This window comes from Marinobacter segnicrescens (genome assembly GCF_900111555.1).
Taxonomy (GTDB): domain Bacteria; phylum Pseudomonadota; class Gammaproteobacteria; order Pseudomonadales; family Oleiphilaceae; genus Marinobacter; species Marinobacter segnicrescens.
In genome coordinates this window covers 9342-124684 of sequence record NZ_FOHZ01000004.1, presented here as the reverse complement: position 1 = coordinate 124684, position 115343 = coordinate 9342, and the positions used below count along the sequence as shown (strand labels likewise).

Annotated in this window: 105 protein-coding genes, 1 tRNA gene and 5 pseudogenes (1 of these 111 only partly in view); 45 read left to right on the top strand and 66 right to left on the bottom strand. The window is 58.2% G+C overall.

The features are described from left to right. The 6 genes from puuE to BM036_RS06170 form a co-directional block, all read right to left on the bottom strand. Nucleotides 1-30 carry the 5' end (the start) of an allantoinase PuuE gene (gene puuE, locus BM036_RS06195; protein ID WP_091849560.1) on the bottom strand. Its footprint begins 903 nt before the window's first position, so the window shows 30 of its 933 coding nt (coding positions 1-30); its start codon is at nucleotides 28-30; its stop codon lies off the left edge, out of view. Then, nucleotides 27-710, bottom strand: a complete 684-nt coding sequence (locus tag BM036_RS06190) for a TetR/AcrR family transcriptional regulator (RefSeq protein ID WP_091849558.1) — start codon at nucleotides 708-710, stop codon at nucleotides 27-29. Before BM036_RS06190 ends, puuE begins: the two co-directional genes overlap by 4 nt. A gap of 69 nt (nucleotides 711-779) precedes the next feature. Then, nucleotides 780-1538: an outer membrane protein OmpK gene (locus tag BM036_RS06185; RefSeq protein ID WP_091849556.1), complete on the bottom strand. Its 759-nt coding sequence runs from the start codon at nucleotides 1536-1538 to the stop codon at nucleotides 780-782. 103 nt (nucleotides 1539-1641) lie between these two features. Beyond that, entirely contained in the window at nucleotides 1642-2562 is a 921-nt protein-coding gene (locus BM036_RS06180; RefSeq protein ID WP_091849553.1) for an ABC transporter permease, read from the bottom strand. A gap of 1 nt (nucleotide 2563) precedes the next feature. Continuing rightward, entirely contained in the window at nucleotides 2564-3670 is a 1107-nt protein-coding gene (locus BM036_RS06175; protein WP_091849551.1) for an ABC transporter permease, read from the bottom strand. After that, nucleotides 3657-5192, bottom strand: coding sequence for an ABC transporter ATP-binding protein (locus BM036_RS06170; protein ID WP_091849549.1), 1536 nt, complete (start codon nucleotides 5190-5192; stop codon nucleotides 3657-3659). The genes BM036_RS06175 and BM036_RS06170 overlap by 14 nt, the downstream gene beginning before the upstream one ends. Before the next feature lie 236 nt (nucleotides 5193-5428). Between BM036_RS06170 and xdhA the strand changes: the two genes are divergently transcribed. The 7 genes from xdhA to BM036_RS06135 are packed head-to-tail and all read left to right on the top strand — an operon-like array spanning nucleotide 5429 to nucleotide 13564. Beyond that, on the top strand, nucleotides 5429-6886 hold the full coding sequence (xdhA, locus tag BM036_RS06165) for a xanthine dehydrogenase small subunit (protein WP_091849547.1): 1458 nt from the start codon (nucleotides 5429-5431) through the stop codon (nucleotides 6884-6886). Further along, the gene (gene xdhB / locus BM036_RS06160) at nucleotides 6879-9233 is read left to right on the top strand and encodes a xanthine dehydrogenase molybdopterin binding subunit (protein WP_091849545.1); all 2355 of its coding nucleotides are present in this window, start codon (nucleotides 6879-6881) and stop codon (nucleotides 9231-9233) included. The genes xdhA and xdhB overlap by 8 nt, the downstream gene beginning before the upstream one ends. Then, nucleotides 9233-10129, top strand: a complete 897-nt coding sequence (gene xdhC, locus BM036_RS06155) for a xanthine dehydrogenase accessory protein XdhC (RefSeq protein WP_091849543.1) — start codon at nucleotides 9233-9235, stop codon at nucleotides 10127-10129. The genes xdhB and xdhC overlap by 1 nt, the downstream gene beginning before the upstream one ends. Next, nucleotides 10126-10626 carry a 2-oxo-4-hydroxy-4-carboxy-5-ureidoimidazoline decarboxylase gene (gene uraD / locus BM036_RS06150; RefSeq protein WP_091849540.1) on the top strand — a complete coding sequence of 167 codons (501 nt, stop codon included), beginning with the start codon at nucleotides 10126-10128 and terminating at the stop codon, nucleotides 10624-10626. The genes xdhC and uraD overlap by 4 nt, the downstream gene beginning before the upstream one ends. Continuing rightward, on the top strand, nucleotides 10623-10967 hold the full coding sequence (gene uraH, locus BM036_RS06145) for a hydroxyisourate hydrolase (protein WP_091849538.1): 345 nt from the start codon (nucleotides 10623-10625) through the stop codon (nucleotides 10965-10967). Before uraD ends, uraH begins: the two co-directional genes overlap by 4 nt. After that, nucleotides 10967-12367 carry a guanine deaminase gene (guaD, locus tag BM036_RS06140; RefSeq protein WP_091849536.1) on the top strand — a complete coding sequence of 467 codons (1401 nt, stop codon included), beginning with the start codon at nucleotides 10967-10969 and terminating at the stop codon, nucleotides 12365-12367. The genes uraH and guaD overlap by 1 nt, the downstream gene beginning before the upstream one ends. Nucleotides 12368-12370: 3 nt before the next feature. After that, complete coding sequence (locus BM036_RS06135; protein WP_091849534.1) at nucleotides 12371-13564, top strand: urate hydroxylase PuuD; 1194 nt, start codon at nucleotides 12371-12373, stop codon at nucleotides 13562-13564. A gap of 132 nt (nucleotides 13565-13696) precedes the next feature. Here the strand turns inward: BM036_RS06135 and BM036_RS06130 are convergent, their stop codons facing one another. The 3 genes from BM036_RS06130 to BM036_RS06120 all read right to left on the bottom strand — a co-directional run bounded on the left by BM036_RS06130 (nucleotide 13697) and on the right by BM036_RS06120 (nucleotide 15712). Beyond that, the gene (locus tag BM036_RS06130; RefSeq protein WP_091849532.1) at nucleotides 13697-14440 is read right to left on the bottom strand and encodes an SDR family oxidoreductase; all 744 of its coding nucleotides are present in this window, start codon (nucleotides 14438-14440) and stop codon (nucleotides 13697-13699) included. Between the two features lie 232 nt (nucleotides 14441-14672). Beyond that, nucleotides 14673-15500, bottom strand: a complete 828-nt coding sequence (locus BM036_RS06125; protein ID WP_245742501.1) for a DUF6544 family protein — start codon at nucleotides 15498-15500, stop codon at nucleotides 14673-14675. After that, the gene (locus BM036_RS06120) at nucleotides 15500-15712 is read right to left on the bottom strand and encodes a hypothetical protein (protein WP_143066572.1); all 213 of its coding nucleotides are present in this window, start codon (nucleotides 15710-15712) and stop codon (nucleotides 15500-15502) included. The genes BM036_RS06125 and BM036_RS06120 overlap by 1 nt, the downstream gene beginning before the upstream one ends. Before the next feature lie 346 nt (nucleotides 15713-16058). On the opposite strand from BM036_RS06120, the gene BM036_RS06115 reads away from it, so the two are divergent. Genes BM036_RS06115 through BM036_RS06105 form a run of 3 tightly spaced genes read left to right on the top strand, consistent with a single transcriptional unit; the run spans nucleotide 16059 to nucleotide 18719 of the window. Beyond that, nucleotides 16059-17102, top strand: coding sequence for an ABC transporter substrate-binding protein (locus BM036_RS06115; RefSeq protein WP_177186011.1), 1044 nt, complete (start codon nucleotides 16059-16061; stop codon nucleotides 17100-17102). 52 nt (nucleotides 17103-17154) lie between these two features. After that, complete coding sequence (locus BM036_RS06110; RefSeq protein ID WP_091849526.1) at nucleotides 17155-17940, top strand: ABC transporter ATP-binding protein; 786 nt, start codon at nucleotides 17155-17157, stop codon at nucleotides 17938-17940. Further along, entirely contained in the window at nucleotides 17937-18719 is a 783-nt protein-coding gene (locus tag BM036_RS06105; RefSeq protein ID WP_091849524.1) for an ABC transporter permease, read from the top strand. Before BM036_RS06110 ends, BM036_RS06105 begins: the two co-directional genes overlap by 4 nt. Before the next feature lie 56 nt (nucleotides 18720-18775). On the opposite strand, the gene BM036_RS06100 is transcribed toward BM036_RS06105, so the two are convergent. Then, entirely contained in the window at nucleotides 18776-19807 is a 1032-nt protein-coding gene (locus tag BM036_RS06100) for an isopenicillin N synthase family dioxygenase (protein ID WP_091849522.1), read from the bottom strand. Nucleotides 19808-20336: 529 nt separating this feature from the next. On the opposite strand from BM036_RS06100, the gene BM036_RS06095 reads away from it, so the two are divergent. Then, entirely contained in the window at nucleotides 20337-21698 is a 1362-nt protein-coding gene (locus BM036_RS06095) for an amidohydrolase family protein (RefSeq protein ID WP_091849520.1), read from the top strand. 53 nt (nucleotides 21699-21751) lie between these two features. On the opposite strand, the gene BM036_RS06090 is transcribed toward BM036_RS06095, so the two are convergent. From BM036_RS06090 to BM036_RS06075, 4 genes are all read right to left on the bottom strand, one after another. Beyond that, nucleotides 21752-22819 carry a BMP family ABC transporter substrate-binding protein gene (locus BM036_RS06090; protein WP_091849518.1) on the bottom strand — a complete coding sequence of 356 codons (1068 nt, stop codon included), beginning with the start codon at nucleotides 22817-22819 and terminating at the stop codon, nucleotides 21752-21754. A 177-nt stretch (nucleotides 22820-22996) separates the two neighbouring features. After that, nucleotides 22997-24187 (bottom strand): MFS transporter, encoded by a 1191-nt coding sequence (locus tag BM036_RS06085; RefSeq protein WP_245742500.1) that lies wholly within the window; start codon nucleotides 24185-24187, stop codon nucleotides 22997-22999. A 116-nt stretch (nucleotides 24188-24303) separates the two neighbouring features. Then, the gene (locus tag BM036_RS06080) at nucleotides 24304-24903 is read right to left on the bottom strand and encodes a cytochrome b/b6 domain-containing protein (protein WP_091849515.1); all 600 of its coding nucleotides are present in this window, start codon (nucleotides 24901-24903) and stop codon (nucleotides 24304-24306) included. Then, nucleotides 24900-25451, bottom strand: a complete 552-nt coding sequence (locus BM036_RS06075) for a hypothetical protein (RefSeq protein WP_245742499.1) — start codon at nucleotides 25449-25451, stop codon at nucleotides 24900-24902. The genes BM036_RS06080 and BM036_RS06075 overlap by 4 nt, the downstream gene beginning before the upstream one ends. A 72-nt stretch (nucleotides 25452-25523) precedes the next feature. Between BM036_RS06075 and BM036_RS06070 the strand changes: the two genes are divergently transcribed. Then, nucleotides 25524-26656 (top strand): IS3 family transposase gene (locus BM036_RS06070; RefSeq protein ID WP_425434074.1). Its coding sequence is split into 2 segments (ribosomal slippage): nucleotides 25524-25779 and nucleotides 25779-26656, totalling 1134 coding nucleotides; the frame shifts between segments, so codons are not numbered across the junction. Nucleotides 26657-26693: 37 nt separating this feature from the next. On the opposite strand, the gene BM036_RS06065 is transcribed toward BM036_RS06070, so the two are convergent. The 3 genes from BM036_RS06065 to BM036_RS06055 form a co-directional block, all read right to left on the bottom strand. Continuing rightward, complete coding sequence (locus BM036_RS06065) at nucleotides 26694-27776, bottom strand: tetrathionate reductase family octaheme c-type cytochrome (protein WP_091849510.1); 1083 nt, start codon at nucleotides 27774-27776, stop codon at nucleotides 26694-26696. 148 nt (nucleotides 27777-27924) lie between these two features. Continuing rightward, on the bottom strand, nucleotides 27925-29121 hold the full coding sequence (locus BM036_RS06060) for a TsoY family (seleno)protein (RefSeq protein ID WP_091849508.1): 1197 nt from the start codon (nucleotides 29119-29121) through the stop codon (nucleotides 27925-27927). Between the two features lie 30 nt (nucleotides 29122-29151). Next, a complete protein-coding gene (locus BM036_RS06055; protein WP_091849506.1) occupies nucleotides 29152-29886 on the bottom strand; it encodes a ZIP family metal transporter in 735 nt (244 codons plus the stop codon). A gap of 298 nt (nucleotides 29887-30184) precedes the next feature. On the opposite strand from BM036_RS06055, the gene BM036_RS06050 reads away from it, so the two are divergent. Both BM036_RS06050 and BM036_RS06045 read left to right on the top strand, forming a co-directional pair. After that, nucleotides 30185-30838, top strand: coding sequence for a peroxiredoxin (locus BM036_RS06050; RefSeq protein WP_091849504.1), 654 nt, complete (start codon nucleotides 30185-30187; stop codon nucleotides 30836-30838). Nucleotides 30839-30937: 99 nt separating this feature from the next. Next, nucleotides 30938-31318 carry a rhodanese-like domain-containing protein gene (locus tag BM036_RS06045; protein ID WP_091849749.1) on the top strand — a complete coding sequence of 127 codons (381 nt, stop codon included), beginning with the start codon at nucleotides 30938-30940 and terminating at the stop codon, nucleotides 31316-31318. A 54-nt stretch (nucleotides 31319-31372) separates the two neighbouring features. On the opposite strand, the gene BM036_RS06040 is transcribed toward BM036_RS06045, so the two are convergent. From BM036_RS06040 to BM036_RS06025, 4 genes are read right to left on the bottom strand one after another with little or no spacing between them, the layout of a single operon-like run. After that, complete coding sequence (locus BM036_RS06040) at nucleotides 31373-32005, bottom strand: tetratricopeptide repeat protein (RefSeq protein WP_091849502.1); 633 nt, start codon at nucleotides 32003-32005, stop codon at nucleotides 31373-31375. Continuing rightward, a complete protein-coding gene (locus BM036_RS06035; RefSeq protein ID WP_091849500.1) occupies nucleotides 32002-32784 on the bottom strand; it encodes an SDR family oxidoreductase in 783 nt (260 codons plus the stop codon). Before BM036_RS06035 ends, BM036_RS06040 begins: the two co-directional genes overlap by 4 nt. Beyond that, nucleotides 32771-34963: an AMP-binding protein gene (locus tag BM036_RS06030; RefSeq protein WP_091849498.1), complete on the bottom strand. Its 2193-nt coding sequence runs from the start codon at nucleotides 34961-34963 to the stop codon at nucleotides 32771-32773. The genes BM036_RS06035 and BM036_RS06030 overlap by 14 nt, the downstream gene beginning before the upstream one ends. Then, the gene (locus BM036_RS06025; protein WP_091849496.1) at nucleotides 34947-35666 is read right to left on the bottom strand and encodes a thermostable hemolysin; all 720 of its coding nucleotides are present in this window, start codon (nucleotides 35664-35666) and stop codon (nucleotides 34947-34949) included. The genes BM036_RS06030 and BM036_RS06025 overlap by 17 nt, the downstream gene beginning before the upstream one ends. Before the next feature lie 135 nt (nucleotides 35667-35801). Between BM036_RS06025 and BM036_RS06020 the strand changes: the two genes are divergently transcribed. The 5 genes from BM036_RS06020 to BM036_RS06000 all read left to right on the top strand — a co-directional run bounded on the left by BM036_RS06020 (nucleotide 35802) and on the right by BM036_RS06000 (nucleotide 41147). Next, nucleotides 35802-36494 (top strand): response regulator transcription factor, encoded by a 693-nt coding sequence (locus BM036_RS06020; protein WP_091849494.1) that lies wholly within the window; start codon nucleotides 35802-35804, stop codon nucleotides 36492-36494. Next, nucleotides 36485-37879, top strand: a complete 1395-nt coding sequence (locus BM036_RS06015; RefSeq protein WP_091849492.1) for an ATP-binding protein — start codon at nucleotides 36485-36487, stop codon at nucleotides 37877-37879. Before BM036_RS06020 ends, BM036_RS06015 begins: the two co-directional genes overlap by 10 nt. 91 nt (nucleotides 37880-37970) lie before the next feature. Further along, nucleotides 37971-38717, top strand: coding sequence for a glycosyltransferase family 2 protein (locus tag BM036_RS06010; protein ID WP_091849490.1), 747 nt, complete (start codon nucleotides 37971-37973; stop codon nucleotides 38715-38717). Nucleotide 38718: 1 nt separating this feature from the next. After that, entirely contained in the window at nucleotides 38719-39402 is a 684-nt protein-coding gene (locus BM036_RS06005; RefSeq protein ID WP_091849488.1) for a TVP38/TMEM64 family protein, read from the top strand. Further along, the gene (locus BM036_RS06000) at nucleotides 39399-41147 is read left to right on the top strand and encodes an ArnT family glycosyltransferase (protein ID WP_091849486.1); all 1749 of its coding nucleotides are present in this window, start codon (nucleotides 39399-39401) and stop codon (nucleotides 41145-41147) included. The genes BM036_RS06005 and BM036_RS06000 overlap by 4 nt, the downstream gene beginning before the upstream one ends. A gap of 95 nt (nucleotides 41148-41242) precedes the next feature. Here BM036_RS06000 and BM036_RS05995 read toward each other — a convergent pair whose 3' ends face one another. Beyond that, the gene (locus tag BM036_RS05995) at nucleotides 41243-42427 is read right to left on the bottom strand and encodes a TAXI family TRAP transporter solute-binding subunit (RefSeq protein ID WP_091849484.1); all 1185 of its coding nucleotides are present in this window, start codon (nucleotides 42425-42427) and stop codon (nucleotides 41243-41245) included. 206 nt (nucleotides 42428-42633) lie between these two features. Here BM036_RS05995 and BM036_RS05990 point away from each other — a divergent pair, with 206 nt between their 5' ends. After that, nucleotides 42634-43329: a TetR/AcrR family transcriptional regulator gene (locus tag BM036_RS05990; protein WP_091849482.1), complete on the top strand. Its 696-nt coding sequence runs from the start codon at nucleotides 42634-42636 to the stop codon at nucleotides 43327-43329. Between the two features lie 141 nt (nucleotides 43330-43470). Here the strand turns inward: BM036_RS05990 and BM036_RS05985 are convergent, their stop codons facing one another. From BM036_RS05985 to djlA, 4 genes are all read right to left on the bottom strand, one after another. Continuing rightward, a complete protein-coding gene (locus BM036_RS05985; RefSeq protein WP_091849480.1) occupies nucleotides 43471-45408 on the bottom strand; it encodes a TRAP transporter permease in 1938 nt (645 codons plus the stop codon). Nucleotides 45409-45500: 92 nt separating this feature from the next. Next, a complete protein-coding gene (locus tag BM036_RS05980; protein ID WP_091849478.1) occupies nucleotides 45501-46694 on the bottom strand; it encodes a TAXI family TRAP transporter solute-binding subunit in 1194 nt (397 codons plus the stop codon). Nucleotides 46695-46883: 189 nt separating this feature from the next. Beyond that, nucleotides 46884-48074, bottom strand: coding sequence for a TAXI family TRAP transporter solute-binding subunit (locus tag BM036_RS05975; RefSeq protein ID WP_218144781.1), 1191 nt, complete (start codon nucleotides 48072-48074; stop codon nucleotides 46884-46886). A gap of 158 nt (nucleotides 48075-48232) precedes the next feature. Next, complete coding sequence (gene djlA / locus BM036_RS05970) at nucleotides 48233-49012, bottom strand: co-chaperone DjlA (RefSeq protein ID WP_091849474.1); 780 nt, start codon at nucleotides 49010-49012, stop codon at nucleotides 48233-48235. A gap of 139 nt (nucleotides 49013-49151) precedes the next feature. On the opposite strand from djlA, the gene BM036_RS05965 reads away from it, so the two are divergent. Then, a complete protein-coding gene (locus tag BM036_RS05965; protein ID WP_091849472.1) occupies nucleotides 49152-50171 on the top strand; it encodes a CNNM domain-containing protein in 1020 nt (339 codons plus the stop codon). 124 nt (nucleotides 50172-50295) lie between these two features. On the opposite strand, the gene BM036_RS05960 is transcribed toward BM036_RS05965, so the two are convergent. The 22 genes from BM036_RS05960 to BM036_RS05855 all read right to left on the bottom strand — a co-directional run bounded on the left by BM036_RS05960 (nucleotide 50296) and on the right by BM036_RS05855 (nucleotide 77366). Next, entirely contained in the window at nucleotides 50296-50661 is a 366-nt protein-coding gene (locus BM036_RS05960; RefSeq protein WP_091849470.1) for a MerR family transcriptional regulator, read from the bottom strand. Continuing rightward, on the bottom strand, nucleotides 50642-50944 hold the full coding sequence (gene ihfA, locus BM036_RS05955) for an integration host factor subunit alpha (protein WP_091849468.1): 303 nt from the start codon (nucleotides 50942-50944) through the stop codon (nucleotides 50642-50644). The genes BM036_RS05960 and ihfA overlap by 20 nt, the downstream gene beginning before the upstream one ends. Before the next feature lie 2 nt (nucleotides 50945-50946). Beyond that, nucleotides 50947-53319: a phenylalanine--tRNA ligase subunit beta gene (gene pheT, locus BM036_RS05950; RefSeq protein ID WP_091849466.1), complete on the bottom strand. Its 2373-nt coding sequence runs from the start codon at nucleotides 53317-53319 to the stop codon at nucleotides 50947-50949. A gap of 31 nt (nucleotides 53320-53350) precedes the next feature. Continuing rightward, complete coding sequence (pheS, locus tag BM036_RS05945) at nucleotides 53351-54349, bottom strand: phenylalanine--tRNA ligase subunit alpha (RefSeq protein WP_091849464.1); 999 nt, start codon at nucleotides 54347-54349, stop codon at nucleotides 53351-53353. A 131-nt stretch (nucleotides 54350-54480) separates the two neighbouring features. Next, complete coding sequence (gene rplT / locus BM036_RS05940) at nucleotides 54481-54834, bottom strand: 50S ribosomal protein L20 (RefSeq protein ID WP_091849462.1); 354 nt, start codon at nucleotides 54832-54834, stop codon at nucleotides 54481-54483. A gap of 28 nt (nucleotides 54835-54862) precedes the next feature. Next, nucleotides 54863-55054, bottom strand: a complete 192-nt coding sequence (rpmI, locus tag BM036_RS05935) for a 50S ribosomal protein L35 (protein ID WP_091849460.1) — start codon at nucleotides 55052-55054, stop codon at nucleotides 54863-54865. A 96-nt stretch (nucleotides 55055-55150) separates the two neighbouring features. Then, complete coding sequence (gene infC, locus BM036_RS05930) at nucleotides 55151-55696, bottom strand: translation initiation factor IF-3 (RefSeq protein WP_091849458.1); 546 nt, start codon at nucleotides 55694-55696, stop codon at nucleotides 55151-55153. Continuing rightward, nucleotides 55693-57618: a threonine--tRNA ligase gene (thrS, locus tag BM036_RS05925; RefSeq protein ID WP_091849456.1), complete on the bottom strand. Its 1926-nt coding sequence runs from the start codon at nucleotides 57616-57618 to the stop codon at nucleotides 55693-55695. Before thrS ends, infC begins: the two co-directional genes overlap by 4 nt. Before the next feature lie 109 nt (nucleotides 57619-57727). After that, complete coding sequence (locus tag BM036_RS05920; RefSeq protein ID WP_091849455.1) at nucleotides 57728-60343, bottom strand: TRAP transporter permease; 2616 nt, start codon at nucleotides 60341-60343, stop codon at nucleotides 57728-57730. 87 nt (nucleotides 60344-60430) lie between these two features. Continuing rightward, entirely contained in the window at nucleotides 60431-61423 is a 993-nt protein-coding gene (locus BM036_RS05915) for a TAXI family TRAP transporter solute-binding subunit (RefSeq protein ID WP_091849453.1), read from the bottom strand. 216 nt (nucleotides 61424-61639) lie between these two features. After that, entirely contained in the window at nucleotides 61640-64279 is a 2640-nt protein-coding gene (gene pepN / locus BM036_RS05910) for an aminopeptidase N (protein WP_091849451.1), read from the bottom strand. Nucleotides 64280-64283: 4 nt separating this feature from the next. Next, entirely contained in the window at nucleotides 64284-65123 is an 840-nt protein-coding gene (locus BM036_RS05905) for a DUF2797 domain-containing protein (protein WP_091849747.1), read from the bottom strand. A 7-nt stretch (nucleotides 65124-65130) separates the two neighbouring features. Next, entirely contained in the window at nucleotides 65131-65391 is a 261-nt protein-coding gene (locus tag BM036_RS05900) for a YeaC family protein (protein WP_091849449.1), read from the bottom strand. Between the two features lie 169 nt (nucleotides 65392-65560). Continuing rightward, complete coding sequence (locus tag BM036_RS05895) at nucleotides 65561-66424, bottom strand: rhomboid family intramembrane serine protease (protein ID WP_091849447.1); 864 nt, start codon at nucleotides 66422-66424, stop codon at nucleotides 65561-65563. A 5-nt stretch (nucleotides 66425-66429) separates the two neighbouring features. Next, on the bottom strand, nucleotides 66430-67440 hold the full coding sequence (locus tag BM036_RS05890) for a metallophosphoesterase (protein WP_091849445.1): 1011 nt from the start codon (nucleotides 67438-67440) through the stop codon (nucleotides 66430-66432). Nucleotides 67441-67442: 2 nt separating this feature from the next. Further along, the gene (locus tag BM036_RS05885; protein WP_091849443.1) at nucleotides 67443-68327 is read right to left on the bottom strand and encodes an NAD(+) kinase; all 885 of its coding nucleotides are present in this window, start codon (nucleotides 68325-68327) and stop codon (nucleotides 67443-67445) included. A gap of 130 nt (nucleotides 68328-68457) precedes the next feature. Further along, nucleotides 68458-69726 (bottom strand): DNA repair protein, encoded by a 1269-nt coding sequence (locus BM036_RS05880; RefSeq protein ID WP_091849441.1) that lies wholly within the window; start codon nucleotides 69724-69726, stop codon nucleotides 68458-68460. Between the two features lie 199 nt (nucleotides 69727-69925). Continuing rightward, nucleotides 69926-71992: an NADPH-dependent 2,4-dienoyl-CoA reductase gene (locus BM036_RS05875; protein ID WP_091849439.1), complete on the bottom strand. Its 2067-nt coding sequence runs from the start codon at nucleotides 71990-71992 to the stop codon at nucleotides 69926-69928. Nucleotides 71993-72359: 367 nt separating this feature from the next. Then, nucleotides 72360-72436: transfer RNA gene (locus BM036_RS05870), tRNA-Asp, on the bottom strand. A 137-nt stretch (nucleotides 72437-72573) separates the two neighbouring features. Beyond that, nucleotides 72574-74187: an ATP-binding response regulator gene (locus BM036_RS05865; RefSeq protein WP_091849436.1), complete on the bottom strand. Its 1614-nt coding sequence runs from the start codon at nucleotides 74185-74187 to the stop codon at nucleotides 72574-72576. 44 nt (nucleotides 74188-74231) lie between these two features. Further along, nucleotides 74232-74858, bottom strand: a complete 627-nt coding sequence (gene fixJ / locus BM036_RS05860) for a response regulator FixJ (protein WP_091849434.1) — start codon at nucleotides 74856-74858, stop codon at nucleotides 74232-74234. Nucleotides 74859-74954: 96 nt separating this feature from the next. Further along, nucleotides 74955-77366: a Lon protease family protein gene (locus BM036_RS05855; protein ID WP_091849432.1), complete on the bottom strand. Its 2412-nt coding sequence runs from the start codon at nucleotides 77364-77366 to the stop codon at nucleotides 74955-74957. A 275-nt stretch (nucleotides 77367-77641) separates the two neighbouring features. On the opposite strand from BM036_RS05855, the gene BM036_RS05850 reads away from it, so the two are divergent. Beyond that, nucleotides 77642-77926, top strand: coding sequence for a hypothetical protein (locus BM036_RS05850; protein ID WP_091849430.1), 285 nt, complete (start codon nucleotides 77642-77644; stop codon nucleotides 77924-77926). Between the two features lie 61 nt (nucleotides 77927-77987). Here BM036_RS05850 and BM036_RS05845 read toward each other — a convergent pair whose 3' ends face one another. The 3 genes from BM036_RS05845 to BM036_RS05835 all read right to left on the bottom strand — a co-directional run bounded on the left by BM036_RS05845 (nucleotide 77988) and on the right by BM036_RS05835 (nucleotide 80157). Next, nucleotides 77988-78458, bottom strand: coding sequence for a flavodoxin family protein (locus tag BM036_RS05845; RefSeq protein WP_091849428.1), 471 nt, complete (start codon nucleotides 78456-78458; stop codon nucleotides 77988-77990). 25 nt (nucleotides 78459-78483) lie between these two features. Continuing rightward, entirely contained in the window at nucleotides 78484-79536 is a 1053-nt protein-coding gene (gene recA / locus BM036_RS05840; RefSeq protein WP_091849427.1) for a recombinase RecA, read from the bottom strand. 123 nt (nucleotides 79537-79659) lie between these two features. Further along, complete coding sequence (locus BM036_RS05835) at nucleotides 79660-80157, bottom strand: CinA family protein (protein ID WP_091849426.1); 498 nt, start codon at nucleotides 80155-80157, stop codon at nucleotides 79660-79662. Between the two features lie 174 nt (nucleotides 80158-80331). Between BM036_RS05835 and mutS the strand changes: the two genes are divergently transcribed. From mutS to BM036_RS05795, 8 genes and pseudogenes are all read left to right on the top strand, one after another. Further along, nucleotides 80332-82944, top strand: a complete 2613-nt coding sequence (gene mutS, locus BM036_RS05830) for a DNA mismatch repair protein MutS (RefSeq protein WP_091849424.1) — start codon at nucleotides 80332-80334, stop codon at nucleotides 82942-82944. 190 nt (nucleotides 82945-83134) lie between these two features. Then, nucleotides 83135-83458 (top strand): ferredoxin FdxA, encoded by a 324-nt coding sequence (fdxA, locus tag BM036_RS05825; protein ID WP_091849422.1) that lies wholly within the window; start codon nucleotides 83135-83137, stop codon nucleotides 83456-83458. Between the two features lie 221 nt (nucleotides 83459-83679). Continuing rightward, nucleotides 83680-84687, top strand: a pseudogene (locus BM036_RS05820) (BaiN/RdsA family NAD(P)/FAD-dependent oxidoreductase); the annotation flags it as partial. A 226-nt stretch (nucleotides 84688-84913) separates the two neighbouring features. Beyond that, entirely contained in the window at nucleotides 84914-86974 is a 2061-nt protein-coding gene (locus BM036_RS20270) for a hypothetical protein (RefSeq protein ID WP_245742498.1), read from the top strand. After that, entirely contained in the window at nucleotides 86971-89088 is a 2118-nt protein-coding gene (locus BM036_RS05810) for a hypothetical protein (protein WP_143066571.1), read from the top strand. The genes BM036_RS20270 and BM036_RS05810 overlap by 4 nt, the downstream gene beginning before the upstream one ends. 8 nt (nucleotides 89089-89096) lie before the next feature. Further along, entirely contained in the window at nucleotides 89097-89579 is a 483-nt protein-coding gene (locus tag BM036_RS05805; protein ID WP_143066570.1) for a hypothetical protein, read from the top strand. 181 nt (nucleotides 89580-89760) lie between these two features. After that, nucleotides 89761-91062 carry a site-specific integrase gene (locus BM036_RS05800; RefSeq protein WP_177186009.1) on the top strand — a complete coding sequence of 434 codons (1302 nt, stop codon included), beginning with the start codon at nucleotides 89761-89763 and terminating at the stop codon, nucleotides 91060-91062. A 75-nt stretch (nucleotides 91063-91137) separates the two neighbouring features. Beyond that, nucleotides 91138-92319, top strand: coding sequence for a BaiN/RdsA family NAD(P)/FAD-dependent oxidoreductase (locus BM036_RS05795; RefSeq protein WP_091849415.1), 1182 nt, complete (start codon nucleotides 91138-91140; stop codon nucleotides 92317-92319). Between the two features lie 64 nt (nucleotides 92320-92383). Here the strand turns inward: BM036_RS05795 and BM036_RS05790 are convergent, their stop codons facing one another. After that, entirely contained in the window at nucleotides 92384-92593 is a 210-nt protein-coding gene (locus BM036_RS05790; protein WP_091849414.1) for a helix-turn-helix domain-containing protein, read from the bottom strand. Between the two features lie 116 nt (nucleotides 92594-92709). Between BM036_RS05790 and BM036_RS05785 the strand changes: the two genes are divergently transcribed. The 5 genes and pseudogenes from BM036_RS05785 (at nucleotide 92710) to BM036_RS05765 (ending at nucleotide 96118) form a co-directional block, all read left to right on the top strand. After that, on the top strand, nucleotides 92710-93261 hold the full coding sequence (locus BM036_RS05785) for a hypothetical protein (RefSeq protein ID WP_091849413.1): 552 nt from the start codon (nucleotides 92710-92712) through the stop codon (nucleotides 93259-93261). Next, nucleotides 93258-94658, top strand: a complete 1401-nt coding sequence (locus BM036_RS05780; protein WP_091849412.1) for a DEAD/DEAH box helicase — start codon at nucleotides 93258-93260, stop codon at nucleotides 94656-94658. The genes BM036_RS05785 and BM036_RS05780 overlap by 4 nt, the downstream gene beginning before the upstream one ends. A 23-nt stretch (nucleotides 94659-94681) precedes the next feature. After that, nucleotides 94682-94894 (top strand): annotated as a pseudogene (locus BM036_RS05775) (integrase core domain-containing protein); the annotation flags it as partial. Between the two features lie 23 nt (nucleotides 94895-94917). Next, entirely contained in the window at nucleotides 94918-95442 is a 525-nt protein-coding gene (locus BM036_RS05770; protein ID WP_281247015.1) for an IS630 family transposase, read from the top strand. A 478-nt stretch (nucleotides 95443-95920) separates the two neighbouring features. Beyond that, the gene (locus tag BM036_RS05765; protein ID WP_091849411.1) at nucleotides 95921-96118 is read left to right on the top strand and encodes a helix-turn-helix domain-containing protein; all 198 of its coding nucleotides are present in this window, start codon (nucleotides 95921-95923) and stop codon (nucleotides 96116-96118) included. Between the two features lie 47 nt (nucleotides 96119-96165). On the opposite strand, the gene BM036_RS05760 is transcribed toward BM036_RS05765, so the two are convergent. The 5 genes from BM036_RS05760 to BM036_RS05740 are packed head-to-tail and all read right to left on the bottom strand — an operon-like array spanning nucleotide 96166 to nucleotide 98659. After that, nucleotides 96166-96639, bottom strand: a complete 474-nt coding sequence (locus tag BM036_RS05760) for a nucleotidyltransferase domain-containing protein (RefSeq protein WP_091849410.1) — start codon at nucleotides 96637-96639, stop codon at nucleotides 96166-96168. 11 nt (nucleotides 96640-96650) lie between these two features. Continuing rightward, complete coding sequence (locus BM036_RS05755; RefSeq protein ID WP_091849409.1) at nucleotides 96651-96890, bottom strand: hypothetical protein; 240 nt, start codon at nucleotides 96888-96890, stop codon at nucleotides 96651-96653. Then, entirely contained in the window at nucleotides 96887-97540 is a 654-nt protein-coding gene (locus tag BM036_RS05750; protein WP_091849408.1) for a metallophosphatase domain-containing protein, read from the bottom strand. Before BM036_RS05750 ends, BM036_RS05755 begins: the two co-directional genes overlap by 4 nt. After that, nucleotides 97537-97965, bottom strand: coding sequence for a 3'-5' exonuclease family protein (locus tag BM036_RS20265; protein WP_245742497.1), 429 nt, complete (start codon nucleotides 97963-97965; stop codon nucleotides 97537-97539). The genes BM036_RS05750 and BM036_RS20265 overlap by 4 nt, the downstream gene beginning before the upstream one ends. Next, complete coding sequence (locus tag BM036_RS05740) at nucleotides 97958-98659, bottom strand: metallophosphoesterase (RefSeq protein ID WP_177186008.1); 702 nt, start codon at nucleotides 98657-98659, stop codon at nucleotides 97958-97960. The genes BM036_RS20265 and BM036_RS05740 overlap by 8 nt, the downstream gene beginning before the upstream one ends. A gap of 200 nt (nucleotides 98660-98859) precedes the next feature. On the opposite strand from BM036_RS05740, the gene BM036_RS05735 reads away from it, so the two are divergent. Next, nucleotides 98860-99387, top strand: a complete 528-nt coding sequence (locus BM036_RS05735; RefSeq protein WP_091849405.1) for a hypothetical protein — start codon at nucleotides 98860-98862, stop codon at nucleotides 99385-99387. After that, the gene (locus BM036_RS05730; protein ID WP_091849404.1) at nucleotides 99381-100178 is read left to right on the top strand and encodes a metallophosphoesterase family protein; all 798 of its coding nucleotides are present in this window, start codon (nucleotides 99381-99383) and stop codon (nucleotides 100176-100178) included. Before BM036_RS05735 ends, BM036_RS05730 begins: the two co-directional genes overlap by 7 nt. Nucleotides 100179-100252: 74 nt before the next feature. On the opposite strand, the gene BM036_RS05725 is transcribed toward BM036_RS05730, so the two are convergent. Beyond that, the gene (locus tag BM036_RS05725) at nucleotides 100253-100537 is read right to left on the bottom strand and encodes a type II toxin-antitoxin system RelE family toxin (RefSeq protein WP_091849403.1); all 285 of its coding nucleotides are present in this window, start codon (nucleotides 100535-100537) and stop codon (nucleotides 100253-100255) included. Further along, on the bottom strand, nucleotides 100527-100775 hold the full coding sequence (locus BM036_RS05720; protein ID WP_091849401.1) for a type II toxin-antitoxin system Phd/YefM family antitoxin: 249 nt from the start codon (nucleotides 100773-100775) through the stop codon (nucleotides 100527-100529). The genes BM036_RS05725 and BM036_RS05720 overlap by 11 nt, the downstream gene beginning before the upstream one ends. A 332-nt stretch (nucleotides 100776-101107) precedes the next feature. Between BM036_RS05720 and BM036_RS05715 the strand changes: the two genes are divergently transcribed. The 3 genes from BM036_RS05715 to relB are packed head-to-tail and all read left to right on the top strand — an operon-like array spanning nucleotide 101108 to nucleotide 102481. Continuing rightward, on the top strand, nucleotides 101108-101602 hold the full coding sequence (locus BM036_RS05715; RefSeq protein WP_177186007.1) for a HipA domain-containing protein: 495 nt from the start codon (nucleotides 101108-101110) through the stop codon (nucleotides 101600-101602). 11 nt (nucleotides 101603-101613) lie between these two features. Continuing rightward, on the top strand, nucleotides 101614-102324 hold the full coding sequence (locus tag BM036_RS05710) for a hypothetical protein (RefSeq protein ID WP_091849397.1): 711 nt from the start codon (nucleotides 101614-101616) through the stop codon (nucleotides 102322-102324). After that, nucleotides 102311-102481, top strand: a complete 171-nt coding sequence (gene relB / locus BM036_RS05705; RefSeq protein WP_177186006.1) for a type II toxin-antitoxin system RelB family antitoxin — start codon at nucleotides 102311-102313, stop codon at nucleotides 102479-102481. The genes BM036_RS05710 and relB overlap by 14 nt, the downstream gene beginning before the upstream one ends. Nucleotides 102482-103071: 590 nt before the next feature. On the opposite strand, the pseudogene BM036_RS05700 reads toward relB, so the two are convergent. Beyond that, nucleotides 103072-103293 (bottom strand): annotated as a pseudogene (locus BM036_RS05700) (transposase domain-containing protein); the annotation flags it as partial. Nucleotides 103294-103315: 22 nt separating this feature from the next. Between BM036_RS05700 and BM036_RS05695 the strand changes: the two are divergent. Beyond that, nucleotides 103316-103600 (top strand): annotated as a pseudogene (locus tag BM036_RS05695) (transposase domain-containing protein); the annotation flags it as partial. A 731-nt stretch (nucleotides 103601-104331) separates the two neighbouring features. On the opposite strand, the gene BM036_RS05685 reads toward BM036_RS05695, so the two are convergent. Continuing rightward, entirely contained in the window at nucleotides 104332-104940 is a 609-nt protein-coding gene (locus tag BM036_RS05685; protein ID WP_218144780.1) for a TetR/AcrR family transcriptional regulator, read from the bottom strand. Nucleotides 104941-105134: 194 nt separating this feature from the next. Here BM036_RS05685 and BM036_RS05680 point away from each other — a divergent pair, with 194 nt between their 5' ends. From BM036_RS05680 to BM036_RS20515, 3 genes and pseudogenes are all read left to right on the top strand, one after another. Further along, on the top strand, nucleotides 105135-105602 hold the full coding sequence (locus BM036_RS05680; protein ID WP_091849393.1) for a MaoC/PaaZ C-terminal domain-containing protein: 468 nt from the start codon (nucleotides 105135-105137) through the stop codon (nucleotides 105600-105602). Between the two features lie 331 nt (nucleotides 105603-105933). Then, on the top strand, nucleotides 105934-107088 hold the full coding sequence (locus BM036_RS05675; protein ID WP_091849392.1) for a C4-dicarboxylate TRAP transporter substrate-binding protein: 1155 nt from the start codon (nucleotides 105934-105936) through the stop codon (nucleotides 107086-107088). A 262-nt stretch (nucleotides 107089-107350) separates the two neighbouring features. Then, a pseudogene (locus tag BM036_RS20515) lies at nucleotides 107351-108366 on the top strand (IS256 family transposase); the annotation flags it as partial. 171 nt (nucleotides 108367-108537) lie between these two features. Here the strand turns inward: BM036_RS20515 and BM036_RS05665 are convergent. From BM036_RS05665 to BM036_RS05645, 5 genes are read right to left on the bottom strand one after another with little or no spacing between them, the layout of a single operon-like run. Next, nucleotides 108538-109698, bottom strand: coding sequence for an acyl-CoA dehydrogenase family protein (locus BM036_RS05665; protein ID WP_091849390.1), 1161 nt, complete (start codon nucleotides 109696-109698; stop codon nucleotides 108538-108540). Nucleotides 109699-109703: 5 nt separating this feature from the next. Then, nucleotides 109704-110480, bottom strand: a complete 777-nt coding sequence (locus BM036_RS05660) for an enoyl-CoA hydratase/isomerase family protein (protein WP_091849389.1) — start codon at nucleotides 110478-110480, stop codon at nucleotides 109704-109706. Beyond that, complete coding sequence (locus BM036_RS05655) at nucleotides 110480-112147, bottom strand: long-chain-fatty-acid--CoA ligase (RefSeq protein WP_091849387.1); 1668 nt, start codon at nucleotides 112145-112147, stop codon at nucleotides 110480-110482. Before BM036_RS05655 ends, BM036_RS05660 begins: the two co-directional genes overlap by 1 nt. Nucleotides 112148-112157: 10 nt before the next feature. Next, nucleotides 112158-113333 (bottom strand): thiolase family protein, encoded by a 1176-nt coding sequence (locus BM036_RS05650; RefSeq protein WP_091849386.1) that lies wholly within the window; start codon nucleotides 113331-113333, stop codon nucleotides 112158-112160. Then, nucleotides 113326-114180 carry a CoA transferase gene (locus tag BM036_RS05645; protein ID WP_091849743.1) on the bottom strand — a complete coding sequence of 285 codons (855 nt, stop codon included), beginning with the start codon at nucleotides 114178-114180 and terminating at the stop codon, nucleotides 113326-113328. Before BM036_RS05645 ends, BM036_RS05650 begins: the two co-directional genes overlap by 8 nt. 458 nt (nucleotides 114181-114638) lie before the next feature. Between BM036_RS05645 and BM036_RS05640 the strand changes: the two genes are divergently transcribed. Further along, nucleotides 114639-115343, top strand: a 705-nt coding sequence (locus tag BM036_RS05640; protein ID WP_483869230.1) for a type 2 periplasmic-binding domain-containing protein, incomplete at its 3' end; no start/stop codon positions are given.

Here is a 115343-nt window from a genome sequence, read left to right as displayed (position 1 = left end):
GTCCCTCGGATAAGTGTCGCATTGATTCATGTCGGTTTTTCCAGACCGCAGCCCCGCAGGATCACCTCGACGAGGAAATCGGCCGCATGGTCGAAGTCACGCTTCTCATACTCGGCCTTGTTTTCCACCATCAAGATCTGTACCTGGAAGTCAGCGTAATGTTGTGTGGATGACCAGATCAGGAAAATCAGCTGCACAGGGTCCACCGGGGTCATGCGGCCGTCGTCGATCCACTGCTGCATGACCTCGGCACGACCGCGCACCCACTCGCGCATGTTGGTACGCAGGTGATCGAGCAGGAACGGCGCACCCTGGATGATTTCCATGGCGAACAACCGGGAAGCCAATGGATAGCGCCGTGACATCTCCACCTTGGTACGGATGAAGGTAGACAGGGCCACCGCCGGATCGTCTTCGGGCCGGATATCGGTGAACACCTTGTTCCAGCGCGCCAGGATGTCATCGAACATGGCGCTGTACATGCGCTTCTTGTTGCTGAAGTAGTACAGCACGTTGGATTTGGGCAAACCCGCCCGCTCTGCAATGTTCTGGATCGTGGCGCCCTTGTAGCCGTGCTGGGCAAATTCCTGCTCCGCAGCCTGCAGGATCTTTTCCCTGTTTCGCTCCCGGATCCGCCCCGGGCGGTACTTGCGGCCATTGCCGGGGTTCCCATGATGGGTGGGAGCGTCTGCGACTGGTTGCTTGGTCATTGGCTTCTCACTTGTTGTCCATTTGTTCAGGAGTCCGACAGAATGATTCTGCCGGACTCCCGTGACGGATCAAAAGTGGAATTTCACCAATGCGCTGACAGAGCTCTGGGTGTCCATGACATTGTCGTCACCCACGCCGAACTTGTTGTTCCAATACTGGTACTCAACACCGGCGTAGAGCTTGCCGGGTTCACCCCAGAAGTTGCTGACATCCAGCTTGATCTGCGGCGTGAACTGGAACTCAGAGGCGTGGTCAGCTTCGGCGGTGGACCAGTCAATGTAGCCATCGATCAGGAAGCGGGCGGGCCCGATCTCGAACGGCGCGGCCCAGGTGACAGTCATCTGCAGGTCGTCGTTGATCTGCTCGTTGTCCACGTAGTAGAAAGAGGTGTTGAAGTACAGGAAGCCAGGTACGTTCCAGGCCAGGCCAAAACCACCCATGTAGTTGTTCACCTCGGTACCACCACCAAACTCATACTGGCCTGCCAGGAAGACATCCTTGACCGGACCGAAGCTGAGGTCGGAACCGGTCAGCCAGCTGCCGCTCAGAGTGGGCGCAAATTCACCGTACACGTTGTCGGTGCCCTCGGCACCACCCTGCCCCTGGTCACGGTCGATGAAGAAGAAGGTGCCGCCCCAGTTGTGCGCGGTGGCATTCTCGAAGGTGAAATACGTCGCCTCGTACTCTTCTCCCCCGAACCCTTCATACTGGTTACTGTGCAGGATGGAAACGCTGGACGAACCGAAGAACTTCTCGGCATGGGCAGCGGGTGCAAAGGAAGCGGCAGCGATGCAGCCGGCGATCAGTGTCTTACGAAATGCATTCATGGTATTACCTCTGTGGTTGCGCTCTTTTCTGGTTTCTTGCTTTTCTGGTCATCGTTGGCAAAGGGGTTGAACGTTATTGTTGGAAAGCGGGCTCCCGCACATCTCAGCGCCCCGGTCGATAGGGCTGGCCTAGTGAAAGCGGGGTATTCAAACGGGTTCTGGCCGGGTTCCAGGACAGCAGCACGAGCATCAGGATGGTGACCACGTAGGGCAGCATCGCCAGCAGCTCTGTGGAGGCCCGCCAGCCCAGGCCCTGCAGCACCAGGTGCAGGATGCTGGCCGCGCCGAACAGCCACGCGCCTATCAGCACCCGTTCCGGGCGCCAGGTGGCAAACACCACCAGCGCCAGGGCGATCCAGCCGCGACCGGCGGTCATGTTCTCGGTCCACATGGGGGTATAGGCCAGTGACAGGTAGGCCCCGGCCAGTCCGGCCATGCCGCCGCCGAAAGCCACCGCCAGGTAGCGGACCACCAGCACCTTGAGACCATTGGCATTGGCGGCGTCTGGATCCTCACCGACAGCGCGCAGCAACAGGCCGCCACGGCTGTGGTGCAGGAACAGCCAGATCCCGGCAAAGACCACCAGCGAGAAATAGACCAGCAGGTCCTGGTGGAACAGCACGCGTCCGATCACCGGAATGTCACTGAGCAGGGGAATCGCCACCCGTTCGAAACCGTCGATGGATTCCCCCACAAAACCGGCCCCCACGAAAGCACTCAGGCCGGTGCCAAAGATGGTCAGAGCCAGTCCCGCGGCGTACTGGTTGGCGGCCAGGGTAACGGCCATCAAAGCGAACAGCAGGGCCATACCGATGCCGGCGAACACTGAAGCAAATACCGCCACGGCCAGGCTGCCAGTGGTCAACGCCACCACGAAACCGGCCACCGCGCCCATCAGCATCATGCCCTCCTGCCCCAGGTTGAGGACGCCGGAGCGCTCGCAGATCAATTCGCCCAAGGCCACCAGCAACAGCGGTGTGCCCGCCACCACCATGGCCGCCAGGATGTTGGTCAGCAGCTCCATTTCACGCCTCCTGGGTGGCAGCAGGTGCTGCTACACGAGTGGGTTTGCGTACCGGCGCGCGGAGTCGTACCCGGTAATGGATAAAGGCGTCACAGGTCAGCAGGTAGAACAGCAACAAGCCCTGGAATAACCCGGTAACAGCCTTGGGCATGTTCATGGCGATCTGCAGCATCTCACCGCCGATAAAGGTCAATGCCAGCAGCGCACTGGCAGCAATGATGCCGAGGGCGTGCATCCGACCAAGGAACACCACAATGATCGCGGTGTAGCCGTAGCCCGGGGATACCTGGGGCACCAACTGACCGATCGGGCCGGTAACTTCCGAGGCACCAGCCAGGCCAGCGGTGGCGCCACCGACGAGGAAGGCGAACCAGGTCAGACGCCGGGCGCCAAAGCCGGCGAAGGCAGCGGCGCGCTGATCCTGCCCGACCACATTGAGCTGGAAACCGATGAAGCTGCGCGCGAACAGAACCCACACGCTTACCGCCGCGAGCAGACCAAACGCCAGCCCCAGATGGAGGCGGGTTCCGGGAATCAGGTCCGGCAACAATGCAGACTCAGCGAACATGACCGATTGCGGGAAGCCAAAGCCGTAAGGGTCCTTGAGGGGACCGTGAACCGCATACAGCAGCAGATTCAGGGCAATGTAGTTGAGCATGATCGTGGTCAGGATTTCATTGCAGTGCAGGTGGGTCTTCAGACCCGCGGCAATCGCGGCCCACAGCATGCCCGCCAGGATGCCCGCCACCAGCACGACGGGCAGCACCCAAAAGCCGGACATGTCCATCAGCTGAACCGCCACCGCACTGGCCCCCAGGGCACCCATCAGGAAGTGCCCTTCGGCACCGATGTTCCAGACCTTGGCCCGATAACACACGGTCAGGCCCGCCGCACACAGCAGCAGGGGTGCCATTTTCAGGCCCAACTCCGCCAGGCCGATCAGATCGCTGATGGGGGTGATAAAGAAAAAGGTCAGCCCTTCCACCGGGTCCTTGCCCATGGCCAGGAACAGCACGAAACCGGTCATGACTGTCAGCACCAGGGCCAGCACCGGGGAGGCCCAGCGCATCAGGGAGGAATCCACGGGGCGACGTTCAAGCAGCAGCATGGGTAGCCTCCGCGCTGCCGAAACCACCCGCCATCCACTCACCCAGTTGCTCGATGCTCAGCTCTGCAGTGCGTGCCAGTGGCGACAGGCGGCCCTGGCAGAGGGCGCCGATTCGGCTGCACAGCTGGAACAGCTCATCCAGGTCCTCGGAGACCAGCAGGATCGAGGCACCCTCATCCCTCAGCGCCACCAGTGCTTCATGGATGGCCACCGCCGAGCCCACGTCCACGCCCCAGGTGGGATGGGACGCCACCAGCATGCGCGGATTCTGCAGCGCCTCCCGGCCAATAATGTATTTCTGCAGGTTGCCCCCGGACAGGCTCGCGGCGGTGCTGTCCTCGCCGATACAGCGCACACCAAAGCGACGGATTACCTCGCGGGAGAAACTGCGCACCCGGCCGAAACGGATCATGCCACGGCCCACCAGGTCCTGCCCGGAGGCGGTAAGCAGGGCATTCTCCGCCAGGGACATCCCCGGTACCGCACCCCGGCCGAGGCGCTCCTCCGGTACAATGGCAACACCCAGCTTGCGGCGCTGCCCAGGAGACAGGGCATTCATCCTGACGCCGTCGAGCTCAATCTCTCCCCAGTCCGCGCGGATTTCCCCTGACAGGGCCTTGAGCAATTCGTCCTGACCATTTCCGGCAACCCCGGCAATACCGACTATTTCACCCTGGCGCAGTTGAAAGTTCACATCCGTGAGACTGGTACCGAAGGGGGCCCGGCTCTTGCAGCCAAGGTTGCGTACATCCAGCAACACATCGCCAGTCTGTGCAGCAGAAACCTGCGTGGAAATGGGTGTGTCGTCGCCCACCATCAGGCGCGCAATATCCGCCGCAGAGACCTCCCCAGGCCGGCAGTCACCGCTGACTTTTCCCTGACGCAGCACGGTGGCGTTGTGGCACAGGCTGCGCACCTCTTCCAGCTTGTGACTGATAAACAGGATGCTGCAGCCCTCGCTCGAGAGCTGCCGGAGGGTGGCAAACAGGGCTGTCACTTCCTGCGGGGTCAGCACCGAAGTAGGTTCGTCCAGGATCAGCAAGGTGCTCTCCTGGATCAGACAACGAACAATCTCCACCCGTTGACGCTCGCCCACCGACAGGGTGCTGACGTAGCGCCGGGGGTCCAGCGCCATGCCATAACGCCCGGACACCTCACGGATACGCTGGTCCAGCTTGCGCCGGTCACGGGCCTCATCGGCGGGCAGGCCCAGCGCAATGTTTTCTGCAACGGTCAGGGTCTCGAACAGGGAGAAGTGCTGGAACACCATGCCAATACCCATCTCCCGGGCCCGGGCCGGACTGTCCACCGTGACCGGGTGGCCATTCCAGATCATGCGCCCCTCGTCCGGCTGCACCACCCCGTAGATCACCTTCATCAGCGTGCTCTTGCCGGCACCGTTCTCGCCCAGCAGTGCATGGATCTCCCCGGCGCCCACCGTCAGATCAATACCATCGTTGGCCCGGCACCCCGGGTATTCCTTGACGATGTTTTCCAGTTTCAGGCGCAGCGCCGCAGTCATACACAGCCTCTTCTCGTTATCCATCCAGGTCTGGCCAGCTCATAAACTGACCAACCAATCAACATTTGAAGGGTCAGCAATATGCTTGCCAATAGTTAACGAAAGCCGGAAAACCGCTAAATGAACCAATTGGTCAGATTTTTGCAGAAACCGGCCCATAAGCAGCGGAATGCCTGCCTGTAGTGGAAGGAAGGTAGCCGTGAAACCCCGCAAATAGCCTGCGAGCGGAGAGAGCCGTGATTGAATTCGTTCTGAACGGTCGAACTGAAAAAGTTGACCAGGTCGACCCAAATTTGAGCATCCTGGAATGGTTGCGCACCAAAATGCGACTCACCGGCACCAAAGAGGGCTGTGCCTCCGGTGACTGCGGTGCCTGCACCGTGATCATCGGAACCCCTGACCCGCAGGGCAACATCCGGTACGAGGCCATCAACAGCTGCATCAGCCTGGTCGGCAACCTGCACGGCAAGGAACTGATCACGGTTGAGGCCTTTCAGCAGGAACCGGGCCACCCGGTGCAGAGGGCAATGATGGAGAAGCATGGCGCTCAGTGCGGGTTCTGCACGCCTGGCATCGTCATGTCGCTGGTCGCCCTCCATGCAAACAGGGAAGGCACAACCCCGGACGATCACCGGTTACTGGAAGCGCTGTCCGGCAACCTGTGCCGCTGCACCGGCTACCGCCCCATTATCGACGCGGGTCGCCAGGCCCTGGTGCAGGAGTGGACACCAGGAGCCGCACACCCGGCCGCCGGCCTCGGCGGCGGCCGGAGTACCGGCGAGCTGAACGCCATTAACCGGGACAGCATCAGTCTGCAGGCGCCAGATGGCCCCCGCTATGACGCCCCGGTCAGCCTTGATGAGCTGCGGGCGCTGCGACGGGAATTCCCCGACTCAAGGCTGGTGGCCGGCAGCACCGACCTGGCCCTGGAAATCACCCAGCAACTTAAAACCCTGGACCACATGATCAGCGTGGAACGGGTCGAAGAGCTGACAGGCTGCGAGCGGCAAGGGGATGAACTGGTCATTGGCGCCGCCGCCACCTACCAGCGGTTCCGTGGCCTGCTGTCAGGCCTGTGGCCAGCGTTTGACCCGATGCTGGAGCGGCTGGGTTCACTGCAGATCCGCAACCGCGGCACCCTCGGTGGCAACATTGCCAACGCCTCCCCCATCGGTGACATGCCCCCGCCCCTGATCGCCCTGGGCGCCACCCTGGTGCTGGACGGACCGGATGGTGAGCGGCGCCTGCCCCTGGAGGACTTCTTCCACGGCTACAAGCAAACCGACCTGAAGCCCGGCGAGTTCGTGCACTCGGTACGGTTACCGGTGCCACGGGCAAACGAGCAACTCTATCTCTACAAGGTCTCCAAGCGCCTGGATGACGACATCTCCGCGGTGCTGGGCGCCTTCCGCCTGACCGTTGACAACGGTGTGGTGGCGGACTGTCGCCTGGCCTTCGGCGGCATGGCGGCCACTCCGGCCCGCGCCATTGGAGCCGAAACCGCCCTGAAAGACCAGCCCTGGAACGACGACAGCGTCACCGCTGCAATCAGCGCCCTGGCCAGCGATTTCTCACCTCTCACCGATGTGCGTGCCTCCGCCGGCTATCGCCTGCAGGTGGCTGGCAACCTGCTACGCCGGGCGCTGCTGGCATCCACTTCCAGCGAGACCCTGATGGTGACCGGCTATGCGTAAACTGCCCCTGAACACTCCGACGCCGGCCCATACCGCCCGCGGCCTGGCTGGCCACAGCGTCAAGCACGACAGCGCCTGGAAACACGTCAGTGGCCAGGCCCGCTATATCGACGACCTGCCCATGCCTGAGGCCTTGCTCCACGCCGCCGTGGGCCACAGCGAGCAGGCCCACGCCCGCATCCTGTCCATGGACCTTGAGGCGGTTCGACACTATCCCGGCGTGGTGGCCGTGATCACCGCGAACGACGTACCCGGTCACCTGGACATCGGTCCGGTGTTCCCCGGCGACCTGGTGCTGGCGGACAATATCGTGGAGCACATCGGCCAGCCCATCTTCGCCGTGGCCGCCACCAGCCACGAGGCCGCACGCAAGGCAGCACGACTGGCGACGGTGGAATATGAGCCACTGGACGCCGTGGTAACCGTAGAACAGGCCCTGGCGCAGCAACTCTTCGTACGCCCCAGCCAGACCCAGCAACGGGGCGAGCCGGACCGTGCCCTGGCGGGAGCGCCTCATCGCCTGCAGGGCGAACAGCATGTCGGCGGCCAGGAGCACTTCTACCTGGAGGGCCAGGCCTGCCTGGTCGAGCCCACCGAAGACGGCGGCATGTTCGTACATACCTCCAGCCAGCACCCCTCGGAGGTGCAGAAGCTGGTGGCGGAAGTGCTGGGGCTGCCAATCCACGACGTGCAGGCGGAGGTCCGGCGCATGGGCGGCGGCTTCGGCGGCAAGGAAACCCAGGCGGCACCGCTGGCCTGTGTCGCGGCCTTGCTGGCCCACGCCACCGGGCGGCCGGTGAAGTACCGGCTGTCGAGGGCAGACGACATGGTACAGACCGGCAAGCGCCACGACTTCTACAACACCTATGACATTGGCTTTGATGACAACGGCCTGATCCTCGGCGCCGACCTTATGGTAGCCGGCCGTTGTGGCTATTCCCCGGACCTGTCCGACGCCATTGTTGACAGGGCCATGTTCCACGCCGATAACGCCTACTACCTGGACCAGGCTCGGGTGGTGGGGCACCGCTGCAAGACCCATACGGTCTCCAACACCGCCTTCCGGGGTTTTGGCGGCCCCCAGGGCATGATGATCATCGAGCAGGCCATGGACGACATTGCCCGCCATCTGGACCGTGACCCGCTCGACATCCGCAAGCTCAACCTCTACCGGCCCGGGCGGGACACCACCCACTATGGCCAGACGGTGGAGCAGCACGTGCTGCCGGAACTGATGGAAAAACTGGAGGCAAGCTCCGACTATCGCCAGCGCCGGGCGGAGATCACCGCCTTCAACCGTGCCAGCCCGGTGCTCAAACGGGGCCTGGCGCTGACCCCGGTGAAGTTCGGCATCTCCTTCACCGCCAAGCACCTGAACCAGGCCGGCGCGCTGGTGCACATCTACACCGACGGCAGCATCGTGGTGAACCACGGTGGCACAGAAATGGGCCAGGGCCTGTACATCAAGGTGGCCCAGGTGGTGGCCTCTGCGTTCCAGGTGGACCTGGAACGGGTCAAAGTCACCGCCACCCGCACCGACAAGGTGGCCAACACCTCACCCACAGCCGCCTCGTCCGGCTCCGATCTCAACGGTATGGCAGCACTGGATGCCTGTGAGAAGATCATCGAAGGATTGGTGGCGTTCGCCGCGAAGCACTGGTCCACTCCGCCAGAGCAGATCAGCTTTTCCGACAACCAGGTGATCGTCGGCGGCCAGGCAGTGCCCTGGGAAACCTTCATCCAGAGCGCTTACATGAACCGGGTGCCCCTATGGTCATCCGGCTTCTACGCCACCCCCAAGATCCACTACGACCCGGAGACCGGCACCGGTCGACCTTTCCTCTACTACGCCAACGGCGCCGCCTGTTCCGAGGTGGTGGTGGACACCCTCACCGGGGAATACCGGGTGGTACGCACCGACATCCTCCACGACGTGGGTCGCTCCCTGAACCCGGAAATCGATATCGGCCAGATCGAAGGCGGTTTCGTGCAGGGCATGGGCTGGCTGACCACCGAGGAACTGGTATACAGCGACGAGGGCCGGTTGCTGACCACCGGCCCCGCCACCTACAAGATTCCGGCGGTATCCGACTGCCCACCGGACCTGCGGGTGGCCCTGTTGCCACAAAGTCCCAACCGCGAGGCCACCGTGTTCCACTCCAAGGCCGTGGGCGAGCCACCGTTGATGCTGGGTATCGCCGTGTGGAGCGCCCTGCGCGATGCGGTGGCCAGCCTTACCGACTATCGCTACAGCCCGCCCCTGGACACCCCCGCCACCCCGGAGCGGGTACTGGGCGCGGTGACCGCCAGCCAGCAATGGCTAACCAAACACAGGAAGACCGCGTAATGGATCGGCGACTGAACTGGTACCAGGCCGTGGCCCGGTGCGAGGACCGGGGCGAGCCCTATGTGCTGGTCACTGTGCTGGGGGTGACCGGCTCGGTCCCCCGGGAACCCGCCAGCAAGATGGTGATCACCGGCGAGGACAGCTACGACACCATCGGCGGCGGCCACCTGGAATACCGCATCTGCCAGCAGGCCCGGGAACGGCTGGCACGGCAGGACTACACCAGTGAACTGGCTCACTTTCCCCTGGGCGCCAGCCTGGGCCAGTGCTGCGGTGGCAGTGTGTCGGTCTTGATCGAGGCGCACCCGGGCTGTGAGCAGGAACTGGTCATCTTCGGAGCGGGCCATGTCGCCCGGGCCCTGGTGACCATCCTCGGAGAGCTTCCCTGGCGCGTCACCTGGGTGGACGAACGGGCCGACCAGTTCCCCGCCGGCGCGCCCGCCAACATCCGCATCCACCATACCGACGACCCGGTGGGGGATGCCCCCCGACTGTGCGCCGGCAAACAGGTGCTGATCCTCACCCACAACCACCAGCTGGATTTCGAGCTGTGCCGCACCCTGCTCACCGCCGGCAACTGCGCGGGTATCGGCCTGATCGGCTCAGACACCAAGGCGGAGCGATTCCGACAGCGGCTGGACCACCGGGGATTCAGCCCGGAGCAGATCCATACCATCCGCTGCCCGGTTGGCCGGCCTGACGTACCGGGCAAACGCCCCATGGAAGTCGCGGTGTCCATCAGCGCCGAGCTGCTCAGCCTGTCCGCCAGCGCGCACCAGCCCGCCGCCCGCCGGGGCCTGCCCTGGAAGGCACTGAAAGGCCTGATCCAGGACACCCACACTGGCCAGCACTGCGAAGAGGTGCCGGCAACGATGCAAAAAGGGAAAGCCGAATGACCCTTGCCGAACTGAACACCCTCCCCCGGGACCAGGCCGAAGCCCGCTTCCGGGACTGCTGCGCCGCCGAGCCCTGGGTGCAGGGCATGGTGGGCAACCGCCCCTATACCAGCCGTGAGGCCATGCTGGTCCAGAGCCATCGCCTGTGGCCCACCCTCACCGAGCGCGACTGGCTGCAGGCCTTCGAGGCCCATCCGAAGATCGGCGATGTGGACAGCCTGAGAGAGAAATACGCCAGCACCAGGGCCCTGGCCAGCGGCGAACAGGCTGGGGCACGCCAGGCCCCGGATGCGGTCCTGCAACGCCTGAAGGCCGGCAACGACGACTACCTGGCGAGATTCGGCTTCATCTTCATTGTCTGCGCCACCGGCAAGTCCGCCGAGCAGATGCTGGATCTGCTGGAAGCCCGTTTGCCTAACACCCGCGAACAGGAAATCGAAAACGCCGCCCGGGAGCAGGCGAGGATCACCGAGATACGACTGGAGAAACTGGTATGAGCGCAAAGAGCCCCGTCACCACCCACATCCTGGACCTGGGCACTGGCCGCCCGGCCGCCGGCGTGGCGGTGACCCTGAACAAGGTCCTGGGCGGCCAGGCAACCCGCATCGCGGAAGGCACCACCGACGACGACGGCCGCATCATGAACTGGTTCGACGCCCCCCTGGATGCGGGCCACTACCGGCTCACCTTCGCCACCGGCAGCTGGTACCAGGCGCGTGGACTGGACACTTTCTTCCCCGAAGTCAGCCTGGACTTCCACGTGGCCGATACCAACGCCCACTACCACGTCCCGCTGCTGCTGAACCAGTGGGGCTACTCGACCTACCGGGGAAGCTGATGACCAGTACAACCGACACTGCATTCCCGGCGGGCAGCCGGGCCCATCGCGGCGCCCTGCTCCACTTCCTGGATGACCCTGGCAACGACCCGGAACCCAGGGACGGCAGCCTGGAGTATGTCGAAGACGGCCTGCTCATCCTGCAGAACGGCCGGGTAGTCGCCACCGGCCCTGCGCAAGAGCTGTTGCCCCGGATGCCTGAGGGCACCCCGGTCACCCACTGGCAGGGTGGTCTTATCCTGCCCGGCTTTATCGACACCCACGTGCACATGCCACAACTCGGGGTGATGGCCAGCTATGGCGCCCAGCTGCTGGACTGGCTGGAGACCTACACCTTCCCCCACGAGGCCCGTTTCAGCGATGGCGACTGGGCCCGTGCCGAGGCGCTGCGATTCACCGACCTGCTGCTGGCCTACGGCACCACCTCCGGGTTGGTGTTCTGCACCTCACACGCCGCCTCGGTGGACGCGCTGTTCGAAGCCGCCGAAAGCCGGGGGATGGGCCTGACCGCCGGCAAAGTAATGATGGACCGCAACGCCCCGGACAACCTCACCGACACCACCCGGGGCAGCTACGATGACAGCCTGGCCTTGCTTCAGAAATGGCACGGCCACGGCCGCCAGCGCTACGCCATCACGCCACGCTTTGCAGCCACCTCCACCCCGGAGCAACTAACCCTGGCGGGAAAACTGGCGGCCGATCACCCGGACGTCATGGTCCAGACCCACTGGGCGGAGAACACTGGCGAGATCCAATGGATCAGCGACCTCTTTCCCGAGCGCCACAGCTACCTGGACGTGTACGATCACTACGGCCTGCTGGGGGATCACACCGTATTGGCCCACGGTATCCATATTGATGACCGCGACCGCCAGCGGCTGGCCGAGACCGGCACCCGCATCGCCTTCTGCCCTACCTCCAACACCTTCCTGGGCAGCGGCCTGTTCGACTTCCGCAGTGCGCGGGAAGCAGGCGTGACTGTAGGCCTGGCCTCCGACGTGGGTGGCGGTACCAGCCTGTCCATGCTGACCACCATGGCGGAGGCCTACAAGGTCTGCCGCCTGCGAGGCCAGACGCTGACACCCTGGCAGGCGTTCTACCTGGCCACCCTGGGCAATGCCCGGGTGCTACAACAGGCTGACCAGACTGGCAGCTTTCAGCCCGGTCGCCACGCCGATTTCGTGGTGCTCGACGAGGGCACCTCACCTGCCCTGACCATGAAGCAGCCCTACAGCCACACCCTGGCAGAGACCCTCTTCAACCTGATGATCCTGGGGGATGACCGGGCCATCGCTGCCACCGTCGTGGCCGGCGAGATTCGTTATCAGCGACCCGACAGCCCTACTGCACCAACCCCGCAACCCTCACACCCCGTCTCATCCCCCGCCCAAGGAGCCTGATTGATGGAAGCATACCTCAGCGAGTGGCTTGGCCTGATGGTCCGCTGGTTTCATGTCATTGCCGGCGTTGCCTGGATCGGCGCGTCGTTCTACTTCGTCTGGCTGGACAACCACCTGCGGGAGCCCCCGGCGTGGAAAAAACAGCAAGGCATCAAGGGCGACCTGTGGGCCATCCACGGTGGCGGCATCTACGAAGTGGCCAAGTACCAGCTGGGGCCGAAGGAGATGCCCCGGGAGCTACACTGGTTCAAGTGGGAGGCCTACAGCACCTGGCTGAGCGGCATGACCCTGCTGTTCATCGTCTATTACCTGGGCTCGCCGGGTTACCTGATTGATCCGACCAAGGCCGATATCAGCCTGGGCACCGGCGTCGCCATCGGCCTGGGAACCCTGGCCTTGGTGATGGCCATCTACGAAGCGCTGATCCGCAGCCCCCTGGCCCACAATGGCAAGGCCTTCGGCCTGGTGCTGTTCGCCATCCTGCTACTGGTGGACTGGGGCCTGTTCCAGGTCTTTTCCGGCCGGGGTGCCTATATCCATGTGGGAGCCGTCATCGGCACTATCATGGTGGCCAATGTCTTCCTGGGGATCATCCCGTCCCAGCGGGCACTGGTGAACGCGGTCCATGCGGGCAAGGAGCCGGACGAACGGGTTGCCCGGCTGGCCGCCCTGTCCAAGCTGCGCTCTACCCACAACAACTACCTGACCCTGCCGGTCATCTTCATCATGATCAGCAACCACTACCCGATGTTGTATGGCCACCCCCAAGGCTGGGCCATACTCGCGGCCATAGGCTTTATCACCGCCTTTGCAAGGCACTACTTCAACCTGCGCCACCGTGACATCAACCGGCCATCCATCCTGGTCGCCGCGGCGGCCATGACCGTGGTGCTGATCTGGGTGATTGCCCCCACACCCACCACCTCCACCAGCACCGCAACCGCCGCCGTCAGCGACGAGACAGTGGCGCAGATCCTGGAAACCCACTGCGTAGCCTGCCACGCAGAATCACCCACCCAGCCGGGATTCCAGTCCGCACCGGCGGGAATCCGGCTGGAGAACCTGTCACTGCTGGCTGACCACAACGGCAAGGTACGGCAGGCGGCAGTGGATACCCATTACATGCCATTGGGGAATATGACAGGGATGACGGAGGAGGAGCGGGAGCAGTTGGGGCTTTGGTTGAACGGCCAGTGAGTGCCAGAGTGTATGCCGCACGAGCAGACATCGACCTGAAGGCAGGCCAGAGAGTTCGCTGTCAGTTTTGGCAACCTGACAGTACAACACTGAATTTCCGCACTATAACGGGTAAAAACGGGGCGCCACTGATTACCAGGGCAGTTCCGAACCATCCCAGCTCAGGAACCGGCCGTTATCCCCTTCGCTCAACGCATCGAGCACATCAAGTAAATTGGCGGCAGTTTCATCGGCTGTATGGACTTTCAGCCTGGCCAGAGACTGCTGGAACGGTTCACTCAAAGCGGATTCCGTAGTGCCCGGATGAATCGACACACAGGCAACCGGTTTGCAACGGCGGGATAACTCAATAGAGAGGTTTCGCACTAGCATATTCAGTGCAGCCTTCGAACTCCGGTAGGCGTACCAGCCTCCGAATCCGTTATCGGTAATCGATCCAACTTTCGCAGAAATGGCAACAATCTGCTTGAACCGACGGTGGCGAAGCCATGGCAGCAACGCTCTCACCAGCAACGCGAACCCGGTGGCATTCACCGCAAATGCACGCGCCATGTGGTCGGTATCCAGATCTTCAAGGCGCTTCTCCGGGAACATATCCGGCCCATGGAGCACCCCCGCAGCGTAAATGAAGGTATCAATGCCTTCGTCCCGAGCCAGTGTCAACTCCAGCGCCTCTGCCACCGCCGTCGGTGATTCGCTATCCCCGGCCTCCCACGCCAGCACATCACACCGGTCGCTGGCCTGGAGTGCCTGAGACGCCCGGCCCGGGTCACGACATAATCCGATCACCCTCAGCTGCGGATCCCGTTCGATCAGCCGGGTCGCAAGCGCGCCACCGATCGCCCCGGAAACACCGGCTATGACAACTCGTTTCATAAACACCTCCCTCATTCGGGAGGACATACGAAATAACTGCCCTGCGGAGATGACGCCATACATAAAATCGCTGGGAGGGGCGCTATAAGATCAGCCCAATCGATACCGAAAACTGTCTGCTCAGTTCTTGGCCAAAAAATAAATCAAAAACCAAATCTGTCCCGATACCGCCAACTGGCGCATCAGGACCGAAGCTGCACCTTCCCGCTCATGCATGAATCCGCCCGTGGTGCTACTCATGGGGAAACCCGACAGCGGTGACATCCGCCACGAAAAAGGGAAAGTACCGATCGGTGGCGAAGTGATTCCCCGCTTCCACATGGGTGGGCAACCGAAAACCATCGAACCACCGGAATTCGGAGAGGTACCCACCGAAGGATTGCCACTGGTACTGCTTCCGGGGATTGGCGTTGCTCCACCGCTGGAACCGGACTTCCGTCGGTTGGCCGTCCGCCGCCACCGTTACCTCAACGGCTTGAGAAAACCCTGGGTACTCAACGGTGACACGGGCGCGGTCGGCATCCAGTTCCTCCCAGGCAACACCCGGACCGGGCAGCATAGCCGCCGGCGTCCAGAATATGGCTTCGGCCACGTAGCGGCCAAACGCCGAACGGGTGTGATCCGGGTCTCCGCCCAGTCGAGCGACCGGTAACAGTCCCATTAACCAGAACCGGGTCCAGCGCTGGCTGTCTGACCCGGACAGTCTTATCAGGCCACGCCGCGCCTGCATTTTCCAGACGAACCCGGCCGGCATGGCCAGTAACTGAATCGCCGTAAAATCCAGATAATCGGGTTTGTCTTTGGTGCCCATACCGAAACGGCCCGCCATGTGGATTCTGGCGACCGTAAACAGCGGGGTTCCCCGAGCGATGGTGTAAAGAAAATAGCGTCGCGCCGGTTCCGGCAGGGCGGCAACCAACCCGGCATCAAAGGAACGGGGCTGTGGGGGCTGGCCTGCGGTCAACTCCTGCATGGCGGCCCGATCTGCCCGGTGGTCAATTCCACGCCAGAGAGACAGCGTCGCTACCGTCAGAACAAAGCAGCCAAGCAACACGGCCATCAACATCCTTCAATAACGTCTTCAACCGGCCGCCGGCGAGAACGCGGCATCTCCGGACCTCGCCCAACCCGGACAACAAGGTCCGCACGGCGCTCACCAATTCCGATGGCACGTGCAAACGCCGGGCGCAGTTCAGCGACCTCGATCGGCTGATTGATAAAGGCTGTGCACAGCCCAAGAGCCGTCGCCGTGGCATGGTCTGAGTAGTCCATGTACACCCCCCGCACCGCCTTAAGGTATTGCCATATCCGATAGTATCGCTCCGGACGGACAGCTTTTCCTGATTTCCATCAAGAGAGCAGCACCCGGGCGATTTTCATCTCACCAAACCGCGCTCCTTACTACCAACCGCACCGAAATAGCCCAGGGAGCAACGCCCGGGCCTCAATTCCGTGCACTCTGACGGCCATGCCAGCTGATACAAACATCACAAACAGACCATATGGTCAGGTTTTTCAGCTCTCTGTCATCATGAAGGTCACACTGGTATGCCAATTGCTCAGGCCCTGTTGGCACAAAACCAGAACACAGGATTTAACGACAAAGCGAGGAAGTACCATGAAAGACAACCACCACAAACCGGGCCTGTTCAAACGGCTCGGCTCCGCGCTGCTGCTGGGCGGCGTACTGGCCGCGATGACTCCAGGCGCCCAGGCCGAAACCCAGATCCGTTTTACCCTGGACTGGCGCTTCGAGGGGCCTTCGGCGCCCTTCCTGATGGCGCTTGAAAAGGGCTACTTCGCGGATGAGGGACTCGATGTCACCATCGACTCCGGCAATGGCTCCGCCGGTGCTGTGACCCGGGTGGCTACCAACAGCTACGACATGGGTTTCGCCGACTATAGCGCCCTCACCGAGACTACCGCCAAGAATCCGGACACCGAGGTCACCGGGGTCTACATGGTGTACAACGCCATGCCTGCCGCGGTGTTTGCCCTCAAGGAGTCAGGCATCGAGAAGCCGGAAGACCTCAAGGGCAAGACCCTGGGCGCGCCGGTTTTCGATGGCGGCCGCAAGGCCTGGCCGTCTTTCGCCCGCCACAATGGCCTGGCGGCGGATGATGTGGAATGGCAATCGGTGGAGCCGGCTATCCGCGAAACCTTGCTGGCCCGGGGTGAGCTGGACGGTATAACCGGATTCTACTTCACCAGCCTGCTGAACCTGGAGGCCCGGGGCGTGGACCCGGACAACATCGTCGCCCTGAAATACCCGGACTACGGGGTGGAGTTCTACGGCAACACCATCATCGCCCGCAACGAATTGCTGGAAGAAAACCCGGAAGCGGTCCGGGGCTTTCTGAAGGCCTTCAACAAGGCCCTGCAGGAAACCATCGATGATCCGGAAGCCGCCATCAAATACGTCAAACAGCGGGATGGCCTGATCAAGGAGGAGCTGGAGCTGCGCCGGCTGAAGCTGGCCCTGGAGACCAACGTGATTACCGACGAAACCCGCGCCGAAGGCCTGGGTGCCGTGACGGAGGATCGGATGGCCCGGGCCCTGGAGGACATGATCGCCTCCTACGAGCTGGCGTCTTCACCGGAACTGGAAGCGCTGTTTGACAGCAGCTACCTGCCGCCCCGCGAAGCACGGATGATCGACTAACCCGCGAGGCCCGGGCCATTGCCCGGGCTGCACATAACTGCCGGAGTTCCTGATGGATCTGGTCGAATTCGAGAATGTCAGTATGCGCTATGGGGAAGAAGGTCCCATGGCCATTGAGAATATCTCCCTCAGTGTTCGGGAGAACGAGTTTGTCGCGGTGGTCGGCCCGTCCGGCTGCGGCAAGTCCACCCTGATGAAACTGGTGACCGGGCTGGCGCCTCCCAGCGACGGCTATGTCTACCTGGGTGGCAAGCAGGTATCCGGACCCCAGCAAGGTGTGGGCATGGCCTTCCAGGCCTCCAACCTGCTGCCCTGGCGGACCACCCTGGACAACATCCTGCTACCGATGGAAATCGTACAGGATTACCGCCACCGCTTCCGTGCCGAAAAGGCGACGTTCCAGGAACAGGGCCGGGCCCTGCTGGCCCGGGTGGGACTGGCTGGCTGCGAGGACAAGTTTCCCTGGGAGCTCTCCGGTGGCATGCAGCAGCGGGCCTCCATCTGCCGGGCGCTGATCCATCGCCCGTCCCTGCTGATGCTGGACGAGCCCTTCGGCGCCCTCGATGCCTTCACCCGGGAAGAACTGTGGTGCATGGTCCGGGACCTGTGGCAGGAAGAACCCTTTACCGTGGTACTGGTCACCCACGACCTGCGGGAGGCGGTGTTCCTGGCTGACACGGTATATGTGATGAGCAAGGGCCCCGGGCGCATCCTGGTACGCAAACCGGTGGACCTGCCCCGTCCCCGGGACCTGGCGGTGACCTATACCGACGAATTTGCCGAGCTGGTGTTCGAACTGCGGGATCATATCGGCCGCATCCGGGAGGAGACTGCATGACATTGCTACAGCGAAAACGACTGTTGATCAAGGCCTCGCCCTGGATCCTGCTGGTGACATTGGCACTGCTTTGGGAGCTGGTGTGCTTTGCCTTCAGCGTGCCGACTTACCTCTTTCCCGCGCCGACTGACATCTGGGCGTCATGGCTGGAGTACCAGGGCCCGATCATGAAGCACGCCACCCATACGCTGTTTACCACGGTGGCGGGGTTTGCCATTGCGGTTATCTTTGGCGTGATCCTTGGGGTTCTGGTGGGCTCGTCTCCGCTGATCTACAAGGCCGTTTACCCGCTGATGGTGGGTTTCAACAGCATTCCCAAGGTGGCTTTCGTGCCGGTGCTGGTGGTGTGGTTCGGCATTGGCACCGTGCCGGCGATCCTCACCGCCTTCCTGATCTCGTTTTTCCCCGTGGTGGTGAACATGGCCACTGGCCTGGCCACCATGGAGCCTGAACTGCAGGACGTGCTGCGCTCGCTGGGCGCCAGCAGGCTGGACATCCTCAGGAAGGTCGCCCTGCCGCGCTCCATGCCCTATTTCTTTGCCTCCCTGAAGGTTGCCATCACCCTGGCCTTTGTGGGTTCTGTGATCTCGGAGACCGTCGCCTCGAATGTGGGCATCGGCTACCTGATGATCTCGGCCAGTTCCACCATGGACATGGGCCTGGTATTCGCCGGCCTGGTGGTCATCGCCATTATGGGGGTGGTGATGTACGAGATGTTTGCCTTCGTCGAGCGGCGCATGACCGGCTGGGCCACTCGCGGATCCGACCCGGCGTTCTGACCCGGCTGGATCAGCGTCATCACAGGGCCTCCCGTGGGAGGCCCTTTCCGCATGAGTTACTGCCGGGCTGCCGCAGCCTTCTCCGCCGCATCAAAGTTCGCCTGGATCCGCTGCAACAGGTAGTCCCGCGCCGAGATCGGCGGGTATTTCTGTTCCGGACCCTGGATGATCACATCCTTGTTGGCCTGGCAGAAGAACGCCAGGCTGTAACGGGGGCCGTTGTACTCGCCCGGCCTAGGCATGCGTACCCGGTGCAGGGTGGACTTGAGGCGGTCGTCGCTCCATCGCATCAGCATATCGCCGATGTTACAGGTGATGCGATCCTCCCTGGGAGTGACGGTGAACCACTCCCGGTCATCGCCCTTGCCTTCTGCGTCCTTGCCGGGGCTGACCTGCAGGCCGCCCTGCCCCTCCTGCTGGAACACCATGGTCAGGCAGTCGAAGTCGGTGTGGGCGCCAGCCCGCCAGATCGATTCGTCGGGCTGGTGGTCGTCCGGCAAAGGAAGATAGTGCAGCAGACGCAGGGTGCTCTGGTAGTCCGGCTGCGCCCGGTCATGGGCCCGGGTGAAGAAGTCCCGCTCAAAGCCCAGCCGGTCTGCAAAGCAGGACAGCACCTTCATGCCCAGCTGCCAGGCCCGGTACTCGAAATCCAGCATCACCCGGTGGAATTCCGGCACCAGGGTCTGGTTCGGCCACAGGTCATCCATGTGCGGCAGGGTGATCTGGTAGGACTCCTTATCGTCCGCAGTGCCCGTGGACGGACGCACCTGGGACTTGAACTCCCAGCCGGCATTCAGGCCCTTCTTGAGCGGGAAGCGCTGCTTATCGGCCTCGGGCAGGGCAAAGAATGTCTCTGACAGACCGAACGCCTCGCGGACCAGGCCCAGCGCCAGGCCATGATTCGCCAGCTGGAAGAAACCCACCTCCGTGGCGGCCTGCCAGAGCTGGTCTGTGATTTCCCCTCGTCGCTGATCGAAATCGGTCAGATCAATCACGGGCACGTCCCGCTCGATCTCCTTGCCCATGCCACCAAAGGTGGTTTCCAGGTTCAGTTCCTTGAGGGCGTACTTCTCTGCAGTGTTGGTCATTGGTACCTCCGGGACTCTCGTCTGATGGGATTAACGACCGGAGGAGATCAGCGGAGGGGCAAACGCAGCGAGTCCTGCTGTCGCCGCCAACCGCGCTCGCACGCCGGCCGACGACTGAGCAATGACCCGACACCAGCGAACGGCCAGCGCCTGACTGCTTCTACTCAGACTTGGGCCGGTCAGCGATGAAGTGCTGACCGGCAGATTAGTGGAAAGCAGCATCCATGCCATTCACTCCGCCCTCGAAGCCTACCTTTAATCAGTCACTTGGCGGCATTTCCGTCAGCCAGCGTATCATCCCGGGAACCAGGGCGGTGCTGCGCCTGCCACACCTGCACCGTCAAGGTGCTTTGTGGATAGCCATCAGAGGGACAAAATCCGGACCTGACCATATGGTCAGTAAATGGACAGGATATTGCATCAGGATCTCTACCACTGTCATTCAACACAAGAGTAGAAGCGGTCAGAAGTCTGCCGGACCACGGCGGAGCTTCGGGACATTGCTCGTTCGTCCGTAAAGGAGCAACCATTGAACTACCTGATCCGAAACGCTGTCGCCATCCACGCCGAGGACAACCCCACTGCCCGGGACATCCGTATCCAAGATGGTCTTATCACCGAGCTTGGCCGGGGCCTGGCACCCACAGCGGAGCAGCCGGAGACCATTATCGACGCCAGTGGCTGTGTGATCTGGCCGGGGCTGGTGAACACCCACCACCACCTGGCCCAATCCATCATGAAGGGGGTACCCGCGGGGCTGAACCAGGGCCTCGGGGAATGGCTCAGCAGCGTACCCTACCGCTTCTGGCCAAAGGTTACCCCTGAGTTGATGTACCACGCTGCCCGGCTGGGCCTGTACGAACTGATCCGCTCAGGCGCCACCACCTGCGCCGACCATCACTACCTGTACCACGCCACTACCAGCCCGGAACTGGAAGAAGCGGTCTGGCAAGCGGCAGATGAACTGGGCATCCGCCTGGTTCTGTGTCGCGGCAGCGCCACCGAGACAGGCTCCCACGAGGGCATGATTGAACACCGCATCGAACCGGAGACCATCGACCAGGTCATCGACCGCCTGGATGCCACCCGCAAGAAGCACCACCAGGAGGGCGCAGGCGCCATGAAGAAGCTGGTGGTAGCCCCCACCAGCCTGATCCATTCCAGCACACCGGACGGGCTCAGAGCCCAGGCCCACTGGGCCCGGGAGCATGGCCTGAAGATGCATTCCCACCTGCTGGAGGTGGCATATGACGAGGTCCAGGCCCGGGAAAAATACCACCAGGGCGCCATTGATTACGCCGAAGCCTGCGACTGGCTCGGACCAGACGTGTGGTATGCCCACCTGGTCCACACTGATGCCCATGCCATCGAAAGACTGGCCGCCACCGGCACTGGCATTGCCCATTGCCCCACCTCCAACTGTCGCCTGGGCAGCGGTATCGCCCCGGTGGTGGCCATGGAAAAGGCCGGCGTGCCTATCTCGCTGGCGGTGGACGGCTCGGCCTCTGCCGAATCCGGCTCCATGCTGCAGGAACTGAACCTGGCCTGGCTGATCCACCGGGCCGCCCACGGGCCGGATGTCACCACCCTTGAACAGGTGCTGGACTGGGGCACCCGTGGCGGCGCCGACTTGCTGGGCCTGCAGGAAACCGGCAGCCTGGCCGTTGGCAAGCAGGCCGACCTGGTGCTTTACGACATTGATCAGCCGCGCTTTGCCGGCGTCCACTCACCATTGATGGCGCCCCTGATGTGCGGCGAGCCAGTGCATGTGAAGCACAGCTTCGTGCAGGGTCGTTGCGTTATGGAAGATGGCCTGGTCACCGGCCTGGATGAGCGGGAGTTGACCCGGAAGGTGCAGGAGGGGGTCGCCCGGATGCTGGCTGACGCCTGAGAAAACAAAGCCGGCGGGTATTGCCCGCCGGCTTTTGGTTATAGCCTGCCCGTTTATTTCGGCAGGTTTGCTGTCATGCCTTCCACGTACCAGTCCATGCCTGCCAGTTGCTCGTTGGTCATGGCCTCGCCTTCCGGTACCCGCAGCTCACCGTCCTGGTCCTTCAGCGGGCCAGTGAAGGGATGGAACTCACCGCTGTCGATAGAGGCAATCACCTCATCCACCTTCGCCCGCTGCTCCTCCGTCAGTCGATCACTGATACCGATGACCTGGATGACATCCTCGGAAATGCCGCCCCAGTAGTCGCTTGGAGCCCAGTCGCCGTCCATGACCGCCTGGACGGTATCGATGTAGTACGGGGCCCAGTCATTGACCACGGACAGCAGGTGCGCATCGCCACCAAACTTGCGCATGTCGGAAGCCTGGCCCACGCCCCAATTACCCCTTTTGTCAGCCGCCATCAACGGCGCCGGGCTGTCGGTATGCTGGACGATGACGTCGGCACCCTGATCCATCAGTGCGTTGGCGGCATCAGCCTCCTTTGCCGGATCAAACCAGGTATTGGCCCACACCACCTTGAGCTCGATATCCGGATTGACCGACCTGGCTCCCAGGTAGACGGCGTTGATGTCCCGGATAACTTCCGGAATCGGGAAAGAGGCGATGTAGCCCAGGGTATTGGTCTCGGTCACCAGGCCCGCAGCAACGCCGGTTACGTAGCGACCTTCATAGGTGACTGACAGGTAGGTGCCCAGATTCTCGGCACGCTTGTAACCGGTGGCATGCAGGAAAGTCGTATCGGGGAACTGCTCAGCCACCCGTGCAGTGGGATTCATGAAGCCAAAGGAGGTGGTAAAGATCACCTCATTGCCCGCCTGGGCCAACCGACGGATGGTGCGCTCGGCGTCGGCACCCTCGTTGACATTTTCCACGTAGGTGGTCTCCACCTGGTCACCGAAGTGCTCCTCAAGGGCCAGGCGCCCCAGATCATGCTGATAGCTCCAGCCGTGGTCCCCGATCGGGCCGACATATACGAAACCCACTTTCATAGGGTCCTCGGCCATGGCGGACACGGGCAGGGTGAGTGCGGCAGCAAGTGCCAGGCTGCGTTTAAGGCTCATGGGTACTTCTCCTGAACGGTTGGGTCGTTGTGTTGTTTCCGTAGGCACGGATTACCGAGCTAACCGCAGCAAAAAGCTGGCCAAGTGTTCAGGAATTTCAAGCAATTGATTTTATTTGGTATATTTTCCTCTCTGAGGCTGCGTCAGCATTTCAGGCACCATTGTGGCGCAGCCGACTCATCGTCGCTGCATAAAGATCAGCGCAAGTGCGATGATCAGGCCAGAAGCGCCGAACGCCAGTACAAACCCACCCAGCTCCAGCAGTGCCCCAAAGAGCAACGGCGCCAGGAAGTGGATCGCCCGGTTGGCCATCAGGCGCATGCCAAGGGCACCAGAACGTTTTTCGCGATCGACAGACTCCGCAAGAAGCACCATGGACAACGGCTGGGTAAGCCCTGCGCCAATGCCCACCAGTACCGCCAGCAGGCCGATCAGCAGAATCTGTTCGGAGAACCCGAGGAAGGTAATACCCGCCGCCAGGGTGCCCAGTGCCAGCAGAACCGCGTTGCGGCGACCGCCCACCATCGCGATCATGGGCGCCATGAATGGCCGGATCAGCATGGAGACTGCCGCCCGCAGGCTCACCAGCACCCCGATAACGACCGGACTCATGGCCAGGCTTTCCAGGTAAACGGGAAGGTAACTGCCGTAGACCCCCAGCGCAAACATGCCCAGCACCGTCACCAGCACCGACAACTGAACACCCGGGTTGGTACGCATCAGCTCCCATTGGGCGCGAAAGCCCGTTTCTCTGCGGGTTACCTTCAGGCGCTCCCTGGCCTGCCCGGTGAGCCAGAAACCGGCCAGGCCGGCCAGGGCGCCGAACACCGCCATCACCAGGAACACCTGACCGGTGCCCGGCCCTGAGTCCAGCAGATAACCGGCAAGCAGTGGACCGACCACCTGGCCGCCGGACAGCCAGGTGGAATACCAGCCGAAATACCGCTCCAGTGTCGGGCCGGTACCCAGATTGGAGATGAGGGTCTGGGCCGCCAGCACCATTTGCAGGTGGGCCAGCCCTACCAGCAACTGGCCCAGCACCAACCCCGGGTAGCCATACCAGAAGTGCATGGACAACAGGCCGGCCACCATCAGGCAGGCACCGCTGATGAGCGTCGCCCTGCCCCCATAACGGGTCACTACCCCACCCAAGGGAATGGCAAACAACAAGGGCAGCAGGTACTGGATACTGAGCACGGCGCCCAGCACCAGCGGTGAGGCCCCTAGCCGAAGCCCGTAGACCGGCACTGAGACAATCAGCATGGAATAGACCACAAAGCACAGGGTCAACGCCAGGCAGACCACAAAGAAGTTCCGGCGAGCGTCGGTGTCGGTTGGGACAGAGTCGGAAGGGGTATCAGCAGTCAAGGCGCGGTCTTGTGGCGAGGGTTAAGTGGAAAACGCCACATGGTACCCGGAGCCTCCGCCGACGGAAACCGGGGATGGCGAAGGGCCGGAGTTTAAACCCCAGCCCTCTCAGCCCGTTACTTCTCGTCGATATCGTCGTACCCGGTAACCATCGGCCGGATATGACTGGTCAGGGTGTGTCCCATGGTGGTCATATACACGTGGGCAATGATGAAGACCAGCATGGCAAAGGCCGCTGCAGTGTGGATCATCGCGACCCATTCCAGCGCCAGTGTACCCGCCAGCATGGCGGGCCAGTCAGCATAGAACAGGTACAGCAGGCCCGATACCCAGATCACCGGCGATATCACCAGCTTGAAGAACAGGTAGGCCAGCCGCTGCAAGGGGTTATGCTTGGCCCGGGTAGTCTTTCGATAGGGGTGCTCTGCCCCGGTGAAGGTACCCACCAGGTAGTAATGAATCACCGCAAACAACCCGTTCCGGGTCGGGATATACTGGCGCCACTCCCCTGTCGTGATATGCCAGAAAATGGCAAACAGCCACAATACGATCAGCGCCCAGGCCGCCAGCGTATGCACCTGTGTTGCATCACCGAACCCCAGTACCGAGTAACTGCCGTGAATCTCGAAACCGGTGAACAGCAGCGTGAATATCAGCAATGCCTGGCACCAGTGCCAGAAGCGCTCGAAGCGTTTATAGATCATGACGCGGCTCATGAGTGCTTCCTCCCCCTGAAGATAACCCTTGCGGCGATATGGGCCAGCACCCCCAGCAGCGTCATCACGACGACCAGCCAGCCAATCCGGTCCAGCCAGGCGTTGCCGCTGTGTCCCGGCATGTAGATGCCCCCGATGCCCGCCAGGCGGCTTTCTGCACCATGGCATGAACCACAACGCAAGGCCTGCTCAGCAGGCGGCACCATGTGGGTAATGGGCCAGTACATTTTCGTTTCCACGAAGTCATACTCACCGCTGAAAGGCCGGCCGGACATTTCGCTGCCGGCCTGCAATGCGTTCGGCCAGTTGAAATTGCTCCACAATGAAGTGTCGTCCGCACCGAATACGTGGGTGACCAACAAGGTGTTGAGCTGTGTGTCGAACGGCTGCTTGCCACGCATCAGTTTGAACGGCCAGATACGGGAGGCGGGGTCGTCAGCACTGCCGTCAATGTGGTTGATTTCGATGGGTTCGCCGGAAAGATCCAGCTCATCTTCCAGCAGGGTGTACTCCACGGTGCCATCGAACCAGGCGTAGTGGGGCACCACGTTTTGAAGTGGACCCCAAATTTTGGACAGGTGCCTAAGCTCTGATTCATCATCTCCAGAAGGAGGAGAATCATGAGCAAGAAACGCAAGCAATACAGCGCATCATTCAAGTCCAAAGTCGCCCTGGCTGCCCTCAAGGGCGACCAGACCACATCCGAAATTGCTGCCCGTTTCCAGATCCACCCCACCATGGTCAGCACCTGGAAGCGCGAACTGCTGGAGAATGCCCCGGGCCTCTTCGAAGGCAAGAAGAAGGCCGGCAAGCAATCCGATGAGCCCAGCACAGACGAACTTTACCGAGAGATTGGCCGACTGACGGTGGAACGCGATTTTTTGTCGCGCAAGCTCGATCAGTAAGCCGTCAACAGCGGTTGGCGATGATCGAGCGTGGTCATCCCCAAGTCAGTCTTTCGCGCCAGTGTGAGCTGCTCAAGCTGAGCCGCTCATCGGTGTACTACGTCCCTCGTGAGCAGTGTCCGGAGGATTTGCATCTGATGTATCTGATTGATCAACAGCACCTGGAAACGCCGTACTATGGCTCTCGCAAGATGCGGGTTCACTTGCAGCACCAGGGCTATCGGGTCAACCGGAAGCGGGTGCAGCGGCTGATGCGCACCATGGGCATTCAGGCGGTGTATCCGCGCCCCAGAACCAGCATTCCGGGCGATGGGCACAAGGTGTACCCGTACCTGCTCACAGGGCTGAAAATCGACCGCCCCAACCAGGTGTGGGCAACAGATATTTCATATATCCCGCTGGCCCGGGGCTTCATGTATCTGGTCGCCATCATCGACTGGTACAGCCGCAAGGTGCTGTCCTGGCGGATCTCCAACACCATGGACACAGACTTCTGTGTCGATGCCCTGGAGGAGGCTCTACAGCGCCATGGAACGCCGGAAATCTTCAACACCGATCAGGGCGTCCAGTTCACCAGCGAGGCCTTCACAAGCGTTCTCAAAGAGCATGGCATCCGGATCAGCATGGACGGCAAGGGCTGCTACCATGACAACATCTTCGTGGAACGGCTCTGGCGCAGCGTCAAACACGAGTGCGTCTACCTCACTGCCTTCGAGGATGGCCAACACTTGAAGCAGGCGCTCCACCGGTACTTCCGGCATTACAATCAGACCCGGTACCACCAAACCCTTGATTACCAAACGCCCGATGAGCTGTACTACGGGCAACCCATATCTCTGGCAGCCTGAGCCAGGGAAACAACCGGATCATAGCTTAGGGACACCATCAGGTTGTCCAACTGATTGGGTCCACCTCATTTTCCTCATGATGGAAGTCTCCCTTGGTGCTGAGATAGCTTACGTGGCCGCTTTCGTCATACTCGGTAATGGGATTGCCATCTTCGTCCAGCCTGCCGGCGGTTGACCAGTCCCACCACATCTTGGTGGGCACCCCGCCCCGGGCGAACTCGGGCACGTGGCAGGTCTGGCAGGCCAGCTTGTCCACGTGGTCGTTAAGCTTGGGTTTGTCATGGGGCTCAAAGCCGTGGCAGGACTCGCAACTTGCCCGGCTCAGGTCGGTATGGCCGGGCACATCAATACCCAGTGTGTCCTTCGCGGTGGCCTGGTAACGGCTGCCGGAAACATTATGGCCCCAGGTTGAGTGGCAATCGGCGCAGGTGAAGTCAAGCCCGTCAGGGGACATATGCACATCCAGGGATCGAGGCGGATTCACGAGGGACGAATCAAGGTCACCGTGTTTCACGCCATCTCCGCCACCACCATAGAAGTGACAACTGCCACAGTTCTGGCGGTCACTGGCACCGACATTCTGGGCAATGCGGGGCAGGTCGGGGGGATTGACCATTTTTCCACTGCCGCCGGGCCACTCGCGGGGCTTGTCGGTGGGCAGACCGGCGAGGGTGGGAAACTTCCAGTAGTCGCCCGTGGTGTCGTGGCAGACCAGGCAGTCAACGGCAGAATCTTCCGACGGTGGGGGCTGGTTCATATCCGTCCAGCCGTAACCCACGTGGCAGGAGGTGCAGCGGGGTTCATTGGTCACCACCATTCCGCAGAAGCTGTTGATCACGTTCCGCTTGCCCAGCTGCTGGCCAGTTTCCGGGTGGTCGTAGGTCCAGTTCCAGTGGGTGGTTTCGCGGATCTGGTTCGCGGCTTCGTTGTGGCAGCCCAGGCACGCTTCCGTGACTTCCTGAGCGCTGCTGAACGGGCCCTGCAGGGCCTCAAACTTGCTGTGGTCGGCGGTCGGTGGCGACCGTTCTGCACCCAGCGCGACGGAACTCGCCGTCAGCACCAACCACGCCAGCACTATCATAAGCCAGCCCTTGCCCACCCTGGGATCAAGCGATTCCATCACTGCCTCCTTCGGACGACTGAAGCCCCCGGTACCCGGAACTTACGCCCGCTATTCACCCTAGCTGCCAGTATGTCATTTTTCCACGCCACGTCGTTCCGACGTTGATGCGGATCAACCTGTCCCCTAATCATAGTCGTACTTCTGGTCAGGCATGGTCAGCACCACCAAAATGCAGCCGGTTGAGCCGGATAACCAGCCAGATCGTAACCCCTTGCAGCACCAAGGCGATGACCGTCAAAGCCCAGTAGCCTGCACTGAACCGCTCAAGGGCACCGAACCCAACCAGCCCGGCATTGATAAAGAAGTGCACCATGACCGTGAGTGCCACCCCCGGGCAGACCAGTGCATAGGCACCGGCGGATTTTTCTGTACCGGTCACAAACCGGGAGAAATAACCGTACCGGGATAGCACCACCCAGCCGAGCAAGCCAAACACCAGCTGTGCACACAGGAAGAACATCAGCATGGTCAGGGCCTCTACCCCACCGGCCCCTGACTCGAAATGGCCGTGCAGCCCGTGAGTCTGCCGTAAAAGCGTGATGCTCAGGGTGGTCAGAATGGGTACGACAATCCACAAACTCGGAGCGGTGGATGGATCAGCCCCCTGTTCCAGCATGGCACGGAATCCAAGCACCACCTGTATCCCGCCAATAATAAACGCCAGCACCATAAAGAAGCTTGAAAGCACCAGGCTGAAGGCGACCGTCACCGTGTTCTGGCTCATCGCTGCGGGCGCTGCCAGCCCCACGGCGATCATGGCGCTGGCGAAGGCGGGCATCAGCTGCCCCAGGTTGTTGTTACGCACGCAGTCGAAGCCACCACCCACCAGCACCCGGCCCCAGAAATCCCGCAGCAGCGCCAGCGCCCAGTAACCCACCAGCACAAAGGCAAGCAGGGCCAGCGGGAACAGCCACTCAACCACCGACCAGAGTCCCGGCACAAAGGTAAGGCCGAGGATGAAGCCGACGTTGATGCTCATAGCGACCGTCAGAGGCCCTGCCAGCAACTGGGTTTCCGAGTTACTGTTGCGCAACTCATGGTAGGCCGGCGTGCTGCGAAACCGGGCGTACCGTCGCAGGTTCCAGACCAGGAGGTGGATGTGAAGGGCAGAAAATAGTGCAACACCTGCCCAGGCCCCCAGCACTGCAAGCTTGATCAACAGGCCGCCCTCTGCCAATGCGGCAACGGCATCCTCAAACAGCGGCACCGGGGCGCCGGGATGTGGCAGCCAGAACATCAGCCACATAAAGAAAGAAACCGACAGCCCCCCCGCCCCTAGGGCCGCGAGGAAATAGGTGGGCACCCACCCGGAGTCGTCAACCCTGGATAATCGATAGAACATGTTACTTCCCCCTCTCTATGACCCACCCTGTCAGGCCTTTGAAAGAACAATTACAACCGCCACAAGCACGCCACCTGCAAGCGCCACCAAACTGAATTTTCGATGCTCCTGCTCTGCCCGTGGCAGCAGGTGCGTGGCGCCCACGTAAACCAGCGCACCTGCCGACAGGGCCAGCAAGGCCCCCAACGTCTGCTCACTGATACTGCTCACCATCGGCCAGGACACCAGCATCCCCAATGGCGTTGTTGCCGCAGCGGCCAGGAACGCCAGAGTCATGGCAGTACCCGGCCGGAACCCTCCCCGTACCAGCAGCAGGTAGGTGATAATGCCCTCCGGAAATTCATGGAGCACCATGCCGACGGTCGCCAGGTAACCAGTGAAGATGCTTACCGAAAACGAAATGGAGTAGATAAATCCGTCGATAAACGAATGAAAGCCGATCCCCAGCATGGGGATAAGGCCAATGACATAGTCCCTGGCGGACGGATCCTTTTCACAAACGAAAGCCGTTACGAACCGGTTGAACAGGTGCAGTCCCATGAACCCGGCCAGCAACCACACCGGCGCCTGCGACTGCATGGAAAAGGACTTCGGGATCATGTGCAGAAAGGACGCACTGATCAGTACCCCGGCCGCGAAGCAGATGAAGTAGGACGTATTGCGTTGCCCCCACGCCTCGAAGCGCCGGATTGTGAATATTCCGGCAGAGGTGACCAGCGCAGCCAGCCCGGTTGTTATCAGCGTCAGCGAGAACGCAGTGTCCATTCCATCCTCGGATCACCGTTACCGGGCGTACAGGGAGCGAAGGCTCGGTGGCTTCCCGGAGACTCCATGACCTGACCTTTTGCAGTGCCGTTGATACTTATAAACCTATCGTTTATCCCTTCAGTATAGAGACAACTCTCCCTGACGCCATTGTTAACGGTTATCCGCCAGGTGCGACGTAGTGTCGCTGCGATTAACAGAATATATCATCAAGATATAACGATATATCTTTTGCGAATATCCCGTTCACGCTAATCTGAAACTGTCGTAAGGCAACCCAACACAAAAGGTGATTATTATGGAAACTCAAGCAACTCCCGTAGCCGGCCTGCCCCGCATCAATGAGCCTGCACCGGACTTCAAGGCGCTGACCACTGACGGCGAAAAGTCGCTGAGCGATTACAAAGGCAAGTGGCTGGTACTGTTCTCCCATCCGGCAGATTTCACCCCGGTCTGCACCACAGAATTCATGGCCTTTGCCCAGGCTGCACCGGAGTTCGCCAAGATGAACTGCGAATTGCTGGGCCTGTCCATTGACAGCATTCACTCCCACATCGCGTGGATGCGTAACATCAAGGAAAACTGGGGTGTGGAGATTCCCTTCCCCATCATTGAAGACCTGAAGATGGACGTAGCCAAGGCTTATGGCATGATCCACCCGGGTGCCGGTGACACCTCTGCCGTGCGTGCCACCTTTATTATTGACCCGAATGGCATCCTGCGGGCGATGGTTTACTACCCGATGAGTAACGGCCGCTCCATCCCCGAGTTCCTGCGCCTGTTGGAAGCACTGCAGACCAGTGACGAACACGGCGTGGCCACACCGGAAGGCTGGAAGAAGGGTGACAAGGTCATCGTACCCCCGGCCAAGACGGCGGCAGGCGCCAATGACCGGGTTGAATCCGGTGACTATGAGTGCAAGGACTTCTACTTCTGCACAAAATCACTCTAAAGTAGTGACAGGGCTTCTCGCCTGAACAAACAACCGCTATCGCCCCGGCGATAGCGGTTGTTTGGCATCTCAACGATTGAAAAAAAGGACCTGACTGCCATGAAAACTGCCCACGACCTGGTTGAGGCCGCGAGAGCCGAAATTACGGAACTTCCCCTGGACCGCTCTGAAGATGCGATCCGCGAGGCGGACCTCTTGATCGACGTTCGGGAACCGGAGGAATACCATGCCGGCCACCTGCCGGGCGCCATCAATGTCCCGCGGGGGCTGTTGGAGTTCAAGCTGAGTAACGACCCGGCACTGGAAGACCGGAGCCTGAACCTGGTGATCTACTGCAAGAACAGCGGCCGCTCCGCGCTTTCTGCAAAGGTCATGAAGGAAATGGGCTACCTCCATGTTCAGTCCATTGCCGGTGGTATAGAGGCCTGGGAGGCAGCAGACATGCCTCTGGTCAAGCCGCAGCTGCCCGATTTCGACTAACCGGTCCTGTTCGTTAATGGTGGCGCCCCGCTCAGGGGCGCAACCATCGAGGGTTCAACGAGCTGACACCAGCTTTGCCAGGCGGTCCCTGACCTCCTGTCGCCGACCTTCATCCGCCAGCGCACGTCCTGGGCGGTCCGGCGCCGACAAGGCACGTTCAAGGTACTGCCTGGCCCGGTCTTCTTCCCCTTGTTCAAGCAGGTAGTCGGCAAAGAAGAAATTGGGGTCGATGCCGTCGGGGTTGATGGACAATGCCTTTTGCAGCAGCCGTCGAGCCTTGTCGTCATCGCCAAAACCGATGGGCCAGCCTGGCACCTGATAGTAGAGGCTTCCAAGGGAGGTATAGGCTGAGCCGTCCAGCGCCCGGTCGTCGATTTCAATCGCTTTTTCAAGGTGCCGGCGGGCATCCTTAACCAGGCCCAGGGCCCCCAGGCCGCCTTTCTCTCCAGCCCAGGTGCTGAGCACGATCGCGCGCCAGATCAGCGCCTCGGCACGATCGGGATAACGGGCTGTGAGCGTTTCCGCCTGACCCGCCAGGGCCTCGAAGGCCCTTTCCTTGTCATCCTCTGCCACCTGGTACTGTATTTCAGCCCAACGCTGCTGAATCGCAGCCAGGTCGGTTTCCAGGTTATCGGCCCATACTGGCTGAACCAGTAGCGAAGCCACCAACAGTATCATCCACTTCATAACTGAACTCCTGAATCCAGAAAGCGCCGAATGACCGGCAGTTGTTTCAGCATGGCCCTGTCCACCAGCCGTGGCAGGACGCCATTAATCGCCACAAACAGCTTCTCCGGCCAGCCCAGGAAGCACCGGCGCCGGTCCCGTTTCATGGCCGAGATCAGCTGGGCGGCAACCTGTTCCGGCGGGTCCATGGCGTTGCCCAAGGTCTGGTTGAGCTGGGTCACGGATTCCGGATTCATCGCCGTCGCCGTGGCCCGGGGAGCGAAATACAGAACCTGCAATGGGCTGTCTGCCAGTTCCCGCCGCAGGGCTTCGGTAAAGCCGCGCAGGCCGAACTTGGTGGCGCAATAGGCGGAGTAGCCGGGATAGCCGATGCTGCCGAAGGTGGAACCGACGAACACCAGGGCACCGCCGTCCAGGGCCTTGAACATGGGGACAAAGTGATGGGCAACGATCATGGCACTGCGAAGGTTGACCACCAACTGGTCATCGATGTCCGCTATTGTCGACTGCTCGACAGACGCGAACCGATTCTGCCCGGCACAGTGGATAACGCCGTACAAGTCCGGCCATTCGTCGGTCACTGCCTGTAATTGCTGGTCAAGGTTTTCGGCGGCAAGGTCCAGCTTTACCGCTGTTACGCCCTCCGGAAGGGTGATGCTGTCCGGACGACGGGTCGCCACCAGCAGACGTGCGCCTTCGGACAGCAGCAGAGGAATCAGTGCCTGCCCGATACCTCCTGTTCCTCCCAGCAGCAGGAAGCGGCGGTCACGCAGCTGCATGGTCAGACTCCCGGGATGTTTGCTCAGTCGAGGCAGGTAAGGGAATTCGGTGAAGCATATCGCCATACAAGCGATAGACCACCCGGGCCGAGTCGATAATGGCCTGCTGGTCACCCGGATCGGTGATGCCGTTCATCAGGTCCTGGAAGAATTTGAAATGGTCCTGGTCCAGCTCCCCGTGGGAATAGAGGTAACTGAACGCCTTGTCGGGCAGGCCCAGGTGGGCCTGTATCTGCCGGGCCAGGGGCGTTGCCAGTTCGATGGACGTGCCTTCAAGCACCTGCACCATACCGAAGAACGCGGCCGGGTTCCCCCGGTCTATCTGATGGTAGAGGTACGCCACCATCAGCTCGATGGACAGGTCCGGCTTGCTGGCGCGGCGCTCTTCACGGTCCTCGCCACAGGCCTGCAGGTCGTCGAGGATCCACTCGTGGTGGCCGTACTCCTCCTCGATGTATTCCACCAGCGCCTTGCGCACGCCCTCCAGCCGCTCGGGCAGGCGCCCACCGCAGGCCATCATCAGGGGCACCGTGTGTTTGACATGGTGGAAGGCCTGGGTCAGGAACCAGGTATAACTTTCCAGGCTCACCTGACCCTGCTGAACAGCCTGGATCACAGGTGCACGGGTCACATGGGCGCGGGCCTCGGCGACTTCCGCCTGAAGTTGGTCAAAGAATTCCATGGGTGCTTCCTCTCTTGGTTCCGGATAAACGGGGTGACTGCCGGCCATGATCACGGGCAGGTCGGACTGAATGCGATTTCGCACGGGGCGGCCGTTTGCCGTCAGGTAACCGGCGGCCACTGACAGGGGTTGATCAAGGCAATAAACCACTCCAAGCCGGGCATAGTCGGGTAAAGACTGATTGAGCTGGTGAAGAACAGGTTCCAGTTTCCCGGCTGGCTGGCCGGGTAGGAGGTGCACGAGGGCCGACAGACGGGGTTCACCATCACCAAAGACCACTGCCTGCCTAGCACCCAATGCCTGAACGAGCTCGGCCTCCAGCCATTCGGGGCTGATATTGCGCCCGAAACTGGTGATCAGCAGGTTCTTCGAACGGCCATCCACCTGCAGGAAGCCATCGCCAGTCAGTTGCCCCAGATCGCCGGTGTCCAGCCATTCACTTTGTGTTTCTGCCGACACCCCATCGGCAGAACCTGACTCTCCCAGATAGCCAAGGTGCGTGTTGCCCCGGACAAGGATGTGGCGCCGCTCATCAACACGAACATTCAAATGGTTCAGGGGCCGGCCCCCGAAGCCGATCCGGTCATCACCGGGTGTATTCAGGGCCACCACCGAGCCACATTCCGACAGGCCATAACCTTCATACAGGGGCAGCCCGAGCGCCCGGCCACGCTTCAGCAGATCCGGTGCAACCTTCCCGCCTCCCACGGCGAGGAAACGGAAATGGTCCGTTTTCAGCAGCCCTGCATCGGCAGCCTGCACCAGAAGTCGGGCCAATTCCGGCACCAGGATGAGGGATTCGGGCTGCCAGCGGTTCAGGGCACCAATCAGGCCCCGGGGGTCAACGCCACTGCTGCCTGTGAGCCCGACCAGGGCCAGGGGTTCTACCCGGACAGCCGCGCCCATCAGCAGTGGCAGATACACCCCGGCAATGTTCTCCAGCAGGGTTGCCAGGGGCAGGATGCACAAATGCCGGGCAGGGCCCACCGGGGTCAGCCGTTCGCGCAGGGCGTCGACGGTTGCCAGTACCTGGGCCTGGGAGAGACAGACACCCTTGGGGGTGCCGGTACTACCGGAGGTAAAGGTGACTTTTGCGGTCCCTGACGGCAGCGGAGCGCGAGCCGGGTTATCACCCAGGCGATCGATCCAGGCGCCCTCGCCCAGGGGCTCCCGACCCGGGGCTTCATCCGACCATAGCAGCGCCTGCAGCCCGGCGGTGGTGACCAGGTGTTCTGTCTGGGCTTCAGAAAAGAACACAGGCACAGGAACGCAAACCACATCAGCCAACAGGCAGGCCAGGTCGGCCACCACCCAGGCCGGGGCGTTGTCGCCACAAAGGCCAATGCGTTGCAGCCCACGCTGCCTCAGTACGGCAGCAAGCTCCTCAGCGGACTCCAGCAGCTGCCGGTAGGTGAAATCTCGGTCACCAGCCACCAGAGCCAGTCGATCCGGGTGGGCCTCAGCGGCCGCCTGCAAACGCTCAGGCAATGTAGCCATAACGACCCTCCGCACATCGGGATTTCTCCGCAGTCTCCGGTTCCACCCCGGAGGCCAGCGCCACCTTGTCCATCAGGCCCCGGGCACGCAGGCCGGCCAGGCCCGCGGGGACATTCATGGCCATGACTCTCGGGTTGTGCCGGTAGTAACATCCCCAGCCATCCCCCCCGTCCGCCAGCCGCTCCGGCCTCGCGCTGCCAAGATCCGCCACCCGAATACCCATGCGCTGAAACCCGTTACGCAATTGGTCTGTGCCAGTGCAGACCACCCAGTGCAGCCTGCGCTGCTCAAGCCAGAGCGCCATCGCCGCAAACAGCAGGCGACTGACTCCGGCCTCGACACCAGCAAGGTGAGCAATTTCCATGATGCTATCGCGACAGCCGCCCGGTGCCGGCAAGGCGCGTTCCACGGGTTGGTCAAGGTAATCTTCAAGGAACAAGCGTTCCGAAGCTGCCTCACGTACGCCGACGGCAGCCAGCAAGGTGCCATGGGCATTGACCAGCACCATCAGCGGCAGCGGCCGCAGATCAGGACGGGCCCCATAGGCCTGCAGGAACCGGCGTTGTATAAAGTCGGTTACCCGCGGGGCGGCTTCAGTGTCGCAACGGACCTGGCACAATCCGTACTGGCCACAGCGCACCACAGGCGTCACCTCATCGGAGGAGAGGTCCAGGCTGGTGGGCATGATCAGAGGGTCATTCATAGGCTATCTCCCTGTTACCCCGAGACATTAGGGGAGCAGCCTTAACCCCGCCTTAAAGAAAACAAGGGGTTTTCTTAAGAAGCCCTTAAGATTTCTGTGCCAGAATGTGTCGGTGAATCAGATAAGGATGGCTCCATGCGCATTCTCCTTGTGGAAGACGACCACATGCTGGCCGACACCATGCTCGCCATGTTGCGGGAGGATCAGCACACCGTGGATTGGCTTGACGATGGCCAGCAGGCCCTCCATGCCCTCAGTGACGAACATTTCGACCTGGCCATCCTCGACCTGACACTGCCCCGACTGGACGGACTGGATGTGCTGGCTCGCAGTCGCAGTGCGGGTGTGCTGACCCCGGTCATTATCCTGACAGCCCGCTCTGACCTGGATGAGAAACTCCAGGGCCTGGACGCCGGAGCCGATGATTACCTCACCAAGCCCTTCGCCATGGCCGAGCTTAAGGCCCGCATCCGTGCGGTCACCCGCCGGGGCAGTGCATCCCCGAGCGTTGGCATGACCGTCGGCACGTTGCACCTGAACCCGGACTCGGGCCAGCTGACCTTCGGTGACCAGGTGATCACCTTGCCCCGCAGCGAATTGCAGATCCTCCATTACCTGATGCGGCACCCGGACCAGGTAGCCACCCGACGCCGGCTTGAAGAGCAGCTTTACGGCTGGGACCAGGGCGTGGAAAGCAACGCCCTGGAGGTGCATATCCACCATCTGCGGCGGCGCCTGGGGAAATCGGTGATTCGAACCATTCGTGGCGTCGGTTACCTGCTGGACAGCCAGGAGGCCCAAAGTTGCGGAACCGCCCCATGTCCCTGACCCGTACGCTGATCGCCCTGGTTGCCTCCACTGTCATGCTGATTGCGGCAGTTGCCGCTGCCTGGAGCTATATCGAAAGTAACCATGAACTGGAAGAGCTGTTCGATGCCGAGCTGGCACAGAGCACCCGGGTTATCCAGGGCCTGGTGCACCACCTGGCCAGCACCGGGTCTCCGGAGCAACTGTCGGGCATTCTCCAGCAAACCCTGCAATTGCCCGAGGGGGCGCTGGATGAGGGAGACTATGACGAAGTGCTCCCGGACGGCACCGGCCACAAATACGAGAAAAAACTGGCCTTCGAGGTCTGGACCCCGGAGGGTACCCCCCTGCTGGACACCCTCGCCGCCAACGATGACCTGGCGCTGAAGCCTGGCTACGCCTGGGCAGAAGCCACCGGGTTCCAGTGGCGTACGTTCACCTTGCAGGACCCACAGACCGGCTACTGGATACGCACTGCACAGCGGGAGGACATTCGCCAGGAGCTCAGCCAGCAACTGGCCATGGGCAATATTTTCCCCTTGCTGATCGCCCTGCCTCTGCTGGTTTTGGCTGTTGCCGTTGCCATCCAGCTGGGCTTCCGGCCCCTGCGAAAGCTGGAGCAGCCGGTGAGACACATGGCCCCTGAGCGGATACACCCCCTCAATACCCAACACGCTCCGCGAGAAGTCAGCGGGCTGGTGATGGCGGTCAACGGTTTGCTGGAGCGCCTGGATGATGCCCTCGATCGGGAACGGCGCTTTTCCGCCGACGCCGCCCATGAGCTGCGAACCCCCCTGACCGCGTTGCGTCTGAACCTGGAAAAGCTGGAAGCCACGGACCCGGCAAAGTTCCGGGAACTGACGGCCGCCGTGGACCGGATGGGGCACCTGGTGGAACAGATGCTGTTGCTGAGCCGGGTAGACGCCGGTGTCGGGTTCAGTCCCGAGTATGTCAACCTGTCGGACATTGTTGCCCAGAGTATTGCCGATGTTTCTCCCCTGGCCCTGCGCAAGGGCATCGAACCGTCCCTGGAAGACTCGATCGGCCAAGCCATGGTCAGTGGCCAGGCGGCCTTGCTCAACACGTTGATGCGGTCTCTGCTGGCCAACGCCATACAGTACAGTCCCGAAAATACCCGGATAGACACACAGCTTTCGGCCGATGGCGACGGCTTCTGCATACGGATCTGTGACCAGGGGCCCGGCATACCGGCTGATCACCGGGACAAGGCCCTGGGGCGCTTCGGACGACTGGACCAGCGCCTTGGCTCGGGAGCCGGGCTCGGCCTGGCCATTTCCCGTCGCATTGCCGAGCTCCACGGTGGTGCGCTGATCCTTGAGGACCGACCAGACGGCCAACAGGGACTGTGCGTCAATATCTGGCTGCCGGTTCGCACGCCGGCTTAAGCTTGTCTTAAGGCTGATACCTCATTATGACGTTGGCTGGCTGCGGGCCAGTCCCCGTTTTTCCAACGTCGCCTGTACCGAGGTAGCCGCGATGCCCACCGAAACATCCGTATCCATCGTGATTCCCGCGAAGGATGAAGCCGGCAATATTGCCAGCCTGTTCCGGGAAATCCATGCCGTCCTGCACCATTACCACGACTTCGAGATTGTGCTGGTAGATGACGGCAGTGAGGACCAGACACTGGAAACCGCACGCACTGCCGCCGCCACGCTGGGCTGTCCATTCCAGGGCATCCGTCATCGCACCAGCATTGGGCAGAGCGGCGCACTGCGTTCCGGGATAGACGCCGCCCGTTTCCCCTGGATCATCACCATGGACGGTGACGGCCAGAATGACCCGGCCGATATCCCGCTGCTGCTGCAACAGGCTGCCACGGTGAACAAGGCCGACTTCTGCATTGCCGGCTACCGCAAGGACCGAAGGGACACGGCCTGGAAGCGGTTCCAGTCACGACTGGCCAACCGTGTTCGCAATGCGATTCTGCGGGACGGCGTGCCGGACACCGGTTGTGGGCTGAAACTGTTCCCCAAAGCCACCTTCACCAAGCTGCCCTGGTTTGATCACATTCACCGCTTCCTGCCGGCACTCATCCGGGGGATGGGCGGCGACATACGGGTGGTGGATGTCCACCACCGGCCAAGGCAGGCGGGTGTTTCCAAATACTCTGCCTGGAACCGTGCCTGGGTGGGCATCGCCGACCTGTTCGGTGTGTTCTGGCTGCTGCATCGTTATCCGGTGCCGGAGATCGTAGACCAGGTTTTCGAGGGAAGGGCCTGACGTGCGCCGCTGGGCCCGGTTTGTCATTTTCCTGGCGATCACCGCAGCCGGTATCGCAGCGATCCGGCTTGGCTGGCTGGATGTGGTTGCCGACCAGACTGCGTTCCGTCACAGACTGGTGGACGGCAATATTGCAGACATAGCGTTGATCAGCCTGTCTGGCCTGATCCTTACCGGGTTCGGCGGCCCTCGTCAGTTACTGGCCTTTGCCAGCGGCTTTGCCCTGGGGCCTGCCTGGGGAGCACTCTACAGCACGACTATTACCCTCGCCGGCGCAGTGGGGTGTTTCTACGTGGCCCGATGGTTCCTGCGCCCCTCACTGAAACGCCAGGCCAGGTCCCGGCTGGCATCTTTCGACAACCTGACCCGCGACAACCCATTCCTGAAGGTTTTGTTGATCCGGTTGATGCCCGTGGGAAGCAACCTGGTCACCAACCTCCTTGCAGGCAGCTCCGATATCCGGCTGGTTCCCTTTGCCGGCGGCAGTATCATCGGTTACCTGCCACAGATGGTTGTCTTTGCACTGGTCGGCGCCGGGTTCGGGCGGGCCAGCGAACTCCAGCTGGCGCTGGGTTTGGTGATGTTTGTTATCGCAGCGGGTCTGGGACTGGTCCTTTTCCGTAACCACCGGAACCGACAACTATCAACCACGATCAACCACCTCACCGCGCAGACTGACCGATGATTGCAGCCGCCCTGCCTGATGTGATCAGGAACCGGATTATTGCCCTGACCCCAAATGTTCAGATCCTGCTTTTGATGGGGTTCGCCGCGATCGTTGTTTTCACGGGTATCGGACTGCGGTCCCCCTGGCCGGCGGATGAACCGAGATTCGCCGAGGTGGCCCGGGAAATGGTCGATTCCGGCCAGTGGCTGATTCCCATGCGTGGGGGCGAGTTCTATCCGGACAAGCCACCAGTTTTCATGTGGGTCATTGCTTTCTTTTACTGGATTACCGGCAACCTCAAGGTTGCCTTCCTCCTGCCCAATGCACTCTGTGGCCTGCTGACCCTGGGGCTGGTACTGGATCTCGGGCGCCGGCTCGCAGACCATCGCACCGCCCTGATAGCCGGCTTCTTCCTGTTGCTGGCACCGCAATTCCTGATCCAGGCAAAGAACGCCCAGATCGATGCCATGGTGGCCTGCTGGATTACCGTTGCCTGCTATGGACTGCTTCGTCATTTCTTCGAACGTCCCGCCTGGGGTTGGTACTTCACCGCGTGGGGCTTCATGGGGCTGGGGATTATTACCAAGGGCGTCGGCTTCCTGCCCCTGTTCATGTTTGTCCCCATCCTGATTCTCGCACTACAGGACAGAGCGTTCTTCCGCGACAGCCTGAAATGGCGATGCCTGTTGGGTCCACTGGTCATGCTGGTGGTTGCGGCGGCCTGGGCGCTACCCATGATGGTCTGCGTGGAACAGCTCGGTACGGAGGCGGCCTATGCCTACCGGGACAACATCCTGTTCAAGCAGACCGGGGAACGGTATGCAGATTCCTGGGGGCATATCCTGCCCTGGCATTACTTCATCAGTAATGCTATTCCGTCCCTCTGGTTCCCCTTGCCACTGATACTGCTGGCATACTGGCGACCTGCCCTGGCCGCCGTCAGGCATCACCGGGTCGTGTTTACGCTGCTGATCTGGGTAATGCTCGTCGTGGCTTTCTTCAGCGTCAGCCCGGGTAAGCGGGGCGTCTATATCCTGCCGGCCCTGCCCATGTTCGCCCTGGCCCTGGCCGTCATCGTCCGCAACAGTGACAGCGCAGGATGGCTGGGCAAGGTACTGACAGGTCTGCACGGTCTGCTTGGCATTGTGCTTGTCACCCTGGGAATACTGGCGTGGAACGATCACCCGACGCTGGTGGACAAGATCAGCGACTACACCCGCAACCCCGACCACCTGCACCAGGCAGGCACCTTTGTACTGACCCTGGGCCTGGTCTGGCTCGTGTCCCTGGCGATGTTCTTCCGGTCTGATTCCCTGTACCGGTGGTTCTCTGCGCTGATGGTGAGCTGGCTGCTCTTCAGCACCTGGGGCTATAGCCTCGCCGAACCCTTCCGTACGCCTGAAAATGTGATGCGCAAAACCGCTGAGGTCTTGCCGGAGGGCGCCCAGCTGGGCCTGATCGATTTTGCCGAGCAGTTCATTCTGTTCTCACCGCTGGACATCACTCATTTCAGCTACCTGGATTCGACACAGGAACAGGAGCGAAACGCCTGGCAATGGATGGGGGAAGGGGCCGACCGGTATCTGCTGGTGGACAGCGATGAAAACCTTGCCTGCTTTGACACGCGTGGGGCTACTGATGTCGGGGTGGCTCACCGGGATGCATGGATAGTGCTGTCAGCGGACAATCGACTGGGGTATTGCGCACCACCTGCCAGCACAAAACGGTTCTTTACGCCCCGGCCGGCGCGCTGGCTGGACTGACAGCCCGGGTTGGCGTCACCGGGGACGCTGCCGGGTTAAACCTGAGAACGGAAGAAGGCTCCCGCAGGAGCCTTCTTCACACACACCATTCGCTATTACAGGCGTGACTTGAACCCTTCCAGGTCCTTGGTGTGCTTCTCGTGCAGCTTCACAAACTCCTCATTATCGGCAGACGGAGTGATACGCTTCTCGCGGGCCTCTTCCATAACGGCCTTGCGGGCTTCAACCCAGCGGTCCATATGCTCGATGGCTTCCTGACGGAGCTGCTCATCCTCGTCGCTCCACTTGCCGATTTCCTTCAGGTAACGAACGGTACCTTCGTGCAGGGGAATCGGCGAGTTCTTCATGTAGCTAAGGGTCATGTCCAGGCTCATCCGGGTCGCCAACGGGTGGGAGCCCTTGTAGTCGTCGTAATTTTCATGCAGCCACTTCACCAGCGCATACACTGTGTCGGCGTCCATTTCGGGACGGGTGGCATAGATGAAGTTGGAGGTCAGACCATCAACACCAACCGCGGTTTTAACCCCGAACTGAATCGTCGCAGGAATGGACATCGGTGAATACTGGAGGAAACCTTCCCAGGCCTCTTTGTTGTCCACGTCCATGTTCAGCCAGCGAATACCCCCCGGAGCACCTTCCATCTCGGACAGCACGGAACTGATCGGTGCACACCAGGCAACGTCTGCCCTGCCCTCAACCACCGAGCGGCAGTTTTCAGCATAGCTGCTGGCCGGTGCGTAATTGAAGACGTTTTCAGCCTCATCCTCGCTGATGCCGAGATAGGCAGGCATACCCTTACGTACCGTGGTCGTCATGGCCGGGGAAAAGGCACCCTGGGCCACACGCACACCACCTGCTTTCAGGTCTTCCATGGTTTCAATGTCGGAGTCACCAGATACAACAAACCCCCAGGGGGTATCATTGTGGTGCCAGACCATCCGTTGTGCGGACACAGGCGCAGCGACATAGCTGTCGATGCCTTCCAGCTGGTACCGCATTTCCGCCCCGGATACAGAGCTCAGGGCAATGTCCTGACGCTCCACCAGTCGACGGTAGCGCTGCATTTCACTGTCTTCGGGGACCACCCGGGCTGCCTTGTCGGTCTGCTCCTGGTAAACAGCAGCCCAGCCGTTTGTGGAAGCAAAGCTTCCGGTCTGGGTGCTGGGTGTACCAATCACCAGCAGGCGAGGCAGGTCTTCATATTCGGCGTGGGCGACACTGGTGACACCGACGGTGACCGCCAGTGACAGCAAGGCAGGGCGAAGGAAAGGAATCTTCATGGGGTTTCTCCAGAGTGTGTTGTTTTTGTAGCATCCCTTGGATCAGGATTTGCGATCTGTGCGATCCTGACACTTGTCAGACTACCGGGATTGAACCCGAACGGCAAAACCTGTTGTGGCCTGATCCACAGAGATTTACAGAAACTTTTCAATTCACTGACCGTAGCGCTACACTTTGCTGACATTTGTCAGGCATAACAATAACGATGAAACCAATACAGCACACCCCGGATAGCTCCGGGCTTGAACCTGCCCGTCCCGTGAAAAACGAACTACTGGAAGCCCGGGTCGCCGGCGTGCGAAACGCTTCCCTCGCCGAGAAACGCCGGGAACAGATCTGCGACGCCGCATTGGAGCTTTTCCTCCAGAAAGGTTTCGCATCGACAACAATCCGCGATATCTGTGCCCGCTCCGGCGTCAACCAGGCCAGCATCTACGACTATATTTCCAACAAGAACGATATCCTGCGGCGTTTGCTGAACCGGCTCTGGTTCCGCTCCGGCGCACCGTCACTGCCGGACCTGCTGGAGCAGCACCCGGAGAACAGCCTGCAGGACAACGTTGCGTTCTACCTCAAGGAGTTCTGGAGCAAGCGCCGCAAGGGCACCCTCCTGGCGTACCGGACCGTGCCTCACCTTACCAAGGAAGACCGCAAGACCATGCGGGCAAGGGACGAGCAGCTCATCAGCCGCCTGGCCGAAAGCATCGAGGATCTGACCCAGCTTCCCGAGAACGATCCCCGTACCCTGGTGGTGGCCAACCTGGTGCTCTTCATGGCCAGCTTTGGACCTTTGAGGGACTGGCTGCACCAGGACCTGGATAACGACCTGGTAGCCGATACGGTGGCCGCAGCAATTGTGGCGATGATCGAAAACCTGGCCCGTTACAGTCCGGAACAGTAAGAATCCCGGCCTGAACAAGACTGATCTGCTCGGCTGGTCACAGCGCTGCTTCTGACAGAAGTGGGGAACTAGCGGGCGTTGAGAGTCTTTAGAAGAGGGAGACACCGGCACGCCAGCAGGCGCACCGGTGTCCGGTGTCGGTCAGTTCAGTAACGGATTGGCCCGGTTTTCTTTCCAGACCCAACCAATCAGCAACACGGCCAGTGCCCCGCTGATGATAGTTGTCCAGAAACCCGGGAAGCTGAAGGCAAAGCCCACCGCCAGCAATGGCAGTCGCAACAGGTGCGGCACCTTGCCAGCGCCGAGCATCCACCCCTCCAGGCCGCCGGAAATCATCATTATACCCACCACGATGGACGGCAGCACGTAAACCAGCGGCGTCAGGTCACCCTGCAGCACCAGTGCCGGCTGGAACAGGAAGAACAGCGGGATGAAGTAGATCACCACACCCAGCCGCATGGCCGTTACCGACGTCCGCATGGGCGGTGCACCTGCAATCGTGCCGGCCAGGAACGCCGCCGCACCGACCGGCGGTGTAATAGCCGACAGCATGGCGTAGTAGACGATAAAGAAGTGTACTGCGATGGTATTCAGACCACCCACCTCGATAATCGCCGGCGCCAGGGTGACCGCCAGGAAGATATAGGCCACGATGGCCAGTCCCGCCATACCCATGATGAAACACGCCAGTACACCGAACAGCAGGATCAGGTAAAGGTTATCGCCACCCAGGCTCACCAGGCCTGACGTCACCGACCCGGTCACACCGGTGATGGTCAGGGCGCTCACTACAAACGCGATCGGCAAAATGATGGCAGCGGTCTGGGTGACCAGCACACCGATTTGCCGGAGGGCGTCAAACATGCGCCGCGGAGTCAGCCGGGTGTCTTTCTGCAGGAAGGACAGGCCAACCATTAGCAGACAGGCGTACCACGGGGTGTAATATTCCCACCGCATGTACAGCAGGCCCCAGATCAGGAAGACCATCACCGAAAGATACGGCCAGCCCCGCTTCAGGACGCTGCGGGCCGAAGGAAGTTGCTCTTTCGGCAAGCCCTTCATGCCGGTGCGCGCCGCGTAGGCATCCACCTGCAACAGCAGGCCGAAGTAGAACAGCAGTGACGGCAGGATGGCCGCGATCATGATGGTGGCGTAGTCGACGCCAATGGTTATCGCCATAACAAAGGCAATGGCACCCATAACCGGCGGCATGACCGCCCCACCCATGGAGGCACAGGCTTCGATCGCACCCGCGTAATGGTTCGGATAGCCCACCCTCTTCATGGTCGGGATGGTGATGGAACCGGTACCGGCAATGTTGGAGAACACAGAGCCGGACAGGCTGCCCATAAAGCCACTCGCAACCACCGCCACCTTGGCCGGACCACCCCGGTAGCGACCGAAACTGGCGTTGGCCAGGTCAATGAAGAAACCACCCGCACCCGTGGCCAGCAGCACCCCGGCGAACACCAGGAAGCCCAGGATGATTTCAGCCACGATCTTGGTGGTAATGCCCATCATGCCTTCCGCCCGGAAAACGTGGGCTTCGATCATGTATTCAAACTGGTAGGGAATACCCATCAGCAGGCCGGGGAAATAATCGGCGACCAACGGATACAGGCCCAACAGCACGACCACCAGCAGGAACGGAATGCCCCCACTACGACGTGCCAGCTCCATCATCAGCAGCCAGACCACTACCCCAAGGTAGAGGTTGCTCCACCCGGCCTGCACCATGTCCCAGGCGTTGGTGGCAAAGTAGAAACTGACGGCGATGACCACGATCGCAGCAATCACGTCATAGAAAGGTACCTTCGTCTGGCCTCTACGGGCCGGCAGGGCAATGAAGGCAGCAGCCGAGAACAACCCGATGAACACCCAGTAGTACTCGCCCTCAAGCAGGCGCTGACCGTCCCAGGTGAAGCCGAAAATATAGGCCAGACCACCCAGCAGTCCGAGAATGCTGAGCACGACAAAGGTAATACTCTGCCATGAAAACAGATGGCCAAGCCGCGTAACTTCCGGCTCGGCTTCCGGAAGGGCCGCAGGGGCCTGTTCCGGCGATGTCGATTGAGTCATAGGAGTCGGTTTCTTGTGTTAATTGTGAGGAGATAGTCGCAGAGGTGGACCAGGGCGGCAACCATAATCCGCCCTGGTTCCTACCAGCCTGGTTAAAGGCGTGTGCGGAAGCCTTCCAGGCCCTCTGTGTGCTTCCTGAAGATGGCCATGTATTCCTCATTGTTCTGGTCCGGGGCGATGCGCTTGTCCCGGGCCTCTGCCATGGCTGCTGCGCGGGCTTCGATCCACGCGTCCATCTTCTCGATAGCCGCCTGGTTCCAGGCGTCGTCCTCTTCGGTCCATTCGCCGATTTCCTTCAGGTAACGAACCGTACCCTCGTGGACCGGCAGCGGTGAGGTGTCCAGGTAGTCCCGGAATACTTCCATGGACATACGACTGGAAAGCGGATGCGAGCCCTTGTAGTCGTCGTAGGCCTTGTGGAACCACTTCGCCATGTCATAGGCAAACTCATCATCGGCGTCCGCCGGTACCGCGTACAGGAAGTTGGAGGTGAGACCACCCACACCCTTCGCAGTGCTGACACCCATATTGATGGTGACCGGCACGGTCATCGGGCGATGGGCAAGATAGGCATCCCATGCTTCCGTGTTGCTCTGGTCCATATCCAGCCAGCGGATGCCACCGGGAGCGCCTTCCATTTCTGCAAGCACCGAGCTGACAGTAGCGCAGTAGGCCACGTCTGCCTTACCTTCAACGACGGAACGGCAGTTCTCCACGTAGCTGCTGGCCGGCACAAAGGTGATCATTTCTTCCGCTTCTTCCTCGGACAGGCCCAGGTAGGCTGGCAGCGCCTTGCGGGCGGCGGTGATCATGGGTGGGGAAAAGGCACCCACGGCTACCCGGATACCGTCCCGCTTGAGGTCTTCCATGGACTCCAGGTCAGACTCACCGGATACCACGAAGCCCCAGGGCGTATCGTTATGGTGCCAGATCACCCGCTGGGCAACGGGCTTGATACCGGCATAGGCGCCAACACCCTCAGTCTGGGAACGGATCTCAGCAGAAGCCACAGAACTGATGTTGATATCGCGACGGTCGGTCAGGCGGCGATAACGCTGGGCTTCGCTGTCTTCCGGAACGATCCGGGCATTGGAGCCGGTCTGGTCTTTCAGTACCGGGGCCCAGCCATTGGTGGAAGCGAAGCTGCCACTGGAAGTGCCAGGGGTGCCGATAACCAGCAGCCGTGGCAGGTCATAGTCCTCAGCCTGGGCCACCGTAGCGGACACGCTAAGTGAGACGGCCGCAGCCACGGAAAGCAAGGAACGAGCGGGGGAAAAATTCGTCATTAACCAACCTCATTGATAGTTATTACACGTTGTTATCCTGCGATAACAACAGGCGAGCCAAATCCTGACAAGTGTCAGGCTAGAGTATCACTAAGGATCGGACGAATAAATCCTGCGAGCGGATGCTCTTAAACGAAAAAGCCGCTGGCGCTTGTCCAGCGCCAACGGCTTTTCAGGACAGAACCGGAATCAGAGTCGTGAACGGAAACCTTCCAGGCCTTCGGTGTGTTTGCGGTAAATCGCCATAAAGTCCTCGTTATTATGGCTGATCTCCACGCCTTGCTCCCTGGCCTCTGCGAGAGCAGCCTTGCGGGCTTCTATCCAGGCATCCATCTTTTTAATGGCCTCGTTGTTCCAGGCGTCGTCTTCCTCTGTCCACACATCAATTTCTTTCAGGTAGCGAACCGTGCCTTCATGAACCGGGATCGGTGAGCGGTCAAGATAGTCCCGGAAGATGTCCACATCCATGCGTGTTGCAAGTGGGTGCGTGCCCTTGTAGTCGTCAAAGCTTTGATGGAACCACTTTGCCAGGCTATAGGCGAAGGCGTCATCCACATCGGCCGGCACCGCATAGACGAAGTTGGACGCCAGGCCATCAACCCCCTTGGCGGTGCTGACGCCCATGGTGATCGTGGTAGGCACAACCATCGGCCGGTGTTCCAGGAAGCCCGCCCAAGCCTCCTTGTTATCGATATCCATGTTCAGCCAACGAATGCCACCGGGTGCCCCCTCCATTTCCGAGAGAACCGAGCTGATGGTGGCGCAATAAGCCACATCCGCCTTACCTTCTACTACGGACCGGCAGTTCTCCACATAACTGCTGGCGGGAACAAACTCCAGTTTTTCACTGGCCTCCTCCTCCGTCATGCCAAGGTAGGCCGGCAAGGCTTGCTGGACCGCCGTCGTCATGGGGGGCGAAAACGCGCCCTGGGCGACCCGCACTCCGCCTTTTTTCAGGTCATCCATGGTTTCAATGTCGGAATCGCCGGAAACCACGAATCCCCAGGGGGTATCGTTGTGGTGCCAGAGCATACGTTGCGGGACCGGCTCCATGCCGGCATAGGCACCGATACCCTCAACCTGGAAGCGCATTTCCGCTGAGGACACGGAACTCATGTTGATGTCGCGCCGTTCGGTCAGCCGCCTGTAGCGTTGGGGTTCGCTGTCCTCCGGCACAACGCGGGAGTTGGTCCCCAGCTGTTCCTTGAGGATCGGGGCCCAGCCATTGGTGGAAGCAAAGCTGCCGCTGGAGGTGCCCGGCGTTCCGATCACCAGCAACCGGGGCAGGTCATACTCTTCGGCCTTGGCCACACCCACCGAAACGCCGATAGCCATGGCGCAGGCAAGGGAAAGCAATGAACGGGGGGCTCTTGGTGACATTTTCATAGGATCTCCGCTAATGATTTTTCTTGTATCGAGGCGGGGACGGCGTGTTGGCAAACCTCCCACCCTCATCAAGCTAGAGGATCACTATTAGACGGTCAATAAGTAATACACTTTTACACCCGGTTTCAATGCAAATCAGTTGGACCCGGCACTCAGGCACTCTTTTTGCGGGCTTCCTTGACCACATCGTAGGCATGGCTGATTTCCCGGGTGCGCTCTTCAGCCATCTCCCGCATGCTCTCTGGCAGGCCCCGGCCGGCCAGTTTGTCCGGATGGTTTTCGCTCATCAGCTTGCGATAAGCCCGTTTGAGTTCAGCATCACTGGCTGACGGACTCACCCCGAGGGTCTTGTAGGCATCGTCAATCTGCTGGCCGGTGGAGTATCTCGAAGCGCCCGACGCACCCGCCTTGGCGCTTCGCAGCGTGGCCTCCAGTTGCTCCACCAGGCTCTCTGGCAGGCCCAGCCCCCGGGCAATGCGCACCAGCATCTCGTGTTCGGCGGGGTGCACCTCACCATCGGCGGCTACCGCTGACACCTGCACCTGCAGGAACATCTGCAGCAGGGCTGACTGGCCGGCACAGACCCGCCGGAAACGTTGCAGCTCCGCGTCCAGGTCAAAATCCCCGGCCTTGCCCCGATTGAAGGCGGCCTTGGCGGTCTCCCGCTGGCTGGCATTCAGGTGAAAGCGATCAAACATGGTCTCCGCCATGCGGATCTCATCGCGGGTAACCACCCCGTCGGCCTTGCTCACAGCGCCCATGACGGCGAAGACCGATTCCACAAACCCACTCTGCATGTCCTGGAGTCGGCCAACGACTTTCTTTTTCAGGCGTTTGAAAAGAAACGCTCCCACGGCGCCACCGATGATCAGGCCCGGCAAACGACCAAACGCGTAACCAATCGCAGCACCCAGTAATATGGCAAACAGCATGGATATCCTTCCCGGCAAAAGACTTTTCTGCACTATACCGTTTTTGTTTCCATTTCTCCCGGCGACCGGTAATCCGGACGCTTCACAAGTTCAACCGGCCGCGATAACATCCGGAAGTATTCATCCAACTCGGGACCCCATGACACTTCTCATCCTGTTTGCCGTAATTTCCATCGGTTTTTCCTTCCTCTGTTCCATTCTTGAAGCGTCACTGCTGTCAGTTACTCCAAGCTATATAGCCTCGCTTCGGAAGGACAGGCCCGAGCTTTTCAAACGGCTGCGCAAACTCAAGGATGAAATCGATGACCCCCTGTCGGCCATCCTGACCCTGAACACCATCGCCCATACCGCCGGCGCCACTGGCGTCGGCGCCCAGGTTGCCGTGGTTTTTGGCGAAGCCTGGCTGGGCGCTGCGTCTGCAGCCATGACACTGGCGATCCTGATACTGTCCGAGATCATTCCCAAAACCATTGGTGCCCGCTACTGGCGCAATATCGCCCCTGCACTACCGGCGACTCTCGGGTTCCTGGTAAAAGCCCTGCTCCCCTTTGTCTGGCTGTCCAAGCTGGTCACCCGCCGGCTGACGTCTGGCGAAGACGAAACCGACATTCGTGGAGAAATCAGCGCCCTGGCGGAAATCGGGCGTGACCAGCAAGCCCTGGACGAGGACGAGCGACGAATTATCCAGAACGTGCTGCGCTTCCACGAGATCAAAGTCAGTGCCGTGATGACACCGCGTACCGTGTGCAAGGTGATTTCACCGGAGACGACGCTCGACGAGTTTCTGCAAAAGGTCAGAACAACGCCCTTCTCGCGCTTTCCGGTGCTGGACGAAGAAGGGGAAGCGCTGGGCTATATCCATAAGGCTGACGTTATCAACCTGGCCTCCGATGCTGCGCTGATGGATAACATCCGGCCGATCAAACGGGTCAAAGCCAGCACGAATATCGAATTCCTGTTCTCCGAGATGCTCCGGGAACGTCAGCACATGGCCATCGTATACGACGAGTTGGGCACATGGCTGGGTATAGTGACACTGGAAGACATCCTGGAAACCCTGCTGGGCACCGAGATCATGGATGAGACCGATAATGTCTCCAACCTGCGCCGGTATGCCAAGCAACGCTGGAGTCGCAAGCTTCGTCAGCGCCGTCAGTAACCCTCGGCTCACCGAACAATCTGACAGAATCAAACAGCCTTTGTGGCTACATAGGCTCCATCAATAAAAAACCGGCCTGGAACCCCAGGCCGGTTTTTTTTGGCTAACTGATCCGTATCCAGCATTAACGGACCGGCGAGTTCAGCACATCCAGCACATCTTCGAGTTCAGTGATCATCTGACGGATCAGCTGCCTGTACTGGCTGGTATCTTCCTTGATTTCCTCACCGTTCAGCTTCTGCTTGGCACCACCAATGGTATAGCCCTGGTCATACAGCAGGCTGCGAATCTGCCGAATAGTGATGACGTCGGCACGCTGGTAATAGCGTCGGTTACCCCGGCGCTTGACCGGCGATAACTGAGGAAACTCCTGCTCCCAGTACCGCAGCACATGGGCCTTTACCTGGCACAGGTCCGCCACTTCACCGATGGTGAAGTAGCGCTTGCCGGGAATAACCGGCAGCTCGTTGTTATGACTGGCTTCCAGCATAGGTCTCTACTTTTTGCTTGAGTTTCTGGCCTGGCCGGAAGGTCACCACACGGCGTGCGCTGATGGGGATTTCCTCACCCGTTTTCGGGTTCCGTCCCGGACGTTGCTTCTTGTCCCGCAGGTCAAAGTTGCCAAAACCTGACAACTTTACCTGCTCGTTATGGCTGAGTGCGTCTCTGATTTCGTCGAAAAAAGCCTCGACCATTTCCTTGGCTTCGCGTTTGTTCAGGCCCAGTTCCTCGTACAGCCTTTCTGCCATTTCCGCTTTCGTCAAAGCCGCCATTATCAACTCCTCAGTGTCGCTCCCAGCTCGCTCTGCAGGGCCTGGATGACCCCGTCGAACAGCTCATGCACTTCATCATCATTGAGTGTGCGCTCGGGATGCTGCCAGAAGAGGCTCAGGGCCAGACTTCGCTTGCCTTCACCCAGCTTTTCGCCTTCATAGACATCAAACGCACGCAGCGCGTTCAGGCGCTCTCCGGCATTGTTGCGGACAACCCGGTCTACGTCTGCAAACGCAATCTCATTTCCGATAATAATAGCCAAATCACGGCGAACTTCAGGGTATTTTGAAAATTCTTTGAAATTAGGCACATATCCGGAAACGATAGGATTCAAGAATAGCTCAAACATCAGGATCGTGCCATCCAGATCCAGTTTTTTCTGCACCAGCGGATGCATGGCACCCAACCAGCCAACTGGCTGATCCCCAAGGAATAGCTGCGCGCACTGGCCGGGGTGCAGGGCCGGGTGCTCTCCAGCGGTGAAACGAACCTCAACCCCGAGCAGGCTGAACAGGGCTTCCAGCTCCCCTTTCACGTCGAAGAAATCGGCCTGGCGGCGACCGTTTGCCCAATTCTCAGGCAGCTGGTTGCCAGTCACAATGCCAGCGAGCATGGGCTGCTGGTCGATCTGCTCGCCGTCTTTCACAAACCTCAGACCGGATTCGAACAGGCGAATACGGGGCTGCTGGCGCTTCTGGTTGTACTCCAGCGTCTTTACCAGCCCGCTCCATAGCGTTGTGCGCATTACCGCCAGGTCCGCCGAGATCGGGTTTGCCAGGGCGATGCCGTCACGCGCCGGGTCCAGGATCGCCTGTACCTTCGGATCAACAAAGCTATAGGTGATGGCCTCCTGGTAGCCATTGGCCACGAAGAAATCGCGCACAGCTGACAGCGGCCGAACAGCCTCTTGCCGAGGGCGCATGGCCAGGGAACCAAACGGCTCGGTCACCGGCAGGTTGTTGTAGCCGTAGATGCGACCAACTTCCTCAATCAGATCTTCCTCGATACTGATGTCCGGACGGTAGCTGGGCACCCGCACGGTCCAGCGGTCCCCCGCCTGGTCAATAATGTCCAGACCCAGACGGGTCAGGATGTCTTCTACCCGCGACGCGTCGATGGTCATACCCAGTACGCCGGCCAGACGCTCAGCTCGCAGGGTTACCCTGGGAGCATCCGGCAGGTGCGCCTCGCTGACCACGTCAACAATCTCGCCAGGCTCGCCGCCGGTGATTTCCAGCAGCAAGGCAGTGGCCCGTTCCATGGCGGTACGGGCCAGCTCATAATCAACACCCCGCTCGAAGCGATGGGAGGCGTCGGTATGCAGGCCATATTCACGGGCCTTGCCGGCCAGGGCCACCGGCTCAAACCAGGCAGATTCCAGCACCAGGTCACGGGTCTTTTCAGTGACACCGGAATGCTCTCCACCCATCACGCCGGCGATGGCGAGGGGTTTTTGATGATCTGCAATAACCAGGGTGTCGGAGGTAAGCTTGACGGTCTGACCATCCAGCAGCACCAGTTCCTCATCCTGGTGGGCCATGCGTACCACGATACCGCCGTCGATCTCGGCCCGGTCAAAGGCATGCAGCGGCTGGCCCAGTTCCAGCATCACGTAGTTGGTAATGTCCACAGCCGGATCAATGGATCGGATGCCGCTGCGGCGCAACTTTTCCACCATCCACAGGGGGGTGTCTACGGAGAGATCAACGTTGCGAATAACCCGCCCCAGATAACGGGGGCAGGCGGCCGGTGCTTCGACGGTCACCTGTGGTTTCTCGTCATGGGTGGCTGGCACCGGATGCAGCTCTGGCTCGTTGACGGACTCACCGGTCAGTACGCCCACTTCCCGCGCCAGGCCGCGCAGGGACAGGCAGTCTGCCCGGTTAGGGGTCAGGTCCACATCAATGGTGATGTCGTTCAGGCCCAGGTAGTCACAGAGGTCCTGCCCTGTTGGCGCCTCGGCAGGCAGCTCCATCAGCCCTCCATGGTCCTCTGACAGGCCCAGTTCAGACTCGGAGCAAAGCATGCCATTGGAAGGCTGGCCACGCAGCTTGGCCGCCTTGATCCGGAAATTTCCTGGCAATACAGCGCCCACAACCGCAAACGGGACCTTGAGGCCTTCCCGGACGTTAGGGGCGCCGCAGACAACCTGTACGACCTCATCGCCACCAGCTACCTGGCAGACCCGCAACTTATCAGCGTCCGGGTGCGGTGCCACAGAGCGTACTTCACCAACGATTACCCCGGTAAATTCCCCTGCTACGGGCTCGAAACCGTCCACTTCCAGACCCGCCATGGTGATCTGGTCCATCAGTTCCTGGGTGCCAATAGCCGGGTTGACCCACTCGCGCAGCCACTTTTCACTGAATTTCATGTTAAATGCCTTGTCCTGATGCGATCTGGAATTAACGGAACTGGCGCAGGAAGCGCAGGTCGTTGTCGAAGAACATCCGCAGGTCGTTGACCCCGTAACGGAGCATGGCCAGGCGCTCTACCCCCAGGCCAAAGGCAAAACCACGGTATTCCTCGGCGTCGATGCCGCAGTAATCGAACACTTTCGGGTGCACCATGCCGCAACCCATCACCTCAAGCCACTTGATGCTGCCGTCCTCTTCCCGGCCCCACTCTATATCCACCTCGGCGGAGGGCTCGGTGAACGGAAAGTAGGAAGGACGGAACCGCACTTGCAGGTCCCGCTCGAAAAAGACCCGCAGGAATTCCTCGATAGTGCTCTTGAGGTCGGCAAAGCTCACGTTGCGCTCCACCAGCAGACCTTCCACCTGGTGGAACATGGGGGTGTGGGTCATGTCCGAGTCACACCGGTAGACGCGGCCGGGACAGATCATCCGGAACGGTGGTTTACCCGCTTCCATGGTACGGATTTGTACCGGAGAGGTGTGCGTGCGCAGCAACGTGCCCGGGTTGAAGTAGAAGGTATCGTGCATGGCCCGGGCTGGATGATGTCCCGGAATATTGAGTGCTTCGAAGTTATGGTAGTCGTCTTCGATCTCCGGCCCCTGCTCTACGGAGTAGCCGGCATTGCCGAAAAACTGCTCAATTCGCTGGAGGGTGCGGGTTACCGGGTGCAGGCCACCCAGGTCCTGGCCACGGCCCGGCAGGGTCACGTCGATGGACTCCCGGGCCAGCCGGTCAGCGATAGCGGCTTCTTCGAGGCTGGCGCGGCGGGCGTTGATGGCTTCCTCAACCTGACCCTTGGCCTCATTGATCTTCTGGCCGGCGGCAGGACGCTCTTCCGGGCTCAGTTTGCCAAGGGTCTTCGCCTGTTGGGTGATTACCCCTTTCTTGCCCAGGTATTCCACCCGGATTTGATCCAGTGTCTGCAAACTGTCCGCGTTCTTGACTGCAGTAAGCCCGTCCTGAACAAGTTGCTCCAGGTTTTCCATCAGTGCCTGCTCCAAACCAGAATATTGGGGCTATAAAAACAAAAACAGGGGAAGAGCGCGCCCTTCCCCTGTCAGGGATAACTGCAGCCGCAGTTATCCGTCGATCGATACTCGCCCGGGGGGCGAAGTAATCAGAGCGCCGCTTTGGCCTTCTCCACAACAGCAGCAAACGCCTGCTGCTCGTTCATGGCCAGGTCGGCCAGAACCTTGCGATCGATTTCCACTTCCGCCTTCTTCAGGCCAGCGATCAGACGGCTGTATGACAGGCCGTTGGCGCGGGCGCCGGCGTTGATCCGGGAGATCCACAGGGCGCGGAAAGCGCGCTTGCGGTTACGACGGTCACGGTAGGCATACTGATGCGCCTTGATGACCGCCTGCTTGGCTACCCGGAAAACACGGCTACGGGCACCGTAGTAACCCTTGGCCTGCTTCAGAATCTTCTTGTGACGACGGCGTGCAATCACGCCACGCTTAACACGTGCCATAAACTATTTCCTTCTCCAGACCGGTTGATTAACTGGCGATCATACGCTTGATGGAAGCAACGTCCGACTTGGCAATCATCTTGGTGCCACGCAGCTGACGCTTACGCTTCGGACTCTTCTTGGTCAGGATATGACTGGTGAAGGACTGCTTATGCTTAAAGCCGGTGGCGGTCTTCTTGAAGCGCTTGGCCGCCCCGCTCTTGGTTTTCATCTTGGACATTTCTTAAAACTCCGCATTCTGTTTTTCAATCAAATGAAATGTGTTCCTGAACGACAAATCCCCCGCCAGCGCGGGGGACCTGCCTGGTGTTCGGGATCACTTCTTTTTACGGGGCGATACAACCATGGTCATCTGGCGGCCTTCCATCTTGGGCCGTTGCTCTACCTGGGCCAGCTCCTCAATATCTTTTTCGATACGGTTCATGAGTTGCATACCGATTTCCTGGTGTGCCATCTCACGGCCGCGGAAGCGGATAGTGATTTTGCCGCGATCCCCGTTCTCAAGGAAACGTATCAGGTTGCGTAGTTTGACCTGATAATCCCCTTCTTCCGTCCCTGGCCTGAATTTCACTTCTTTGATCTGGACCTGCTTCTGCTTTTTCTTGGCAGCAGCCTTGGCCTTCTTCTCTTCGAAGACCTTCTTGCCGTAGTCCATTATCTTACAGACGATCGGATCGGAATCCGTAACCTGAACAAGGTCCAGAGTTGCCTCTTCTGCCTGCTTCAGGGCATCTTCGATCGACACAATGCCAACCTGATTGCCTTCGGCATCAATAAGGCGCACTTCTGTAGCGTCAATGTTCTCGTTAATAGGTGCGCGTGGTGCGCGACCACCCCGATTCGCTCGCTGTTTGATAATCAGTTCTCCGTCTTGGTTCTGCCTTTACGCGCGACCTCTGCTGCCAGCAGAGCCTCGAACGCTTCCGGCGTCATGGTTCCGAGATCTTCCCCTTTGCGGGTTCTCACCGCAACGGCGCCGTTCTCGACTTCCTTATCGCCGATTACGACAAGATACGGAACCTTGTTTAAAGTATGCTCGCGGATTTTAAAGCCGATCTTCTCGTTTCTCAAGTCAGCATTTACCCGATAACCCGCATCCTGCCACTTTTTCGCCAGATTCTCGCAATATTCTGCCTGGCGATCGGTGATATTGAGGATGGCCACCTGGGTGGGTGCCAACCAGGTGGGGAAGGCACCCTCGTATTCCTCGATCAGGATACCAATGAAACGCTCGAAGGAACCCAGCACCGCGCGGTGCAGCATGACCGGTGTCCGGCGCTCTGAATTGTCGGCCACATACTGGGCACCGAGACGGCCCGGCATGGAGAAATCCACCTGAATGGTACCACACTGCCATACCCGGCCGATGCAGTCCTTCAGGGAGAATTCAATCTTCGGCCCGTAGAAGGCACCCTCGCCCGGCAGCAACTCCCAGTCCACGCCTTCGCGGTTCAGCGCCTGCTCGAGGGCGGCCTCTGCCTTGTCCCAGACTTCGTCAGAGCCGACACGTTTTTCCGGCCGGGTGGAGAGCTTGTACAGGATCTGGTCAAAGCCGAAGTCCGCATAAACCTCGTGCAGCATACCGATAAAGGCAGACACTTCGTCCTGAATGGCATCTTCCTCACAGAAGATGTGCGCGTCATCCTGGGTGAACCCCCTCACCCGCATAATACCGTGCAAAGCCCCCGACGCCTCATTGCGGTGGCACGAACCGAATTCCGCCAGCCGCAGGGGCAGGTCCTTGTAGCTCTTCAGACCCTGGTTAAACACCTGGATATGACAGGGACAGTTCATGGGCTTGATGGCGAAGTCATGTTTTTCCGACTCGGTGGTAAACATGTCGTCCTTGAACTTGTCCCAGTGACCGGACTTCTCCCAAAGGGTGCGGGCGACCACCTGGGGAGTCTTGATCTCCTGGTAGCCGTGGCGACGCTGCATTGCTCGCATGTACTGCTCGACTTCCTGGTACAGGGCCCAGCCGTCCGGATGCCAGAACACCATGCCCGGAGCCTCTTCCTGCATATGGAAAAGGCCCAGCTTCTTGCCAATCTTGCGGTGGTCGCGTTTTTCAGCCTCTTCCAGACGCTGCAGGTAGGCCTTGAGCTCTTTCTTGTTGCCCCAGGCGGTACCATAAACACGCTGCAACTGCTCGTTGCCCGTGTCGCCCCGCCAGTAAGCGCCAGCCACCTTGGTCAGCTTGAAGGCCTTGAGCTTGCCGGTGCTCGGTACGTGGGGACCACGGCACAAGTCGATGAAGTCGCCCTGGCGGTAGAACGAGAGGTCTTCATCACCGGGAATGTCTTCGATAATGCGGACCTTGTACTCTTCCCCCATTTCGTGGAACAGCTTGACCGCCTCTTCCCGCGACAGGACCGAGCGCGATACCGGGATATCCTGTTTCGCCAGTTCTTCCATGCGCTTTTCGATCCGCTCCAGGTCTTCGTTGGTGAAGGGACGGTCGAACTTGAAGTCGTAGTAGAAGCCGTTGTCGATGACCGGCCCGATGGTAACCTGGGCTTCGGGGAACAGCTCCTTGACGGCCATGGCCAGCAGGTGTGCGGTGGAATGGCGAATGATATCAACACCATCCTCGTCGCGGTCAGTGACGATGGCCAGGTCTGTGTCCTGGTCGATCTCGTAGCTGGTGTCCACCAACTTGCCATTTACGCGCCCGGCAAGCGCAGCCTTGGCGAGGCCGGCGCCGATATCGGCGGCCACGTCATGAACAGTGACGGGATTGGGAAAACTGCGATGGCTGCCGTCAGGCAGGGTCACTACGGGCATGGGAAACTCCTCTCAGCGGTGATCCGTACCAAAGACCACGTGTTAACGGGAGCCGCGCTACCAGTGCGGCTCGAACGGTGCGGAGTTTAACAGGGTTTTCGCTGGCCTGTCAGGTGGCTGGCGCCGTCTCTGACGGATTTTCCTTACGGCGACGGCGCACCTGCAGCCAGCCCAGCAGCGCCAGCAGGGCCAGCGCAGGAATGTACACTAACTCCCTTGGCGGTCGTTCCTGCGGGACCCGGACCACGTCAATGGTCGAGCCGAACTCCAGCCCGGCTCTCTCTGCCGGACTGTCGAAACCGATGAAGTCGACAGCATAACGATCACCATCCGGGCTGCCCTCAATACCCATATTCATCAGTCGCTCTTCCGGCGTCCCGCCTTCCGCAATCGGCAGCTGCATCCAGGTGGAGCGCTCGTCACCGGAGATATCCAGGAGGGTGACCTGCAACACGACATAGTCAACCTCGGGATCTTCCGCCAACACCTCGATCTGGTCGACGATTTGAGCACCGGGTTGCTCGGCATATTCCGGATAAATGCGATCCCACCAGAAACCCGGGCGGAACAGGGTGAACGCGATGAGAATCAGCAGCGCCGACTCCCACTTATGGCTTCGGGTCAGCCAGTAGCCCTGGGTCGCCGCCGAGAACGCGAGAATAGCCACCACGGCACTGACGATAGTGATCACCAGGTCCAGGGGGCCGGTCAGTCCAATCAACAGCAACTGGGTATTGAAGATAAACATGAACGGTAGAACAGCCGTGCGGATGTCGTAGGCGAAGCCCTGGATACCGGTACGGATAGGGTCTGCCCCGGATATCGCCGCCGCTGCATAGGCGGCCAACCCCACCGGTGGCGTGTCATCTGCCAGGATACCGAAATAGAACACAAACAGGTGGACGGCGATCAGCGGCACCAGCAAGCCGTTCTCTGCGCCCAGGGTAACGATAACCGGCGCCATCAGGGTAGAAACCACGATGTAGTTGGCGGTGGTGGGCAACCCCATGCCCAGCAGCAGGCTGATCAGGGCGGTGAATATCAGCATCAGCATCAGGTTGCCGCCAGATATGAACTCGACAAACTCGGTCATCACCAGCCCGATACCGGTCAGGGTTACCGTACCGACCACGATACCCGCCGTTGCCGTAGCCACACCGATACCCACCATGTTGCGACCGCCGGTAGCAAAGGCGTGTAACAGCTCTGACCAGCCCTGATAAATGGATTTCCCGATACCTTCGTGCTTGCGGAAGAACGCCAGCAAGGGTCGTTGGGTCAACACGATAAACACCATGAACAGAGTGGCCCAGAAAGCGGACAGCTGGGGCGAGAAACGCTCAACGGTGAGACACCAGACCAGCACGACCACCGGCAACAGGTAGTAAAGGCCGGTTTTTACGGTTGGCGCAACCTCCGGCAACTGGGTCATGTCTGTACTGCCGTCGTCCACCTCCAGGGGTGGGAATTTCGCGGCATAGGCCACCAGGGCCATGTAGACGACCAGCAAGAGGGGCCCGAGCACCCAGACGGCCGCATCCCCCAGCAAGGTCTTGGTCCAGCCAATACCATAATAGACCGCGAAGCTGAGGATGATCAGGCCAAGCAACAACACCACCCAGGTGAGCATGCGCTGGGCCAGGGTCGGCTTGTTCAGGCGCTCGATGCCCTTCATACCCAGCTTGCAGGCTTCCAGGTGGACAATGTAGATCAGTGCCACGTAGGAGATGAGCGCTGGCAGTATGGCGTGCTTGATCACCTCCAGGTAGGAGATGCCCACGTACTCCACCATCAGGAAGGCGGCAGCACCCATAATCGGGGGCGTCAGCTGGCCGTTGGTGGAGGCGGCAACCTCAACCGCACCGGACTTGGTGGCCGGGAAGCCCACGCGCTTCATCAGCGGGATGGTAAAGGTGCCGGTGGTGACGACGTTGGCAATCGATGAGCCAGAAATAACGCCGGAGAGACCGCTGGAGACCACAGCTGCCTTGGCCGGCCCACCGCGCATGTGCCCCAGGAGCGCATAGGCCACCTTGATAAAGTAATTACCGGCACCGGCCTTCTCCAGCAGGGCGCCGAACAGAACGAAGAGAAACACGAAGGTGGTGGAGACCCCGAGCGCAACGCCGAAGACCCCCTCGGTACCCAACCATTGATGGGAAGCCAGCTTGTTAAGGCTTGCTCCCTTGTGGGCAATCACATCCGGCATCCAGGGCCCAGCGAGGGAATAGGTAATGAATACCGCGGCCACCACCGTCAGGGGGAGCCCCAGCGCCCGCCGGGTGGCTTCCAGCAACAGCACCAGGCCGCCCAGGGCAACGACCAGATCCTGGGTGATGGGCGCACCCGGGCGCTCAGAGAGCTGGTCATAGAACAGGAACAGATAGGCTGCTGAGAAAGAAGCGGCGAGCGCCAGTATCCAGTCGAACCAGGGGATATGGGTGTCGTGGCGGCCCCGGAACATGGGGAACGCGGTGAATGCCAGGAACGTCGCGAAGGCCAGGTGGATGGAGCGGGCCTCAGTGGAATTGAGGATGCCAAAATTGACGATGTATGGCAGCGGCGAGGCGATCCATAGCTGGAACAGCGACCATACCAGCGGAACAATAAAAAGCAGGACAGACGCCGGCCCGGTCAGCGCCCTGCCCCCGGTTTCCGTCTGCATTACTTCGTGGATCTTCGAGACGTCAACGTTATCGGGCGCGGAGGGATCGCGGTTGGTCATGGGGCCGGTTCCATCGGAATTTCACGGTTCAGACAAAAACCGCCGGAGGCAGAACCCCCGGCGGTACAGCTCAGGCACTCAGTCCGATCACTCGATCAGGCCGGCCTCGCGGTAGTACTTTTCGGCACCCTTGTGCAGCGGCGCACTCAGGGCGTCGGATACCATTTCTTCCTTCTGCAGGTTGCCAAAGGCCGGATGCAGGCGCTTGAAGCTGTCGAAGTTCTCAAACACGGCCTTGACCACTTCATAGACCACATCCTCGTCCACATCGGAAGAGGTAACAAAGGTAGCCGCAACACCAAAGGTCTTCACGTCTTCCTCGTTACCGCGGTACATGCCGCCGGGAATGGTGGCTACCCGATAGTAGGGGTGTTCCTCGACCAGGGTTTTGGTGGCCTCATTGTCGACGGCCACGATGGTGCTGTCACAGGAGGTCGTAGCCTCCTTGATGGCGCCGGAGGGGTGACCAACCGTGTAGAAGAATGCGTCAATATTGCCGTCACACAGGGCCTGGGACTGCTCGGCGGCCTTCAGCTCGGCGGCCAGGGAGAACTTGTCCATATCCCAGCCCATTTCTGCCATCAGTACCTCGGCGGTGGCCCGCTGGCCGGAGCCCGGGTTGCCCACGGAAACCCGCTTGCCTTCCAGGTCCTCGAAGGTCTTGATACCAGAGCCCTTGCTGGCCACAACGGTGAACGGCTCCGGATGCAACGAGAATACTGCCCGCAGCTTCTCGACCTTTGCGCCCTCGAATTCACTGGTGCCGTTATAGGCATGGTACTGCCAGTCAGACTGCGCAACCGCCAGGTCAAGTTCGCCCTGGCTGATGGCGTTCAGGTTATACACGGAGCCACCGGTGCTTTCCACGGAGCAGCGAATGCCGTGTTCCTTGCGGTCCATGTTGACCAGGCGGCAGATAGCGCCACCGGCCGGATAGTAGACGCCTGTAACCCCGCCAGTACCAATAGTCACGAAGCGCTGTTCCTGCGCGGACACCGACATGGAGCCTGCGGCCAGACCAACGGAGGCGGCCAGGGCCAGGGTGGAGGCTTTTAGTCGCAGTGCGGTTCGGATTGCCATAAACGATTCCTTCTTGATTCGTATTTTTTGGAGCAGATTCCGGCCAGCCTGGCCGCAAACAGCGCGACCCTCGCCCGGAATCCGGCAGCGGGACGTAACAAAACGTCACATTCTCAGCTTTTCAGAACATAGCCCAGATCGGGCCCAAAATAAAGCCGCAGACCCGATAACCATCTGAGTCTGCGACCTTTAATGGTGCGCAGACGCACTGAAACCTCAATCCGCCAGGCTCTTGTGGACAATCTCGTAGACATCCCGGGACAGGCCATCCTTGTCACGAACCGATTCCAGCGCCTTGCGCATGCCTTCGCTGTAGACAGGGGCAAACTTGCGCCACCGGGTCAACGGTGCGGCCAGGCGGGCTGCGATCTGGGGGTTACTGTCGTCCAGGCGACGGATGGTATCGGCCAGGAACCGGTAACCGGAACCTTCCTGGTCGTGAAAGTGCACCAGGTTCTGGCCCGCAAAGGCCCCGACAACAGAGCGAATCTTGTTGGGGTTTTTCCAGTCAAAGGCCTCATGCTCCAGCAGACGGCGCACCGACGGCAGGTCGCCGGTGACCGGGCTGGCCGCCTGGATAGAGAACCACTGCTCCACCACCTGTGGATCCTGGTGCCACCGCTGGTAGAACGCCTCCAGCGCCCGGCCCCGCTCTGCCTCAAACGGAGAGTTGACCAGCGCCCGCAGGGCACCGGCCTGGTCTGTCATATTGGTCGCGCTTTCAAATTGCCCCAGCGCCAGGCTGAGGGCCCCTTCATCGCCGATATGGAGCAGCCAGGACAGGGCCATGTTACGCAGGCTTCGGCTGGCGACATCTTCCGGTGTTACCTGGTATGGCTCGGCTGGTTGCTGCCGACGGTAGCAGTCCAGCAGTTCTTCCCGCAGGGCGGTAGCCAGCACCTTCACCACCCGCTCACGGGCATGGTGAATAATCTGCACGTCGGGCTTGTCTGCGAGCTCGATCAGGTAGGCCTCGGTGGGCAACTGCAGCATCTTCGCGACCAGCGCCTGGTCCGCATCCCGGTCATTCAGCAGCGTGCGGCTGGCTTCGACAAGCCGTGGATCCACTTCTGCTTCGGCATGACCGGACAGTTCACGGATCACCTCCACCGCCAGCCGTTGACCTGCGTCCCAGCGGTTGAAGCCATCGCTGTCGTGACTCATCAGGAACATCAGCTGGTCGCGGGTCCAGGGGTAGTTCACCCGCACCGGAGCCGAGAAGTTACGCAACAGCGACGGCACCGGCCGGCTGGCGATACCTGTAAATTCAAACGTATGGCTCTTTTCTGTCAGTTCCAGCACCCGGGTGGTCACTCCGGCGGAGTGCTCACCAGCAAGGGTGAGGGGGATATCGGTACCGTTGGCAGCCAGCAGTCCCAGTGCGAACGGAATGTGCTGGGGTTTCTTGCCGGTCTGACCAGGGGTGTCAGGAATTGACTGGGCCACCGTCAGGCGATAGGTCTGGCTGGCCTCGTCATAGTCATCTTCCACCGTTAGCACCGGCGTCCCCGCCTGCTCGTACCACAGCCGGAACTGGCTCAGATCACGACCGCTGGCGTCTTCCATGGCGCGGACGAAGTCGTCGGTGGTTACCGCCTGGCCATCATGGCGCTCGAAGTAGAGGTCGCTGCCTTTGCGGAACAGTTCCGGGCCCAGCAGCGTATGAATCATCCGCACAACTTCATTGCCTTTCTCATAGATGGTCAGGGTGTAGAAGTTGGAAATCTCCATGTACGAAGCGGGCCGCACCGGATGGGCCATGGGGCCTGCGTCCTCGGCAAACTGGGCGGTGCGCAGTAGCGTGGCATCCTCGATTCGCTTCACCGTGGGCGATCCCATATCGGCGGAGAACTGCGAGTCCCGGAATACAGTAAAGCCTTCCTTCAGGCTAAGCTGGAACCAGTCACGACAGGTCACCCGGTTACCGGACCAGTTATGGAAGTATTCGTGGGCCACGATGGCCTCGATGCGCTGGAACGCCATGTCGGTTTCCGACTCGGGGCGGGCCAGCACACAGGATGAGTTGAAGATGTTGAGACCCTTGTTTTCCATGGCCCCCATATTGAAGTCATCCACCGCCACGATCATGAAGATATCCAGGTCGTACTCGCGGCCGTAAGTTTCCTCGTCCCAGCGCATGGAGCGCTTGAGGGAGTCCATGGCGTGGGCGGTCTTGTCCGCGTTGCGGGGCTCCACGTAGATTCGCAGGTCGATCTCCCGGCCGGACATGGTGCGGAAGGTATCGTTTTTTTCCACCAGGGCACCGGCCACCAGGGCAAACAGGTAGCTGGGCTTCGGGAACGGGTCTTCCCAGGTCACAAAGTGGCGGCCGTTATCCAGCTCACCGCTGTCGACAGGGTTACCGTTGGACAGCAGCACCGGGTAGGCAGCCTTATCCGCCTCTATCCGGGTACGGAACCGGGCCATCACATCCGGCCGGTCCGGGAAGAAAGTGATGCAGCGGAATCCTTCGGCCTCGCACTGTGTACAGAACATGCCGGACGACTTGTAGAGGCCCTCAAGCCGAGTGTTGTTCTGGGGCTCAATCCAGGTCACCACCCGCAATTCGAACGCATCCGGTACCGAAGGCACCACCAGAAGGTCGCTCCGGTCCTCGTACTCATCCTTTGCCAATTCACGGCCATCCAGGTGAACGGATTGAAGTTGCAGGGAATCTCCGTTCAACTCCAGCGGACTGCCCTGCCCGTGCGCTTCGGGATTACGCCGGATGCTGAGGCTACTGTGTACACGGGCGCCGTCTTCAAACAGCTCGAAACGCAGGTCAGCATGGTCTACCAGGAAGTCCGGCACCCGGTATTCACTGAGGTAAATGGTCTTCGGTTGACTTGTACGCATGGTGTTACTCCGACAGAACCCGCACACGGACATCGTAGGCCGTGTACTTGCGAATATTGATAACGCCCGTGTCCAGCATCAGGTACTGCCCCTTGATGCCCTGTAACACGCCGGTTGCCACGGGCTCCTTGTCGAGGTTGTGGGTCTTGATCTTCTGCGGCCAGACGGCCACCGGGTAATCCAGCTGCCAGGGCGGGTCATCAGCCACTTCAATGCTGCGCGGCCCGTGCTCGGAAGCCAGCCGGTCCAGGTCAGGTGCAATACGATCCAGTAACCCTGCCCGCTCAGCAACCAGGTCCAGCGCCGGTGCTTCGCCCTTTAGCATGGTTCGCCAGTTGGTGCGGTCCGCCACATGCTGCTTGCAGGCTACTTCCACCAGCCCGGCCAGGTATCGGGTGGCTACTCGCAGCATGGGTATCGCCGCTACGGCGCCCTGGTCGATCCAGCGGGTAGGCACCTGGCTGGCACGGGTTATACCAACCTTGAGTCCGGAGGAGTTGGCCAGGTAAACCACGTGACCGGTCATACAATGGGTTTCGCCCCACTCCGGTTCACGACAGGTGCCCAGGTGATAATGGCACTTTTCCGGGCTCATGATGCAGGTGTCGCACGCTGCCAGGCGCTTGAAGCAGGGGTAGCAATACCCCTGACTGAAGCTTTTGCTGGTCTTGCGGTTGCAGTGGATGCAGCGAATCTCGCCACTATAGGCAATCTCGATGGTTTGGCCCATCAACTCGTTCAGGGGCAGTTCCTGGTCTCCCACCCGAAGCCGGTAACTCACCGGCTGATCTGGCATCGCCGGCATTTTCACCAGCCGGCCGCTGGCCTCGTGCAGTTGGTTCAAGGGTACCTCAGCTGACAATACGGATGGTCTCGGGCCCTTCATCCTTGCCGGATGACTCGGAGCCACAGTTATTGCGTTCGATATACCCCACCCTGTCCGGTTCCGGGATATTGTGGGTCTGCTCGTAGTGGATCACCGCCTCAAGGCATGTCCGACGCTGCTCGTCGGTTACCTTGCGACCATCAGGCCACTTGCCCAGTTCGATGGCTCGACGCAGGTTCTGGTAGACCGTCGGATCGAGCCGTTGAATTAATTCCTCGTAAGTCATGAAAAAACTCCCGCAATGGGTTTGACAGCCTTAAACGAAAATGATTATCATTACATCACCAAATGACGCGGTCGTTTCATTTGGTTCTCTCTCATCAGGAGCTTCCGAGCTCATTTAATGCCCCGCCGCTGGCGGGGCTTTTTTTTGTCTGAAAACGGGCCGGCACAGCTCAGGCCGTGCGCCTCTGTCCTGGCGGCGGCACCAGCATCGCCACCAACAGGCCTCCCAGGAAACCACCCAGGTGCGCTTCATTCGCCATGCGCCCGATACCCAGCACTTCCGGCAAGGGCGTGAACCCGATAATCATCCACACCAGCGCAAAGGTCACCAGGGCCGGCGGGAACTGGAATCGGGGCTGTCGCTGCTGGCTGAGCCAGCAATAGCCGAGCACCCCATACACCACCCCGGAAAGCCCGCCGAACAAGGGTCCTGACACCAGGTACTGAAGCGTGTTGGAAGCCAGGCTGGTAACCAGGAACAGCGTCACGAAACGCCCCTTGCCGTCCATCCACTCCACCTGACTACCCAGAAACCAGAGCATCACGGCGTTAAACAGGATATGCATCACGCTGAAGTGCAGAAAATCCGGCGTAATGAGCCGCCAGACCTGCCCCGACGCCAGGGTTTCGGTGAGTCCCGCCAGGCGACCCTGGAACGTCTGCCAGTCATGGAAGCGAGGATCCACATACATGAACAGGGCCGATACCAGGTTCTCGCCAAGACCGGTCAGCCAAGCCACCACCCCCGCAATGGCGATCATGGCTAAGACCAGCGGCGCATGGCGGGGGGAAGGCTGCCAACGCCCACCGCGAACCGGCGCACGCCCGGCACGATTCACGCGATCCCGGACATCGTCGTCCCCCATGTACTGCTCCAGCGCGGCCAGTACCGGCTCCGCCTGCTCTGGGTGAGCCAGCCACAGCACCTGCCTGTCCGGCTCCCGGGTAATGCGATGCTGCACCCCCTGCTGCCCCAGCCAGGTGCTGAACCCGGCCAGGTCAAGTTCCGGGGCCAGTTCCTTGATTCGATGCAAAGCCGTTACCTCGCCACGCTGTCTTCGGTCTGGAAGCTGCCACTGAGTTCCGGGCGCTCCACGTTCACGTAGACGAATTTTTCCGGCAGCAGTTCCTGTTCACCGTCCATGCGATAGGCCACCAGTTTGCCGTATTTCACTGCACTGTAATCGAGACAGGCTACGTTGGGCTTTAATGGGGCGGGTTCGCCTTCCATCCAGTAGTGACCCACGAAAACAGGCCGCTCACCTCTCGGATAGCGCAGGATTTCCCGGCGCTCTTTCTCTGACAACTTGCGACGGGCCACGTCTTCCGGCAGCGGATCCGGCTGGAATACCACATCGCCGTAGGTTCGGGGATCATCGGCCCAGAACTTGGTGCGGAAGAATTTGCGGATGTACCCGTCACGACCAGTTATGGACATGCCATCCGGCAACGGCAGGTCGGTGCCGCGCAGCAGGGTGTCCATCACCTGGCCGGCAAAGGACTCGATAGCCGCCGAGGCATGGAGGAAGTCCTCATCGATACAGGGACTGTCCTGGGTTTCGAGGAACTGACGAATCAACCGCTCATCCCAGCAGGCGTGTACCGCCCGGAATTCTTCCTCCTCGATGAACAGAGGAATGTCGTAGAACCACTCCAGGAACTCATTCCACTCATGGGGGTAATGGTCAAACTGCTCCAGGGTCTCCCGTATCAGCCGGTCATGGCGGGCATTGTGCTCCCTGAGGAACGTCTTGCCGCTGCCTGGCCGGGCTCGGGTGCAATAGCCCAGGGCATTGTATTCATGGTTGCCCATAACGATCCGCGCCGAACCATGCTCCACCATGTCATGGACCAGGTGCAGGGCCTCACGGATGCGCGGCCCCCGGTCGATGATATCGCCAATAAAAATGGCCTGGCGTTTCCGGTGCTGATAGATACCGTTGATCTTTCGATACCCCATCTGCTCCAGCAGGTGCTCCAGGGTATGGGCGCAGCCATGTATGTCGCCGATAATGTCATAGCCCCGTGAGGGCGAACGTGCACTTGCCATGATCAACTCGCTGTTATCTCGCTGGCCCAACCGAGCTTTTCGCGGCAGGTGGCGTAGAAGTTATGATCCTTCGGGTGTATCAGTCGGATTTTGAAAGGCTTCTTGGTGATACGGATGATGTCCCCAGGAGCACAGGCGATGTCCATCTGGCCATCAAAGCTGATCTGGGGGTAGGTCTCATTGGTGTCACCGATCACCAGCTTGATTTCGCTCTTGCCGTCCACCACGATCGGCCGGCTGCTAAGGGTATGGGGGAACATGGGCACCAGCACCACCGCATCCAGCTTGGGGTGCATGATCGGACCGCCAGCAGACAACGAATAGGCCGTTGACCCGGTGGGCGTCGACACAATCAGGCCATCAGATCGCTGGCTGTAGACAAAGTGGCCGTCGATATACAGGTCAAAGCCGATCATCCGGGTGGACTTGCCCGGGTGAAGCACCACGTCGTTCAACGCGCTGCCAAACCCCAGCGGTTGGCCGTCCCGCTCCAGGTTGCCATCCAGCAAAAAGCGGTTTTCCTCGATGTACTCACCCTGCAACACCTCGCCAAGGCGCACTTCAAGGTCTGACGGTGAGATATCGGTGAGAAACCCAAGCCGCCCCCGGTTGACACCCAACAACGGAATCTTGGACTTGGCCAGTTCCCGGGCGGCGCCCAGCAGGCTGCCGTCGCCACCGACCACAATTACCAGGTCGCAGATCTCCCCCATGAGCTTCTTGCTGGCCACCTGCAGGCCATGGCCCGGAAGCATGCCAGCCGTGTCCTGCTCAAGGATCACCTGGTAGTTTTCGCTGAGCAGATAGCTCCGGAGTGCACGCAGCGTCTCCACTACCTTGACGCTACCCATGCGGCCGATAACACCGATATTCCTGAATTGATCCATTAAAGCTCTCAGTCTGGTCAGTGGCGCGGGTGTACACCCCTGACCAGAACCCGGGCTGATCAGAAGCGCCTTACCATCTTAACGAATTACGCATCGATTCTGAAAAGGATTGTCCCGCCGGAGCGAAGGATCAGGAGGCTGCGTGCTGCTCGCAGCGGTCATGGACACCAGGCTCGAAGTCCGCTGGCTGGCCGATACGCATCACCGGCTGGCCGCAAACGTCGCCCTTCTGTTTGCCCGGCGCGCGGCAGACAGGGTTTTCATAGTGATCCAGCCAGCGACGATAGGCAGGCTCGGACAGGCCGCACTTCCCGGCCGCGTAACCTGTCGGATTGTCGAAATATTTGCGCAGGTCACTGAACGGCAAGGTCAGGTGCCCTACCCCGGGGTGATAGCCCACCAGGAAGACCTTCTGTTCCTGCAACTGGCGCACGAGGGAGTCCTCATCCAGCGCCTGGTTGCGGGCATCTCCGAGCGCCTTTTCCAGCTCGTGGTTGGTCCGCACCTGACCGTCCAACTCCCGCTGCTTTCTGTCCAGTTGCTCCCGCAGCAACACAACTTCTGCCTGAGCAGCCTCTTCAAGGCCGGCCGGAGCATCTGAAACCACCGCCTGTATCTCTTCCAGCTGCTCACGCAACTCACCGACCTGCAAGTTCCGACGGTCCAGGCGCTTCTTGAGCTTGCTGGCCTCCAGCTTCGCCCGTTGCAGCTGCCTTTCCAGCTCGGTCTTTTCCTCCTGCCAGGCCTGGCGCTCAAGGCGATGCTCCCGCTGCATGGCCGCCAGTGAGTCCTGGTGGGCACCCTGCAGGGTCTTGATGCGCAGACGTTGCTCCCGAATGATATGGGCGAGGCGGTTCCGCTGGGCGGCGGCTTCCCGGGCGGCAATATCTGTATCGGGCTTCCCCAGCGCGGTTCTCAGAACCGGGATCTGTTCATCACCACCCCGGTTCTTACGCTTGTACTTGAGATGGTTGGCCTCGACGGCCTTGCGGATGGACTGAAAGTGGTTGGAGCCCGGTGTCATGTCCGGATCCCACAACTCAGACCGGAAACGTTTTTCCGGGCAGCGGCTGCGACAGACCAGGCGAATCGGGCCCGCCCCCATATCCGGACCTGCAGAACCCTGTTGGGCAAGGGACTCTACCGGGATGTTCCAGTGGCTATCGGCCCGGCCTTCCTCATCGAAATAGATACGGAAAAAGACCAGTCCACGAACCAGCAAGTCATCACCCATCTGGACAAAGACTGCCCGCACATCGGTATCTGCGAGGTCTGACAGCCCGACATAGCCATCGAGGAAGGCGTCAAACTCCGTCGCCCGCATCTGCCGTGCGACGTCGATTCCATCCATCAGAAATACCGCTGCATATCCGTCTTCCGATGGATCGGCTAAAGCCATTCAACGCCTCCCCAAAAATACCTGAGTTACCAATCATGCCGCCACCCAACGGGTCACGGCCTTGCACCTGACACAGCAGTGTGCAGGCTGTGACGCATTTTAGCCAGATGTGTCGTTCTGCGGCAGTGGAGATCTGTGCGAATTTGTGACTGAGTGCCACCCGGGCAGCCAACCATAGCCCACCCGGATAGCGTCATGGTCAGAGTGCGGCTGCGAGTCGACTACCCTGGTCAATAGCTCGCTTGGCATCCAGTTCCGCTGCAACGTCGGCGCCACCAATCAGGTGTACTGGCAAGCCAGCGCCCTCCAATTCGGCCTGCAGTTCCCTCAGGGGCTCCTGGCCCGCGCAGATGACAACGGTATCCACCTCCAGCACCCGATCCTCACCGGAGCCGTCCTTGCCAGCGAGGGTAACGTGCAACCCTTCGTCATCAATACGACGGTAGGTAACACCCGGCACCATGTGAACGCCTTTCATCTTGAGAGCCGACCGGTGAATCCAGCCGGTGGTCTTGCCCAGACCCTTTCCGACCTTGGAAGCCTTGCGCTGAAGCAGCCAGATTTCCCGGGCAGGCGGCGTCACGTCCGGATCAACCCCTTCAACACCGCCACGGTGCTCGACCGACAGGTCCACACCCCACTCCTTCATGAACGCGTGCTTGTCCAGGGACACCGACTTGCCCTGATGAACCAGGAACTCGGACACATCGAAGCCGATACCGCCAGCGCCTACGACAGCAACACGCTTACCGACCGGCTTTCGCTCAAGCAGGGCGTCGATGTAACCAATCACCTTCGGGTGGTCGATACCCTCAATTTCCGGGGTACGCGGCTTGATGCCTGTCGCCAGGATAACTTCGTCGAACCCGCCCTGTTTCAGCATTTCCGCATCAGCGCGCACGCCCAGCCTGACGTCGACACCCAATTTGTCCAGCATGACCCGGTAGTAACGAAGGGTCTCGTGGAACTCCTCTTTACCTGGAATACGTTTGGCCAGGTTAAACTGGCCACCTACCTCCTCAGCGGAGTCAACCAGCGTCACCTTATGGCCGCGCTGGGCGGCGGCAGTAGCAAACGCCAGGCCAGCAGGACCTGCACCAACCACAGCGAGTTTTTTCGGCTGCACGGCCGGCGTGTAGTTCAACTCGGTTTCATAACAGGCGCGCGGGTTGACCAGACAACTGGTCAGTTTGCCGGAGAAGGTGTGGTCCAGACAGGCCTGGTTACAGCCAATACAGGTATTGATCTCGTCGGCCCGATCTTCAGCCGCCTTCAGTACCAGGTCAGAGTCTGCCAGGAAAGGCCGCGCCATGGACACCATATCCGCCTCGCCGGAGGCCAGGATCTGCTCCGCCACGTCGGGCATGTTGATGCGGTTGGTGGTCACAAGCGGGATGGACACTTCACGCTTCATGCGAGCAGTGACCTCAGTGAACGCACCCCGCGGCACAGAGGTGGCAATGGTCGGCACCCGGGCCTCATGCCAACCTATGCCAGTATTGATAATGGTCGCGCCAGCCTGTTCAATGGCCTTACCCAGCTGGACCACCTCATCCCAGTTGCTGCCCTCTTCCACCAGGTCCAGCATGGACAGACGGTAGATGATGATGAAATTCGGTCCTACCTGCTCCCGAACCCGGCGGACAATCTCGATGGGCAAGCGAATACGGTTCTCATAGCTGCCGCCCCAGCGGTCAGTGCGCTTGTTGGTGCGCTCGACTATAAACTGGTTAATGAAGTAACCCTCGGATCCCATGACCTCGACGCCATCGTAGCCGGCCCGCTGAGCCAGTACAGAGGCGGTCACATAGTCATCAATCTGCTTTTCGATGCCCGCGTCATCCAGCTCATTGGGCGTAAACGGGTTGATCGGCGCCTGCACGGCCGAGGGTGCAACCAGCTTCGGATGGTAAGCGTAGCGACCGGCATGGAGGATCTGCATACAGATCTTGCCGTCAGCCTCATGGACCGCCTGGGTGATCACCTTGTGCTGGTCGGACTCTTCTTCGGTGGTCATCTTTGCCGCGCCGGGCCCCACCGAGCCCTCGACGTTGGGGCCGATACCACCGGTCACGATCAGGCCGGCACCGCCCCGGGCACGCTCGGCATAGAACGCGGCAAGGCGCTCAAAACCATTGGGGCGCTCTTCGAGGCCAAGATGCATGGAACCCATCAGGGTCCGGTTACGAAGGGTGGTAAACCCCAGATCCAGGGGCTCAAGAAGATGCGGGTAGCGGGCTTTGCCCGGCTGTGCGGAGGTCGTCATTATAGGGTCTCTCAATTTTTCTTTATTTACGGGCAACTCAAAAGATCGAGGGCCGGTACCGGGGGCAACGTTCCGGGACCTTCAAAAACATGGACGTTTTTGAAGAGCCTACATGGACGTATTCACGGCGTGTCCCGGAACGTTGCCCCCGGTGGCGGCCCCGGCTCCAAGACCAACAATCCTGACGGAATCAAGGCAAGTAGTCAGCCAACGCTGCCAGCGTTCGACTAAAGTAGAGATTTGCTCGTAAGAGCTCAAGAGCAGAAGAGAAGTTTCCGGCACAAAGAGTCGGCCATTTTCCGGCAAAGTTCCCGGAATGGATCGATAATAATGAGAGAGAAGACAGAAACAACAAGAAGAGAAAAAATGGCGGAGCGGACGGGACTCGAACCCGCGACCCCCGGCGTGACAGGCCGGTATTCTAACCAGCTGAACTACCGCTCCGCGCTGGGTTGCCACTAACCTGAAACCGAAGGAGAGGATTCCAGCTGAACAGCCTGCTTGACTGCTCTGTGACAACGAGGGCGCATTATAAAGATGGCTCCCGGCATGTCAACGTTTTTGCTGAAAACTTTTGGAAATTAGTTTTCCCGGTTCGCTGGGGCCACTGGCAACGTGAAGTAGAAGACCGCACCAGCACCGTCAGGACGCTCGAATCCGATCTCACCACCCTGGGCCTGAATCAGTGACCGACACAGTGTCAGACCGATACCCATACCTTCCTGCTTGGTGGTAAAAAACGGCAGAAACAGCTTCTGCTCCGCATCCTCGGGAAGACCCTCACCATGGTCGCGAACATCGATCCGCACCGTGTGATCGTCAAGCATGCGGGCAGCCACCGATACCGGCTCCCTTGAACCGGCGCTACGGGTGGATTCCAGGGCGTTGCGAATCAGGTTGAGGGCCACCTGCTGAACCTGAATGGGGTCAGCCACTACATCCGGGACGTCGTCAGCCACCTGAACGTTGACGCCACCATCATTATTACGGGCATCCACTTCCGCAAACAGGCGGGTCTCTTCCAGCAAGCCACCCACAGAAAGCACTTCCTTGCCTACCGCCGGCTTACGCACAAAGCCGCGAATGCGTTTGACCACCTCGCTGGCCCGGTGGGACTGGGCTTCGATTTTCTCAAGGGTCTGGGAGAGCAATTCCGGATCAGGGTCATCAGTGCGGAGCATGCGCAGGGCAACGCGGGCGTAGTTAGTGATGGCGGTGAGGGGCTGGTTTACCTCGTGGGCAAAGCCCGCTGCCATTTCACCCATGGTGGCCATACGGGACGCATGGGCAAGCTGGTCACGCTGTTCCTGAACCAGATTGCGGGCGTCGTCCAGGGCCTGCTCGCTTTCCAGCTCGGTCGTGATGTCACGGAACACAACCACGGCGCCGGTGAGCTGTCCGTCCTCTTTCTTCGGGGTGGCGCGATACTCCGCCGGAAAGGCGGTGCCATCGGCCCGGTAAAGGGTGACGTCGCGCTGGTGTTCAGCAATACCCTGACTGCAGGTGGCCTGGACGGGAAGCAACGCGGACTCAGTGGGCTCTGCCCTATCGCGCGTGTCCGCTTGCTCACCGGGCTCCTCCCAGAGCGCACCAGAGCAAGGCCGGGGCTGACGGAAGTGGAGCTCGAAGAAGTTCTGGCCGATGAGCTCTTCCACACCGCAGCCACTGATCACACTGGCGGCAGGGTTTGCGAAGGCGATATTGCCCTCAGCGTCCAGGCCATAGATGCCCTCGCTGATGGCATTGAGAATACGGGTCTGATCGCTTTCCAGCTCCCGGTTGCGTTGCTGAAGGGCACGCTCGAGGCGAATAACCCGGGCGTGGGTACCCACCCTGGCAATGACCTCCTGGGCCTGGAATGGCTTTGATATGTAATCCGCACCGCCGAGGGAGAAGCCCCGCAGCTTTGCATCAACATCGTCCAACGCTGACAGGAATACCACGGCAGAGTCCGCCGTCGCCGGATCAGCCTTGAGACGTTCACAGACCTGGTAGCCATCCAGGTCGGGCATCATGATATCCAGCAGTATGACTTCGGGGTGATGACGCTGTGCCAGGCTCAGGGCCTTTTCACCGTCGTTGGCGATCAGCAGGCGATAACCCCGGTCCTTCAACGTTTCATAAAGGACCTTGAGGTTCTGGGCGTTATCGTCGACGAGAAGTACCGTAGGCTCGGTACTGGCCTGATCAGTCATAGGTTACTGCCGGTTGAAAAGGTACGGGGATGATGGGCCGTATTTCATCCGACGTCGATAAGGTCCTTTACGGACAATACCATGCGAACCAGGTGTGCCAGCGAGTGCGTCCCCATCTTGTGCATAACACGGGACCGGTGGATCTCCACGGTGCGCTGGCTGATGTCCAGTTCAATGGCGATCACCTTGTTGGCCTGGCCAGCAATCATCCGCTCCATGATCTCGGTTTCACGAGGTGTCAGGGTCTTGATCTTGCGGACAATCTCCTGACGCTCACCAAGGGTCTTGCGCTGCTCCCGGTCCTGCTCCAGGGCGGACTCGATCTTTTCCAGCAGAGCCTCCTCACGGTATGGCTTCTGGATGAAGTCCACTGCGCCTTCCTTCATGGCATCGACCGCAAGGGGTACATCCCCATGGCCAGTCACAAAGATAATGGGCAACAATGAGTGACGGGCATTGAGCTTTTTCTGCAGTTCCATGCCATCCATGCCCGGCATGCGGATATCCAGCACGATACAGCCAGCCATGTCCTCGGAATAATCGCCCAGAAAATCGGTGGCGCTGGGGTAGGTTTTTACCTGCTTGCCATCGGACTTCAGCAGAAGTTCCAGTGAATCGCGTACCGCCTCGTCGTCCTCGACCACGTACACGGTTTGCTGGATGTCTGTCATTGTTGTCGCTCCTGTGGTGGTTGGCCCTGACACGAAACCGGGCACCTGGCCGAACAGCCCTGCGAATCCGGGACTTATCCGGTAGTTTCCAAGAGGTTAATGGATCGTGGAGTCCTTTGCAGCCCCTGAGTGCGCATCATGCTCCTGGCGCTCGTGCTCCCGCATGTCTGCCAGGCGTTTTGCAATCGCGCCGAATACAGTCCCTCGCGGGTAGTTACCCTTGCGGTCAGCCCGCCCCGCAGGCTTACCGAGAAGCAACTCGATAGCTTGCTCGACCGTGTGGACCGAGTAGATATGGAACTGCCCTTCGCGGACAGCATTCACGACCTGGCTATCGAGCATCAGGTTCTGGACGTTTGTGGCAGGGATGACCACCCCCTGGGTTCCGGTGAGGCCCTTGATCACACAGGTCTCGAAAAAGCCTTCAATTTTTTCATTGGCGCCACCAATGGGCTGGATCTCGCCAAACTGGTTCATGGACCCGGTGATGGCAAGGTCCTGTCGCACCGGAATATCAGCAAGTGCGGAAACCAGCGCACACAGTTCCGCCACCGAGGCGCTGTCGCCGTCCACCTCGCCGTAGTTCTGCTCAAAGGTGAGGCTGGCCGACAAATGCATGGGATCCTTGCGGGCAAACCGGGAAGACAGCCAGGCGCTCAGGATCATTACCCCCTTGGAATGGATGTTACCGCCCAACTTGACGTCCCGCTCTATGTCCATGACGTCACCGTCACCGTAATAGCAGGTAGCGGTTACCCGATTGGAAAGTCCGAACTCAAAGCCACCCGTGGACAGGACCGACAGCGCGTTCACCTGTCCGGTTCGTTTGCCCTCGGTGGTGACCAGGGTGGAACCGTCGCGGACCGCGTCATAGAACTGGTCACGAATCCTGCTGCTGCGATAACGGGCACTGGCCAGGGCCTGTTCGACATGGTCCGCATGTATCAGGCGCGCACCGGCCTGGCGGGCCCAGTAGTCTGACTCTCTCAACAGATTGGCGATATCTGCCGCGTGCAGCGACAGCCGTCCCTGGTGCTCTGCGGTGCGGGAGCTGTATTCAATGATGCGAGCCACCGCCTTGCGGTCACAGTGAAGCAGGGACTTTTCGTGCACCAGGCTGGCAATAAACTTGGCGTAGAGAACCTGGCTTTCCGGGGTTCGGCGCATTTCGTTCTCGAAATCCGCTGTGACCCGGAAAAGCTCCGCGAATTCCGGGTCATATTCCTGCAGCAGCATCCAGGTTTCCCGGTCACCGAACAGCACAATCTTGACGTCCAGCGGAATTGCCTCCGGCTCGAGCGAGATGGTGCCTGACAGAGTCAGCTCCCGCTCCAGGGAATTGATCATGATCGACTTGCCACGCAGGGTGCGCTTGAGGCCATCCCAGACGAACGGCTGCTCCAGTACCTTGATGGCGTCCATCAGCAGGTACCCCCCGTTGGCCCGGTGCAGGCTGCCCGGACGGATCAGGGAGTAGTCGGTGAATACCGTACCCTTGAAAGTCACATTCTCCACATACCCGAACAGGTTGTGGTAGGTGGGATTGTCCTCGACCACCACTGGCACTTCGTCAGTTTTCTGGTGAACCAGCAGGTTGACCAGGTACCGACGGGGCATTTTCTTGTCCAGGGACGCGTAGGCAATCGCCGCCTGCTCTTCGTTGTCGTCCAGGAAGATATCCAGGTTTTCTGCCAGGTCCCTGCGCACGGCCTCCAGATAGGCAACCACATCGGGCAGGCTTTCATAGCGGGCCGTCAGCTCATCGATCTGATGGCCTGAAATGGACTCCAGTGTTTCCTGGTTAAGGGCCTGCTGCTTCTCGGCGTACTCCTGTTCCCAGTCCGCAATCTTTCGAACCGCCTGCCGGAGTTTCTTCTCGAGTTTGTTGATGTCTTCTTCAAACTTGTTGCGCTGGGCCTCAGTCAACCGGGCGAATGTCTCGGCGGTGTGGGCCTCGTCACCATTCATGGCAACCAGGCGATAGCCACCGGGGGTGGTCAGCGTCAGGCTGACCTTCCTGCGCTTTGCCTGGTTAGCCACTTTCTCCAGTTCGTCTTCCTGTTTCTTGCCGTACTCATTCTTCAGCTGTTCGGCACGTTCAAGGAAGTTGTCACTGTCGAAGGTCTGGGGAATCATCTTCACTAGCCGGGACATGAGCTTTTCCATGTCCTGCTTCAGGTTCGCGCCCTCCCCCGCCGGCAGGCACAGCATCCGGGGCACCCTGGGGTCATCGAAGTTGGCAACGTAACACCAGTCATGGATCCGGTGTTCTTCATCCGAATGGTGTTCCAGATAACGCAGCATCATGGTGCGCTTACCCAGTCCGTTGCGCCCCACCGCGTATACGTTGTAGCCCCCATGCGGCATGGAAAGCGCAAAGCGGACCGCTTCCTGCGCGCGGTTCTGGCCCACGATTTCAGCCAGCGGATCCAGCTGCCGGGTGGTCTTGAAGGGGAGGTCCTTGAGTACGCAAGCCTTGTAAAGCTGATTCAGGGGCAATGCCTTCAATGTGATGTCCTGTTGTTGCCAGTTAGGGAATCAGGGGGCGGTCAGCCGGCATTTCCGGCGCCGAGGAACCCGCCATTGTAGGATGTTGACGAACAACTGTCGCGTTCCGTAGAAGAACCGCGCTGAGCTGTGGAGCAGCACACAGTTTTTGACTAAAGGTTGACCAGGTGCCGCCGATAACCGAGTTGAAGGTCAAATCTGACAAATCGCTGCAACAGCCCACTTTCCGTTGTCGGCCAGGAGCGCCGGGAGAGTTTTCACAGGGAGACTGACTTGTGGACATTCTGAAAACGCTGACTCATTCGCTTTCAGCGCTGGAGCAACCGAGAAAGGTCCCGGCAAAGGAGGTCGTGCGAGTAGAAGACGCCCGACCAACACCTGAGGAGCCGGTGACAGATCGTCGGGTACAGCCGGACCGTCGTCGCCGGCAGCTGCCCTTCAAGGGTCAGGAGCGCCGTCGCAAAGGCAGCCGGCGACGACCCTTGCTGCTGAACCCGAGGACACGTCAGCCAGCAGAGCTGGAAGATCGCCGGGGGCGCAATATCAGCACCAATGCTTGACCGGCATCTGACCAAACCCTGAGTTGCCGAACAGGCAGCCCAGGGACACTACAGCATGTTATCAAAGCAGGCCGGCATCCAGGCTGGCTGCCAGCGTCATGCCCAACTCCCGGCACTGATCCTCGAATTCATTCTGATATTCGCCCCGGCACAGCAGTGGCTCCTGCACCTGGCGCCAACGCAGCCCCGTAGTAATGCTTTCGATTGCCCGGCGGGTACCCGTACCGTCGTGGCCGGCGCGAATATAAAAGCTGAAGGGTAACCCCTGGGTTTTATCCAGACAGGGGTAATAACTCCGATCAAAGAAGTCCTTGAGGGCACCGCTCATATAACCCAGGTTCTCTGTGGTGCCGAGCAAAATGGCATCGCACCACAACACGTCGCCTGGTCCCGCGTCGAGCGGAGCCAGTACCCGGACTTCAACATTCTCGATGTCCGGGTGCCTGGCGCCCTCCTCGACCGCATCCCGCAGCTTGCAGGTATTTGGCGACGGGGCATGGGCCACGATCAGCAGCTTTCTGGGATCCCCCATAGGACGCTCCTGGCCTGCCGGATAATCAGAGCAGTTCGTCGTTGGTTTCTTCTGCCGTTGCCTCGGCAACCACTTTCTCTTTGGGCACCGGCTTGGGCATCAGCTTTTCACGGATAGCCGTCTCGATCTCGGTCGCCACCTCAGGGTTTTCTTCCAGGAACTTGGCAGCATTGGCCTTGCCCTGACCGATCTTGTCACCCTTGTAGGCGTACCAGGCGCCGGATTTGTCCACAAAGCCTTCTTTCACGCCCATATCCAGCACTTCAGCCATGTGGTAAATGCCCTTGCCATACATGATCTGGAATTCAGCCTGCTTGAAGGGCGGTGACACCTTGTTCTTGACGACTTTGACCCGGGTCTCGTTGCCCACCACTTCGTCACCTTCCTTCACAGAACCGATGCGACGGATATCCAGGCGGACGGAAGAATAGAACTTGAGTGCATTACCACCGGTGGTCGTTTCCGGACTGCCAAACATGACGCCGATTTTCATACGGATCTGGTTGATGAAAACCATCAGACAGTTGGCATGCTTGACGTTACCGGTCAGCTTGCGCAGCGCCTGTGACATAAGGCGGGCCTGCAGGCCAACGTGGCTGTCGCCCATCTCGCCTTCAATCTCCGCCTTCGGCGTCAGTGCCGCTACCGAGTCGACAATAATCACGTCAACGGCATTGGAGCGAACCAGCATGTCGGCGATTTCAAGGGCCTGTTCACCGGTGTCCGGCTGGGAGACCAGCAAATCGTCTACGTTAACACCCAGCTTTTCCGCATAGATCGGGTCCAGCGCATGCTCGGCGTCGACAAATGCACAGGTCTTGCCCTGCTTCTGGGCCTCTGCGACCACCTGGAGGGTCAGCGTGGTCTTACCAGAGCTCTCCGGGCCATAGATTTCCACAATCCGGCCATAAGGCAGACCACCAATACCCAAGGCTACATCCAGCCCGAGTGAGCCGGTGGAAACCGCCGGGATGGCTTCACGGGGCTGATCGCCCATCTTCATGACGGCACCCTTGCCAAACTGGCGCTCAATCTGGCTTAGCGCGGCGTTCAGTGCTTTTTTGCGATTATCTTCCATCGGTACAAACCCTCAATAGTCCTGGCCGTCTGCCCGGGCCGGTTACTGTATACTTGAACAGTATTAAAACACAGTCGCGACAGCAGACCAACCCCTTTCAGGGAAACCCTCCGTATCAATCGTTTACGGCTTCTGCAGGTAATCAAGCAGGCCCTGCAGGGCATAGACCACACTCTGGCGGCGCACCGCATCCCGATCACCCTCGAAATGACAGCACTGGGCGACAATACCAGTGCCCGGCGAACCCCAGGCAAACCAGACCGTACCTACCGGCTTGTCCTCGCTGCCCCCGCCGGGGCCGGCAACACCGCTGGTGGCGATAGCGTAGTCGGCGCCACTGGCCCTCACTGCACCCGCCACCATCTGTCGCACTACCGGCTCGCTGACGGCGCCATGCTCTGCGAGAACTGAAGAGGGAACCTGCAGCAGGTCACATTTCATACTATTGCTGTAGGTGACCAGCCCCCCCAGGACATAGGCTGACGAACCGGCCCGGTCCGTCAGCGCCTTGACCAACCAGCCACCGGTGCAGCTCTCGGCGGTCACTACAGTCTCCCCCCTAAGGGATAGCAGGTCACCGAGCTGCTGAACCGTTTGTTGAAGCGTTGTTTCCCTGAGCATTCACACACCTCCTCATTTCATCCGCTGGCCGTTTCTCTTACAATCCGGTGGCCTGCCCGGGCCTCCCCTGGTTTGCGCACACCCGGACGGAATACTGGCCGGTGATTGTCCGATTCTACACGGGCAGTAAACAGACTCCAGACAGAGACCGCACAACTTTAACCGGACGTTTTCATGTCGGCAGCCCAGAAAGACCAGTCCCAGCACACTCCCATGATTCGCCAGTATCTCAGGATCAAGGGCGAACACCCCAATGAACTGCTGTTCTATCGTATGGGGGATTTCTACGAGCTGTTCTATGAGGATGCCAGGAAGGCGGCCGAGCTGATTGACATCACCCTGACCGCCCGGGGTCAGTCCGGGGGCAGCCCTATCCCCATGGCCGGGGTGCCCTACCATGCGGCGGAAAACTACATCGCCCGGCTGGTCCGGGCCGGTCAGTCTATCGCCATCTGCGAACAGGTTGGTGATCCCGCTACCGCAAAGGGTCCCGTGGAACGCAAGGTGGCACGCATTATCACCCCCGGCACCCTGAGTGACGAAGCGTTCCTCGAGGACCGCAGGGACAACCTCCTGTTGGCGATCCATCACAGTCGCGGTGGCTTTGGTATCGCCACCCTGGACATTTCCAGCGGGCGTTTCGCGGTTTCGGAGATTTCGGGGGTCGATGCCCTGCAGGAGGAAATCCAGCGGCTGAGCCCGGCGGAAGTGCTGATCAGCGAAGACTTCCCCTACCAGGATGTACTCGAAGGTCTCAGCGGAGTCAGACGCCAGGGCCCCTGGCTGTTTGAAGGCGACTCGGCCCACCGCTTACTGACCCAGCAACTCCAGGTCAGGGACCTGACCGGGTTCGGCTGCGAAGACCTGACCCTGGCCATCTGCGCCGCCGGCTGCCTGCTGCAATATGCCCGGGAAACCCAGCGCACGGCCCTGCCGCACATCCGCAAGCTTACCAGGGAACGCCGGGAAGACGCGGTGGTACTGGACGCCACCAGCCGCCGCAACCTGGAGATTGACACCAACCTGTTGGGTGGTCACCAGCATACCCTGGCCTGGGTCATGGACCGTACCGCGACTGCCATGGGCGCCAGACAGCTGCGGCGCTGGCTGAACCGCCCGCTGCGGGATGCAGACCAGGTGCGACAGCGCCAGCATGCCGTGGCCGCCTTGCTGGATGGCTTCCACTATGAGCCCGTGCATGACTTGCTCAAAAGGGTGGGTGATATCGAGCGTATCCTGGCGCGAGTTGCCCTGCGTTCGGCCCGGCCCCGTGACCTGGCCCGGTTGCGGGATGCCTTCTCGGCCCTGCCCGACCTTCAGCAGGCGCTGACCCCGGTCAACTCCCACCACGTGGTTCGGCTGGCAACCAGCATCAGCGACTATCCGGAACTGAGCGACCTGCTGGAGCGCGCCGTTATCGACAACCCACCGGTAGTGATACGGGACGGCGGCGTGATCCGGGAAGGCTACGATGAGGAGCTTGATGAGCTTCGAAATATAAGTGAGAACGCTGGCCAGTACCTGCTGGACGTGGAAACCCGTGAGCGCGAGCGTACCGGTATCAGCACCCTGAAGGTGGGCTACAACCGGGTTCACGGCTATTACATCGAGATTAGCCGGGCACAGTCCGACCAGGCCCCGGTGGACTACATCCGCCGCCAGACCCTGAAAAATGCCGAGCGGTTTATCACGCCAGAGCTCAAGGAATTTGAGGACAAGGCATTGAGCGCAAAGAGCCGCGCCCTGGCCAGGGAAAAGGGTCTTTACGACGAATTGCTGGAACGCCTGGCCGAACAGCTGCCCCAGCTGCAGGACAGCGCCCAGGCCCTGGCGGAGCTGGATGTACTGGCGAACTTCGCCGAACGGGCCACCAGCCTGCGCCTGACCGCCCCCGAATTTCGGGCCGAGCCCGGGCTCGATGTTGAATCCGGCCGCCATCCGGTGGTGGAACAGCTGCTGGATGAACCCTTCGTGCCAAATAATGTGCTGATGGACAAGCAACGCCGGATGCTGGTCATCACCGGTCCCAACATGGGCGGTAAGTCCACCTACATGCGCCAGACTGCGCTGATTGCGCTGCTGGCCTACTGCGGGAGCTTTGTTCCCGCTGACCGTGCAGTCCTCGGCCCGGTGGATCGCATCTTCACCCGTATGGGGTCATCCGACGACATAGCCGGCGGCCGCTCCACCTTTATGGTGGAAATGACCGAAACCGCGAACATCCTGCACAACGCCACCGCCCACAGCCTGGTGCTGATGGACGAGGTAGGTCGTGGCACCAGCACATTTGATGGCCTCTCGCTGGCCTGGGCGACGGCGGAACACCTGGCCCGGGTCATCGGGTGTTACACCCTCTTCGCCACCCACTACTTCGAGCTGACGCAACTGGCGGAACAGCTGGAACATGCGGTCAACGTGCATCTGACGGCCACCGAGCACGAAGACAGCATTGTTTTCCTGCACACGGTGCATGACGGGCCCGCGAGCCAGAGTTATGGTCTACAGGTGGCGCAGCTGGCCGGGGTACCCCACGGCGTTATCCAGCATGCCCGCCAGCAGCTTAAGCGACTGGAAGGCGAAAGCAGCGGTACCGTGAGCCTCGCGGCAATGCCGGCTACCAACAAGGCACAACCGCCGTCAGCGCCAGAGGTGTTTCAGGGCGATATGTTCGCCAGCCTCGAGCCCAGCGCCGTTGAACGGGCACTGGAAGCGCTGGACCCGGACGACCTGACCCCTCGCCAGGCCCTGGAAAAGCTCTACGAACTGCGCCGTATGCTGAAGGCCTGACACTCACACTCATAAGGTTATAGCGCCGCGGCGCTTGCGGGGTGCGCGGCCGCTCCCTACAATATCCGGCGCCGATTATTAATGATCAGAACGAAGGGTGGTGGCAACGCCGCGAAGGTTTATCCGGGCAAAGGCGGTTGCCGGAAATCACCCCACTGATGAGATTGACCACCAGACCAGGAACCTGACTATGACCTTTGTAGTTACCGACAACTGCATCAAGTGCAAATACACGGACTGCGTTGAAGTATGTCCGGTAGACTGTTTTTACGAAGGCCCGAACTTTCTGGTGATTGACCCGGACGAGTGTATCGACTGCGCCCTTTGCGAGCCGGAGTGCCCGGCCGAGGCAATTTTCTCCGAAGACGAATTACCGGCAGGCCAGGAACCGTTCATCGAGATCAACGCGGACCTGGCCGGCAAATGGCCCAACATCACGGAAAAGAAAGATCCGCTGCCGGACGCGGAAGAGTGGGATGGCAAACCCGACAAGCTGCAGTACCTGGAGCGCTGAACCGTGCCGGTATGGCTATCAGCCAAGGCATGAAGTACAAAGGGGAGCCCGCGGGCTCCCCTTTGCGTTGGTCACATCGGCAACGTTTTAGCGATCAGTCCTCGAACCCGTGATCCGCTGACGCCAGTGACGGACAGGTACTTCCAGACCCCAACAGGACAAGTAACAGAGCGATCGTTATACTGCCGCCCTGCCGTTCCCCCGCACCAACCGAGGTCATCATGGCGAAAACCTTCGATGTGGTTATTATCGGAGCCGGTGCCGCCGGCCTGATGTGTGCCGCCACCGCAGGCTACCGCGGACGCCGGGTACTGGTCATTGACCACGCACCAAGGCCGGGGCGCAAGATCCTCATGTCCGGGGGTGGGCGCTGTAATTTCACCAATCTCAACAGTAGCCCGGCCAACTTCCTGTCCGACAACCCACATTTCTGTATCTCGGCGCTCAAGCGGTATACCCCCCAGGACTTCCTTGAACTGGTGGACCGCCACGGCATTGAGCACGAGGAGAAGGCGGCTGGTCAGCTCTTTTGCCGCGACAGCGCCCGGAGCATCCTGGACATGCTGCTCACCGAGTGCGAATGGGCAGGCTCCGAGATCCGCCTCAAAACCTCGGTGGAATTGGTAAACCGTTCCGCCAACGCCTATCGGGTAAAGACCAGCGCCGGTGAGGTGGAGTGCTCGTCCCTGGTCATTGCGACCGGCGGCCTCTCCATTCCCACCATGGGCGCCACCGGGTTCGGCTACAACATTGCCCGAGAGTTCGGGTTGGAAGTCCGCCCTACCCGCGCTGGCCTGGTCCCGTTCACCCTGACCCCGGAGCTCAAACAACAGCTGTCACCCCTGGCGGGCATCAGTTGTCCCGTGGAAGTTTCCTGTAATGGAGAACACTTCCGGGAACCAATGCTGGTCACCCATCGCGGACTCAGCGGGCCGGCCATGCTGCAGATTTCCAGCTTCTGGCAACCTAGAGATCCGGTAGCCATCGACCTGTTACCGGGCCAGAAGGCACTCGAGGTACTTAACCAACTGAAACAGGAACACCCGAACCTGACGCTGGAACGTTACCTCGCCCGTACCCTGCCCCGGCGCTTCGCCAGGGCGTTTGCAGAACTCCAGGGCTGGGACGGTCCACTGCAAGGCTATCGCAAGGCAGAACTGGAGGCAGCCGCCCACACCCTCTCTGCCTGGACCCTGACACCGGCAGGGACAGAGGGTTACCGGAGCGCCTTTTTCCGAACGCATTAAATTGTCAAAAAAATCCCAACCCGCCCATTTTTCGCCTACACTGCAATGACCTACATGTTGTGACAGCTACAATTTTCGAGAGATATTTTTTGACAACTTTTGGGTAGAGATCTCACCTGAGCTAAGGCCGGATCATGCAGATGCTGTTCTTGAAATGCGGGCGCCATTGATCTAAACGAGAACGACAGTTAACGGAAGTAGAGATATAGTGAAAGTCACCCTAAAAAATGGCGAGCATCAGTTAAGAATACAATCCGAAGCTGGGGCTTATAGCTACATCAATATCCACTATCTGTCTCATGTCAAAGGCTGGGAAACTTTCGCACAGCATGCAGTTAATTACTGCACGGGGAAGAAACCAATCACAATAAAGAGCTGGTGGAGTCGCTTAAATAGCGTGTTGCGACCGACCATTACTGACTCTGAGATGAAAGCTTTTCCAAAGAAAGCCGACGATTGGTCGACGCTAATAAAAAATCTTTATTTGACGACATTGATCACGCCTGCAATTAAATCAAGCATCACTACACGGGTTGCTATTTGGAATAAAAATCTTCTCCCCTTTTTGGTGTACTTGCAAGACCGAGATCAGATACCCATTTCAGTTCTCATTCCCGCAATGAAGCAGGTCAATCAAGCCCAAAAAGAATCAAGCTTCAATGTGAGCATAATTGGCGAAAAGGCAGCATACCAAGTTAATAACAAAGACCAAATTGATAAACTAATTTGCCCGGTGAGCTTGAGCAGGACTGACTCTGAATATTTGGACGAGCTTTATTACGATCTTGAACGAAAACGAAATAGACTGCATCAAGCGTTAACAGATTATTGGAAAACCCTAAAAGCATTTTTTGAAAATGGCCAAAAATTAATAAACGAAATTGATCCGGCTATCCTTGAGCAACGGGTCAAAGCTAAAGACTTCTATGACATATATCCTCGCGAAAAAGGCACCCCGCCCATTAGACGCCATTTTTCATCTGGTCATAACAGGAAATCTTTCGCCACCTATCTATTATTGAGCAGAAAATACAAAGGATTCGTTAAACTTTCATCAAAAATTGAAGACTGTGGGCTGGCAAGCAGAACCGTTATGTGGGAAAACAAATCATTATGGATGAGTCATTTCCCCCCGTGCCATATTGAAAAAGATAAAATCGGCTATACAGGAAAACTGAATTGGATGTTAGGGCTTCTGGGAAACATGGATGTTTCCTTTATCGTCGCACTTTTAATGATGGAGAATCCAAAGTTTACTTTTCTGTCCTTGCTTAACTGCAAGGTTGAGGACAAAGATGGTAAATCACGCCTCGAAATTGGGGAAACTTCAATTTCTTTTATGATTGAAAAGAGTCGCGCCAAAGCTTTTAAAAAAGAAGGGTTGTCAGATCTAAGTCTCGAGATTATATCAACGCTTTTAGAAATGCGCTCGGCCAACCTCGCGAATCTACCCACCAATTTATCTAAGTACCTATTCGTTATCCTCGCCATGAATTCAAAGGATAAGGATTTTACCTGTGCGCAAGATTCGAGAGTAACAGCCTATTTGACCGGGAGGGCTGAAGGCTCACTCTTCATCGGCAGCTTGTTTCCGTCCCTTGCTGATGCCGGGATTTCCCGAAATCAGCTAACCCACTCGAAACTGCGAGCTTCAGAAGGCGTTCTAGAGTATTTTCGAACTGGATCAATCAGAGCCGTTTCTAGAAAATTAGGCAACGGAACGAGAGTAGCGCTTGAGCACTATCTTCCAAAACCTCTCATAGCAGCCTATAACACAAGGCAGGTGAGACGGTTTCAAAACCTAATGCTTGTTTCCGCATGTGCAAATGAGGATTATCTACTCGACGCTGTAGATTTTAGTAATTTGAATGAATTACATAGCTTTATTCTCGAAATGCTTGCTCTTGATTCCAAAGGTAACAATCCTCTAATCAGTTATCTGAAGGATAAAATCGACGAAACACACGAAAGGCATCAAGGCGATCTGATCGCAAACATTTCAGAGAGGTCTCTGTCATTATTGTATGCTTATAAACTTATTGCCGAGAACAATAATATAAGCGCATCGACACTTGCGCAGCAAGACTCTAAAACAGGTTTGGCTCCGATCAGTTTCATTACATTAGCAAAGCATTTAAACACCACCCTTTCTCAACATAACGAATCCTCCGTCAGAGAAACCAATTTTTCTGCAAAAGACAAGGCATTATTAATGGCCGAAAAATTGGAGTGGGATCAACTTATCATGCGACGGGCTAATATTTCATGAGAAAACTCAACGCCCATTTAGACTGGAGCCAAGCGGACGTAGTAAGCATTCAAAAGTATCTCGCAGGCTACGACTCTGGAATCACAATCTATTCCGGTGATTATATCGCGGATTGGCTGCTATCTGGAATTCATGAAAGTAAATGGATCATTAAAACAGCAAAAACTGTTAAAAGGGCTGACGGTAACTATAAGTACGTGCGAACGATAAATTGGAACAGACGGCTCCCTGATGGGACCCTTCTCTATTCACCTCAAAATCGTGATTTTCTTCACTTCCTCCAGAAAGCAATTTTCGTGATAGTAGAATCAACCTCTATCGCTCCAAACGTCTCCGTGGGATCACTACCTGGCTTAGTTAATAACCTTCTATCTTTTGCTCAATGGTGCTTTCGTAAAGATATTAATCTATGCCCACGATCAGAGTTTCTTAGAAATCTCACTCAGGAACGACTTTTTCGCTACGTAAGAGAGAAAATTCACGGCGGAATCATGGAGTTGTTCGGCATTGCAGAGATTTTTAAAGCTCGTTTTTTTGAGATGTCCGGTACAGCTTTAATCAGTGACGATATTTACCATTTAACATCCGCTGATATTACCGAAGCAATCAGAGTCTTTAAGTCAAAAGGATTTTACCGAAAAACCAAATTCGGTGATTCCGTCATCGATCGCATGCAATTCGTCGAGGCATTCGAGCTCCCACAACAAATTACGCATAGCGATAAATTCAGTGCGTTTTTGAGACAATTTGAGCCAGATCTACTAAGGAAAAGCCAAGACGTTCTCGTGCCTGTGACGCTTGAGTATGAGTTTCCTGGACATACGACTCCGCTTATTTCTGAAGTTATAGCTAACAAGGAAAACATAAAGCAGTTCTTGGGTTACTTTAAAATTTTTCTCTCTACAAAGAAGTTGTTCCACCGTGAATTGCCCGATTCAGAGCAGTTTAGGTTTGAAGAGATCCACACATACATACAGAACAATCAATTGCAGATTAAACACACACCTTGGATTCCGCTGCCCATTTGTTTGCAGATAATCAACTCCTCGGTTGATTGGGTACTTAACAAAGGAGAGGCGATTATCAGTGCTATGGTAGACGCTTTCGACACTTTGCACAACGAGGGTTTATTAGTCATTGAAAAACCATTTACTAATCTCTATAAGAAACGAGAAATAGTTGTTGAAAACGTACTTCATCGACATCGAAAGAAAATAGAGATCGGTTCGTTTGATTATAGCGTTCGTGATGTAAAATCATTCAGATCAAATCCTCCATTAACTTATCTCATTGATGTTTTGCAGGGTGCTTGTTTCATTATAATAGCTTCAATGAAACCGATCAGAGTAAACGAACTCTCCTCATTAAAATACGATTGTTTATATTTCAAGGATAACGATGGCTTTTGGCTCATGCAGGATATTGAAAAGTCGGGTATACGCGGAATCCTTCCAGAAGATGCGAAACCAATTCCGCGTGTTGCAGCTAGGGCCATCCTACTACTTCAAGAAATGAACAAACATGCGCGAAAACATGTCCCTTCAAAAAAAGAAGAACAATACCTGCTGTATGGAATCAACTACGGATTTGATTGGAGATCCGCTTCGATTGCCGATCATGAATTCATAAGGTCACGGCTTTCCTATTTCTGTGACCATGTCGAAGTCCCACTCGATGAATACGGAAGACGGTGGTACGTCAATACACATGAATTACGCAAATCGTTTCTTTTGAACTTTTTTTGGACATTTAAATTTTCCTCCTTAGATAGTGCTCGTTGGATGGCGGGTCACACCAATCCAGATCACATTTTCGAGTATATTCAGGATAACTTTGAAGGCCAGGAGATGGTTGAGGTTGAATCTGAATATGCGTATCAGCAATTAAGGCTTTTCAAGGACGGTAATAATCTCTCTGACGTCAGCAACATCGAAGATGTTTATGACGAAGTCTGCAATCAGTTCAAGGTGAACTCTATTTCCGAGATTAAAGAAGACGAACTGAAACAATGGCTTGAAATTCAAATTGAGTCGGGTCATTTCGAAGTGACTGTTTTTGGTATTGAGAATGTCGATGAAGGAATAAAGGTTGACATTGCTATCAAGATTTCGTAGGCGGTGAGATGTCTGATATAAGAAAAGAATCCATTAGAGTGCTCTATCATTCAATGATTGAAGCACTGAAAAATCCTGACGCATATTCCTGGATAACATCTAAGTGCGGGAGCCAGGCTGCGATTGCTTCTGTTGAGCGAAAATCAGTAGGCATCCATGCAATGACTCTCAATACGTTCAAGAAGTATTCCGATAGCGCACTCGATGGAGGTTTCGAACAACTCGAGAAAATAAGGGTCGCAATCAAAAAGAAAAGCAAAAATTCGAGAAACAAAAAGTCGGATAAAACTAAAAGTAAGGCTCTATTTTATAAAGAAAAACTCGACGAAGCCGAAAGGTTTCGAGCGATCCTCATCCGAGCATACACCGACTTGAATAGGATCTGTCTCGATGCAGTCAAAAAGAGCCCTGAATACCAATACGATTTGGACAGGCACAACGAATTGTATCGGGAGTATTTTTCTTTGAAGCTCGTTGCCGACAATGACTAGTCAACTTTATCGCCTCGTCAAAAATGTTCAACTTCCGGCAATGGACAGATTCGATAGTGAAACCGGTGAGATCTTTTTGAACGATCGTATGCGGTATTGCTATTACTCATTTGTTTGGCCTAATGGCTCGCCTTGCTTAATCGCAGAAATGTATTTATGCGATAGAAGTAGGACTGTCACGGTGAACCAAAAGGATGGTGGCACACTTGGGAATTACGCGCGAAATCTTTCCCACCTAGTTCGATTTTGCTACGCGAGAAAGGTGGATTTCGCTGATTTGAAACACAGCCATGTCGATGAGTTTATTTATGAACTCTGTCAAGAAACTGATATCTATAACGAGCGCGTCAGGAACAACAACACGGTTAAAGCCATTGTGGCTACCGCCATTAATTTTCTGCTTTGGGTTCAGCAAAACATTGCCACTGAGCGACTGATTGTGGGAGTGGATGATGCTGATAAAAGGTATCAGATTAAGCTAAAGCAAGAGGTTTATGCGCATAGAACTGGTCGGAAAATCATTCACAACGTTTTCCCGATGAACATACCAAGAGCGACAACGACGAACGCAACCCCTATTTCAACAATAAACATCAGAAAATTGTGGGATACCCTTGAGGCTTCACGAAGCGATACGAATGTGAGTAGAAAACTGCGAGGTCTTTTCTCTAAAAAGCAGCAGGCGGACCATCTTGAATACATGCATAGAAGGCGTGAGCTGCAACTGGTGTTGCTTGAAGCAACAGGGCTCCGACCTCAAGAATTAATCACTATACCCTGTTCTAACAATGCGGCTAGCCTGAGAAAATCGCAACTGATTCTCCCCACACTCAAAGGCCGGATCGACTCCAAAAATAATATGAGAACAATTCCGATCCCACGCAGCCTGGCAATGAAGATTGAAATATTTATTAGTTCTTACAGAAAAAAATTAATTGAACGTCTTCTAGCTTCAGGAATTATCCAATCAGAGAAGGATGTGGACAATGTAATCTATCTAAATTCTGAAAGTGGTAAAGAAGTACTTCCAGATGCCGCTTATCAGGAATTTCGGAGGCTTACGGTAAGAGCTGGCATCAAACAAAAAAACTGTCAGAAAATGTTTAGACATCGTTTTATCACCAATATGGTAAAGCTCCACTTTATTAGCTTCATGGATAAGAATCCATTGAAGACCCGCCACATCATTACCGACAGTGATTACCGAACAATACTCAAAAAAGTCGCGAGTTTTACAGGCCACAAAAGTGTTGACTCATTGTGGCATTACATCGATTTGGCTTGGGAAGAGCTTGATGCCTTCGCACACTCCTATGAGGTGAAAGAGCTTCAGGACAGATTGAAGAGCATCTTTTACCTAACCAACGAGTTGAAAGGCGATGTTCAGAATATTTCTGGAAAGCAGATTAGCAACGTAACCATCGAGAAGTTAAATGCCAAGCTCAATCAGATCGAAGATCTTGTCGCGAACTTCCGAACTTAGGCTACGAGCCCTAACGAACCATTGGCTCATTACACCGACTACCCTACACTAGCGGGATTTTCCTCAGGAGATAATATGTCCAGCACTTATGATGTTATCGTTATAGGAGCAGGTGCCGCCGGGCTAATGTGTGCTTCAACAGCGGGATATCGCGGCAGAAGCGTATTGGTGCTTGATCATGCCAATAAACCTGGTAAGAAAATCCTCATGTCCGGAGGCGGTCGTTGCAATTTTACCAACCTAAACAGCACCCCGGCGAATTTCCTGTCTGACAATCCCCATTTCTGCATTTCGGCGCTCAAGCGTTACACGCCTCAAGACTTTTTAGAATTGGTAGATCGCCACGGCATTGAGCATGAGGAAAAAGCGGCAGGCCAGCTTTTCTGTAAAGGCAGCAGCAAGGAGATCCTCAACCTGCTACTCACTGAGTGCGAGTGGGCTGGCGCAGAAGTGCGACTTAAAACAATCGTGAATAAAATCAGCGGTGTCGATCACGGTTATCAGCTACAAACCAACAGCGGCACCCTTACCTGCGAATCCCTGGTCATCGCCTGCGGTGGGCTGTCTATCCCCACTATGGGCGCCACGGGCTTCGGATACGACGTTGCACGGCAGTTTGGGCTTTCCGTGCTTCCAACCCGCGCAGGACTTGTACCCTTTACCCTGTATCCAGAACTAAAGGAGCAACTGGCGCCACTCTCCGGCGTGAGCTGCCCTGTGGACGTGCACTGTAACAACGAAAATTTCCGCGAACCGATGCTGGTCACTCACCGTGGTCTAAGCGGCCCCGCCATGCTGCAAATATCGAGCTTCTGGCATCCCGGAGATACAATACGGATCAACCTTCTTCCGAGCGTATCAGTTCGTGATAGGCTGCACGAATATCGCAAAACAAAACCACAGAGCCATATCCGCCATTTTCTCGAAAATTTCTTGCCGAAAAGGTTTGCAAAAGCTTTCTGCGAACTCCAACAGTGGAACAAACCGTTCCAGTATTGCCGCAATGAAGACTTAGAGGCGATAGCTGACGTCCTAAGTCATTGGGAAGTCCGACCCGCAGGAACGGAAGGATACAAAACAGCCGAGGTTACCTTGGGCGGAGTGGACACTCGTGACCTGTCATCAAAAACGATGTCAGCAAACAATCAGCCAGGGCTTTTTTTCATTGGCGAAGTGCTGGATGTGACTGGTCATCTGGGCGGTCATAATTTCCAATGGGCTTGGGCTTCTGGAGTAGCCGCTGGACAACATGCCTGAATGGTTTTTGGCATTTGAAATTCAATCGAACAGAGCGGAAGAACAGACGACCTGGAGTCAACGGCTAAGTGAGCAGATCCTTAGGTGAGCACTGTAGATGATCTGCTAGCAGGTAGATTTTTTCGATAGTGATATTCACTTCTCCTCTCTCAATCTTCCCCAAATAACTTCGATCAATTCCCGTTTCATGAGCGAGTCGTTCCTGAGAAAACCCTTTCGATTTTCGAATCGCACGCAAATTCCGGCCAAACGCCTCACAAATCGGTGAGCCCATTTCTTGCCCTCACAAAAGACAAGACTATGGTTTCTTGAAGCATGGGAGACCACGGCATATACTACCCATTTTTCGGGGGTCGACCAGATCGACCTAGAGACCAATCGGACCGCCTTATGAAAAAATCGCAACCACTGAGCGTCGACAAAATCCTGATCGAACTCCTGAGACAGCAGCCAGATACTCCTTTTTCCAATACCAGCATTCGGGATATGTATCTTCTTCAAATACCCGAAGTTCAGCGGCCAAGCCGCAACAAAGTTCGCAAGCACATATACAGAGAACTTCTACGCCTTGAAAAGGCAAAAGTTATCGATCGCTACGAGGGATCGACTGGTCGCGGATGCAAGTTTATCTACCGTTCAAACAAACAAGACATTTCCCTGGAATCCAAGCCTTCTCCATTTAGGGCTGCATATGGGCACGTTGAATCGTCGATGGATAGTGATACACAGCGGGCGTTGCAGGAGGAGCTTTCTAAAAGAAAGGTCGAACTGATTGCCAGTATTGGTGAAGCGGAGGAATACCAGCGCCTATATCACAAATACCCGGCACTTCGGAGCGCCGTGAAGGCGCAGTACCTAGAGTCTCGGGAGAGAAGCACAAAGCTACTAGGTCAACTTCGTGCTGTAGAGTCGGTCATCACTAAAATTGGGTTTCCCGCATGATCCAATTGCGTGTTTGGCAGCGCGAGTGCGTCGATCAAGCTCTTCAAGCGTTTGAGTACCAAACCCACTTTCTATGCCACGCAACACCTGCGGCGGGCAAAACCGTCATGGTAGCGTCAGTGGCTAAGGCCCTTCTGGAACGCAATAAAATCGATTTCGTCCTATGCTTCTCCCCTTCACGGACAGTGTCGCAAAGCGTCGCCTCGACATTTAGCCAAATCCTTGGGCGAAGCTTCAATGGCCAGATTGGGGCCGCGGGTGGTTCTTACACCTATCAGTCGATGAACACGCTTCCCAGAGAGCTATGGCAAGTACTGGGTGAGCACAGAGTCTTCGTGGTTTTGGACGAGATTCATCACTGCTCCGGTAGCAGTTGGGACGAACTCACAATTGGCAACAGTTGGGGGCGAACAATTCTCGATAGGATTCAAGGAAAGGCCTCCCTCACAATGGCGCTATCAGGAACACCTTGGAGGAGTGACGACAACCCAATCGTACTTTCTCGCTACACGCAGCCTGACGGAGAGCTCCATTGCGATTACGAATACGGTTTAGAGCGGGCGGTTATCGACGGCGTTTGCCGAGCCCCAAAAATCGTGCTCACTGATAATCAGGAAATCAGCCTGAGGTCATCGGAACTCGGCCTCAAAACCTACTCCAGCATCCGGGAAACAATCAGTCAGGGTCATATTACATATCCTGATTTTCTGTTTCGGGACGAAGTGATCGACCATACACTCTCGGAAGCATCCAAAAAATTATTAGAGATCCGGAAGCAGGCTCCATCCGCTGCTGGCCTCGTCGTAGCTGCGACAGCGGCACATGCAAAGCAGATTGCAGTTCGGCTTGCGGCGCTCGGAGAAAGGCCTGTTGTTGTCACTTACAACACGCCCGGAGCCCATCAAATTATTTCAAACTTCAAAACATCATCTGATCGATGGATCATCTCTGTGGGGATGATCAGTGAAGGAACTGACATCCCGAGATTGCAGGTGTGTTGTCATCTCAGCAGGATTCGAACAGAGCTCCATTTTCGGCAAGTTCTCGGCAGAATACTCCGGCGTCAAACAGGGGAGTCCTCTGGCATTGGTGGCTGGCTTTACGTCCTTGCTGAACCCAGTTTGACAGAGTTCGCACGCAGAATTGGTGAGGACCTACCAGGGCATCATGTGGTTTCATTTTCACCAAAATCATCAAAGCAAAGCACGGACGAAACTAAAAGGTCTGAAGTGCTGCAGAAAGAGAATTACACAACGGAGTGGGAACTCGATATCGATAATACGGGCACATGGGATGCTGCACCGGAACATAACGGGGCTAGGGAAACTATTGATCTATGTGTGAGCAATCAATACTGGAGTGAAGTTTTGTCCCTATTCGGGGAGAAGGCATTGTAGCTTGGTCGGAAATTTTCATATGAATGACACAAAGCATGAGCCGGCGCGGCAACTGCTGGGACAACGCCCCGATGGAAAGGCTGTTCCGGAGCCTGAAATCCGAATGGATACCGGCCCTGGGATATCGGAACTTGCCCGAGGCAAAAAAAGATGTAGGTGGCTATCTGATGGACTACTACAACCGGCAAAGGCCTCATACGTTCAACGGTGGCATTTCTCCCGTTGCAGCAGAGGAAAACCTTAAAAAGTCGGTGCCACCATCTACTTCGGTGATGAAGCCAGTATCCGGTCTGATTATCACAGTGGCACGACCTGGGCACCCAAGGGTGAAACTCCGATCATCCGCAATACGGGCAGTCGCTTCGGCATCAATCTGATCTCGGCCATCTCACCACGCGGTGAGCTTCGCTTCAAAACGATTCACGGCACCATGAACACTAATGCGTTTCTCGGTTTCCTCAAGGCTCTGGTACAAGACGCTGACAAGCCTGTTTTCCTGATCCTCGATAATCACCCGGTTCACCATGCTCGTCGCGTTCGCGAGTATGTCGAGACTCTTGACGGCAAGCTCAAGCTGTTCTTCCTGCCGCCGTACTCGCCGGAGCTGAATCCTGATGAGTCTGTTTGGGGCTACATCAAATACCACCACGTCGGTAAAAAGATCATTAATAGCAAAGAACAACTTCGGAGTATTGTTTACCGTCAGCTCCGCCGTTTGCAGAAATTGCCACGGCTATTGAAATCGTTTTTTGGTCATCCGGACCTGGCTTATATCTCCGAATGATGTTCGCTTACTTTATTTCGGATTAGTAAGTCTGCCCGAATCCCAGCAAAATGTGTTGACGCGCCACTTGCGTGTCAACGCTACCAAGCCTCTTCACAACCCCAGATCCAGGTTCAGTGGCTGGGCAAATGTGCGCCGCGGCGAACATTGTGATGTCTGCGGCGATTTGTTCACGGCCGTGAACAATCCATTGAGGTGCCAGTCCCGGATCCGGTTGCCGGACAAATGTTTACCGCGGTAAACAAGGCAGCTATCGCAGCTGTTGAGTCGTCTATCCGGGGACAGCCAGTTACTCCTGGGCCCAGGCGGCAGGAAAGTGTTCACCGCGGTGAACATGCGCTTTAACCGGAAACGACCGCAAGCGGATGCCCCCCAGAATGAAAAGCACACTTTTCCGTCAAAGGATTCCCGCCATTTTGTCGCTTATTAGAGACAATATGGCTAAAATTCCGTGGTTTGTCGTTAATAAGGTACAAAAATGAAAAGTATCGGGGCAACCATGAGGGAGCAACGCAAGGCGCGGGGACTCACCCAGCAACAGGTCGCCGAACTTGCGCGACTGCCTCGCAGCGAAATCAGTGAAATGGAAAACAACAAGTTTACCGGCTCGATTATTCGCGTCGAACGGGCGGCAGCGGCACTGGGGATGTGCCTGGTATTACAGGTCAAGCGATGACCGGTGCTGGAGGAGCTGGACAGCTTCTTCAACGAAGACTGAGCGGGTCAGGGCGACGCCGACCAGATAACCAGTCCATCCCTGGCGATTTCCCCCAGTATGGCCGGGTGACTGTACTGCTCCGGATGCTGCCACTGTGATTCCCAGATCGGGAAGGCCTGAATCCGGACGCCTGTTTCCAGTAAAACATCGAAGGCATGGTCAGCCATCGCCAGTTTGGTTTCGACGAAATCGCCCGGCTTACCACTGAGTATCACGGCAACATCGGCATCACTCTCGGCGTGGTAGTCGCCCCGGGCCCGGCTGCCGAACAGGATTAACCGGGTAAGGCCGAAGCCGTCCGTGAGGCGTTCACGAAACCGGAGAACTGCATCGCGGATATCGATCTGGTCCTCCATAACGGTCTGCTCCAGTCCGACATCGGGCATCTGCTCCCAGGCCTTGACGTCGTCCGGGGTGGGCGCACTCGGGTCACACTGTTTGACCAGGTCCTTCAATGCGTAGCGCTTGCCGGTTGTCATAGCATCACTCCCTATCGCAAAGGCCCACGCCGGCCCAGAATAACGGCCGCCTGGATCGTGTCGGAGGCAGGCGTTTTAAAACGCTCCACTGGCTGATATTCACCATCCCAGGGTTGGGCATGGCGGTAGCGAACCAGCTCATGCCGGCTCAGGTCGATGACCTCGTCAAAACCCGTCTCGTACCCTTCTACCAGCACCGGTGTGTCAGGTGGCAGCGTTTGCAGTCGCTCAATCAGCTCTTTAACCGTCATGGCTTGTCTCCCGAAACCTCCAGATCCAGCACAATCGGTGGATTGGTTGGCGTGTAGCGTGCGGTACAGGTGCTGGCGTTTACCAGCCGGGCCTTGCCGAGTTGATATTCACCGTACCCTTCATGGATGTGACCAAAGACATGCGCCCGCACCGACAGTTGCTGCAGGCGATCCCGCAGGTCCTGGCAGCCGACGTTCTGACATTTAAAGCCGACGCTGACCTGGTCTCCGACATCTTTCGGTGGGCCATGGGTGATCAGCACATCGGTATCGTCCGGAATGACCCGCCACCGCTCCCGTAACGGCTCACCACGCGGCAGCATAAAGGCCCAGTCGAGGAAGGTGGGCGTCCAGGGGGACCCCCAGAACCGAAGGCCTTCGATCTCAACGCCACTGTCCTGCAGGTAAATGGCGTTACTCAGGGCAGCCCGGGCCGAGTCCGGGTCTTCCTGGAACACCCAGTCGTGATTACCGGCGATCACGATTTTGTGTCGGTGCGGCAAGGTGCCCAGCCACTGGTTCAGCTCCTGGACATTCTCCAGGGTTCCCTGACCCAGGCTGTCGCCGGCGTGAATGAGCACATCCCCCTCCGGTATGGCAGGCATACGCCGGTGAAGGCTGTGGGTATCGGAAATGCAGACAATCCTCATGGTGCTTTTCCCCACCCCCGGAGTTCCGCGGGCAGGCTCCTGGCGGTGTTGCCGTGGTTCTGTTCAGGTTCCTGTGGAGCGCCCACGGACGGCGCACCTGGCCAGCGCTGTGGCGGCGCAAACAGCACCGGCTCAAGCGACCAGTCCATAAACGGCAGTAGCCGGACCATGTTGCGCGCATCATCCACGCCCCGGTGGTGATGTCCCTCAAACCCCAGCTCGTGGAACGCCAGCGCGTGGGCCAGTCCGTTCTTGCGCTTCTGACCGGTACTCCGTCGCCACAGGCGCTTCAGGTTAAAGTGGGGATAGCGCAGCATCGCAGGAATCGCTCCTGTTTGCCGGCTCTGAGCTTCTACATGCAACCGGTCGTAGTTGCCCCAGCAGGTGGCCTCCAGGTCCACAACCAGCAGGGGTGACTCACTCATGACGGGCCTCCTCATTGACCCACGCCAGGATTTGCGAGACGGGCATCAGGGGGACCTGGCCTGTCCTTGCCAGGGTATCAATCCACACCTGGTTGGCTTTGCGGATCACCCGGTCGGTGCCAATGTGACCGGACACCACCGCCGTCACCCCCTCCACCGGATGGTGTCCGCCCTGTGCCCGGTCCCAGGGCCAGGTGCAGTCCATGGCAAACGCCCGGGTATAGGGGCTGGCCTGGACGTCCCCCCAGTTCCGGGCCGGGCTTTGGGCGTGCACCAGGCCGACCTGGTCGTCCCCGTGGGCCAGCGTGATCGTGAGTGGCCAGGATTGTCGGCACCGTGTGGCCAGCGACCGATGGGTGGCCGGATCAAGCTGGTCTACCCACTCGCCTCCAATCGCGCGATGCCGGGCTTTCAGGCTCGGCTCGCCGGCCCCGGCGATCATCAACAGCTCATGGTTGCCGATAACGCTGTAGACCCAGGGCGTCACCAGGGCCCACTCCAGCAGGGCCCTCGACTGGGGCCCCCGATCAATCACATCGCCCAGCAGAAACAGCCGGTCCACCAACGGGTCGATGCCAGACGAGGCCAGGGCCGTCTGCAGCAGGTCAAACTCACCGTGTAAATCGCCACAGACCCAGTCGGTCCCGGCCGGGTTTGCGGAGAAAAAGCGGTGTGGTGTCAGTCGGAAGCTCATAGGATTCAATACTACATATAGGCATATTGCCTTTGGTATCAACAAGATATTGCGTTTCATCCTAGCACCGGCGCCGGACTTTGGCTATTCTGATCAGGCCCTGCCGTCCTGTCGCCAGGCCCTCCTGGGCACGGAGCAGCGGTCACCGCCTCAGGCCGCGATACCGATCGTGGCGCCCGATAACAACCAGGAGGTCAATGATGAGCCTTAAGCGCTATACCGAATCCGAACTACTGAACGGCCTGGACGCCCGAGGCGCCCATGCGGATGAGTTGAGTGGCGGGCCGCTGGATCCGGTGTTTGCCTACCGGGCGTTTGATCTGAGGGATCGGTTCCCGGCGCCGTTTGCGGATTTTCGCAGTGCACTGGAGGCACTTCAGAGTGATACCGCGTACCTGCCCGAGATGTCTGGTGGGATCGTGGCCTACTGTCGTGATGGCCGCTGGTTCGAGATTCCTGCGCGATTCTTTATTCACCAGTCACCGCGGTTCGCGGATCGTGAGGCGGCCGAACGCTGGGTACGGAAGCGCCAACAGGCCATCGAACAGGGTCAGCCCGGCGCCGGGCTGCAGGGGATTGTCGTCGCGCGCCCTGACGATCCCATCGAAAAACAGATCGACGATGCGTTGGCTTTTCGCGACGCCCGCGTGGCCGGCCCCGAGGAAAACGACGAGATCTGTAAGCGGGTTGCCCGCTGGCTGGCCGACCAGGTGAACGGGGAATGGTGACCATCGTCCGTGTGGAACAGGCCCCTTTCCATGAACTGCCTCATCGCACGAGTGGCCCGTCAGGAAAACCGCTGCGTCATCGGTTGCCGTTTCATCGGGCCTGGGCCACTGGGCTGCCTGATGGCGTAGACGCGCTGATTGTTACCTCCGACCTGCAGGGCCGTGAAGACGGTGGCGCCAACCGGCTGATGGGGGTGCCTGTGGCAGAAACACTGATGGCACTGGTGGGCGAAGGGACAATCCCGCAGCCACAAGCGGCATTTCTGTGTGGCGATCTGTACGACTACCCGGACTGCCATAAGCGCGGTGGCACCGGCCCGGTGGATGAAGTCTATGAGGCGTTCGCCGGGCTGACGCCACAGGTTCTCGCCGTGCACGGCAACCACGACGAATTGGCCGAACCGGAGGCGCTGCCAACGACTGTCCAACTCCTCGATGGGGGGGTTCGCAACACAGCCGGACTGCGCGTTGGTGGCGTCAGCGGCATCATCGGGAACCCCGGGCGTCACCAGCGGCGGGATGAGGAGGCGTTTCTGGGCGTGATGGAGTCGGTTACCACCCGGCATCCACACATCATCCTGTTGCACCAGGGGCCGGAGGACGCCGAGCGTCACCGCCGTGGCGACCCCGGCGTAACGCTTTCACTGGCGACAGGGTATGCCGGTCTGACGGTCTTCGGCCACTCCCACTGGGACTGGCCCTGGCTGATCTCGCTGGGCGATGGCCAGGCCCTGAACGTGGATGGCCGGGTCGTGGTGCTATCGAGAGCGGATGATCATGTCGCTGGTTGAACTTGAGCGCTGGAGCCCGGCAGGTTGGGATACCCTGGCGGGGATTATGATGGACCGGCCGGAGTCCGGCCTGCTCAGCCCCATGCGTCTGGATTATCAACACCAGTACGGTTGGACCCTCCGGCTACAACGGTCACTAAAACCTCACCGTCCTCAACCTGGTAGACCAGGCGATATCCAACACTCTTTAGTTTGATTTTGTAGCAACCTTGAAGCCCTGACAGGGCGTCAGCTGGAACGTGAGGTTCATCGAGGCGCTTCGTTAGCTTCGTCTTAAACTGATCTCGAATTGCCGGAGCGAGCTTCTTCCATTCCCTCAAAGCGGATGGCTTGAATGCAAGCGAATACTTATAGCTCATTTAAATCGACTCGAATACTTGGTTCTACAAGCCTCTCTTTCACGATGGCCACTAGCTCTTGGTTGTCGAGGCGGTCTAGCATGGCTTCGTAGATTTCAGCTGGAACGCAGTAGAATACCGGTTTGTTACGGTTTAGAACGACGATTGGAAACCCCTCTCCGGAATTCACGGCCGCCATCGGATTTTTTTTGAGCTCTGAAATGCTTGCGGTCACCTCAGAATAGATTTGATTAGTCATAACTTCCTCCGAAAAAGACCAGTTAACAGGTCATAACGTAAGGGGGGTCGGGCTCATGTGCAAGGGAAAGACCTTTTGATGGATTGCATGAAGCAATTTTTGGGCTACTGACTTTATTACCTTGTTAACTCCTTTCTCTGATCCAGCACCCTGGCTTAACGATGCGTCTTGGTGGACCGTGGGTTCTCAACACGCATAGATTAGCGTCTCCTGGACCAACTCTGGCGCTTCCTGGAAGGCCCTGTCGTGGTTACCGGCGATAACGACTTTGTGCCGGTGCGGTAGCGTTCCAAGGCAATCGTCGTTATCCGGTGGAGTCCCTGTATAATGTGATGGGCAAGATTGGTAACGGTGCCCGGCTGAGCCACATCGATGCGCTGGACGTCATTCTGCCGATGGCCAGTGATCCGGATGGAATGCTGGTCGAATACCTTATCCGGGATCACGTTAACCGGTTGCTTGGTAACAGCGACAACCACGGGCGCAATACGTCGTTCCATCGAACGTTCCACGGCCAGGAACTGACGCCCATCTATGATGTGTCACCCATGGTGATGGACGAAGACGGTACCGCCTGGAGCACTACCTGGCCCAGAGACTGGCAAAAGGATGGGAACCCAGATTGGCAGAGCGTGATTCAGAGCTTCGCACATTCACCGGATCGAGCCTGGGCCGGGTTGCAATCCCGTAGTGCGACCCTCACTGAACTACAACGCACCGATGCCTGGCAGGCGCTGCCGGAATCCGTGACCCGACATCCAAGGGTCTTGCCCATCGGTGTCCCCACTGGTCTGTCGATGCATTGTCACCTCACCACAAAAGGATGATTCAGCCACCCATGGCGATTCAGTTCTACGACAAGGGCGAACTCTCGTCCGGATTCTACGGTTGGCGCGTCGCTGCGATGATTCGTGGCAAACGCTATCAGAAGTACTTCAGCCTGCGCCGTCCCAGTGACGCCGTGCCCGAAACGCTCTGGCGCCGCTACCAGGAAACCCGCGCTGAGTACTATGAAACCCGCTGGGCCATGCGGGCGGCGGCCATCAAATACCTGGACTTCATTCGTACCGAGCACCCGCGAGTCAAACCCTTCCGGGGCGTGGGGTTTCAGGGCATCACCCTGGGTATCGGGACCATCGGCGGAAACCAGGCGGAACAGTGTTACTTCCAGGTAAACGCACCGGGCAACCCCATGCGCATTGCCATCACCGAGCACCAGCCCCTCTCCAGGGCCTGGGACCGCGCCGTCGGTCTTTGGGGCGAGGCGTTCGGCATCCGCCAGAAAGATATCGACGCAAAACGCCAGACTCCGCCCACTCCGGAGCAGTTCAAGCGACTGCGTAAGCACATGAACGAGGAAGACAGTGCCAGCCTGGGAGTGGGCGTGCTGCACTACGTCTATGCAGAACAGCGCGCTGAGTTTGAACGTCAGAAATCCCGCACTCGCCTTAAGGAACGGCCGGTAGACGAGGATGACCTGCTGGATGTGCATGCCCGCCTGGAGCGTGAGATCAGTGAGTTTATGGAGCGATCCGATGCACGAATCTGAGATCGAGACCGAAGAACACGCAGCCCGCTATGACCGCTGGTTTCGTAACAAGGTCGCCGCTTCGCTGGCCGACCCCGGCCCAGGCACTCCCCACGGTGAGGTAATGGCCCGAATAGACGCGATCATTGAAGAGGCTGAACGCAAACAGCAAACATGAGTGCGCCTACCTCACTCAGAGAATAACAACAGCTCATTGCGCATCCCGCTACCATGACGCTGTGCCACAACGCGCTGGAACTGCCCACGATTGTCGTTTTGGCCAAACCGGCTCACTGAACCTACCTCTTTCGAGCAAACCGGCTCACTCAACCTACCGCTTTTCTTCAGCAACGATTCGCGCTCTGGCCGAGCCAGTTGGGCGATTATTTAATCAATTAGCCGCTGTATTTTTGGGTTTGGGATGACTTTTTGAAACCTGGTGGCCGGGAGGATCCACGGCAGCGGCGAAACCGGCTCACTGAACCTACCTCTTTCGAGCAAACCGGCACCGCAAACCTACCGCTTTTTTCCAGCAACGATTCGCGCACTGGTCGAGCCAGTTGGGCGATTATTTAATCAATCAGCAGCGGTATTTTTTTGATTTTGTATGACTTTCTGAAACCTGGTGGCCGGGAGGATCCACGGCAGTGGCCAAACCGGCTCACTGAACCTACCGCTTTTCGCCCAACCGGCTCATCAAACCTACCGTTTTTTTCCAGCAACGATTCGCGCTCTGGCCGTAAGCGCCGTTAAACCGACCCACTTGCCCTAACCGTATTGAGCCACATTTTTTAAAGCTGGCAGCTCTGCATTCCAGGGCAAGAGAGCTTCCAGCTGTTCGAGGGTAACCGCATCAGCGATGTGCGTCAGCACATGGTGGGTATAAGCCGACGGTTCCAGCCCGTTGGCCTTGGCCGTTTCGATCAGCGAGTAACAGGTGGCACTGGCTTTCGCACCCTGCGAAGTATCTGCGAACAGCCAGGCTTTCTTGTTATGGAAGTGTTTCCATAACCGCGAAAACTGGATGTTCTGCTGGACCGAACTGGGCGCGGAACACCTGGGCATCATCCAGAGCCTGATCAGCACCTGCAAGCTGCACGATATTAACCCCTACACTTACCTGGTGGACGTGCTGCAACGCGTCAGTCAGCATCCCGCCAGTGAAGTGGCGAACCTGACTCCGCGGCTCTGGAAAATCCGGTTCGCCGAGAATCCGCTACGGGCGCTGATCGATCCACGTCACCCGGACCGACAAGCCACGCAACTCACACCGGTGGAGGTCGTTCAGGCGCATTGAGGACATGAGCATCGACGAGTTGCTGGAACTGAACTAGTACATCTGCCAGCGCATTGATGAACTGCAAGAACAGGAAACCCTGCAAGCCTTGAGTCGGTTGCGGGTTGGTCTGAAAGTGACCTTCGAAGGTCGAGAACGACCGGTGCTGGGGATCTTCACCAAGATCAACCGTAAGAGTGTGATCGTGCTGGGCGAGGAAGGTAGGAAACAGTACAAGGTCTCGCCGGAGTTACTTAGGCCTCTACGTGACGTGAAGTAGGTCAACTACGTCGTAGGATGAACGCTCACCTTTGGGCGACAACCCAAGCTTCCTTGACTAGCCCATCTCGGCGGGGCAAAAAGGTCGGCTTTCCAATGTTTGCCGCGGTCACATTGGCGCCCAAACCACAAAGCAGACCTTTTCAGGTAGGGGCCTACCTGAGCATTACGAAGCTGACAACCATTAAGCCAGAGGGGCAGTTGCTTTTAATCACTGTTAGCTATGCCATCCATCCGGTTGCTGGCCGTATGCCGGGACATCAAAATGAAATGAGCTCATCGAAAGGTCGACTTTGCCCTTTGCGTGCGAGACTTTCGGAACTGGCTGTATCGACTGACTCTATCAGTGTAGTGGCCCCCATTTAAACCGGACTGGGACCCGCAGCAGTGAAATGATATTAGGGGGTGTTGGAAGATAAACAAGCAAATGATGCTAAGGAGCGAATAGATCTGTATCAAGACGCTCCTTCGGATCAGGACTCCTGCACCTTTACTACCAGGAGCGGCTTGTCATCTTCAGCCGCGTTCGGTCCGGCCAATTGATTCCACATGGAATCGACCATGGGTTGAAGAAAGAGCTGCCCGAGCTGGCGAATCATGACGCCGATTACTTGACTGGAGTCACGGTGTGCCTTCGACGCAACGCCGACATTGCGCAAAGTCGCCACTTGTTTGGCAGCGAGATCGGTGAGCATCTCCAGAATACGGCCGCGGTGCCCCATGGGATCGAGCAAAGCCCGCCTGAGGTAACCGACTACCGCTGGGTTATCAGAGAGCATGTCCGCGACTGCTTCGTCACGAGCAGCTGCAATCTCCGCAGTGGTTCCTTCGAGGGGGACTTGCTCGATCGCGCCGAAGAACAAATCAACAATATGTTGCTCAATGGCCTCGCGCAGTCCGTCCTTGGTTCTAAAGTGGTGCACCACCAAACCAACCGTTACACCCGCCGCCTCGGCAATGGCACGCATCGAGGTCGCGTCCTCTCCGTAGTTCGCATACAGAGCGAATGCCGCATTGCGGATGCGTGCCTTCGCAGTCAAGTCGCTATTCAATTTAGGGGATACCCCCACCGTTTTCTTCACTATCTAACTCCTATGCATAGCCGAGTCTGTGTAGTTCCTCGAACATGACCGGACTATCAAGCTGGCGTTGGCTTTGTACGCTAAGCAGCCACGATCGGTCGGGACGTGCAAGGTTACCAGAAACGCTGATATTGTACCTTAGTATATTTTGCTATACAGTCGTATAGTGTTGATGCGTTCGGCAGGTGATAATGATGAAATCGTTTACTCCAACCTTTGTCCCAGATAGAGAGGACCTACGCTCCGGCTACCGGGTCGAGCTAGGCAGCTACACGCTCAGCAAAGAAGAAATCGTAACGTTTGCAACCCAGTGGGATCCGCAGTTCTTCCACATCGACGAGCGTCGCGCTGCGAACAAAGGATACTTCGGAGGCTTGATTGCAAGTGGTGTACAAACCCTGGCGGTATACCAACGACTCACCGTCGGTAGTCTCTTCCGGCACTGGGATGTGATAGGCGGCGCCGGTATCCGTGACTTGGAGTTCCGCCACCCGGTGCGTCCGGGCGACACTCTTACGGGATTCACTGTCATCGAAGATGTTCAGGGCCAATCCGAACGCGGCCGCATACAGGTCGCGTTAACGGGGGGATTAGTGAACCAGAGTCGCAGACAGGTACTTGCTCTGACGATGTTGATATATCTGCGGATGCCCAGCTTATGAGCGCTCACGCACCTGAACAATCGACCGGGATTTGGAGGGGCTCGCTCGCCCCCAACCTGCCCGGCCCGCCTCCGGCTGCCAAATCGCCGTTGGCTGCAGTTCGCGTAGAAGACACAACATTTCAAACCTTTGAGATATCCACCAGCCCAAGTCTGAGGGAGGTAAGTCAAAATTTTCACTTGACGATCCACTCAGTCGACAGCCACGAAAGTCAGCCTTCCTTTCTAGCGAAGCATTCCCCACCCTACGCACCACAAGGAGAATATGACGAATTAGGATAAAAATACCCCTTAAAATCGAACAAAAACAACATAATATAAGGAACTATATCATGAAAAAACAAAGCCTTACCAACTTATTGTCAACTGTTATATTAATATCTCTGATTGTATCTACCGCTAATGCTACAACGCTTAATTTTGCTTCTCCCTATCCATCTGGATCATTACCAACAAATGTCGTTGAGCAGTGGGCCTCTAAGGTGAACGAATATTCAAGCGGCAAGGTCTCCGCTAAAGTGTTCCCTCTTTCTCTTCTGAGCGCAGCTGAAGCATCCCCAGGAATAAGGGACGGAATTGCTGATGTTGGATTCGTAATCATGGCTTATTGGCCGGGAAGTTATGCTCATAGCAATATGGTTAATGAGTCCGCAATGCAAATGAAACTTATCAGTGAAAATAACTTAAATGGTAAGGGGACCTTTGCTTTTCAGGGGGCGATGGCTGAATTCATACTCCATAGCTGCCCTGAGTGCTTAAATGAATATCAATCTCAAAATCAGGTGTATACAGCTAACGTGACTACAGCAAATTATGCCCTACTGTGTAACAAGAAAATAACGAAGCCTTCAGAGATGAATGGTACTCGGGTTAGAGCCGGGGGATCTCACTGGGCTCGTTGGTTGAAAGAGTTTGATGCCACGCAAGTTAATATGACAATTAACGATATTCGGGAAGCGTTATCCCAAGGTGTCGTTGATTGTACATTGGCACAGCCTTCTGAGCTTCGAAATCTTGGACTTTCAGAGGTAGTAAACCACGTGACAATTGACCTGCCAGGCGGCGTTTATGCTGGTGTTGGTGGGGCTACCTTTAACAGGGATACATGGAGAAGCCTTGACGTTGATCAGCGCAAGGCAATCCTAAAAGCCGGAGCATTTCTAACTGCCGAAATAGCTTGGCAATCAGAGCTTCAGGCAAGAGAGGTTATGGAAGATTTCAGGAAAAATGATGGCCAAATGCATTATGCATCTGAGCAGTTTGTAAAACTAACAAAGGAATTCATTGAAGATGATATGTCTGAGCTGGTCTCATACTACGAAACTAAACACGGAGTTAAAAATGGAGACGCCTTGCTCAGCGATTTCACTGAGATTCTGAGAAAGTGGGTTGATCGTGTAAAGGAAGCTGATAGTTCGGAAGAGCTTTCGGAAATTTATTGGGAAGAAATATTTTCGAAAGTTGATGTATCGAAATATGGGTTATAGAAAGACCGCTTATATTGATATTTAAATAAAAAGCATGGCGACATGGCTGTATGCTGCAAGATCGACTTTGCTCTATGCAAAAAAAATATAAATAGGCCATTCGCCATACTCAGCCTCATCCACGAACGTTCTAGTGGCGTAGTCTGAAACTGCTACCCTGCAGTGTCGCTCGACGACATCCGAACTTTTGGCATTATTCTCTGTCGAGAAATGCCTGAATGATTATTTTTTGCCATTGCTGCGAGCGGTCGATTGTTGGTGCCGTGGCACCAGCAACAGCCGTAAGGGATATCCGCCAAGCACCTGAAGGGTTAGCACGGAGCAATGCCAATAACGTCTCCTCGTGACCGGGACGGTTCCGTTGGACCTCAGTCCATCTTCATAAGACAGACCCGCCTGACAAGATTGACGACCAGATCCTGGCGCTTTACACCAAGAGCCTGAGCAGCCGGGAAATCGTGGCCCCCTGCAAGGAGGATTGAGACGCGGAAATCTCGACCACGCGCTTGTCCAAGGTGGCCGAACGTGTGATCGACACGCTTCACAAATGGCAGCATCGTCCGGTTGATCCAATTCCCCACATCGTCTATCTGGGCTGCTGCGTCGTTCTGAACATTCGTCAGGACAAGAGAGTGATCAACAAACTTGGCCATGGGCATCGAAATGGAGGGCCTGAAGGAACTGCTAGGCCTCTGGCTAGCCAAGACAGAGGGTGCGAAGTTCTGGCTATAGTTCTGACGGAACTGAAGAACTGTGGTCTGGAGGATATACTGATCGTCCGTCTGGGCTGCCTCAAATGCTTTGCAAATGCCATTGCTGCTGAGTGGCCCAGATCAAGGTGCAACTGTGCATCGTGCACATGATTCGTTAAGTATCCGGAACGGCAGAACAGAGCCGATACAGCCGATCTGAAGTACATCTATCAGAACACGAGGCCCGGCAGGCGCTGGTAGCCTTTGGCGAACCTGCAACAACCCGTGCCCTCAGATCTCCCTGATTCTGGCACTACTATTGGAACAATCTCATCACGCTCTTCGAGTCCCGCCCGGCCATCCGGAAGGTGATCTACACCACCAATGCCATTGCGTTACTGAATAGCGTCATCCACAAAGCCACCAAGCGTCTCAAGCTTTCCACCACGGATAACTCAGCACTGAAAGTGGCCTTCTTGGCGATCCAGCAGGCCTCAAAGAAATGTACCATGCCAATCCGTGATTGGGGCCGGCATTGAATTGCTTTTGTATCGAGTTCGGTGACCGCCTGGACGGCCACCTGTAATGTGGAGGGTAGTTACACAGATTTATTTACAGTCTCATCTAGGCAGCTGCCCGCAGTGTTAATGCGTGGCCCAGAGGATGCTCCATCTCCATTCATCGGCTACCTTTATCACGGGACATTGTTATCAATGTCCCGGTCTGCATCGCAACGATAGCATGCTAACAGGTTCCGTCAAAGTGATCGCCCGATCAGCTCCTTCATGATCTCGTTGGTGCCACCGTAGATTTTTTGCACCCGCGCAGCGGCGTACATCTGCGCGATTGGGTACTCCATCAAATAACCATAGCCGCCGAACACTTGCAGACAACGGTCGATGATGGCGACCTGCTTGTCAGTACCGAGCAACTTAGCCATTGAAGCGGTGGCAGGGTCGAGATCACCGTCCATGTAGCGCTGGACGCAGTGATCCATAAAGGTTTTCGCGGCCAAGACCTCGGTCTTGCACTCGGCAAGCACGAAGCGCGTGTTCTGAAAATCCAGGATTGGCTTGCCAAACGCCGTCCGTACCTTGGCATACTTGATCGCCTCCAAGACTGCGGCTTCGGCCATCGCGACACCGGCAATCCCGATAATCAAGCGCTCACGGGGTAGCTGCTCCATCAACTGGAAAAAGCCCTGGCCTTCTTTGCCACCAAGCAAATTCTCCGCGGGTACGCGCATGTCGATGAAGGTAAGCTCGCGCGTGTCCTGGCCGTGTTGCCCAACCTTCTGCAGCACCCGTCCGCGCTCATAGCCCTCGACCTTGTCCACCTCGACCACGAATAATGAAATACCACGGGCGCCTTCTGACTTGTCAGTCTTGGCTACCACAATCATCAGGTCAGCGTGGGTGGCGTTCGAGATGAACGTCTTTGACCCATTGATCACGTAGTGATCACCGTCGCGGATCGCGGTCGTACGCACTGCCTGCAGATCCGATCCCGTGCCGGGCTCGGTCATAGCGATGCCAATCACCTTCTCACCGTTCGCCATTGCCGGAATCCAGCGTTGCTTCTGCGCCTCTGTTGCATAAGCCGCTATGTAATGGGCGACGATGGTCGAGTGTACGCTGAATCCGAACGCAGTGTCTCGGGCCAGCGCCAGCTCCTCTTGGACCACGGCCTCGTGGCCGAAGTTGCCACCACCACCACCGTACTCATGGGGCAGGCTAGTACACAATAAACCAGCAGCGCCGCTTTTGTTCCATAACTCACGGTCAACCTGGTGCTGCTCAGCCCATCGCTCCTGGTTAGGCGTGACTTCGCGGGCGAAGAACTTGGCCGCTTGGTCGCGCAGCAACGTGTGGTCCTCGGCCTCCCAAGGTGCCTTATAATCGGGAAACAATTCGCTCATGGTGTTTACTTTCCTGTGTAGTGAGGTGCTCGCTTCGCCAGAAAGGCGGCCTGACCCTCGTGGCTGTCGGCTGAGTGGATTGCCAAATGAAAGTTCTGCTTTTCATACTTGAGTCCTTGGCTGAGTGATGTCTCAAAGGCCTGCAACGCCGCGTCTTTTGCTAGCGCTACGGCCAGCGGCGAATTGGCGGCAATATGTCCAGCCATTGTTAGTGCTTGGTCAAGAGCCTCACCCTCTGGGACCACGCGGGCGACGATGCCGTCGGCGCATGCGTCAGCCGCACTGATGAAATTGCCAGTCAGCAGCATGGTCATTGCCTTGGCTTTTCCTACCGCGCTTACCAAACGCTGCGTGGCGCCGCCGCCGGGGATGACGCCGAGTTTCACCTCGGGCACCCCAAATTTCGCGGTTTCAGCTGCGATGACGATGTCACAGGCAAGGGCAAGCTCACAGCCGCCGCCCAAGGCCAGTCCCTCTATTGCGGCGATAACGGGCTTGGGAAAGCCTGCCAAGTCATCCCAGAACGTACCACCAAGGGCTTTGTGTGGGCCGATCAGCGCATCTTCACGAATACGGTCAAAGGCAGTGATGTCGGCGCCCGAGCAGAAGTTCCCGGCGGCACCGTGGATTACTACGGCACGCACACTGTCGTCGTACTGAAAAGTCACCAGCGCCTGTCCCAGTGCGCTTAAGACTTCTTCGTTAAGTGCATTGCGGGCTTCTGGCCGATTGAGTTCGAGGATAACGATGGATTCGTTGCGGCGGATATTTAGAATAGCCATCAGATGTCCTTGTAGATATCTTTATATGTGGCGCGGATCGACTTCTTGTCGAGCTTGCCGACGCTGGTGCGGGGCAACGTTTCGAGAAACAAGGCAGTATCTGGCAGCTGCCACTTGGCGAAATTGGGTTTTAGAACTTCGTGGATCTCGTCCAGCGGCAACTCGGTGCCGTCGTCGGTAACCAACAGGGCGACAGGGCGCTCCTGCCACTTGGGATGTTCAATGCCAACAACTGCAGCATCGCGGATGCGCGGGTGTGCGATCAGCGCATTTTCCATGTCGATGGAGGAGATCCACTCGCCGCCGCTCTTGATCACGTCTTTTAGACGATCGGTCAGCTTGAGGTAGCCGTGCTGGTCGATCGTGCCGACGTCACCGCTCCGCCAGTAGCCGTCGAGGAAGCGATCTCCATCGTCGTCAAGCTTATGATACTTCTCGATGATCCAAGGTCCTCTTAATAACACCTCGCCCTGGGAAATGCCGTCGAAGGGCACATCCTTACCGGCACCGTCAACCAGTCGGAAGTCGACGCCGGATACCATCAAGCCTTGGCAGCGCTTGCGGTTCCATGTTTGCTCGTCGCTCAACACTTCGCGCAGCGACGGTTTAAGCCCCTTGTTGACCGTGACCAGCGGAGTGGTCTCGGTGGCGCCATAGGCGTGAATAATGTCGGCCCCGGTGAGATCATAAAAGCCACGCATCAGACTCAACGATGGCTCGGTGGCACCGCTCAGCAGCCTCGCACGGCTGAAGTCTGGCTTGTTGTCCAGTGATCGGATGTACTCCAGCATCGGTGTAAAGATCGCTGGCGCACCGTTAGCTACAGTAACCTTTTCTTCTATCATTGCATCGACCAAAACCGACGTATCCTCAGCGACGTAGCGGCCTGGCAGGACGACTTTAGCCATCGCCTGGACGGCGGCCTGCGGAAGACCCCAGCACTGACCGTGGAACATCGGCGTAATGAGCATGGCGGTGTCGTCACTACTCATGCCGATCACACTGTCCATCGCCAAGGTGTGCAGATAGATACCGCGGTGGGAGTAGTAGATTCCCTTGGGCCTACCGGTGGTGCCTGTCGTGTAGCAGGCGCTGTAGGCCGACGTCTCGTCCACCATCGGCCAATCGATGTGTTTATCTTCTGCCCGGAGCAGATCCTCGAAGTGATGCACGTTCGTCAGGGTCGTGCTGATCTGCGACAGCGGACGGTCGGTCATCACGATCCAGCCTTTGACTTGAGGCACCAGCGGAGCGAGCTTCTCTGCAATTGGCAGCAGGGTCTCGTCAACTAGAATCCAGGACGCCTCACTGTGGTCGGTAACATAGCCCAAGTCCTCGGGCGCCAGACGAAGGTTCATCTGCAGCATGACGGCAGCGAGGCCGGGGATCGCCCAATAAAGCTCGAAATGTCGGCGACTATTCCAGTCCAGGATTCCAACTACGTCCCCGGGGCCGACGCCGAGTCTTCGCAATGCGTTGGCCGCTTGACAGATCCGGAGGTAGGACTCGCCGTAGGTGTACCGGTCCCAGCCGCCATCGGCGGTACGATAGACGATTTCTTGTTCTGGATAAGTCCGGGCCGCATGCCGAATCATGGTCGTTGTGTTGAGCTGGTAGCTGTCGCCATGGGTGGAAGGACGGCCCTTAGTAATATATGTCGATTGCATATCTTTCTCCTCAGATGCGTTCAATTATTGTTGTGTTGGCAGTGCCATGGGCTTCACAGATAGTCTGTAAGCCCAACTTCTTCCCTGAGCGTTCAAGTTCACAAAGTAAATCCGTCAGCATGCGGGCACCGGTTGAGCCCAGCGGGTGCCCGATTGCGACTGAGCCACCGTTAACATTGAGCTTGTCATCCGGAATATCGAATTCGCGCTGAAACATCAGCGGTACGCCTGCAAAAGCCTCGTTGACCTCGTACAAATCAATGTCCGCCGCGCTTAGTCCCGCCATTTTTAGTGCCTTGTGGGTAGCCTCAAGTATGGCGGTGAACTGGATCACGGGGTCCGCACCGGCGACCGACATAGCACGAAAGCGGGCGCGTGGTTTGAGGCCTTTTTGTTCAGCGTATCCACGATCAGCGACTAGTAGTGCCGCCGCACCGTCGCTAACCTGAGATGCGTTCGCGGCCGTCGTGCGGCCATTTTTCGCAAAGACCGTCTTCAGGCCCGCTATCTTCTCCGTATCGAGATGCTCGCGAATGCCCTCATCAGCGGTAATACATGGACCGTTGGGGTCTTGGGGATCGGCGGTGATTGGCACCATCTGTTTGACAAAAGCACCAGCCCTGGTAGCAGCGAGGGCCCGCTTATGACTTCGAACGCTGTAAGCATCAAGTTCCTCGCGGCTAATCCCGAAGCGATCGTTCATGAGTTCGGAACTTGGCCCCTGTGCCATAAGTCGACCGTCGTAGCGTTCCAGCTCAAGCGGTCCGTACTGCGGGCCGAGTGGCGCACCTGGCTGAAATGCTGACGGCATAGTCACCTGCGACATCGATTCAACCCCACCTGCGATCACCAGATCATAACTACCAGCCATGACACCATGGGCGGCAAAGCTGACTGCCTGCTGGCCGGAACCACATTGGCGGTCCACAGTTACTGCGGGCACGGACTCGGGTAAGCCGGCGGAAAGCACGGCGTGGCGGGCGATGTTGGAGGACTGTTGGTCATGCTGCAGCACGCAGCCAGCGATCACGTCGTCGATTGTGGATGGATCAACTCCGCTGCGATCGACAAGATATCTTAGAGTGCAGCCGAGCAGGTCGGCGGGATGCCATTGGCTCAGTATTCCACCACGTCTGCCGACCGGGGTTCTTACGGCATCGACGATGACTGCTTCACGATTAGTCATTTGTTACTCCGGAGGTAGGGGTCTTGACTTCGGCCAGAGGAATATCGTGTTCGCGACCGATCGCTTCCCAGTAGCTTGTCGTCCGTGTTTTGAAAGTGGACTCGAGCTCCTCAATCGTACGACCGATATGCTCTGAAACCCGGGCGGCAAAGTGGGGCTCGAGCGCACCGAGAGCGACATAGCCGTCCAAAGTGGGATATATGCGGTAGGTGGGTAACGCTCCCCCCAGAGGCGTTGCAGGCCCCATCAGACCGTGGCGAACTGCGGCACCAGCCATCTGAGCGGCATGGTCAAGTACTATCTTGTAGTGGCCACCCCTACCAACGCGCGTTCGACTCAGGAGTCCCGCGACCGCAGCAGAGACCGCACGCTCAGCACCCAGAAAGTCCGCCACCGGAACGAGTGGCATGGTCGGCGGACACAACGTGCCGTGTGCAGCCTGATAGGTCAGATCATGCCCGGGAACTTCAGCCGCATCTCCGTCGTGGCCGACTATTTCGACGTGAACCAGAGCAGGGTGAGTCTCGGAGAGTCGGTGTAGGTCAAGACGGCTTAACGCAGACGGACGCATGGCCGTTATTAGGGCATCAGCATCTGCAAGGTAATCATCGAGACGGCCTCGCTGCTCGGACTGCTTTAGATCCAGGACAACGATCTCTTGATCACCCACAAGCTCGTCGTACCAAGCTCGGGCCACTGCAGCAAGCGGATCTCCAGCTGGGGGCTCAATTTTAGTGACCTGTGCACCCATGCTAGCCAGTTGCGCGGCCGCGACGGGGCCTGGCAGGTTGGAGGCGAGCGAGACGACCCGAATCCCGGCCAGTGGTTCCGGTGAGGAAGTGCTCATTAAAGCAACCGATTTCATCATTATCACCTGTCGAATTCATCAATACTATACGACTGTATAGCATAATATACGAAGGTACAATATCAACGTTTCTGGTAACTTTGCACGTCTCGACCGATCGCGGCTTCTCAGCGAACAAAGCCAACGCCAGCGTGATAATCCGGTCATGTGCGAGGAACTACGCAGACTCAGCTATGCAACTACGAGTTAGATAGTGAAGAAGACGGTGGGGCTATCCCCTAAAGTGAATAGCGACTTGACTGCGAAGGGGTTCTACCCCGTTACTGCGGACACTTCTAGAAAGAGTTTGGACTTCCCCCGGTGTAGTGGACACGCCTAGCCTAGGATTCCGGCATGGAGTTCGTCTTCTGTATGAAAGATTTATTGACGTATCTCCAACTTCCTCTACACTTCGGTATTGGTTACGATAACAATAACCTTAGCCTAGGAGATTCATTATGAAACTGAACAAAAACAAAACGATCTCACTCCTGTCTGCACTCGCTGTGGGTGTTACTTTAGCCTCAACCAGCACTCAAGCAGTACAGCTTCGTCATGCCACCGGCTATGCCCCGGGTTCCATGGGGGCAGAATCAACGACAACCTACGCCGAAGCGATGGAAGAGATCTCAGGGGGCGATGTCAGCGCCAAGGTGTATGCCTTGTCACTGTTAAACTGGGCGGAAATGTCTGATGGCATCCGAGATGGCATGGCAGACAGTGGAACACTTCTGTTTCCTTACTTTCCTGCCCAATATCCGCTCAATAGCATGCTCGCCGAACTTTCCATGGTGGTGCAGCTTGGGGAATCCATAGACTCAAAGCTCATGGGGCTTGCCTATGCTGGCGCTCTCTCAGAGTACCTGATGCTTGATTGTCCGGAATGTATGCAGGAGTTCGCACAACAGGGACAGGTCTTTACCGGTGCAGGGGCAACCACACCTTACTACCTGCTATGCAACACTCCCGTAACCTCATTGGCAGACGTTGCAGGAAAGCGCCTGCGTGCAGGGGGCGCCCAATGGGCGCGCTGGGCGGAGGACCTTGATGCCTCACCGGTGTCCATTCCCCAGAACGAGGTTTACGAGGCAATGAGCCAGGGAGTTCTGGACTGCTCTATGATGTCCACTCCAGAACTCACCCTGATCAACCTGATGGAAGTC

Excerpts from the sequence above, each read along its gene's own strand:
- BM036_RS05975 (WP_218144781.1), bottom strand. The coding sequence starts at position 48,074 with ATGTCACCAAGAGCCCCCCGTTCATTGCTTTCCCTTGCCTGCGCCATG.
- BM036_RS05675 (WP_091849392.1), top strand. The coding sequence starts at position 105,934 with ATGAAAAAACAAAGCCTTACCAACTTATTGTCAACTGTTATATTAATA.
- BM036_RS05750 (WP_091849408.1), bottom strand. The coding sequence starts at position 97,540 with ATGAGGATTGTCTGCATTTCCGATACCCACAGCCTTCACCGGCGTATG.
- relB (WP_177186006.1), top strand. The coding sequence starts at position 102,311 with ATGCACGAATCTGAGATCGAGACCGAAGAACACGCAGCCCGCTATGAC.
- pepN (WP_091849451.1), bottom strand. The coding sequence starts at position 64,279 with ATGCGTACAAGTCAACCGAAGACCATTTACCTCAGTGAATACCGGGTG.
- BM036_RS06190 (WP_091849558.1), bottom strand. The coding sequence starts at position 710 with ATGACCAAGCAACCAGTCGCAGACGCTCCCACCCATCATGGGAACCCC.
- BM036_RS05920 (WP_091849455.1), bottom strand. The coding sequence starts at position 60,343 with ATGACCAACCGCGATCCCTCCGCGCCCGATAACGTTGACGTCTCGAAG.
- BM036_RS06060 (WP_091849508.1), bottom strand. The coding sequence starts at position 29,121 with ATGTTCTATCGATTATCCAGGGTTGACGACTCCGGGTGGGTGCCCACC.
- BM036_RS06115 (WP_177186011.1), top strand. The coding sequence starts at position 16,059 with ATGAAAGACAACCACCACAAACCGGGCCTGTTCAAACGGCTCGGCTCC.
- ihfA (WP_091849468.1), bottom strand. The coding sequence starts at position 50,944 with ATGGCGGCTTTGACGAAAGCGGAAATGGCAGAAAGGCTGTACGAGGAA.
- BM036_RS06170 (WP_091849549.1), bottom strand. The coding sequence starts at position 5,192 with ATGACTGCGGCGCTGCGCCTGAAACTGGAAAACATCGTCAAGGAATAC.
- BM036_RS05985 (WP_091849480.1), bottom strand. The coding sequence starts at position 45,408 with ATGACTCAATCGACATCGCCGGAACAGGCCCCTGCGGCCCTTCCGGAA.
- BM036_RS05890 (WP_091849445.1), bottom strand. The coding sequence starts at position 67,440 with ATGGCAAGTGCACGTTCGCCCTCACGGGGCTATGACATTATCGGCGAC.
- uraD (WP_091849540.1), top strand. The coding sequence starts at position 10,126 with ATGACCCTTGCCGAACTGAACACCCTCCCCCGGGACCAGGCCGAAGCC.
- BM036_RS06020 (WP_091849494.1), top strand. The coding sequence starts at position 35,802 with ATGCGCATTCTCCTTGTGGAAGACGACCACATGCTGGCCGACACCATG.
- rpmI (WP_091849460.1), bottom strand. The coding sequence starts at position 55,054 with ATGTCCAAGATGAAAACCAAGAGCGGGGCGGCCAAGCGCTTCAAGAAG.
- BM036_RS06090 (WP_091849518.1), bottom strand. The coding sequence starts at position 22,819 with ATGAGCCTTAAACGCAGCCTGGCACTTGCTGCCGCACTCACCCTGCCC.
- BM036_RS05665 (WP_091849390.1), bottom strand. The coding sequence starts at position 109,698 with ATGAGCGAATTGTTTCCCGATTATAAGGCACCTTGGGAGGCCGAGGAC.
- djlA (WP_091849474.1), bottom strand. The coding sequence starts at position 49,012 with ATGCTGTTTGCCATATTACTGGGTGCTGCGATTGGTTACGCGTTTGGT.
- BM036_RS05835 (WP_091849426.1), bottom strand. The coding sequence starts at position 80,157 with ATGCTCAGGGAAACAACGCTTCAACAAACGGTTCAGCAGCTCGGTGAC.
- BM036_RS05880 (WP_091849441.1), bottom strand. The coding sequence starts at position 69,726 with ATGGCTTTAGCCGATCCATCGGAAGACGGATATGCAGCGGTATTTCTG.
- fixJ (WP_091849434.1), bottom strand. The coding sequence starts at position 74,858 with ATGACAGACATCCAGCAAACCGTGTACGTGGTCGAGGACGACGAGGCG.
- BM036_RS06180 (WP_091849553.1), bottom strand. The coding sequence starts at position 2,562 with ATGGAGCTGCTGACCAACATCCTGGCGGCCATGGTGGTGGCGGGCACA.
- BM036_RS05980 (WP_091849478.1), bottom strand. The coding sequence starts at position 46,694 with ATGACGAATTTTTCCCCCGCTCGTTCCTTGCTTTCCGTGGCTGCGGCC.
- BM036_RS05865 (WP_091849436.1), bottom strand. The coding sequence starts at position 74,187 with ATGACTGATCAGGCCAGTACCGAGCCTACGGTACTTCTCGTCGACGAT.
- BM036_RS06040 (WP_091849502.1), bottom strand. The coding sequence starts at position 32,005 with ATGAAGTGGATGATACTGTTGGTGGCTTCGCTACTGGTTCAGCCAGTA.
- BM036_RS05725 (WP_091849403.1), bottom strand. The coding sequence starts at position 100,537 with ATGAGCTATAAGTATTCGCTTGCATTCAAGCCATCCGCTTTGAGGGAA.
- BM036_RS05915 (WP_091849453.1), bottom strand. The coding sequence starts at position 61,423 with ATGGCAATCCGAACCGCACTGCGACTAAAAGCCTCCACCCTGGCCCTG.
- BM036_RS05720 (WP_091849401.1), bottom strand. The coding sequence starts at position 100,775 with ATGACTAATCAAATCTATTCTGAGGTGACCGCAAGCATTTCAGAGCTC.
- fdxA (WP_091849422.1), top strand. The coding sequence starts at position 83,135 with ATGACCTTTGTAGTTACCGACAACTGCATCAAGTGCAAATACACGGAC.
- BM036_RS05755 (WP_091849409.1), bottom strand. The coding sequence starts at position 96,890 with ATGACGGTTAAAGAGCTGATTGAGCGACTGCAAACGCTGCCACCTGAC.
- BM036_RS06185 (WP_091849556.1), bottom strand. The coding sequence starts at position 1,538 with ATGAATGCATTTCGTAAGACACTGATCGCCGGCTGCATCGCTGCCGCT.
- BM036_RS05810 (WP_143066571.1), top strand. The coding sequence starts at position 86,971 with ATGAGAAAACTCAACGCCCATTTAGACTGGAGCCAAGCGGACGTAGTA.
- BM036_RS06015 (WP_091849492.1), top strand. The coding sequence starts at position 36,485 with ATGTCCCTGACCCGTACGCTGATCGCCCTGGTTGCCTCCACTGTCATG.
- BM036_RS06050 (WP_091849504.1), top strand. The coding sequence starts at position 30,185 with ATGGAAACTCAAGCAACTCCCGTAGCCGGCCTGCCCCGCATCAATGAG.
- BM036_RS05875 (WP_091849439.1), bottom strand. The coding sequence starts at position 71,992 with ATGACGACCTCCGCACAGCCGGGCAAAGCCCGCTACCCGCATCTTCTT.
- BM036_RS05645 (WP_091849743.1), bottom strand. The coding sequence starts at position 114,180 with ATGAGCACTTCCTCACCGGAACCACTGGCCGGGATTCGGGTCGTCTCG.
- BM036_RS06135 (WP_091849534.1), top strand. The coding sequence starts at position 12,371 with ATGGAAGCATACCTCAGCGAGTGGCTTGGCCTGATGGTCCGCTGGTTT.
- BM036_RS05680 (WP_091849393.1), top strand. The coding sequence starts at position 105,135 with ATGAAATCGTTTACTCCAACCTTTGTCCCAGATAGAGAGGACCTACGC.
- BM036_RS05660 (WP_091849389.1), bottom strand. The coding sequence starts at position 110,480 with ATGGCTATTCTAAATATCCGCCGCAACGAATCCATCGTTATCCTCGAA.
- BM036_RS05715 (WP_177186007.1), top strand. The coding sequence starts at position 101,108 with ATGGGCAAGATTGGTAACGGTGCCCGGCTGAGCCACATCGATGCGCTG.
- BM036_RS06055 (WP_091849506.1), bottom strand. The coding sequence starts at position 29,886 with ATGGACACTGCGTTCTCGCTGACGCTGATAACAACCGGGCTGGCTGCG.
- BM036_RS06175 (WP_091849551.1), bottom strand. The coding sequence starts at position 3,670 with ATGCTGCTGCTTGAACGTCGCCCCGTGGATTCCTCCCTGATGCGCTGG.
- guaD (WP_091849536.1), top strand. The coding sequence starts at position 10,967 with ATGACCAGTACAACCGACACTGCATTCCCGGCGGGCAGCCGGGCCCAT.
- BM036_RS05785 (WP_091849413.1), top strand. The coding sequence starts at position 92,710 with ATGAAAAAATCGCAACCACTGAGCGTCGACAAAATCCTGATCGAACTC.
- BM036_RS06035 (WP_091849500.1), bottom strand. The coding sequence starts at position 32,784 with ATGCAGCTGCGTGACCGCCGCTTCCTGCTGCTGGGAGGAACAGGAGGT.
- BM036_RS05765 (WP_091849411.1), top strand. The coding sequence starts at position 95,921 with ATGAAAAGTATCGGGGCAACCATGAGGGAGCAACGCAAGGCGCGGGGA.
- BM036_RS06010 (WP_091849490.1), top strand. The coding sequence starts at position 37,971 with ATGCCCACCGAAACATCCGTATCCATCGTGATTCCCGCGAAGGATGAA.
- BM036_RS06105 (WP_091849524.1), top strand. The coding sequence starts at position 17,937 with ATGACATTGCTACAGCGAAAACGACTGTTGATCAAGGCCTCGCCCTGG.
- BM036_RS06130 (WP_091849532.1), bottom strand. The coding sequence starts at position 14,440 with ATGAAACGAGTTGTCATAGCCGGTGTTTCCGGGGCGATCGGTGGCGCG.
- rplT (WP_091849462.1), bottom strand. The coding sequence starts at position 54,834 with ATGGCACGTGTTAAGCGTGGCGTGATTGCACGCCGTCGTCACAAGAAG.
- BM036_RS05790 (WP_091849414.1), bottom strand. The coding sequence starts at position 92,593 with ATGGGCTCACCGATTTGTGAGGCGTTTGGCCGGAATTTGCGTGCGATT.
- BM036_RS06080 (WP_091849515.1), bottom strand. The coding sequence starts at position 24,903 with ATGAGCCGCGTCATGATCTATAAACGCTTCGAGCGCTTCTGGCACTGG.
- BM036_RS06100 (WP_091849522.1), bottom strand. The coding sequence starts at position 19,807 with ATGACCAACACTGCAGAGAAGTACGCCCTCAAGGAACTGAACCTGGAA.
- pheS (WP_091849464.1), bottom strand. The coding sequence starts at position 54,349 with ATGGAAAACCTGGAGCAACTTGTTCAGGACGGGCTTACTGCAGTCAAG.
- BM036_RS20265 (WP_245742497.1), bottom strand. The coding sequence starts at position 97,965 with ATGAGTGAGTCACCCCTGCTGGTTGTGGACCTGGAGGCCACCTGCTGG.
- BM036_RS05760 (WP_091849410.1), bottom strand. The coding sequence starts at position 96,639 with ATGACAACCGGCAAGCGCTACGCATTGAAGGACCTGGTCAAACAGTGT.
- BM036_RS06000 (WP_091849486.1), top strand. The coding sequence starts at position 39,399 with ATGATTGCAGCCGCCCTGCCTGATGTGATCAGGAACCGGATTATTGCC.
- BM036_RS05990 (WP_091849482.1), top strand. The coding sequence starts at position 42,634 with ATGAAACCAATACAGCACACCCCGGATAGCTCCGGGCTTGAACCTGCC.
- BM036_RS06065 (WP_091849510.1), bottom strand. The coding sequence starts at position 27,776 with ATGGAATCGCTTGATCCCAGGGTGGGCAAGGGCTGGCTTATGATAGTG.
- BM036_RS05960 (WP_091849470.1), bottom strand. The coding sequence starts at position 50,661 with ATGCTGGAAGCCAGTCATAACAACGAGCTGCCGGTTATTCCCGGCAAG.
- BM036_RS06125 (WP_245742501.1), bottom strand. The coding sequence starts at position 15,500 with ATGGCCGTGTTGCTTGGCTGCTTTGTTCTGACGGTAGCGACGCTGTCT.
- BM036_RS05900 (WP_091849449.1), bottom strand. The coding sequence starts at position 65,391 with ATGACTTACGAGGAATTAATTCAACGGCTCGATCCGACGGTCTACCAG.
- BM036_RS06110 (WP_091849526.1), top strand. The coding sequence starts at position 17,155 with ATGGATCTGGTCGAATTCGAGAATGTCAGTATGCGCTATGGGGAAGAA.
- recA (WP_091849427.1), bottom strand. The coding sequence starts at position 79,536 with ATGGAAGATAATCGCAAAAAAGCACTGAACGCCGCGCTAAGCCAGATT.
- BM036_RS05730 (WP_091849404.1), top strand. The coding sequence starts at position 99,381 with ATGGTGACCATCGTCCGTGTGGAACAGGCCCCTTTCCATGAACTGCCT.
- thrS (WP_091849456.1), bottom strand. The coding sequence starts at position 57,618 with ATGCCCGTAGTGACCCTGCCTGACGGCAGCCATCGCAGTTTTCCCAAT.
- BM036_RS05740 (WP_177186008.1), bottom strand. The coding sequence starts at position 98,659 with ATGAGCTTCCGACTGACACCACACCGCTTTTTCTCCGCAAACCCGGCC.
- BM036_RS05965 (WP_091849472.1), top strand. The coding sequence starts at position 49,152 with ATGACACTTCTCATCCTGTTTGCCGTAATTTCCATCGGTTTTTCCTTC.
- mutS (WP_091849424.1), top strand. The coding sequence starts at position 80,332 with ATGTCGGCAGCCCAGAAAGACCAGTCCCAGCACACTCCCATGATTCGC.
- BM036_RS05805 (WP_143066570.1), top strand. The coding sequence starts at position 89,097 with ATGTCTGATATAAGAAAAGAATCCATTAGAGTGCTCTATCATTCAATG.
- BM036_RS05735 (WP_091849405.1), top strand. The coding sequence starts at position 98,860 with ATGAGCCTTAAGCGCTATACCGAATCCGAACTACTGAACGGCCTGGAC.
- BM036_RS05795 (WP_091849415.1), top strand. The coding sequence starts at position 91,138 with ATGTCCAGCACTTATGATGTTATCGTTATAGGAGCAGGTGCCGCCGGG.
- BM036_RS05650 (WP_091849386.1), bottom strand. The coding sequence starts at position 113,333 with ATGACTAATCGTGAAGCAGTCATCGTCGATGCCGTAAGAACCCCGGTC.
- BM036_RS06045 (WP_091849749.1), top strand. The coding sequence starts at position 30,938 with ATGAAAACTGCCCACGACCTGGTTGAGGCCGCGAGAGCCGAAATTACG.
- BM036_RS06030 (WP_091849498.1), bottom strand. The coding sequence starts at position 34,963 with ATGGCTACATTGCCTGAGCGTTTGCAGGCGGCCGCTGAGGCCCACCCG.
- BM036_RS06120 (WP_143066572.1), bottom strand. The coding sequence starts at position 15,712 with ATGGACTACTCAGACCATGCCACGGCGACGGCTCTTGGGCTGTGCACA.
- BM036_RS05885 (WP_091849443.1), bottom strand. The coding sequence starts at position 68,327 with ATGGATCAATTCAGGAATATCGGTGTTATCGGCCGCATGGGTAGCGTC.
- pheT (WP_091849466.1), bottom strand. The coding sequence starts at position 53,319 with ATGAAATTCAGTGAAAAGTGGCTGCGCGAGTGGGTCAACCCGGCTATT.
- BM036_RS05780 (WP_091849412.1), top strand. The coding sequence starts at position 93,258 with ATGATCCAATTGCGTGTTTGGCAGCGCGAGTGCGTCGATCAAGCTCTT.
- xdhC (WP_091849543.1), top strand. The coding sequence starts at position 9,233 with ATGGATCGGCGACTGAACTGGTACCAGGCCGTGGCCCGGTGCGAGGAC.
- uraH (WP_091849538.1), top strand. The coding sequence starts at position 10,623 with ATGAGCGCAAAGAGCCCCGTCACCACCCACATCCTGGACCTGGGCACT.
- BM036_RS05995 (WP_091849484.1), bottom strand. The coding sequence starts at position 42,427 with ATGAAGATTCCTTTCCTTCGCCCTGCCTTGCTGTCACTGGCGGTCACC.
- BM036_RS05845 (WP_091849428.1), bottom strand. The coding sequence starts at position 78,458 with ATGGGGGATCCCAGAAAGCTGCTGATCGTGGCCCATGCCCCGTCGCCA.
- BM036_RS05710 (WP_091849397.1), top strand. The coding sequence starts at position 101,614 with ATGGCGATTCAGTTCTACGACAAGGGCGAACTCTCGTCCGGATTCTAC.
- xdhB (WP_091849545.1), top strand. The coding sequence starts at position 6,879 with ATGCGTAAACTGCCCCTGAACACTCCGACGCCGGCCCATACCGCCCGC.
- BM036_RS05655 (WP_091849387.1), bottom strand. The coding sequence starts at position 112,147 with ATGCAATCGACATATATTACTAAGGGCCGTCCTTCCACCCATGGCGAC.
- BM036_RS06025 (WP_091849496.1), bottom strand. The coding sequence starts at position 35,666 with ATGAATGACCCTCTGATCATGCCCACCAGCCTGGACCTCTCCTCCGAT.